Source organism: Cellulosimicrobium sp. NPDC030954 (assembly GCF_055571305.1).
The window spans coordinates 202,366-314,953 of sequence record NZ_JBVIFN010000004.1; the positions used below are offsets into that span (position 1 = coordinate 202,366).

109 protein-coding genes, 1 tRNA gene and 1 pseudogene (2 of these 111 running past the window's edge) are annotated in these 112,588 nt (G+C 74.9%); 45 read left to right on the plus strand and 66 right to left on the minus strand.

The annotated features are described in order from the left end of the window. On the minus strand, positions 1-575 hold the 5' end (the start) of the coding sequence (locus tag ACZ402_RS10730; RefSeq protein ID WP_375823659.1) for a UTP--glucose-1-phosphate uridylyltransferase. 847 nt of this gene lie to the left of the window's left edge; only the first 575 of its 1,422 coding nucleotides appear in the window; the start codon lies at positions 573-575; its stop codon lies beyond the left edge, outside the window. 94 nt (positions 576-669) lie between these two features. Here ACZ402_RS10730 and ACZ402_RS10735 point away from each other — a divergent pair, with 94 nt between their 5' ends. Continuing rightward, entirely contained in the window at positions 670-2,211 is a 1,542-nt protein-coding gene (locus ACZ402_RS10735; protein WP_375823660.1) for a lipase maturation factor family protein, read from the plus strand. A 38-nt stretch (positions 2,212-2,249) separates the two neighbouring features. Here ACZ402_RS10735 and ACZ402_RS10740 read toward each other — a convergent pair whose 3' ends face one another. Further along, positions 2,250-2,870: an L-threonylcarbamoyladenylate synthase gene (locus ACZ402_RS10740; protein WP_204541662.1), complete on the minus strand. Its 621-nt coding sequence runs from the start codon at positions 2,868-2,870 to the stop codon at positions 2,250-2,252. A gap of 65 nt (positions 2,871-2,935) precedes the next feature. Beyond that, positions 2,936-3,916: a threonine ammonia-lyase gene (locus tag ACZ402_RS10745; RefSeq protein WP_375823661.1), complete on the minus strand. Its 981-nt coding sequence runs from the start codon at positions 3,914-3,916 to the stop codon at positions 2,936-2,938. A 94-nt stretch (positions 3,917-4,010) separates the two neighbouring features. Here ACZ402_RS10745 and ACZ402_RS10750 point away from each other — a divergent pair, with 94 nt between their 5' ends. The 3 genes from ACZ402_RS10750 to ACZ402_RS10760 are packed head-to-tail and all read left to right on the plus strand — an operon-like array spanning position 4,011 to position 6,937. Continuing rightward, complete coding sequence (locus ACZ402_RS10750; RefSeq protein WP_375823662.1) at positions 4,011-4,919, plus strand: LysR family transcriptional regulator; 909 nt, start codon at positions 4,011-4,013, stop codon at positions 4,917-4,919. 48 nt (positions 4,920-4,967) lie between these two features. Beyond that, positions 4,968-6,080 carry a Dyp-type peroxidase gene (locus tag ACZ402_RS10755; RefSeq protein WP_375823663.1) on the plus strand — a complete coding sequence of 371 codons (1,113 nt, stop codon included), beginning with the start codon at positions 4,968-4,970 and terminating at the stop codon, positions 6,078-6,080. Then, positions 6,077-6,937 (plus strand): family 1 encapsulin nanocompartment shell protein, encoded by an 861-nt coding sequence (locus tag ACZ402_RS10760; protein WP_253049496.1) that lies wholly within the window; start codon positions 6,077-6,079, stop codon positions 6,935-6,937. Before ACZ402_RS10755 ends, ACZ402_RS10760 begins: the two co-directional genes overlap by 4 nt. Positions 6,938-6,977: 40 nt before the next feature. Here the strand turns inward: ACZ402_RS10760 and ACZ402_RS10765 are convergent, their stop codons facing one another. Beyond that, positions 6,978-7,832: a UbiA family prenyltransferase gene (locus ACZ402_RS10765; RefSeq protein ID WP_375823664.1), complete on the minus strand. Its 855-nt coding sequence runs from the start codon at positions 7,830-7,832 to the stop codon at positions 6,978-6,980. A 103-nt stretch (positions 7,833-7,935) separates the two neighbouring features. On the opposite strand from ACZ402_RS10765, the gene ACZ402_RS10770 reads away from it, so the two are divergent. The 4 genes from ACZ402_RS10770 (at position 7,936) to ACZ402_RS10785 (ending at position 11,152) form a co-directional block, all read left to right on the plus strand. Next, a complete protein-coding gene (locus ACZ402_RS10770; RefSeq protein ID WP_375823665.1) occupies positions 7,936-9,072 on the plus strand; it encodes a type III polyketide synthase in 1,137 nt (378 codons plus the stop codon). Continuing rightward, complete coding sequence (locus tag ACZ402_RS10775) at positions 9,069-9,614, plus strand: isoprenylcysteine carboxyl methyltransferase family protein (RefSeq protein WP_375823666.1); 546 nt, start codon at positions 9,069-9,071, stop codon at positions 9,612-9,614. The genes ACZ402_RS10770 and ACZ402_RS10775 overlap by 4 nt, the downstream gene beginning before the upstream one ends. Continuing rightward, a complete protein-coding gene (locus ACZ402_RS10780; RefSeq protein ID WP_375823667.1) occupies positions 9,611-10,702 on the plus strand; it encodes an NAD(P)/FAD-dependent oxidoreductase in 1,092 nt (363 codons plus the stop codon). The genes ACZ402_RS10775 and ACZ402_RS10780 overlap by 4 nt, the downstream gene beginning before the upstream one ends. Positions 10,703-10,789: 87 nt before the next feature. Next, the gene (locus tag ACZ402_RS10785; RefSeq protein ID WP_375823668.1) at positions 10,790-11,152 is read left to right on the plus strand and encodes an ACT domain-containing protein; all 363 of its coding nucleotides are present in this window, start codon (positions 10,790-10,792) and stop codon (positions 11,150-11,152) included. A 58-nt stretch (positions 11,153-11,210) separates the two neighbouring features. On the opposite strand, the gene ACZ402_RS10790 is transcribed toward ACZ402_RS10785, so the two are convergent. The 5 genes from ACZ402_RS10790 to ACZ402_RS10810 are packed head-to-tail and all read right to left on the minus strand — an operon-like array spanning position 11,211 to position 19,743. Then, complete coding sequence (locus tag ACZ402_RS10790; RefSeq protein WP_375823669.1) at positions 11,211-11,921, minus strand: GNAT family N-acetyltransferase; 711 nt, start codon at positions 11,919-11,921, stop codon at positions 11,211-11,213. After that, complete coding sequence (locus ACZ402_RS10795) at positions 11,918-14,218, minus strand: penicillin acylase family protein (protein WP_375823670.1); 2,301 nt, start codon at positions 14,216-14,218, stop codon at positions 11,918-11,920. The genes ACZ402_RS10790 and ACZ402_RS10795 overlap by 4 nt, the downstream gene beginning before the upstream one ends. A 1-nt stretch (position 14,219) precedes the next feature. Beyond that, complete coding sequence (locus tag ACZ402_RS10800; RefSeq protein WP_375823671.1) at positions 14,220-16,697, minus strand: GNAT family N-acetyltransferase; 2,478 nt, start codon at positions 16,695-16,697, stop codon at positions 14,220-14,222. Beyond that, positions 16,694-18,181, minus strand: a complete 1,488-nt coding sequence (locus ACZ402_RS10805; protein ID WP_375823672.1) for a lysine N(6)-hydroxylase/L-ornithine N(5)-oxygenase family protein — start codon at positions 18,179-18,181, stop codon at positions 16,694-16,696. The genes ACZ402_RS10800 and ACZ402_RS10805 overlap by 4 nt, the downstream gene beginning before the upstream one ends. Beyond that, complete coding sequence (locus tag ACZ402_RS10810) at positions 18,178-19,743, minus strand: pyridoxal phosphate-dependent decarboxylase family protein (protein ID WP_375823673.1); 1,566 nt, start codon at positions 19,741-19,743, stop codon at positions 18,178-18,180. Before ACZ402_RS10810 ends, ACZ402_RS10805 begins: the two co-directional genes overlap by 4 nt. Before the next feature lie 185 nt (positions 19,744-19,928). Between ACZ402_RS10810 and ACZ402_RS10815 the strand changes: the two genes are divergently transcribed. From ACZ402_RS10815 to ACZ402_RS10835, 5 genes are all read left to right on the plus strand, one after another. Next, entirely contained in the window at positions 19,929-21,605 is a 1,677-nt protein-coding gene (locus ACZ402_RS10815) for an NAD(P)/FAD-dependent oxidoreductase (RefSeq protein ID WP_375823674.1), read from the plus strand. A 51-nt stretch (positions 21,606-21,656) separates the two neighbouring features. Continuing rightward, entirely contained in the window at positions 21,657-23,180 is a 1,524-nt protein-coding gene (locus tag ACZ402_RS10820) for an ATP-binding protein (protein WP_375823675.1), read from the plus strand. Continuing rightward, entirely contained in the window at positions 23,177-24,493 is a 1,317-nt protein-coding gene (locus ACZ402_RS10825; RefSeq protein WP_375823676.1) for a low temperature requirement protein A, read from the plus strand. Before ACZ402_RS10820 ends, ACZ402_RS10825 begins: the two co-directional genes overlap by 4 nt. Before the next feature lie 303 nt (positions 24,494-24,796). Next, on the plus strand, positions 24,797-25,270 hold the full coding sequence (locus tag ACZ402_RS10830; RefSeq protein WP_264030521.1) for an HNH endonuclease: 474 nt from the start codon (positions 24,797-24,799) through the stop codon (positions 25,268-25,270). Positions 25,271-25,467: 197 nt separating this feature from the next. Continuing rightward, positions 25,468-26,607, plus strand: coding sequence for an endonuclease/exonuclease/phosphatase family protein (locus tag ACZ402_RS10835; RefSeq protein ID WP_375823677.1), 1,140 nt, complete (start codon positions 25,468-25,470; stop codon positions 26,605-26,607). Here ACZ402_RS10835 and ACZ402_RS10840 read toward each other — a convergent pair. Continuing rightward, positions 26,583-27,302 (minus strand): nucleoside/nucleotide kinase family protein, encoded by a 720-nt coding sequence (locus ACZ402_RS10840; protein WP_375823678.1) that lies wholly within the window; start codon positions 27,300-27,302, stop codon positions 26,583-26,585. The two genes, ACZ402_RS10835 and ACZ402_RS10840, sit on opposite strands and share 25 nt — an antisense overlap. Before the next feature lie 139 nt (positions 27,303-27,441). Here ACZ402_RS10840 and ACZ402_RS10845 point away from each other — a divergent pair, with 139 nt between their 5' ends. Further along, positions 27,442-28,014, plus strand: a complete 573-nt coding sequence (locus ACZ402_RS10845) for a dihydrofolate reductase family protein (RefSeq protein ID WP_375823679.1) — start codon at positions 27,442-27,444, stop codon at positions 28,012-28,014. Positions 28,015-28,032: 18 nt separating this feature from the next. On the opposite strand, the gene ACZ402_RS10850 is transcribed toward ACZ402_RS10845, so the two are convergent. Next, complete coding sequence (locus ACZ402_RS10850; protein ID WP_375823680.1) at positions 28,033-28,818, minus strand: helix-turn-helix domain-containing protein; 786 nt, start codon at positions 28,816-28,818, stop codon at positions 28,033-28,035. A gap of 172 nt (positions 28,819-28,990) precedes the next feature. On the opposite strand from ACZ402_RS10850, the gene ACZ402_RS10855 reads away from it, so the two are divergent. The 3 genes from ACZ402_RS10855 (at position 28,991) to ACZ402_RS10865 (ending at position 32,273) form a co-directional block, all read left to right on the plus strand. Next, positions 28,991-30,034, plus strand: a complete 1,044-nt coding sequence (locus tag ACZ402_RS10855) for an ABC transporter substrate-binding protein (RefSeq protein ID WP_375823681.1) — start codon at positions 28,991-28,993, stop codon at positions 30,032-30,034. Further along, positions 30,034-31,809, plus strand: a complete 1,776-nt coding sequence (locus ACZ402_RS10860; protein WP_375823682.1) for a siderophore-interacting protein — start codon at positions 30,034-30,036, stop codon at positions 31,807-31,809. Before ACZ402_RS10855 ends, ACZ402_RS10860 begins: the two co-directional genes overlap by 1 nt. 98 nt (positions 31,810-31,907) lie before the next feature. After that, complete coding sequence (locus ACZ402_RS10865) at positions 31,908-32,273, plus strand: nuclear transport factor 2 family protein (RefSeq protein ID WP_375823683.1); 366 nt, start codon at positions 31,908-31,910, stop codon at positions 32,271-32,273. A 13-nt stretch (positions 32,274-32,286) separates the two neighbouring features. Here the strand turns inward: ACZ402_RS10865 and ACZ402_RS10870 are convergent, their stop codons facing one another. Together ACZ402_RS10870 and ACZ402_RS10875 are read right to left on the minus strand one after the other, a co-directional pair. Continuing rightward, positions 32,287-32,787: a hypothetical protein gene (locus ACZ402_RS10870; RefSeq protein ID WP_375823684.1), complete on the minus strand. Its 501-nt coding sequence runs from the start codon at positions 32,785-32,787 to the stop codon at positions 32,287-32,289. A 179-nt stretch (positions 32,788-32,966) separates the two neighbouring features. Beyond that, positions 32,967-34,622: a pectate lyase family protein gene (locus ACZ402_RS10875; RefSeq protein WP_375823685.1), complete on the minus strand. Its 1,656-nt coding sequence runs from the start codon at positions 34,620-34,622 to the stop codon at positions 32,967-32,969. Between the two features lie 441 nt (positions 34,623-35,063). On the opposite strand from ACZ402_RS10875, the gene ACZ402_RS10880 reads away from it, so the two are divergent. Further along, positions 35,064-36,677 carry an ABC-F family ATP-binding cassette domain-containing protein gene (locus ACZ402_RS10880; RefSeq protein WP_375823686.1) on the plus strand — a complete coding sequence of 538 codons (1,614 nt, stop codon included), beginning with the start codon at positions 35,064-35,066 and terminating at the stop codon, positions 36,675-36,677. Positions 36,678-36,767: 90 nt separating this feature from the next. Beyond that, positions 36,768-37,559: a hypothetical protein gene (locus tag ACZ402_RS10885; protein WP_375823687.1), complete on the plus strand. Its 792-nt coding sequence runs from the start codon at positions 36,768-36,770 to the stop codon at positions 37,557-37,559. A gap of 7 nt (positions 37,560-37,566) precedes the next feature. Here ACZ402_RS10885 and ACZ402_RS10890 read toward each other — a convergent pair whose 3' ends face one another. From ACZ402_RS10890 to ACZ402_RS10900, 3 genes are read right to left on the minus strand one after another with little or no spacing between them, the layout of a single operon-like run. Continuing rightward, entirely contained in the window at positions 37,567-38,106 is a 540-nt protein-coding gene (locus ACZ402_RS10890; RefSeq protein WP_375823688.1) for a hypothetical protein, read from the minus strand. Positions 38,107-38,131: 25 nt separating this feature from the next. Further along, a complete protein-coding gene (locus ACZ402_RS10895; protein WP_375823689.1) occupies positions 38,132-38,542 on the minus strand; it encodes a sigma-70 family RNA polymerase sigma factor family protein in 411 nt (136 codons plus the stop codon). 7 nt (positions 38,543-38,549) lie between these two features. Further along, positions 38,550-39,428, minus strand: coding sequence for an RNA polymerase sigma-70 factor (locus ACZ402_RS10900; RefSeq protein WP_375823690.1), 879 nt, complete (start codon positions 39,426-39,428; stop codon positions 38,550-38,552). A gap of 204 nt (positions 39,429-39,632) precedes the next feature. Between ACZ402_RS10900 and ACZ402_RS10905 the strand changes: the two genes are divergently transcribed. After that, positions 39,633-40,583: an alpha/beta hydrolase gene (locus ACZ402_RS10905; protein WP_375823692.1), complete on the plus strand. Its 951-nt coding sequence runs from the start codon at positions 39,633-39,635 to the stop codon at positions 40,581-40,583. A 110-nt stretch (positions 40,584-40,693) separates the two neighbouring features. Then, positions 40,694-41,413 carry an alpha/beta fold hydrolase gene (locus ACZ402_RS10910; protein WP_375823693.1) on the plus strand — a complete coding sequence of 240 codons (720 nt, stop codon included), beginning with the start codon at positions 40,694-40,696 and terminating at the stop codon, positions 41,411-41,413. Here ACZ402_RS10910 and ACZ402_RS10915 read toward each other — a convergent pair. After that, positions 41,385-43,700 carry an ATP-binding protein gene (locus tag ACZ402_RS10915; protein ID WP_375823694.1) on the minus strand — a complete coding sequence of 772 codons (2,316 nt, stop codon included), beginning with the start codon at positions 43,698-43,700 and terminating at the stop codon, positions 41,385-41,387. The genes ACZ402_RS10910 and ACZ402_RS10915 overlap by 29 nt on opposite strands. A gap of 128 nt (positions 43,701-43,828) precedes the next feature. Continuing rightward, a complete protein-coding gene (locus tag ACZ402_RS10920; RefSeq protein WP_375823695.1) occupies positions 43,829-44,587 on the minus strand; it encodes an SDR family oxidoreductase in 759 nt (252 codons plus the stop codon). Positions 44,588-44,730: 143 nt separating this feature from the next. Between ACZ402_RS10920 and ACZ402_RS10925 the strand changes: the two genes are divergently transcribed. The 5 genes from ACZ402_RS10925 (at position 44,731) to ACZ402_RS10945 (ending at position 48,064) form a co-directional block, all read left to right on the plus strand. Further along, entirely contained in the window at positions 44,731-45,327 is a 597-nt protein-coding gene (locus ACZ402_RS10925; protein ID WP_375823696.1) for a GNAT family N-acetyltransferase, read from the plus strand. A gap of 33 nt (positions 45,328-45,360) precedes the next feature. After that, the gene (locus tag ACZ402_RS10930; RefSeq protein ID WP_375823697.1) at positions 45,361-45,867 is read left to right on the plus strand and encodes a VOC family protein; all 507 of its coding nucleotides are present in this window, start codon (positions 45,361-45,363) and stop codon (positions 45,865-45,867) included. Positions 45,868-45,899: 32 nt separating this feature from the next. Next, positions 45,900-46,715 carry a MerR family transcriptional regulator gene (locus ACZ402_RS10935; protein ID WP_375823698.1) on the plus strand — a complete coding sequence of 272 codons (816 nt, stop codon included), beginning with the start codon at positions 45,900-45,902 and terminating at the stop codon, positions 46,713-46,715. Between the two features lie 64 nt (positions 46,716-46,779). Beyond that, a complete protein-coding gene (locus ACZ402_RS10940) occupies positions 46,780-47,589 on the plus strand; it encodes an alpha/beta fold hydrolase (protein ID WP_375823699.1) in 810 nt (269 codons plus the stop codon). Then, a complete protein-coding gene (locus ACZ402_RS10945; RefSeq protein WP_375823700.1) occupies positions 47,582-48,064 on the plus strand; it encodes a GbsR/MarR family transcriptional regulator in 483 nt (160 codons plus the stop codon). The genes ACZ402_RS10940 and ACZ402_RS10945 overlap by 8 nt, the downstream gene beginning before the upstream one ends. 33 nt (positions 48,065-48,097) lie before the next feature. Here ACZ402_RS10945 and ACZ402_RS10950 read toward each other — a convergent pair whose 3' ends face one another. The 3 genes from ACZ402_RS10950 to ACZ402_RS10960 form a co-directional block, all read right to left on the minus strand. Continuing rightward, positions 48,098-49,093 (minus strand): MvdC/MvdD family ATP grasp protein, encoded by a 996-nt coding sequence (locus ACZ402_RS10950; RefSeq protein ID WP_375823701.1) that lies wholly within the window; start codon positions 49,091-49,093, stop codon positions 48,098-48,100. A gap of 4 nt (positions 49,094-49,097) precedes the next feature. Then, positions 49,098-50,579, minus strand: coding sequence for a trypsin-like serine peptidase (locus tag ACZ402_RS10955; protein WP_375823702.1), 1,482 nt, complete (start codon positions 50,577-50,579; stop codon positions 49,098-49,100). Between the two features lie 154 nt (positions 50,580-50,733). Further along, positions 50,734-51,150, minus strand: a complete 417-nt coding sequence (locus ACZ402_RS10960; protein WP_375823704.1) for a VOC family protein — start codon at positions 51,148-51,150, stop codon at positions 50,734-50,736. Between the two features lie 136 nt (positions 51,151-51,286). Here ACZ402_RS10960 and ACZ402_RS10965 point away from each other — a divergent pair, with 136 nt between their 5' ends. After that, positions 51,287-52,291, plus strand: a complete 1,005-nt coding sequence (locus ACZ402_RS10965; RefSeq protein WP_375823705.1) for a helix-turn-helix transcriptional regulator — start codon at positions 51,287-51,289, stop codon at positions 52,289-52,291. On the opposite strand, the gene ACZ402_RS10970 is transcribed toward ACZ402_RS10965, so the two are convergent. Beyond that, positions 52,239-53,351, minus strand: coding sequence for a tellurite resistance/C4-dicarboxylate transporter family protein (locus tag ACZ402_RS10970; RefSeq protein WP_375823706.1), 1,113 nt, complete (start codon positions 53,349-53,351; stop codon positions 52,239-52,241). The two genes, ACZ402_RS10965 and ACZ402_RS10970, sit on opposite strands and share 53 nt — an antisense overlap. 83 nt (positions 53,352-53,434) lie before the next feature. Next, a complete protein-coding gene (locus tag ACZ402_RS10975) occupies positions 53,435-54,289 on the minus strand; it encodes a helix-turn-helix transcriptional regulator (RefSeq protein ID WP_375823707.1) in 855 nt (284 codons plus the stop codon). A gap of 101 nt (positions 54,290-54,390) precedes the next feature. Here ACZ402_RS10975 and ACZ402_RS10980 point away from each other — a divergent pair, with 101 nt between their 5' ends. Next, the gene (locus ACZ402_RS10980; RefSeq protein WP_375823708.1) at positions 54,391-55,155 is read left to right on the plus strand and encodes an SDR family oxidoreductase; all 765 of its coding nucleotides are present in this window, start codon (positions 54,391-54,393) and stop codon (positions 55,153-55,155) included. 34 nt (positions 55,156-55,189) lie between these two features. Here ACZ402_RS10980 and ACZ402_RS10985 read toward each other — a convergent pair whose 3' ends face one another. The 6 genes and pseudogenes from ACZ402_RS10985 to ACZ402_RS11010 all read right to left on the minus strand — a co-directional run bounded on the left by ACZ402_RS10985 (position 55,190) and on the right by ACZ402_RS11010 (position 59,589). After that, positions 55,190-55,969: an SCO1664 family protein gene (locus tag ACZ402_RS10985; protein WP_375823812.1), complete on the minus strand. Its 780-nt coding sequence runs from the start codon at positions 55,967-55,969 to the stop codon at positions 55,190-55,192. Positions 55,970-56,028: 59 nt separating this feature from the next. Next, entirely contained in the window at positions 56,029-56,577 is a 549-nt protein-coding gene (locus tag ACZ402_RS10990; protein WP_375823709.1) for a DUF3090 domain-containing protein, read from the minus strand. 55 nt (positions 56,578-56,632) lie between these two features. After that, positions 56,633-57,352 (minus strand): MSMEG_4193 family putative phosphomutase, encoded by a 720-nt coding sequence (locus tag ACZ402_RS10995; protein WP_375823710.1) that lies wholly within the window; start codon positions 57,350-57,352, stop codon positions 56,633-56,635. Positions 57,353-57,627: 275 nt separating this feature from the next. Beyond that, the gene (locus ACZ402_RS11000) at positions 57,628-57,834 is read right to left on the minus strand and encodes a DUF4177 domain-containing protein (protein ID WP_375823813.1); all 207 of its coding nucleotides are present in this window, start codon (positions 57,832-57,834) and stop codon (positions 57,628-57,630) included. A gap of 87 nt (positions 57,835-57,921) precedes the next feature. Then, positions 57,922-58,011, minus strand: a pseudogene (locus tag ACZ402_RS11005) (DUF2510 domain-containing protein); the annotation flags it as partial. 108 nt (positions 58,012-58,119) lie between these two features. Next, positions 58,120-59,589 carry a GmrSD restriction endonuclease domain-containing protein gene (locus tag ACZ402_RS11010; protein ID WP_375823711.1) on the minus strand — a complete coding sequence of 490 codons (1,470 nt, stop codon included), beginning with the start codon at positions 59,587-59,589 and terminating at the stop codon, positions 58,120-58,122. Between ACZ402_RS11010 and ACZ402_RS11015 the strand changes: the two genes are divergently transcribed. Next, positions 59,582-59,779 carry a hypothetical protein gene (locus tag ACZ402_RS11015; protein ID WP_375823712.1) on the plus strand — a complete coding sequence of 66 codons (198 nt, stop codon included), beginning with the start codon at positions 59,582-59,584 and terminating at the stop codon, positions 59,777-59,779. The two genes, ACZ402_RS11010 and ACZ402_RS11015, sit on opposite strands and share 8 nt — an antisense overlap. A gap of 492 nt (positions 59,780-60,271) precedes the next feature. On the opposite strand, the gene ACZ402_RS11020 is transcribed toward ACZ402_RS11015, so the two are convergent. From ACZ402_RS11020 to ACZ402_RS11050, 7 genes are all read right to left on the minus strand, one after another. Further along, positions 60,272-60,348, minus strand: a tRNA-Pro gene (locus ACZ402_RS11020). Between the two features lie 69 nt (positions 60,349-60,417). Further along, positions 60,418-61,761 (minus strand): MFS transporter, encoded by a 1,344-nt coding sequence (locus ACZ402_RS11025; protein ID WP_465272276.1) that lies wholly within the window; start codon positions 61,759-61,761, stop codon positions 60,418-60,420. Between the two features lie 26 nt (positions 61,762-61,787). After that, on the minus strand, positions 61,788-62,432 hold the full coding sequence (locus ACZ402_RS11030; protein WP_375823714.1) for a GntR family transcriptional regulator: 645 nt from the start codon (positions 62,430-62,432) through the stop codon (positions 61,788-61,790). Positions 62,433-62,716: 284 nt separating this feature from the next. Continuing rightward, a complete protein-coding gene (locus ACZ402_RS11035; protein WP_375823715.1) occupies positions 62,717-63,466 on the minus strand; it encodes a DUF899 family protein in 750 nt (249 codons plus the stop codon). A gap of 81 nt (positions 63,467-63,547) precedes the next feature. Next, positions 63,548-64,105, minus strand: coding sequence for a putative immunity protein (locus tag ACZ402_RS11040; RefSeq protein ID WP_375823716.1), 558 nt, complete (start codon positions 64,103-64,105; stop codon positions 63,548-63,550). Positions 64,106-64,130: 25 nt separating this feature from the next. Then, a complete protein-coding gene (locus ACZ402_RS11045; RefSeq protein WP_375823717.1) occupies positions 64,131-65,231 on the minus strand; it encodes a DNA glycosylase AlkZ-like family protein in 1,101 nt (366 codons plus the stop codon). A gap of 40 nt (positions 65,232-65,271) precedes the next feature. Next, positions 65,272-66,108, minus strand: coding sequence for an alpha/beta fold hydrolase (locus ACZ402_RS11050; protein WP_375823718.1), 837 nt, complete (start codon positions 66,106-66,108; stop codon positions 65,272-65,274). A gap of 190 nt (positions 66,109-66,298) precedes the next feature. Here ACZ402_RS11050 and ACZ402_RS11055 point away from each other — a divergent pair, with 190 nt between their 5' ends. The 3 genes from ACZ402_RS11055 to ACZ402_RS11065 all read left to right on the plus strand — a co-directional run bounded on the left by ACZ402_RS11055 (position 66,299) and on the right by ACZ402_RS11065 (position 70,694). After that, the gene (locus ACZ402_RS11055; RefSeq protein ID WP_375823814.1) at positions 66,299-67,816 is read left to right on the plus strand and encodes an MFS transporter; all 1,518 of its coding nucleotides are present in this window, start codon (positions 66,299-66,301) and stop codon (positions 67,814-67,816) included. A 209-nt stretch (positions 67,817-68,025) separates the two neighbouring features. After that, positions 68,026-68,772, plus strand: coding sequence for a cohesin domain-containing protein (locus ACZ402_RS11060; protein ID WP_375823719.1), 747 nt, complete (start codon positions 68,026-68,028; stop codon positions 68,770-68,772). 71 nt (positions 68,773-68,843) lie between these two features. Continuing rightward, positions 68,844-70,694 (plus strand): amidase family protein, encoded by a 1,851-nt coding sequence (locus ACZ402_RS11065; RefSeq protein WP_375823720.1) that lies wholly within the window; start codon positions 68,844-68,846, stop codon positions 70,692-70,694. A gap of 163 nt (positions 70,695-70,857) precedes the next feature. Here the strand turns inward: ACZ402_RS11065 and ACZ402_RS11070 are convergent, their stop codons facing one another. Beyond that, on the minus strand, positions 70,858-71,406 hold the full coding sequence (locus ACZ402_RS11070; protein WP_375823721.1) for a suppressor of fused domain protein: 549 nt from the start codon (positions 71,404-71,406) through the stop codon (positions 70,858-70,860). Positions 71,407-71,468: 62 nt separating this feature from the next. Further along, positions 71,469-71,897, minus strand: coding sequence for a hypothetical protein (locus ACZ402_RS11075; protein ID WP_375823722.1), 429 nt, complete (start codon positions 71,895-71,897; stop codon positions 71,469-71,471). Between the two features lie 63 nt (positions 71,898-71,960). Here ACZ402_RS11075 and ACZ402_RS11080 point away from each other — a divergent pair, with 63 nt between their 5' ends. Beyond that, positions 71,961-72,092, plus strand: a complete 132-nt coding sequence (locus ACZ402_RS11080; RefSeq protein WP_375823723.1) for a hypothetical protein — start codon at positions 71,961-71,963, stop codon at positions 72,090-72,092. Next, positions 72,089-72,475, plus strand: coding sequence for a hypothetical protein (locus tag ACZ402_RS11085; RefSeq protein ID WP_375823724.1), 387 nt, complete (start codon positions 72,089-72,091; stop codon positions 72,473-72,475). Before ACZ402_RS11080 ends, ACZ402_RS11085 begins: the two co-directional genes overlap by 4 nt. A 14-nt stretch (positions 72,476-72,489) precedes the next feature. On the opposite strand, the gene ACZ402_RS11090 is transcribed toward ACZ402_RS11085, so the two are convergent. Next, entirely contained in the window at positions 72,490-72,960 is a 471-nt protein-coding gene (locus ACZ402_RS11090) for a MarR family winged helix-turn-helix transcriptional regulator (protein WP_375823725.1), read from the minus strand. A 58-nt stretch (positions 72,961-73,018) separates the two neighbouring features. Between ACZ402_RS11090 and yczE the strand changes: the two genes are divergently transcribed. Both yczE and ACZ402_RS11100 read left to right on the plus strand, forming a co-directional pair. Next, the gene (yczE, locus tag ACZ402_RS11095) at positions 73,019-73,651 is read left to right on the plus strand and encodes a membrane protein YczE (RefSeq protein ID WP_375823726.1); all 633 of its coding nucleotides are present in this window, start codon (positions 73,019-73,021) and stop codon (positions 73,649-73,651) included. Next, the gene (locus ACZ402_RS11100) at positions 73,648-74,211 is read left to right on the plus strand and encodes an NADPH-dependent FMN reductase (protein ID WP_375823727.1); all 564 of its coding nucleotides are present in this window, start codon (positions 73,648-73,650) and stop codon (positions 74,209-74,211) included. The genes yczE and ACZ402_RS11100 overlap by 4 nt, the downstream gene beginning before the upstream one ends. Here ACZ402_RS11100 and ACZ402_RS11105 read toward each other — a convergent pair. From ACZ402_RS11105 to ACZ402_RS11165, 13 genes are all read right to left on the minus strand, one after another. Continuing rightward, entirely contained in the window at positions 74,195-75,298 is a 1,104-nt protein-coding gene (locus ACZ402_RS11105) for a hypothetical protein (RefSeq protein WP_375823728.1), read from the minus strand. The genes ACZ402_RS11100 and ACZ402_RS11105 overlap by 17 nt on opposite strands. Next, positions 75,295-76,848, minus strand: a complete 1,554-nt coding sequence (gene der, locus ACZ402_RS11110) for a ribosome biogenesis GTPase Der (RefSeq protein WP_375823729.1) — start codon at positions 76,846-76,848, stop codon at positions 75,295-75,297. The genes ACZ402_RS11105 and der overlap by 4 nt, the downstream gene beginning before the upstream one ends. Positions 76,849-76,930: 82 nt before the next feature. Beyond that, the gene (locus ACZ402_RS11115) at positions 76,931-77,311 is read right to left on the minus strand and encodes an iron chaperone (protein ID WP_375823730.1); all 381 of its coding nucleotides are present in this window, start codon (positions 77,309-77,311) and stop codon (positions 76,931-76,933) included. Positions 77,312-77,389: 78 nt separating this feature from the next. Next, the gene (locus ACZ402_RS11120; protein ID WP_375823731.1) at positions 77,390-78,328 is read right to left on the minus strand and encodes an EamA family transporter; all 939 of its coding nucleotides are present in this window, start codon (positions 78,326-78,328) and stop codon (positions 77,390-77,392) included. Then, positions 78,325-79,002 carry a lysophospholipid acyltransferase family protein gene (locus ACZ402_RS11125; protein WP_375823732.1) on the minus strand — a complete coding sequence of 226 codons (678 nt, stop codon included), beginning with the start codon at positions 79,000-79,002 and terminating at the stop codon, positions 78,325-78,327. Before ACZ402_RS11125 ends, ACZ402_RS11120 begins: the two co-directional genes overlap by 4 nt. Positions 79,003-79,025: 23 nt before the next feature. Next, positions 79,026-79,790 carry a (d)CMP kinase gene (gene cmk / locus ACZ402_RS11130; RefSeq protein ID WP_375823733.1) on the minus strand — a complete coding sequence of 255 codons (765 nt, stop codon included), beginning with the start codon at positions 79,788-79,790 and terminating at the stop codon, positions 79,026-79,028. Then, a complete protein-coding gene (aroH, locus tag ACZ402_RS11135) occupies positions 79,787-80,149 on the minus strand; it encodes a chorismate mutase (protein WP_375823734.1) in 363 nt (120 codons plus the stop codon). Before aroH ends, cmk begins: the two co-directional genes overlap by 4 nt. Positions 80,150-80,222: 73 nt before the next feature. Then, positions 80,223-81,344: a pseudouridine synthase gene (locus ACZ402_RS11140; protein ID WP_375823735.1), complete on the minus strand. Its 1,122-nt coding sequence runs from the start codon at positions 81,342-81,344 to the stop codon at positions 80,223-80,225. Further along, a complete protein-coding gene (gene scpB / locus ACZ402_RS11145) occupies positions 81,341-82,117 on the minus strand; it encodes an SMC-Scp complex subunit ScpB (RefSeq protein ID WP_375823736.1) in 777 nt (258 codons plus the stop codon). Before scpB ends, ACZ402_RS11140 begins: the two co-directional genes overlap by 4 nt. Next, positions 82,114-83,028: a segregation and condensation protein A gene (locus ACZ402_RS11150; protein WP_375823737.1), complete on the minus strand. Its 915-nt coding sequence runs from the start codon at positions 83,026-83,028 to the stop codon at positions 82,114-82,116. The genes scpB and ACZ402_RS11150 overlap by 4 nt, the downstream gene beginning before the upstream one ends. After that, entirely contained in the window at positions 83,012-83,842 is an 831-nt protein-coding gene (locus ACZ402_RS11155; RefSeq protein WP_375823815.1) for a ParA family protein, read from the minus strand. The genes ACZ402_RS11150 and ACZ402_RS11155 overlap by 17 nt, the downstream gene beginning before the upstream one ends. A gap of 279 nt (positions 83,843-84,121) precedes the next feature. Next, positions 84,122-85,075 carry a site-specific tyrosine recombinase XerD gene (xerD, locus tag ACZ402_RS11160; RefSeq protein WP_375823738.1) on the minus strand — a complete coding sequence of 318 codons (954 nt, stop codon included), beginning with the start codon at positions 85,073-85,075 and terminating at the stop codon, positions 84,122-84,124. Between the two features lie 30 nt (positions 85,076-85,105). Then, complete coding sequence (locus tag ACZ402_RS11165; protein WP_375823739.1) at positions 85,106-86,134, minus strand: heme o synthase; 1,029 nt, start codon at positions 86,132-86,134, stop codon at positions 85,106-85,108. A 354-nt stretch (positions 86,135-86,488) separates the two neighbouring features. Here ACZ402_RS11165 and tkt point away from each other — a divergent pair, with 354 nt between their 5' ends. From tkt to ACZ402_RS11195, 6 genes are all read left to right on the plus strand, one after another. Next, positions 86,489-88,651 (plus strand): transketolase, encoded by a 2,163-nt coding sequence (tkt, locus tag ACZ402_RS11170; RefSeq protein WP_375823740.1) that lies wholly within the window; start codon positions 86,489-86,491, stop codon positions 88,649-88,651. A gap of 115 nt (positions 88,652-88,766) precedes the next feature. Beyond that, entirely contained in the window at positions 88,767-89,906 is a 1,140-nt protein-coding gene (gene tal, locus ACZ402_RS11175; RefSeq protein ID WP_375823741.1) for a transaldolase, read from the plus strand. 147 nt (positions 89,907-90,053) lie between these two features. Further along, positions 90,054-91,595, plus strand: coding sequence for a glucose-6-phosphate dehydrogenase (gene zwf, locus ACZ402_RS11180; RefSeq protein WP_375823743.1), 1,542 nt, complete (start codon positions 90,054-90,056; stop codon positions 91,593-91,595). A 112-nt stretch (positions 91,596-91,707) separates the two neighbouring features. Beyond that, positions 91,708-92,625 carry a glucose-6-phosphate dehydrogenase assembly protein OpcA gene (opcA, locus tag ACZ402_RS11185; protein WP_375823744.1) on the plus strand — a complete coding sequence of 306 codons (918 nt, stop codon included), beginning with the start codon at positions 91,708-91,710 and terminating at the stop codon, positions 92,623-92,625. After that, positions 92,622-93,410: a 6-phosphogluconolactonase gene (gene pgl / locus ACZ402_RS11190; protein WP_375823745.1), complete on the plus strand. Its 789-nt coding sequence runs from the start codon at positions 92,622-92,624 to the stop codon at positions 93,408-93,410. Before opcA ends, pgl begins: the two co-directional genes overlap by 4 nt. Further along, positions 93,407-94,093, plus strand: a complete 687-nt coding sequence (locus ACZ402_RS11195) for an O-methyltransferase (protein WP_375823746.1) — start codon at positions 93,407-93,409, stop codon at positions 94,091-94,093. The genes pgl and ACZ402_RS11195 overlap by 4 nt, the downstream gene beginning before the upstream one ends. 46 nt (positions 94,094-94,139) lie before the next feature. Here the strand turns inward: ACZ402_RS11195 and ACZ402_RS11200 are convergent, their stop codons facing one another. The 9 genes from ACZ402_RS11200 to uvrC form a co-directional block, all read right to left on the minus strand. After that, a complete protein-coding gene (locus ACZ402_RS11200) occupies positions 94,140-94,487 on the minus strand; it encodes an RNA polymerase-binding protein RbpA (protein WP_047232819.1) in 348 nt (115 codons plus the stop codon). A 134-nt stretch (positions 94,488-94,621) separates the two neighbouring features. Beyond that, positions 94,622-94,864: a preprotein translocase subunit SecG gene (gene secG, locus ACZ402_RS11205; RefSeq protein ID WP_375823747.1), complete on the minus strand. Its 243-nt coding sequence runs from the start codon at positions 94,862-94,864 to the stop codon at positions 94,622-94,624. Positions 94,865-95,071: 207 nt separating this feature from the next. Next, positions 95,072-95,845 (minus strand): triose-phosphate isomerase, encoded by a 774-nt coding sequence (gene tpiA / locus ACZ402_RS11210; RefSeq protein ID WP_375823816.1) that lies wholly within the window; start codon positions 95,843-95,845, stop codon positions 95,072-95,074. A gap of 107 nt (positions 95,846-95,952) precedes the next feature. Beyond that, entirely contained in the window at positions 95,953-97,152 is a 1,200-nt protein-coding gene (locus tag ACZ402_RS11215) for a phosphoglycerate kinase (protein ID WP_375823748.1), read from the minus strand. A gap of 158 nt (positions 97,153-97,310) precedes the next feature. After that, a complete protein-coding gene (gene gap / locus ACZ402_RS11220; RefSeq protein ID WP_087472154.1) occupies positions 97,311-98,315 on the minus strand; it encodes a type I glyceraldehyde-3-phosphate dehydrogenase in 1,005 nt (334 codons plus the stop codon). A 353-nt stretch (positions 98,316-98,668) separates the two neighbouring features. Beyond that, positions 98,669-99,649: a DNA-binding protein WhiA gene (whiA, locus tag ACZ402_RS11225; protein WP_047232822.1), complete on the minus strand. Its 981-nt coding sequence runs from the start codon at positions 99,647-99,649 to the stop codon at positions 98,669-98,671. Positions 99,650-99,734: 85 nt separating this feature from the next. Further along, a complete protein-coding gene (locus ACZ402_RS11230; protein WP_375823749.1) occupies positions 99,735-100,700 on the minus strand; it encodes a gluconeogenesis factor YvcK family protein in 966 nt (321 codons plus the stop codon). 3 nt (positions 100,701-100,703) lie between these two features. Beyond that, positions 100,704-101,690, minus strand: a complete 987-nt coding sequence (gene rapZ / locus ACZ402_RS11235; RefSeq protein WP_375823750.1) for an RNase adapter RapZ — start codon at positions 101,688-101,690, stop codon at positions 100,704-100,706. 20 nt (positions 101,691-101,710) lie between these two features. Next, complete coding sequence (gene uvrC, locus ACZ402_RS11240; protein ID WP_375823751.1) at positions 101,711-103,924, minus strand: excinuclease ABC subunit UvrC; 2,214 nt, start codon at positions 103,922-103,924, stop codon at positions 101,711-101,713. 116 nt (positions 103,925-104,040) lie between these two features. Between uvrC and ACZ402_RS11245 the strand changes: the two genes are divergently transcribed. Next, on the plus strand, positions 104,041-104,526 hold the full coding sequence (locus ACZ402_RS11245; protein ID WP_375823752.1) for an OsmC family protein: 486 nt from the start codon (positions 104,041-104,043) through the stop codon (positions 104,524-104,526). Between the two features lie 103 nt (positions 104,527-104,629). Here the strand turns inward: ACZ402_RS11245 and uvrA are convergent, their stop codons facing one another. Then, positions 104,630-107,614 carry an excinuclease ABC subunit UvrA gene (gene uvrA / locus ACZ402_RS11250; protein ID WP_375823753.1) on the minus strand — a complete coding sequence of 995 codons (2,985 nt, stop codon included), beginning with the start codon at positions 107,612-107,614 and terminating at the stop codon, positions 104,630-104,632. Between the two features lie 121 nt (positions 107,615-107,735). Between uvrA and ACZ402_RS11255 the strand changes: the two genes are divergently transcribed. Further along, complete coding sequence (locus ACZ402_RS11255; RefSeq protein ID WP_375823754.1) at positions 107,736-108,443, plus strand: MBL fold metallo-hydrolase; 708 nt, start codon at positions 107,736-107,738, stop codon at positions 108,441-108,443. Positions 108,444-108,534: 91 nt separating this feature from the next. Continuing rightward, entirely contained in the window at positions 108,535-108,834 is a 300-nt protein-coding gene (locus ACZ402_RS11260; protein WP_375823755.1) for a YciI family protein, read from the plus strand. Between the two features lie 58 nt (positions 108,835-108,892). Here ACZ402_RS11260 and ACZ402_RS11265 read toward each other — a convergent pair whose 3' ends face one another. The 4 genes from ACZ402_RS11265 to uvrB all read right to left on the minus strand — a co-directional run. Then, positions 108,893-110,014: a protein kinase domain-containing protein gene (locus ACZ402_RS11265; RefSeq protein ID WP_375823756.1), complete on the minus strand. Its 1,122-nt coding sequence runs from the start codon at positions 110,012-110,014 to the stop codon at positions 108,893-108,895. Position 110,015: 1 nt separating this feature from the next. Then, on the minus strand, positions 110,016-111,146 hold the full coding sequence (locus tag ACZ402_RS11270) for a TerC family protein (protein WP_375823757.1): 1,131 nt from the start codon (positions 111,144-111,146) through the stop codon (positions 110,016-110,018). Beyond that, a complete protein-coding gene (locus ACZ402_RS11275) occupies positions 111,146-112,150 on the minus strand; it encodes a TerC family protein (protein ID WP_375823758.1) in 1,005 nt (334 codons plus the stop codon). The genes ACZ402_RS11270 and ACZ402_RS11275 overlap by 1 nt, the downstream gene beginning before the upstream one ends. A gap of 283 nt (positions 112,151-112,433) precedes the next feature. Continuing rightward, positions 112,434-112,588 carry the 3' portion of an excinuclease ABC subunit UvrB gene (gene uvrB / locus ACZ402_RS11280; RefSeq protein ID WP_375823759.1) on the minus strand. Its footprint extends 1,954 nt past the window's final position, so the window shows 155 of its 2,109 coding nt (coding positions 1,955-2,109); its start codon lies off the right edge, out of view; the stop codon is at positions 112,434-112,436.

Consider the following 112,588-nt stretch of genomic DNA (forward strand, 5'->3'; position numbering starts at 1 on the left):
GGCGGGCACCACTCGAGCTCGGGGTCGGCGGGCCAGTCGACGGGGGTGAGGTCGTCGGCGCGGAGCTTGGGCTCGCGGTTCTGGAGGAAGTCGAGCGGGAGGCCTGCGACGGGGAGGTCATCGTGGGGGGCGAGCGCGGCGAGGGTGTCGTCCTGGGTGCGGAACGAGTTCATGAGGAGCAGCGGCAGGGGCGCTCCGGTGGCGTGCCGGGCGGCGCGGACCTGGGCGACGATGACGTCGAGGAAGGTGAGGGGGCCGCTGTCGGGGCGCTGCGGGTCGGCGTCGCGCACGGTGAGGAGGGACTTGGCGCGGTCCATGCCCATGGAGGTGCCGAGGCCGCCGTTGAGCTTGATGATCGCGGTGCGCTGGAGGGCGTCGCGGGCGGCGTCGTCGGGGACGTCGAGCGCGTCGCGGCGGGTGACGTCGGTGAGGGGCTCGACGTCGGACTCGGGGATCATGCCGGTCGCGCCGGACTCGAGGAGCCGGTAGAAGCGGGTGAAGACGTCGATGGCGGCGGGGGCGACTCCGGCGTCGCGCATGCGGTCGGTGGACTGGGTGAGGCCCTGGCTGCTCATGCCCCGATCGTAGGGGCCGGTACCGTCCCGAGGCAGGGCGGCGAGAGCCCGCCGCGCCCGGGTGAGACACGGGTCACACGCCTACCGTGGGGGGATGGCGGACGGGTGGCCCGGCCGCGTGGCGACGTGGCTGGGGTCGTGGTTCTGGGCACCGGACTACGACGTGGCACGCGAGGTGCTGCAGCGCGGCACGGCGGCCGTGCTCGTGGTGGCGTTCGTGGTCGTGGTGCGGCAGTGGCGGCCGCTGCTGGGCGAGCGCGGGCTCCTGCCCGTGGCGGCGTTCGTGGACCGCACGTCGTGGCGGGACGGGCCGAGCATGCTGCGGCGGTGGTGCTCGGACCGGTTCGTGGTGGGCTTGGCGTGGTGCGCCGTCGTGCTCGCGGCGCTGCTCGTGGTGGGGGTGCCGCAGCGTGGCCCGTGGTGGGTGACGACGCTCGCGTTCCTGCTGCTGTGGGCGGCGTACCTGTCGGTGGTGAACGTCGGGCAGCGGTTCTACGGGTTCGGTTGGGAGTCGCTGCTGTGCGAGGTGACGTTCCTCGTGGGCTGGCTGGGGTCGTCGGGCGGGGGCGTCGCTCCCCCGGTGCTGGTGCTGCTGGCGGCCCGGTGGTGCCTGTTCCGGGTCGAGCTGGGCGCGGGGCTCATCAAGGTCCGTGGCGACCGGGCGTGGCGCGACCTGACGGCGCTGTACTACCACCACGAGACGCAGCCCCTGCCGGGACCGTTCTCGTGGCACGCGCACCACCTGCCGCGGTGGTGGCACCGGGTGGAGGTGGCGGGCAACCACGTGACGCAGCTCGTGGTGCCCTTCGCGCTGTTCGCGCCGCAGCCAGTCGCGAGCGTGGCGGGCGGCGTGGTGGTGCTCACGCAGGCGTGGCTGCTGGTGACGGGCAACTTCGCGTGGCTGAACTGGCTCACGGTCGTGCTGGGGCTGGGGGTGGTGAGCGACGGCGCGTGGGCGACGGTGGGGTCGTGGCTCGTGCCCGCGCTCGGGCGGGGCGAGGTGCCGGTGCCCGACGGCGGGACCGGCCTGGGCGGCCCGGTCGCCCTGGTCGGGGTGGTGCTCGGGGTGTCGGCGCTGCTGCTCGTGCTGAGCGTGCGCCCGGCGCGCAACCTCGTCGCGCGCCGCCAGCTCATGAACGCGAGCTTCGAGCCGTTCCGGCTCGTCAACGCGTACGGGGCGTTCGGGTCGGTGTCGCGGCGGCGGGACGAGGTCGTGGTGGAAGGCACGACGGCGCGCTCTCCCGGCCCGGACGACTGGGTCGAGTACGCGTTCCGCGGCAAGCCCGGCGACGTGAGCCGGCGTCCGCCGCAGGTCGCGCCGTACCACCTGCGCCTCGACTGGCAGATGTGGTTCCTCGCGCTCGGGTCGCCGGGCACCCGGTGGTTCGAGGTGCTGCTGCTCCGGCTCCTGGAAGCGGACCGCCCTACCCTGCGCCTGCTCGCGGCGGACCCGTTCGCGCACGACCCGGAGGGACCCGCGCCCCGGTGGGTCCGGGCCCGCGTGTTCCGCTACCGGTACACGACGCGCGACGAGCGGCGGCGGTCGGGCGACTGGTGGGTGCGCGAGGAGCGCGGCACGCTCGTCGACCCGATCGACCTCGCGCGCCTGCGCCGCCTCGTCGGCCCGGTCGCCTGACCCGGCGCGTGGCCTCCCGCGCAGGCCCGCCCGCGGTCCTACTCGAAGCGCGACGGGTCGCCCGCGCCCGCGCGGACGACCTCGGGGGCGCCGTCGGAGAAGTCCACGACCGTCGTCGGCTCGCTCCCCCGCTCGCCGCCGTCCACGACGGCGTCGACGACGTGGTCGAGCTCTTCCTTGATCGCCCACCCGTCGGTGAGCGCCTCGGCGGAGCCGGGGAGGATGAGCGAGCTCGACAGGATGGGCTCGCCGAGCGCGGCGACGATGGCCTGCGCGACGGCGTCGTCGGGGATGCGCACGCCGACGGTCTTCTTCTTGGGGTGCGCGAGGCGCCGCGGGACCTCGGACGTCGCGCGCAGGATGAAGGTGTACGGGCCGGGCGTGGCGGCCTTGATGGAGCGGAACGCGGAGTTGTCGACCATGACGAAGTGGCCGAGCTGCGCGAAGTCCGCGCACACGAGCGTGAAGTGGTGCCGGTCGTCGAGGTGGCGGATCCGGCGGATGCGGTCCGCGCCCTCCCGGTCGTCCATGCGGCACCCGAGCGCGTAGCCGGAGTCGGTCGGGTAGGCGACGAGCCCGCCGTCCTCGAGGAGGGCGACGACCTGCGCGATCGCGCGCGGCTGCGGGTTGTCGGGGTGCACGTCGAGGTAGCGGGCCATGTCCCGAGCCTAGGCCCGGCCTTGCGGGTGACCGGCGCTCGCGCCCGGCGTGCCGCCGACCCCGGCTACGCGGGCAGGTGCGCCGCCACGCGCCGCAGCTCCACCGGGCTCGCGTTGCCGCCCGAGCACACGACGCCGACCCGACGGCCGGCGAACCGCTCCGGGTCCGCGAGCACGGCCGCGAGCGCCGTGGCGCCCGCGCCCTCGGCGACCGTGTGCGCGGCGGTGAGGTAGAGCGCCGCGGCGCGCTCGATCGCGTCGTCGTCGACGAGGACGAAGTCGGCGAGGTGGTCGCGCAGCATCGCCTGGGTGAGGGCGAACCCCGTGCCGGTCGCCAGTCCCTCGGCCCGGGAGGTGTTGGGCCGCGCGAGGAGGTCCCCGGCGCGCCAGGAGTCGTGCGCGGCGGGCGAGGCGGACGACTGGACGGCGACCACGTCGAGGTCGGGTGCGAGCGCGTGGGCGACGAGGCATGCGGCCGCGGCGCCGCTGCCCCCGCCGACGGGTACGACGAGCACGTCGAGGTCGGGGGCGCGTTCGAGCAGCTCGAGGTAGGCGGTCGCGACGCCGGCGACGAGCAGCGGCTCGTTGGCGGCGCTGACGAGCCGGGACCCGTCGTCGGCCGCGAGCGCCGTGGCGTGCTCGCGGGCGTCGTCGAACGTGGTGCCGGCGAGGACGAGGCGGGCGCCGAGGTCGCGGACGGCGTCGGCCTTGGTGGGGTTGGGGCTCGTGGGCATGACGATGGTGCAGGGGGTGGCGGTGGTGCGGGCGGCGTAGGCGACGGCCTGGGCGTGGTTGCCGGTGGAGAAGGCGGTGACGCCGCGGGCGCGCTCGTCGGGCGCGAGGCGCAGGAGGAGGTTGAGGGCGCCGCGGACCTTGAACGCGCCGGTGGGCTGGAGGTTCTCGTGCTTGACGACGAGGTTCGCGCCGGTGGCATGGTCGAGCGCGGCGTAGGTGCGCGCGGGCGTGGGGTCGAGGTGCGCGGCGAGGAGGCGGCGGGCGTCGAGGACGTCGCGCATGGTGGGCGGGGCGAGGTCTGCGGGGGCCATGCGTCCACGGTGCCGCGTGCCGTCCCATAGGTCTAATGCCTGTTCTGAGTGTTTCGATCGACGCGATCTATGCTTCGTGGATGGTGGAGTCGGCATGGACCTGACGCGGCTGCGCGTGCTGGCGGCGGTGGCGCGCGAGGGGTCGGTGACGGCGGCGGCGCGGTCGCTGCACTATGCGCAGCCGTCGGTGAGCCACCATCTGGCGCGCCTGGAGGCGGAGGTGGGCGTGCCGCTGCTGGAGCGGCACGGGCGCGGGGTGCGTCTGACGGCGGCGGGGCGGCTCCTGGCGACGCGCGCGGAGGAGATCCTGGGGCGCGTGGGTGCGGCGCGGGAGGAGCTGGACGCGCTGGTGTCGCTCTCGGCGGGCCGGGTGCGCCTGGCGGCGTTCCCGTCGGCGCTGGCGACGTTGGTGCCCGACGTCGTGGCGCGGCTCGCGCGGGACCGTCCGGGTCTGGGTGTGGGGCTGGTGGAGGCGGAGCCGCCGGAGGCGCTGGACGCGTTGCGGCGTGGCTCGGTGGACGTGGCGCTGGTGTTCGAGCACGACCGTTCCCCGGTCGACGTGGAGGGTCTGCGCGCGGTGCCGGTGCTCGCCGAGGAGCTGTTCCTCGTGCGGGCGGCGGACGACGCGAGGCCCGCCGGCGGGGGCAGCAGCACGCCGGAGGCGGACGCTGTGCTCGCCGACCTCGCGTCGCTCGCGGACGCGGCGTGGATCGCGGGCTGCGAGCGGTGCCGCGCCGACCTGGTGGGCCGGTGCGAGCGCGCGGGCTTCACGCCGCGGGTGGCGTTCGAGACGGACGACTACGTCGCGGTGCAGTCCCTCGTGGCGGCCGGGGTCGGGGTCTCGCTCCTGCCCGCCCTGGCGCTGCGCGCCCACCGTGACCCGCGGGTGCGGACGCACGCCCTGCCCGGGGCGGCGCGCCGAGTGCTCGCGGTCACGTACGGGGACCGGCCCTCCCCCGGTGCGGCGGCCGTCGTCGACGGTCTGGTGCGCGCCGCGGGGTGAGGTCGCGGTGCGGGTGCGCTCCCCGGGTGCGCGTGGCACGCTCGCCTCGTGCCGCAGAACACGACCCAGGGAACCGGCGCGAGCATCGACGTGCCGGCCGACGTGCCCGAGCCGCAGCCCGTCCTGGGCGGCCTCACCGAGTCCGCGGTGTTCCTCGTCGTCAGCGCCACGGGGTCGCCCGGGTCGCGTGCGCGCCTGCTGGACGTCGCGTCGTCGGTGAACGACCTGGTGCGCGCGGTCGGGTTCCGCCAGTCGGCCGCGGGGCTCACGTGCGTCGTGGGGCTGGGCGCGGCGTTCTGGGACGCCGTGCGCCCGCCCGGGGCGCCGCGGCCCGACGGCCTGCACCCGTTCCGCGCGGTGCAGGGCGCCGTGCACGACGCGCCGTCCACCCCGGGCGACGTGCTGTTCCACGTCCGGGCCGACCGCGCCGACCTCACGTTCGAGCTGACCCGGCAGGTCATGGCCGCGCTCGGCGACACGGTGCGCGTCGACGACCACGTGACGGGCTTCCGCTACTTCGACTCGCGCGACCTGCTCGGCTTCGTCGACGGCACCGAGAACCCGACGGGACGGTCGGCCGCCGGAGCCGCGATCATCCCGGACGGCCCGTTCGCGGGCGGCAGCCACGTCGTCGTGCAGAAGTACGTGCACGATCTCGCGGCCTGGGGTGCGCTGCCCGTCGAGGCGCAGGAGCGCATCATCGGGCGGACCAAGCTCGACGACGTCGAGCTCGCGGACGACGTGCAGCCTCCGGACTCGCACGTCTCGCTCAACACGATCGTCGACGACGACGGCACCGAGCGCGACGTCCTGCGCGACAACATGGCGTTCGGCGACCCGTCGACGGGCGAGTTCGGCACGTACTACATCGCGTACGCCGCGGACGTGGGCGTCGTGGAGCGCATGCTGGACAACATGTTCGTGGGGAACCCGCCGGGCCGGTACGACCACATCCTCGACGTGTCCACCGCGCTGACCGGGACGTCGTTCTTCGTCCCCTCGCTCGACCTGCTCGAGTCGCTGGCCGACGACGCCCCGGACGCCCTCGGCCAGGACACGCCCGCCGACCCGGGTCCCGCGACCGCGGAACCCGCCGCACCCGCCACCACCGCGCCCGTCGGTTCGCTCGCGATCGGGTCGCTGAAGGGAGAACCGTCGTGAGCACCTCGGAACCGGACCTGGGCTCGGTCGTCCCCACGAGCGGCGCCGGCGCGCCCGGGGACTCGAACCTGCACCGCTGGCTCGCGCCCGTCACGGACGCGGCGTGGGAGGAGATCGCCGACGAGGCGCGCCGCACGTTCGTGCGCAACGTCGCCGGGCGGCGCGTGGTCGACGTGACGGGCCCCCTCGGCTTCGGCACCGCCTCCGCGCGCACGGGCCACGTCACCGACGTCGAGGCCCCGCACGACGGCATCCGGGCGCGCCTGCGCGACGTCGTGCCGCTCGTCGAGCTCCAGGTGCCGTTCACGGTGTCCCGGCAGGCGGTCGACGACGTCGCGCGGGGATCCAAGGACTCCGACTGGCAGCCCGTCAAGGACGCGGCCACCGCGCTCGCGCGCGCCGAGGACCGCGCCGTGTTCGAGGGGTACGCGGCCGCCGGGATCCGCGGCATCGGCCCCGGGTCGGACAACCCGCCGATCGCGGTCCCCGCCGACCCGCGCGACCTGCCCGACGCCGTCGCCGCCGCACAGACCGAGCTGCGGCTCGCGGGCGTGGAGGGCCCGTACGCCCTCGTGCTCGACGCCGACCTGTACACGGCGGTGTCCGAGACGCGCGACCACGGGTACCCGATCCGCGAGCAGCTCGAGCGCATGGTGCAGCGCGACATCGTGTGGGCGCCCGCGCTGCGCGGCGGCTACCTGCTCACCACGCGCGGCGGGGACCACGAGCTGACGATCGGGCAGGACGTGTCGATCGGCTACCTCGACCACACGGCCGACGAGGTGCGCCTCTACCTGTTCGCCTCGCTCACGTTCCAGACCTACACCGCCGAGGCGTCCGTCCACCTCACGCGCTGACCCGCATCCCGCTCGCGCCGGCCGACTCTCCGTCGCCCGCTCAGCCCGGGAGGACGACGGCGGGCGCCGCGAGCACGAGCAGCACGACGCACACGCCCGCGACCGCCATCGACAGCGCGAACGGGGCCCGGCTGCGAGGCCGCAGCACGCCCACGACCCCGGCAGCGACCGCGAGCCCGACGGCGGCCCCGCCCAGCCCCGCACGAGCGGCGTCGGGCGCGCCGGGCGGTGCGAGCACGACGAGCACCGAGGCGCCGCCCAGCAGCACGGGCGCGAGCACGCCGCTCGCGCGCCGCCCGAGCCGGTGCGGCAGGCCGCGGACCCCGGTCGCGGCGTCGTCCTCGAGGTCGGGCAGCGTGTTCGCGACGTGCGCGCCCACGCCCAGCAGCGCCGCAGCCGCCACCGCCCAGGGCGCCGGCCGAGCGTCCCCGGGCGCGGCGAGCACGACGAACACCGCGAGCAGGCCGAAGGAGAGCGCGTACGGCGCCCATGACCACCACGTCGCCTTGAGCAGCGCGTTGTACGACCACGCGCTCGCGACCGCGACGACGTGCACCAGCCCCGGCACCACGCCCGTCGCGAACGACAGCACCACGCACGCGCCGAGTGCCGCGAGCGCCGCCGTGCGCAGGGCCGCGGGCGTGACGAGACCGGTCACGACGGGCTTGTCGGCACGCCCGACCGCGAGGTCGCGCCGCGCGTCGAGCCAGTCGTTGCTCCACCCGACCGAGAGCTGCCCGGCGAGGACCGCGAGCGCGACGAGCGTCGTCGTGCGGGCGCCCGCACCGATCCCGGCCGAGAGCGCGAGCGCGAACGCGGTGACCATCACGGTCGGCGGGAAGTGGCTCGCCACGACCAGCCCCCGCACGAGCCCCCGCGACCGCCTCGACGCCATGGCCGCAACGTAGCGCCCCGGACGCTCGCGCGCCTGGGCCCGCGACGGGCCTGCTCGTGCTCGCCCCCGCGCGGGCGGGGCGGGCCGGTGGGACGATGCGGGCATGTCGCGCGTCGTCGCCGTCGGGACCTCGCTGCCCGACCATGCGTACCGCCAGGACGAGATCTCCCGGGTCACGAGCGAGCTGCTCACGGACGACCCGGTACGGCGTGCGGTCACGCGCCGCCTGCACGCCCACGCGGGCGTGGAGACCCGTCATCTCGCGCTGCCGGTCGAGGACTACGGCGGGCTGTCGTTCGGGTCGGCCAACGACACGTTCCTCGCGCTCGGCACGGACCTCGCGGAGCGCGCCTGCCGGGCCGCCCTCGACGACGCGGGGCTGCGCGCGGACGAGGTGGACCACGTCGTCCTGACGACCGTCACGGGCGTCGGCGCGCCCACTCTCGACGTGCTGGTCGCCGCCCGGCTGGGCCTGCGCACCGACGTGCGGCGCACGCCGTCGTTCGGGTGGGGGTGCGCCGGGGGCGCGGCGGGCCTGGCGCGCGCGGACGACCTGCTGCGGGGACGCCCGCGCGACGTCGCGCTCCTCGTGGCGGTCGAGCTGTGCTCGCTGACGCTGCAGCGCGGCGACCCGTCGACGGCGAACCTCGTCGCGTCCGGCCTCTTCGGCGACGGCGCGGCGGCGGCGGCCCTCGTGGGCGACGAGCACCCGCTCGCGCGACGCCCCGGCCCGTACGGACGGGCCGCGCACGACGGCGGCCGGGCGCGCGGGGCGCGCGTCGTCGACTCCCGCTCCCACCTGCACCCGGGCACGACGGGCGACCTCGGGTGGCGCGTGGGCGACACGGGGTTCGAGATCGTGCTGTCCGCGCGGCTGCCGGAGCTCATCGGCGCGCACCTGCTCGGCGACGTGAAGGCGCTCCTCGCCGAGCACGACCTCGAGCCGGCCGACGTCGGCGCGTGGGTCGTGCACGCGGGCGGCCCGCGCGTCCTGGACGCGGTGCGCGACGCGCTCGGCCTCGCCGAGGAGGACCTCGCGCTCAGCCGCGCGTCCCTGCGCGACGTCGGGAACCTGTCGTCCGCGTCCGTGCTGCACGTCCTCGCCGCGACCCTCGCGCGCCCCGCCGTCGAGCCCGGCACGCCCGCCGTGCTCATGGCGTTCGGGCCCGGCGTGAGCACCGAGCTCGTGCTCCTGCGCCTCGACGGTCGCGGGGCGCCCCGCGCGGGGGCGGGCGGATGAGCCTCACCTGGTACGTCGCGCTCGTCGGCGCCACGGCGGTCGAACGCCTCGCGGAGCTGGTCGTGTCGGCGCACAACGCGCGCTGGTCCTTCGCCCGCGGCGGCGTCGAGTCGGGCCGGGGGCACTTCCCCGCCATGGTCGCCCTGCACACCGGGCTGCTGCTCGCGTGCGTCGCCGAGGCGTGGCTCGCGGACCGCCCCTTCCTGCCCTGGCTGGGCTGGCCCATGCTCGCCCTCGTGCTCGCGAGCCAGGGGCTGCGCTGGTGGTGCATCGCGACGCTCGGGCCGCGGTGGAACACGCGCGTCATCGTCGTGCCCGGCCTTCCCCTCGTGGCACGCGGTCCGTACCGGTGGCTGCGCCACCCCAACTACGTCGCGGTCGTCGTCGAGGGCGTCGCCCTGCCGCTCGTGCACTCGTGCTGGGTCACGGCGCTCGCGTTCACCGTCCTCAACGCCGTGCTGCTGGCCCGGTTCCGCATCCCGGCCGAGGAGCGCGCGCTCGTCCTCGCCACCGCGGGCGGGCCCCGCCCGGCGTCGCCGTGACGCCCGCGCGCACCGACGTGCTCGTCGTCGGCGGCGGGCCCGTCGGGCTCGCCGCCGCGCTGCACGCCCGCCGCGCCGGGCACGACGTCGTCGTGGTCGACCGTCGCGCGGGCGTCATCGACAAGGCGTGCGGCGAGGGCCTGCTGCCCGGCGCGCTCGCCGCGGTGCTGGCGCTCGGCGTCGACCCGCCCGGGCACCCGCTCGCCGGCATCAGCTACCGCGACGCGACCCGCCACGCCGACCACCCGTTCGCGGCCGGGCCGGGCCGTGGGGTGCGCCGCACGGCCCTGCACGCGGCCCTGCGCGAGCGCGCGCTCGCGGAGGGCGTCGCGATCGAGCACGCGACCCTGCGCGCGCTGCGCCAGGACGAGCGCGGGGTGGAGGTCACGCTCGACGCCGCACGCGACGACGGCGGGGCGCGCTCGGTCGTGCGCGCCGGCTGGGTGCTCGGCTGCGACGGGCTCCACTCCACCGTCCGGCGCCTCACCGGGCTCGACGCCCCCCCGCGCGGGCGCGCCCGGTTCGGACTGCGCACCCACTACTCCGTCGCCCCCTGGAGCGACCTCGTCGAGGTGCACTGGGCCCCGCACGCCGAGGCGTACGTGACCCCGGTGGGGCCCGACGTCGTCGGCGTCGCCGTGCTCACCCACCGCGCCCGCGCGAGCCGGGAGACGGGCTCCGGCCCGGACAGCGGCGCCGCCGCCGGGCTGGACGCCTTTCCCGGGCTCGCGCAGCACCTGCGCGGCGCACCGGTGCTGGGGCGCGTGCGCGGTGCCGGGCCGCTGCGCCAGCAGGCCCGACGGCGCACGGCCGGGCGGGTGCGCCTCGTCGGCGACGCGTCCGGGTACGTCGACGCGCTCACGGGCGAGGGCGTGCGCGTCGGGCTCGCCCAGGCCGACGCCGTCGTGCGCCACCTGGAGGACGCCGCGGCCTACGAGCGGGCGTGGGTCCGCGCGACGCGCGACTACCGCGTCCTGACCGCAGGGCTGCTCGCCTGGGCTGGCAGCCCCGCCCGCGGCGCGATCGTGCCCGCCGCGAGCGCCGCCCCGTGGCTGTACGGGGCGGTCGTCGAGCGCCTCGCCCGCTGACCGCTGCTCTCGCCCCCGGACCGTGTCGCGCCCGGGCACCCGCGGTGAGCCGACGTCGTGTGGGTGCGGGCGGCTACCGTGCCGCCCATGACCTCGCTCGACATGCACGTCGTCCCCGACCGCTTCCTCCTCGCCCACGTCCCCGGCGCCACGTTCCCCGAGGACGACGAGTGGGTCGCGCTCGTGCGCGCCCCCGAGGGCCTGACGGTCGTGCGGCACGCGTCGCCCTTCGACGACGCCGAGCGGTGGGCGGGGTTCTACGGCTCGGCGCACGACCTGGCGACGACCGGGGTGCTCGCCTCCGTCGTCGGGCCGCTCGCCGACGCGGGCATCGCCGTCTTCGTCGCCTCGACGTTCCACGCGGACCTCGTGCTCGTGCCCGAGGACCAGCTCGACCGGGCCACGCGCGCCCTGCGCGACGCCGGGCACGCCGTCGCCGGCCCCCGCTGAGGCGCGCACGGGCCGATGCCCTGCCCGGCCTGACGGAGGGTGCGTCCCGCGCGGGACGTCAGTCGCGCGCGACCGCCGCGGCGGCGTCGAGGAGATCGCGGGCCCGTTCGCGCGTGAGGAACGCCAGGACCGCGTCCTTCTCGCCCACGCGCACCCGGTCGGCGACCTCGAAGCCGAGCGCGCGCACCCGGGCGTGGGCGCGCTCGTTCGCGGCGTCGGGCTCGACGACGAGGCGGTCCACGCGCGGGTCGGCGAAGCAGAACCCGACGAGCAGCGGGCCGACCGCGCCCCACAGGTCCGCGCCCCGGGGGCCCCGCGCCCCGAGCAGGAAGTGCGCCCCCGCGTCGCCGGGCCGCGCCGCGTACGCGTCCCCGACCGGGTCGTGCTCCGGCTCGTACGTCTGCAGCAGCGCCACGGGGTTCTCGTCCCACCGCACGAGGAACGCGTGGTGCGTGGGCAGCGAACCGACGTACGCGTACAGGTCGCGCAGCTCGGCCCGGGAGAGCTCGGCCAGACCCCAGAAGCGTGCCCGCGGCTGGGTCACCCAGTCGTGCAGCACGTCCAGGTCGGCGTCGGGGTCGAGCACGCGCAGCGTCAGGCGACCGCCGCCCGGGGCGTCGTGCGTCAGCAGGAGCTCGCCGGGCGCCCCCGTCCGCAACCGTCCGCTCCCCGCGGGAGCGACGGCACCAGCGGGCGCGGGGAGGTCGGCCTCGCCGGGCGGTCCGGTCGGCACCTCGGGGCGGCTCGCGGTCGTCGCGGGGGTGGTCATCGGCTCTCCTCGTGGCGCAGCAGGGTCCAGTCGGTCACGACGGGCACGGTCTGGGCGGCCGCCCACGCCGCGAGCTGGTCGGTGAAGTGCGGCGAGCGGGGATCCCCGCTCGCGCCGAACGGCACGCCCCAGCGGCTCGCGTCGCGGTCGGCCAGGTCCCACGCCCAGCGCGCGACCGACCCGCGCACGCACACGTCGCTGATCCCGGGCACGCTCGCGGTGCAGCGCACGGTGTCCGTGTCGCCGCCGAGCGGCAGCGGCGGCACGCGCGGCACCGCGGCACCCGGGACGTCGAGCAGCACGTGCCGGCCGAGCACGCGGTGGCCGTCGCCCCACACCGGCACGGTCCTCGTGCGGTCAGGGTCCGGCAGACCCCGGACCGGCCCCAGGGGGCCGTCGTCGTGCGCGCCCACGGGATCGTGCGCGACCTCCCGCAGCGCGGCCCACGCCTCGCCCGTCCCGTCGATCCCCAGCCACGCGGCACCGAGCAGCGCCGGCAGCGCGTCCGCGACGCGCGCCGTGACCGACAGCCACGGCGCGAAGACGGTGTCGAGCCGGGTGTCGAGCCCGTGCGGCGAGCGCAGGGGCGCCAGGGCGGGGTGCTCGGCCACCCGGCGCACGAGCGCCGCACGCCACGCGGCGAACAGGGCCGCGTCCGCGCTGTCCGCGTCCATGCGGCGGTCCCACGCGCGCAGGCGGCGGGCCGCGCGCGCCGACGCGAGGTCGCCACCGTCCGCCGAGCCGGACGCGTCCTCGACGCCCGGAGACCTGACGCCCGGCGGCGCGCCGAGCCAGCGCAGCAGGTCGTCCGCGCCGCCGAGCAGCGTGTCCGCGTGCACCCGGGCCTGGTCCGCGGCCGTCGCGTCGTCTCCCGCGGCGTCGAGCAGCGCACGGATCCGCCGCGCGCGGTGGGGCGGCGCGTAGGTGTGGCCCAGGTCGATCTCCGGACGTCCGGGGCGCTCGTTCGCGTCGACCGCGACGTCCTCGACGACCACGGGAGCGGGCGGCACGACCCACGGCCGGGCGCGCGCGGCGTCGGACCACGCGGGCAGCGGCAGGGCACGCTCGCCGCGGTCCCGGCGGGGCACGCGGCCGGCGGTGACCGACAGCACCGTGTCGCGGTCCGCCGCGAGGACGCGGTCCACCGGGTCCACCCACGTCGCGAACGCGTCCGTGACGTCGCGCGCCGAGCGGGCGCGCAGCAGCCGCCGCCACGCGGCGACCCCGAGGTCGGCGTCGACGCGCGCGGGCAGCCGGACCGCGAACGTGCGGTCGGGATCGTCCGGCCCGCCCGTCACGACGACCCCGCGCGCCGTCTCGACCGTCTCCACCCGGTGCTCCACGGGCCCTCCCGCGGCACGCACGCGCACCGTGGCGACGACGACGTCCGCGGGCTCGTGCCCGTCCGGTCCCAGCGCCTCCACCCCGCCGTCGGCGCTCCGGCGCAGGCGTTCGGCGACGACGTCGACGTGGTGCGCCATGGCGTTCGTCACGCCCCAGGCCGCGGCGCCGGCGTGGCCGAAGTGCGGCAGGCCGGGCACGCCCGGGAACGCCAGGCCGACGACGTCGTAGTCGTCACACGCGAGGCGCACCTGCTGGTAGACGCCCGGCAGCTCGAGGAGACGGTGCGGGTCGCCCGCGAGCAGCGGCGCCCCGCTCCGCGTGCGCGCGCCCGCGAGCGCCCACGCGTTCGACCCCGAGCCGGGACCGCCGTCGACGGCGAGCAGGTCGAGGACCTCGGCGAGCGGCACGTCGGGCGCGGACCGGGCGACGGCGGCGCCGAGCGTGCGGGCGACGTGGTCGCGCCACAGCACGTGCGGGAAGCCGGAGAAGAGCACGTGCGCGACGAGGAACACGCCGAGCGGCGCCCACGCGGGCCACGGCTCGTGCGGCGGCAGGTCGCCCCCACCGGGCCATCCCGGGTCGGCGAGGGCGTGCAGCTCGGGCACGTCGCGCCCGCGCTCCAGGCCCTCGTTCACGCCGACGGTGTACGCGTCGACCCAGGCGCGGTCGTCGTCCGCGAGCGCCGCGTAGGCGCGGCGCGCGGTGTCGGCGAGGCGCACGCGGTGGGCGAACCGGTCCCACACCAGTCCGGGCTCGCCGATGCGCTCGGCGAGGCGGCCCTCGGCGCGCCACCGGTCGACCTCGATCTGCCAGCCGCGGTCGAGCGCGGTGACGTACCCCTGGCCGCGCGCGAGCGCGAGCTCGTCGGCGGCGCGCACGTGCGGGACGCCCCACGCGTCGCGGTGCACGGCGAACCCGCCGGGCGGGACCTCCGGCACTCCCGTGGCGACCACGTCAGGCGTCCCGCGCGGCGGGGTTGGCGAGCGTCCCCGCGTACAGGAGCGACGCGGACTGGTCGGCGAGGTCGACCATCTGGAGCGTGTTGCGCAGCTGGAGCCGGTTGAGGCACGAGTGCGCGAACCGTGGGGCTCGCAGGTCGACGCCGCTGCGCAGGTCGGGGTGGTCGGCGCGGTGAGCGTCGAGGCACTCGGCGGCGAGGCGCCAGAACCGGTCCTCGGGCAGCACGCCGTCCCCGGCGAGGATCGCGGCGAGGTGGCGCAGGACGCCGTCGTACACGTCGGTGAAGATCGCGAGCGCCTTCTCCTCGTCGTCGACGACGGCGCGCACGCGCTCGACCCCGGGCGGGAGCGGCGCGTCGCCGAGGACCGCGATCTCCTCGCCGACGTCCTTCATGACGGCCCGGACGACGACGTGGTCGCGCAGGACGAGGATGAGGTTCTCCCCGTGCGGCATGAACGCGAGGTCGTGCGCGAGCAGCGCGTGGGCCAGGGGCCGCAGGTAGGCGTCGAGGTAGGCGCGCACCCAGTCGGCGGGGTCGAGCCCGGAGGCCCGGACGAGCGCGGTCGCGTGGGCGGCGCCGTCGGGGTCGCGGTGCAGGAGCGAGGCCATGGTGGCCAGGCGCTCCCCGGGCGCGGTGCGCGGCACGGGGCTCTCACGCCACAGGGCCGCGAGCATCTTGCGGTGCGGGGACGGGGTCGTGGTGCGGTGGTAGACGTCGCCGGTGTACCCGATCGAGGCGAGCTCGCGCAGCACGGTGAAGCCGCGGCCGCCGAGCTCGGGGTCGGCGGCGACGAGGTCGGCCACCCAGTCGTTGATCGCGGGGGTGTCGCGCATGTAGGCGGGCGAGAGCCCGCGCAGGAACCCCATGTTCTGGATCGCGAGCGCGACCTTGACGTAGTGGCGGCCGGGCCGGGTGAGGTTGAACAGCGTGCGGATCGACTGCTGCGGCTGGTACTCGTCGGCGCCCTGCCCGACCGGCACGAGGTCGCCGCGCGCGACGTCCGCGGCGAACGTGATGGGCACGCGGTGCTCCCACTGCCACGGGTGCACGGGCAGGTAGAGGTAGTCGGCCCCGTCGAGGCCGCGCGCGGCGAGCCGGTCCGCGAACGCGGCGCGCTCGTCGTCGGACAGCTCGCCCGCGTAGTGCGACGCCTCGTCGAGCCCGGCGCCGAGCGCGAGGTGCGTGTGCTCGCGCCGCGCGGCGAGCCACACGAGGCGCACGCGCCCGCCGTTCTCGGGCGCGTACGCCCGGTACTCCGCGAGGCCGAACCCGATGCGCCCGTTGTTCGCGACGAACCCCGGGTGCCCCTCGGTCATGGCCGCCTCGACCTCCTGGAAGGAGGCGCCCAGCAGGTCGACGGCGCTCGGACCGCCGGTGCGCTCGTAGCGCTCGGTCTTGGCGGTCGCGCTCGCGAGCGTCGAGGACACCTCCTCGAGGTACGTGGCGAGCAGGTCGTCGGGGATGTCGAGGTCGGGCTGGAGCTCGACGACGAGGTCGAGCGCGTCCACCGGCAGGTCGCGCCGCGCGCCCGACTCCCCCGGCGCGTCCCCGGACACGGCGGTCCGCCGGATCGACGCCTCGTCGAGCACCCAGTGCTCGAGCGCGTAGCGGCGCGCGACGAACCGGTACTCGACGGCGCCGCCCGCGACGGGCAGCACGTACTCGCCCGGGCCGTTCGCCTCGACCGGCCCGAGCACAGCGCGCGGCGCGAGCAGGCGCTCGTGCGTGAGCTCGGCGATCGCCTTGGCGACGAGGTGGCGGTGCGCGCGGTCGGCCAGGTCGGGCCGCAGGTGCGGGGCGAGGTCCACGCCGTCGCCCAGCGGGCTCGCGTCCAGGTCGGCGCGGGTCGCGACCGCGAGGTGCGCCGTCTTGCCCGGCAGCTCGAGCTCGCGCAGCACGCGGAACCCGGCCGCGGCGTTCTTCGCCGCGATCGCGGCGTTGCGCACGTCGGGCTCGACGACGACACGCCGCGCCCCGCGCCCGGCGGGGTCGAGGCAGAAGCGCACGGCGGCGCCCATCACCGCGGACGTGAGACCGCTGCGCGCGGGTCCGGCCGGCGGCGCGACGAGGAGGTGCATCCCCACGTCGCCCGGCTCCAGCAGCGCGACGGCGGCGGGGACGCCGGCGAGCGTGACGCGCGCCGGGTCGTAGGTCTCGACGAGGAACGCGGGCTCGCCGTCGACGCGGCCGAGCCACGCGTCCTGGTGCGGGTCGGCGGTCACCTCGCCGAGGTAGGCGCGCACGCCGTCCACGTCGAGGTGGCCCAGCTGCCAGAACGCGGAGCGCGGGTGGGCGAGCCAGCCCTGCACGAGCGCGGCGTCGCGCGCCGGGTCGACGACGTCGAGCGAGACGTCCGCACGGCCCGCGCCGAGGCGGACCCGCACGGCGAACGCAGGGTCCGTGGTCGCGGCCGGAGCGCGGTCGCCCGTCGGGGCCGCGGACGACGGCGGGGTGGTGGTCACCGTGCTCATCGGGCCTCCCCTCCTGCGCGCTCGCCGGCGGGCACGGGCGCGCCCGCAGGGGGCGTGGTGGGAGACGTGACCGCGTCGGCGGGCAGGCCGAACGTCTGGAAGGCGATCCGCTCCTCCACCGGGTACACCTCGCGCCCCGTGACGGTGCGCAGCACCACCGCGTTCCGCCACGCGGCGAACCCGAGGTCCGGCGCGGTGATGCCGTGCGTGTGCTCCTCGCCGTTGAGCACGTGCACGCGGCGCGCGTCGTCGACCGTGTAGTCGCGCGCGACGTCGAACCGGCCGAGCTCGTCGAACCGGAGCAGGTGGCGCACGGGGTCGAGGAACGCGGGCACCGCCGCGGCGTAGCCCGTCGCGGCGACGAGGGCGCGCGTGCGGCGCTCGACCTCGACGCCAAGCTGGGCGTGGCGCAGGCGCAGCACGTACTCCCCCGCCGCACCGGCCCCCGGCTCGTAGCGCGCGGCCACGACCTCGGTGTCCGTGAGCAGCGTCGTCGGCACCGGGCGGTCCAGGCTCAGCCGGTACAGGGCGTCGTAGATCTCGTCCACGAGGTCGCCGCTGATCCCCTTGTACAGACCGCGCTGCTCGCGACCGAGGAGCTGGCGCAGCTCGAGCGGCAGCGCGTGGAAGTGGTCGGTGTACTCCGGCGACGTCATCTCGAGCGTGAGCTTCGTGTACTCCATGGGGAAGAAGCGCGGCGAGCGCGTCACCCAGTCGAGGCGGTACCCGGGGCGCCGCGCGTCGCCGTGCACGCCGTCGAGCAGGTCGCGGTACACCTCGGCGGCCGACTGGCCGCTGCCGACGACCGTGACCGACCCGGAGGCGGCGAGCGCGTCGCGGTGCGGCAGGTACTGCGCGCTGTGCACGAGCGGCCCGGCGCCCGGGTGCTCGCCGCGCGTGACCTCGTCCGCGAGCGCCCGCAGCGCGGGCGGCAGCACCGGGGCGGTGCCGACGCCGAGCACGAGGTGGCGACCCCGGTGCTCCTCGGTGCCCGTCACGGCGCCGTCCGCGCCGAGGACCTCGGCCCGCACGACGAACGCGTCGGCCCCCGGGTCGTGCTCGACGGCGACGACCCGCCGCGACCAGCGCAGCGAGCCCAGGCGGGCCGCGGCCCAGCGGCAGTACGCGTCGTACTCGGCGCGCAGCGGGTAGAACGACTCGCGGATGTAGAACGGGTAGAGCCGGCCCGTCGCCTTGAGGAACGCGAGGAACGAGTACGGCGACGTGGGGTCGGCCATCGTGACGAGGTCGGCGAGGAACGGGACCTGGATCGTCGCGCCCTCGATCATCATCCCCGGGTGCCAGCGGAACTCCGGCGCGGCGTCGAGGAACACGGCGTCCACGTCGTCGAGGGGCGCGGACAGCGCGGCGAGGCCGAGGTTGAACGGCCCGATCCCCACGCCGACGACGTCGCGCACGCGGGCAGGGTCGTGGGTCGGGACGTCGTGGGTCGGGTGCGAGGCCAGAGCCGTGGCGCCGGTCATCGGGCGACCGCCCCGGCCGTCGCGAGCGAGGCCACGAGGTCCGCGGCGTGCTCGTCGTCCTCGTCCCCCAGCAGCGCGTCGCGCTCGACGAGCGCCTGCGCGGTCGTGCGCACGAGGTCGAGCACGCGGCGCACGTCCGCGAGCGTCACGGTCGGGTTGAGGAGGGTGAGCTTGAGGCACGGGACGCCGTCGAGCACGGTCTTGGCGACGACCGCGCGCCCGGACTCGAACAGCACGCGCCGCACGAGCGGCACGAGCCGGTCGGCGTGCTCCGCGGGCAGGCCGGGCGGCTCGTAGCGGAACAGGACCGTGGACAGGTCGGTGCGGCCGAGCACGCGCAGGTCGGGGTCGTCCGCGAGGTCGGCGTGCACCGCAGTGGCGAGGTCGCAGACCGCGTCGACCATCGCGCCGACGCCGTCGGGCCCGAGCGCGCGCAGCGTCGCCCAGAGCTTGAGCGCGTCGAAGCGCCGGGTCGTCTGCAGCGACACGTCGACCTGGTTCGGCTCGGCGTTCTCGCGCGGGTTGAGGTAGTCCGCGTGGTGGGCGACGCGCTCCAGGTCGGCGCGGTCGGACACGATGAGCGCGCTCGCGGACACGGGCTGGAAGAACGCCTTGTGGTAGTCGACCGTCACCGACCGCGAGCGCTCGATCCCGTCGAGCAGGTGCCGGCGCGTCCGTGACACGAGCAGCCCGCACCCGTACGCGGCGTCGACGTGCAGCCACACGTCGGTCGCGTCGCACACGTCCGCGACGGCCGCGAGCGGGTCGACGCAGCCGCGGTCGGTCGTGCCGGCGGTCGCGACGACCGCCATGACGAGGTCGCCTGCGGCGCGCACCGCGCCGACCGCGGCCGCGAGCGCCGTGGGGTCGAGGCGGCCGTCGGCGTCGGCCGCGACGTGGACGACGGCGTCGTCGGCCAGGCCGAGCAGGAGCGCGGACCGGGCGATGCTGAAGTGGCTCGACGCCGCGGCGAGGACCCGCAGGCGCGGCAGCACGGCCGCGCGGCCGGGCCCGCCCGCGCGGGCCGCGCGCTCGACGGCGCGTTCCCGGGCGAGGAAGAGCGCGTGCAGGTTGGACTGCGTGCCCCCGGAGGTGAGCACCCCGTCGCCCGCGGCGAACCCGACCCGGCGCGCGGTCCACGCCAGGACTCGGCGCTCCATGAGGGTCGCCACGGTCGACTGGTCGTAGGTGTCGACGGAGGTGTTGATCGCCGCGAGCATCGCCTCGGCGCCGACGGCGGGCAGCGCGACCGGGCAGTTGAGGTGGGCGGCGTACGCGGGGTCGTGGAACCACACCGCGTGCGTGGCGTACAGGTCGGCGGCCTCGCGCAGCGCCGCGTCGGTGCCGACGCCGGGTGCGTCGAGGTCGACGCCGTCCACGAGCGCCGCGAGCTGCGCACGGCTCGCGCCCGACCAGGGCTGCGTCACCGCGGCGACGCGCGCGGCCACGTCGTCGACGACGCCGTGCAGGGTGCTCGCGTAGTCGCCCGCGGTCGCGCCCGTGAGCAGGGCCGGGGCGGTCAAGGTACCGTGCGCGGGCGCGACGGATCGTGCTGAGAGCATGGCGAGGCTCCAGGTACGGGGAGAGGACCGCCGCGGATCGCGACGAGGCAACCTGAGGTTTGCCTTGCCTAACCTAGCGCAGCGGGACGGGCCGTCAAGAGTGACCTGCGCCACGCCGCCGTGGACGCGGGACCGTGACGGCGGGAGGATGGCACTCGCCCGTCCGTGGCTCCCGAGGAGGCCGTGTGGAACCCACCGCCGCGACGACCCGCCCCGCCATCGTCACCGTGGACGACGACCCCGGGGTCTCGCGCGCGGTCGCGCGCGACCTGCGCCGCCGCTACGGCGACCGGTACCGGATCGTGCGCGCCGAGTCGGGGGCGGAGACGCTCGCGGCGCTGCGCGAGCTCGCGCTGCGGGGCGAGGACGTGGCGGTCGTGCTCGCCGACCACCGCATGCCCGGCATGACGGGCGTCGAGCTGCTCGAGCAGGCGATGGACCTGTTCCCCGCCGCCCGGCGCGTCCTGCTCACCGCCTACGCGGACACCGAGGCCGCGATCGAGGCGATCAACGTCGTCGACCTCGACTACTACCTGCTCAAGCCGTGGGACCCGCCCGAGGAGAAGCTCTACCCGGTCGTGGACGCCCAGCTCGAGGCGTGGTCCGTCACCGACCGACGCCGACCCGCCGAGACCGTCGTCGTCGGGCACCGGTGGTCGGCGCGCTCGTCGCAGGTGCGCGAGTTCCTCGCGCGCAACCGCGTGCCCTACCGCTGGTACCCGTCGGAGTCCGCCGAGGGCGCGCGGCTGCTCACCGCGGCGCAGACCGACGGCGATCTCCTCCCTCTCGTGGTCACGCCCGAGGGCGAGGCGCTCGTCGCGCCCGACGATGCCACGCTCGCCGAGCGGGTCGGCCTCGCCACGCGGCCCACGGCCGACTTCTACGACCTCGTCGTCGTGGGCGGCGGGCCCGCGGGGCTCAGCGCGGCGCTGTACGGGGCGTCGGAGGGGCTGCGCACGGTGCTCGTCGAGCGCACCGCGACCGGCGGCCAGGCCGGGCAGAGCTCGCGCATCGACAACTACCTCGGGTTCCCCGACGGGATCTCGGGCGCGCAGCTCGCCGAGCGCGCGCGGCGGCAGGCGGTGCGGTTCGGGGCGGAGATCGTCACGACTCGCGACGCGATCGAGCTCGACGTCGACGGGCCCGCGCGCAGCGTCCGCTTCCCCGACGGGTCGTCGATCGACGCCCACACGGTCATCCTCGCCTCCGGCGTGTCCTACCGGCTGCTCGACGGGCCGGGGCTCGAGGACCTCGTCGGGCGCGGCGTGTTCTACGGGTCGGCGCTCACCGAGGCCACGGCGTGCCACGGCCAGGAGGTGTACGTCGTCGGCGGCGCCAACTCCGCGGGGCAGGCGGCGCTCTACCTGGCCCGCGAGGCCAAACGGGTCACCCTCGTGGTCCGGGGCGACGCGCTCGCGCGGTCCATGTCCTCCTACCTCGTCGAGCAGGTCGAGGCGCACCCGCGCGTGCGCGTCCTGACCCGCACGGAGGTCGTCTCGGCGTCGGGCGACGGCCACCTGGAGCGCCTCGAGCTGCGCGACGTCGGCACCGGCGCGACCACGCGCGTCGAGTGCGGGTGGGCGTTCGTGTTCATCGGCGCCGCGCCCCGCACCGACTGGCTCGACGGCGTCGTCGTGCGCGACCCGCGCGGGTACGTCCTCGCCGGCCCCGACCTGCTGCGCGACGGCGTCCCGCCCGCCGGGTGGACGCTCGACCGCCCGCCCTACCACCTCGAGACGTCGGTGCCCGGCGTGTTCGCCGCCGGCGACGTGCGCGCGGAGTCCGCCAAGCGCGTCGCGTCCGCCGTGGGCGAGGGTGCCATGGCCGTCATGCTCGTGCACCGCTACCTCGAACAGCTCTGACCGTCCTGTCCCGCGCGACACAGCCCCGACCCGAACTCCGGAGGCGACACCGTGACCAGCACCGAGGACCCCACCACCACCCCGCCCGCCGAGGGCGCCCCCGGCGGCCCCACCTCGACCGGCGCCGTCCACGGGTGGCTGCCGTGCGACGTCGACGAGCTCCGCGCCACGTTCCTGTTCGAGCACCTCACCGACGACCAGCTCGCGTGGCTGTGCGCCACCGGCCACGTCGAGCGGCACGACGCGGGCTGGCTGTTTCACGAGGGCACGCCCGCCGAGGCGTTCTACGTCCTGCTCGACGGCGGCGTCGCGCTCTACCGGCGCGTCGGCGAGGACGAGGTCGAGGTGTCGCGCACCCACCAGGTCGGCGTGTACATGGGGGCGTGGAACGCCTACCTCGGCGACCGGCTCCCGCAGACCTACCTGCACTCGGCGCGCGCCCTGGAGCCCTCGCGCCTCTTCGTGCTGGAGGCGCACGACTTCGCCAAGCTCATGACCGAGTGGTTCCCCATGGCGGTGCACCTGCTGGAGGGCGTCTTCTGGGGCACGCGCGACGCGCAGCAGCTCGTCGGGCAGCGCGAGCGCCTCCTCGCCCTCGGCTCGCTCTCGGCCGGCCTCACGCACGAGCTCAACAACCCGGCCGCCGCAGCGGTGCGCGCGACCGGGACCCTGCGCGAGCGCGTCGCCGCAATGCGGCACAAGCTCGCGCTCATCGCCGACGGCCCCTACGACCGCGCCACCCTCGCCGAGCTCATCCGGCTCCAGGAGGAGGCGCTCGAGCGCTACGCCGACACCCGGACCGCGGACGCCGTCGGCGCGCTGGAGACGTCCGACCTCGAGGACCGCCTCACGGACTGGCTCGACGACCACGGCCTCCCGGAGGGCTGGCGCGTGTCGCCAGCGCTCGTCCAGGCCGGGATCGACGAGCCCTGGCTCGACCGCGTCGCCGAGCGCGTGGACGCCGGAGCGCTCACCGGGGCCGTGAGCTGGCTCGCGTACACGATCGAGACCGAGCAGCTCATGGCCGAGATCGAGGACGCCACCGTACGCATCTCCACCCTCGTCGGCGCCGCGCGCCAGTACTCCCAGCTCGACCGGGCGCCGTTCCGGCCCGTCGACCTGCACGAGCTGCTCGACTCCACGCTGACGATGCTCGACCACGCGCTCGCGGGCGTCGAGGTCGTGCGCCGCTACGCCGTCGACCTCCCGCCCGTGCCCGTCTACGCGGCCGAGCTCAACCAGGTGTGGACCAACCTCGTCGAGAACGCCGCGCAGGCGATGGGCGGGGCCGGCACCCTGACGGTCACGACGCGCCGCGTCGACGACCGCGCCGAGGTCGAGATCGCCGACACCGGGCCCGGCATCCCCGACGACGTGCGCCCCCGCATCTTCGAACCCTTCTTCACGACCAAGCCCGTCGGGCAGGGCACCGGGCTCGGGCTCGACATCTCGTGGCGGATCGTCGTCAACAAGCACCACGGCGACCTCACGGTGACGTCCGTGCCCGGCGACACGCGGTTCGTCGTGCACCTGCCCCTGGAACCCGCGCAGACCCCGCAGGCCCCGCAGCCGTGACGACGCCCGCCCCCGCCGCGGGGACGTCGCCCGTCGGCGAGGAGCGCCACGCGTCGTGGCTCGAGCTCTTCTTCGACCTCGTCGTCGTCGCGGGCATCGGGATGCTCGCCCACCTGCTGCAGGAGGACCACGACCGCGGCGGGCTCGCGCTCTACGTCATCGCCTACACCGCGTTCTGGCTCGTGTGGGCGTGCTTCACCACGTACGGCAACGTCGCGGGCGAGGGCGCCCGGGCGCTGCCGATCCTCGCCGGGATGGCGGCGCTCGCCGTGATGATCGCCGCCGTCCCCGGCATCCACGACGAGCACGCGCAGGCCTTCGCGGTCGCGTACGTCGTGGGCCGGCTCGTCGCCGCGCGACCGTGGCGCCGCACGACCGTCGTCGTCGACCTGCCGGTGGTGCAGGCGCTGACGGGGGTCGTGCCCTGGATCGTGTCGTGGTGGTTCGACGGGCAGACGCGGTACACGCTCTGGGCGGTCGGCCTCGCGATCGACCTCATCCTGCTCCTCACCCTCTCGGGCGAGCGCCTCGTGCGGCGCGCGCAGGAGCGCCTCGACGAGGTCCGCGAGCGCCGGGGTCGCGGACCGGGTGCCCGGCGCGACCGTCCGGGGCGCGGCGACCGGGAACGCCCGCTGGAGGGGTCCGCGCGGCGCACGGCCGGGCGGACCGGACGGGGCGGACGGCGGGGCGCGGACGCCGTCGAGGTGCCGACGAGGGTCGACGCGGCCGTGACCGACGTCCCGCACCTCGGGGAGCGGCTGGGACTCTTCGTCATCATCGTGCTCGGCGAGGGCCTCATCCAGGCGATCGACGCCGCGAGCGGGGCCGAGTGGGACCGGACGCTGCTCGTGGCGGGCGCGGGGGCGTTCACGCTGCTCGTCGCCCTGTGGGCGCTCACGGTGCGGTCGGGCTACGCGGGCGTCACGTTGCTGCGCCCTGCGGGGGTGCCGCCACGGTCGGCGTGGTTCCTGCACCTGGTGACGACCGGCGCCCTGGCCACTCTCGCGGGCGCGCTCGGAGGCGTCCTGGACGAGCCCGCGCGGGCGCTCGACCCGGGCGAGCTCGCGCTGCTCGTCGGCGCGTTCGCCGTGCACGGGCTGGTGTCCGCCGGGGTGCACGCCGTGCTGCGCGACGCGCGCACCGCCGTCGCGCTCGCCGTGCCCGTCGTCGTCGCCGGTGCGGTCGCGTGGCTCGCCGGCGGCATGATCTCGGCCGCGGGGCTGGTCTGGGTGCTGTCGGGCGCGCTGCTCGTCCAGCTCGCCCTCGCCGGGCGGCCCCGCGCGGCGAGCGCCCCGGCCGGGGCCGACGCCTGACGCCGGCGACGACCTGCCGGGTCAAAACCGTGGACGTCGGGCGGTCGCGGGCATAGCCTCGTGGCGTCCGGTCGAACCCGCCCGGACGCACGATCATGACGACCGGTGAAGGGGAGGTGGACCCGCGTGCTGCACCAGTGGTCCACCGACCCGTCCCGAAGGGCGCTCCTCAGGTAGACGACGTACGTCGTCCACCTGCAGAGCCGTCCTGGGGCACCGTCCTGGGGCGGCTCTCGTCGTCCACCCCAGGTCACGCCCCACCGCGCGGCCGCCACGGCCACCGACACGACAGGAGGCGCGACGATGAGCGAGGTGGTCATCTACAACCTCGGCGGCAGCCAGGAGATCGGCCGCGTGTCGTTGCGCCACGCCATCCGCATGCTGCACCGGCGCGTCGCCGAGGTCCTCGAGGCCGTCGAGGGCGAGACGTTCGGCCCGTACCAGCGGCCGCGGTCGGTCGCGCTCGTGCGGTACGTGCACACCCGGTGGGTGTACGAGCGCCAGGGCCGCGTGCCGTACTCGCGGGCGGCGCTGCTGCGCCGCGACCGGTACCGCTGCGCGTACTGCGGCGGGACCGCGACGACCATGGACCACGTGGTGCCGCGGTGCCAGGGCGGGACGACGACATGGCTCAACGCGGTCGCGGCGTGCGAGCCGTGCAACGCCGCCAAGGGCGGCCGCACGCCCGAGCAGGCGGGCCTGCGGATGCTCAGACGCCCGTTCGAGCCCGCGTTCCGCGACATCTACCCGTCGGCGCCCGCCCCGCGCAGACGCTGACGGGTCCGTCGACCGGTCCTCCGGTCGGCTCCCCAGGCCGCCCGGCCGGTGGCGGTGACACCGGCCGGGCTTCCCCTCCCGTCCACCGACCGCCGCGCCCCGAGGTCCCGGACCGGGCGTCGTCTCCCTCCCTCCTCGTAGAGCCGGTCCGCGTCTCGCACCCACCCCGGGTCCCGGACCGCGCGAGGGAGACCACGATGGCGAGGTTCCGGATCGGGACGTTCAACGTCGAGAACCTGTTCGAGCGTCCGCGCGCGATGGCGGGCCCGCTCACGGGCGGCAACGCCGTCCTGGCCGCCCACGCCCGGGTCAATGCGCTCCTCGCCGAGGAGCAGTACGGGCCGGGCGTGCGGGCGGAGATCCTGCAGCACCTGGAGACCCTCGGCCTGCTGCGCTCGGACGCCGCCGCGCTCGCGGTGCTGCGCCAGGTCCGGGGGCGGCTCGTGCGCCGCACCGGCTCGCAGGCGGCGGGCACGGCGCGCACCGAGGTCGTGGCGACGGGTCGCGGCGACTGGGTCGGCTGGGTGGACCTGGTCAAGGACCGGGTCGACGAGCTCGCCATGACGCACACCGCCCGGGTCGTGGCGGACGTCGACGCCGACGTGCTGGCCGTGGTCGAGGCCGAGAGCCGGGTCGCGCTCAAGCACTTCACGGACGCGGGCGTCGTCACGCCGTCCGGGCGCCCCGTCTACCCGCACGTCATGGTCATCGACGGCAACGACGACCGCGGCATCGACGTCGGGCTGCTCACGACGCGGCCGTACCGGATCGGGACCGTCCGCTCGCACGTCGACGACCGCGACTCGCGCGGGCGCCTGGTGTTCGGCCGCGACTGCCCGGAGTACGTCGTCGAGCTGCCCGGCGGCGGCACGCTCACCGTGCTCGTCAACCACTTCAAGTCCAAGGGCTACGGCACGCAGGCCGAGTCCGACGCGACCCGCCGCCGGCAGGCGACCCGCACGGCCGCGATCTACGCGGGCCTGCGCGCCCGCGGGGAGGAGAACGTCGTGGTCGTGGGCGACCTCAACGACACGCCGTCGTCCACCCCGCTGCGCCCGCTGCTGGAGCGGACCGACCTGCGCGACGTCAGCGAGCACCCGGCGTTCCGCGGCGACGGCCGGCCGGGCACCTACGGCAACGGGACCGCGAGCCAGAAGATCGACTACGTCTTGCTGTCCCCCGCGCTGTTCGAGCGCACCGTCGGCGGGTCCGTGTTCCGCCGGGGCGTGTGGGGTGGCAAGAACGGCACCCTGTTCCCCCACTACGACACCATGACGTCGGCGACGCACGCGGCGTCCGACCACGCCGCCCTCTACGCGGACGTGGACCTCGCCTGAGGGGCGAGGGCGATCGCCCCGGACACGACGAGGTCGGCGCGCGACCGCGTCGACTCGACGAGGAGCGCGTTGCGCCCGTCGACCTCGGCGGCCCAGGCGGTCGCGGCCTCGACCGTGCGGCCGTGGCGGGTGTGCCGGTCGACGAGCCGGCGCGCGCGCTCGGCGTCGCCGGTGCTGCAGAACCACGCCTCGTCGAGCAGGTCGCGCACCCGGCCCCACGGCTCCTGCGGCACCAGGAGGTAGTTCCCCTCGACCACGACGACCGCGTGCGACGGCTCGACGGCGATCTCACCGGCCACGGGCTCGTCGACCTCGCGGTGGAACGACGGCGCGTACACGGTGCGGTCGCGCTCCGCGCGCACCCGGCGCAGCAGGGCGACGAAGCCGGCGCCGTCGAACGTGTCGAGCGCGCCCTTGCGGTCATGGCGGCCGAGCCGGTCGAGCGTCGCGTTCGCGAGGTGGAACCCGTCCATCGGGAGGTGCACGGCCTCCGGTCCGATCGCCTCCACGAGCCGGGTCGCGAGCGTCGTCTTGCCGGCGCCGGGGCTGCCCGCGATCCCGACGACGACGCGCCCGCCGCCCGACCGCTCGCGGAGAGCGCGCACGCGCGCCGGGAGCACGGCCGGGTCCGCGACCTCGGCGGACGGCTGCGCGTCTCCGGGCACGAGGTCCACGGCATCCTTCTCGACGGTCATGCCCCCAGTGTCCCGTGCCCACGGCTCGAGTCGTGGTTCGTGGGTCGTGGTGGTGGGTCGGCCATGCCGGGACCGATGAGTCGGCGGCGCGGGCAGGGTCTCACCCCACGACCCAGGATCTCGAACCCAGGAGGACGGCATGGCCACGGTGGTCGCGGGAGCAGCGGTGTCGCTGGACGGCTACGTCCAGGACGCCGACGGAAGCATCGAGGCGCTGTACGCGGACTTCGAGGAGCTGCAGCGCAGCGCGTACCTGCGGGCGCTCCAGGAGCAGACGGGCGCCGTCCTCATGGGCCGGCGCACGTACGACATGGCCCCGGACCCGGACGGCTACGCGGACGGCTACGAGTTCCAGGTGCCGATCTTCGTCGTCACGCACACGCCCCCGGCCGTCGCCCCGAAGCGCAACGAGCGGCTGTGGGTCACGTTCGTCACGGACGGCGTCGAGTCGGCGGTCCGGCAGGCCCGCGACGCCGCGGGCGAGCGCGACGTGACGTTCATCGGAGGCGCCGACCTCTTCCACCAGCTCCTCGCCGCGGGGCTCGTCGACGAGCTCGCCGTCGAGGTCATGCCGGTCCTGCTCGGGGGCGGCGTGCGCCTGTTCGACGGCGACGCGCCGGCGGTGCTGGAGAAGGTGCGCGTCGAGGAGGTCGGGGCGCGGACCGCGCTGCGCTACCGGGTCGTCAGGACGGCCCCGACCGGGCAGGAGTAGGCCCGGCGCGGGGCACCGTCAGGCGCTCGCCGCCACGACCCGCGCGCTCGCGGCCTCGCCGTGCGGGGCCGCGAGCGCCGCGACCGGGTCGCGCGCGAGGTCGGCGACGGGCAGCCCGGTCTCCCGGCTCAGGGCACGCAGCAGTCCGGCCCGGGTGGCGTACCCGGCGGCACGCGCGGCGGCGTCGAGGTGCGAGCCGCCGCGCAGCCGCGCGATCGCGACGTTGAGGTGCGCCCGCGTGCGCCAGCGACCGAACGCGAGCCCGGTCTCCTCGACGAAGAGCCGCTGGACGTGCCGCGCGCTGGCGCGGCGCCGGTCGGCGAGCTCGTCGAGCGTCGCCACGCCCCGGCGGGCCTCCTCCGCCACGGCCCGCGCGACGGGGTGCACGGGCAGCCGCAGGACGAAGTAGTCGCCCGCGAGGCCGCGCAGGACGTCCTCGAGGGCGGCGCGGAAGGGCGCGACCTGCGCGGGCGTCGCCGGGGCCGCGCACAGCACCGCCGTGAGGACGGTGGTCAGCGCGGGCACGACGCCGAGGCGGTGGACGCGCGCGGGCGGCTCGATCCCCGGGGACAGCACGGGACCGAGCGCCATGGAGTCGCCGGGCAGGCGCATCGCGTGCGGGACGCGCGGGGCGAGCCAGAGGTTCTCGTGCGTGCGCAGGGTCAGGGGCGTGCCGTCCACGACGAGCTCCGCGGTGCCGGCGACGACGTGCACGAGGTGCGGCTCGTCGTGGGCGTGGGTGTCGTGCCCGAGGAAGCGGACGGAGTGCTCGGGGACGACGGCGCCCAGCGCGGTCGGCGTCATGCGCGCTCCTCTCCCCCGGGCCCGGCTGGCCCGGGCCGGTGTGTCGTGTCCGGGACGGGCCGTGTCACGTTCGGACGCGGTTCGTCGCTCAGGTGTGGTTAGCCTAACCTCGCGAGGAGCGCCCCGGTACGCCGTGCGGCCCCCGCGTCCCTGCTGCCGAGTGTGAGGTTCCATGCTGTCGTCACGCCGTCCCGCCCGCCGTCCGCTCGCCGCACTGGCCGCCATCGCCGCCGCCGCGTCGCTCGCCCTGGCGGGCTGCTCCGCCGGGACGACGCCGTCCGGCTCCGGTGCCGAGCCGTCCGCCGACCCCGGGTCGACCGCGTCCGAGACCGCCGCCGAGCGGGTCGTGACGACCGACCAGGGTGACGTCACCGTCCCGACCGACCCGCAGCGCGTCGTCGTGCTCAACCACGCCCTGGCGGGCTACCTGTACGAGCTCGACGTCCCCGTGCTCGCGACGGTGCCCGAGGTGACGGACGACCCGGACCCGAAGTTCTCGCCGTTCTGGGAGGACCAGGCCGAGGCGGACGGCACCGAGCTCATCGAGTGGAGCGCCGACGGCTTCAACCTCGAGGCGATCCTCGCCCTGGAGCCCGACCTCATCGTGGGCGGCGGGTGGGGCTTCCCGCTCAAGCAGGCCACCGACGTCTACGACGGCCTGAGCCAGATCGCCCCGACGGTGCTCGTGAGCGGCACGTACACGACGTGGCAGGAGCAGTTCGAGTTCCTCGCCGTCGACGTGTTCGACGACACCGAGCGGTTCGACGAGCTGACCGCGGGGTACGACGAGCGCCTCGCCCAGGTCGGCGAGTCCATCACCGTCCCCGCGGGCGAGACGGCGTTCCTCGCGCTCACGTCCGAGGGCAAGACGTTCGCGCTCAACGAGGGCGAGGGCCTGCCCGCGATCTTCGAGCGGCTCGGGTTCGCGGTCCAGCCGATCCAGGCGCAGACGGGCGCCGAGCCGTACACGCCGGGCGGCGACATGTTCGAGGTGTCGGCCGAGCAGGTGACGTCCGTGGTCACGGCGCCGAACGTGTTCGTCATCGGCTTCAACGGCGCAGAGATCGACGTCGACGCGCTCGCCGCCGACCCGGTGTACGCGGTCCTGCCGTCGTTCTCCGCGGGCCACGCGTACGAGCTGCCGACGTGGACCATCCGCGGCGACTACCACGAGGCCATGGGGCTCCTCGACGTCGTCGAGGAGCAGTTCTCCTGATGGCCCAGCACCGCCTGCGCACGCACCCGCTGGTGCTGCGGCGCGTCGAGGTGGCGCGCGTCGTCGACGTGACGCCCCGGATGCGCCGCGTGACCCTCGTCGGGCCCGAGCTCGGGGCGTTCGAGCGCGACGGCCTGCCGATGCCCGCGTTCGACGCGCCGTGGTTCGACGACCACGTGAAGATCGTCCTCGCGTCCGACGGCGACGTCGCGTCCGCGCTGCCCGTGCAGCGCGCGCACGGGATCGACTGGCCGGCCGCGCCGAACCGGCAGGGCCGCGACTACACGCCGCGCCGCTGGGACGCGGCGGCAGGCGAGCTCGACCTCGACCTCGTGCTGCACGGCAACGGCCCGGCCGCGGCGTGGGCGCAGACGGCGCGCCCGGGCAGCGAGCTGTGGTTCGTCGGGCCCAAGGCGTCGACCGTCTGGCCCGACGACGTCGACTGGGCGCTGCTCGCCGGCGACGAGACGGCGCTGCCCGCGATCGGGCGCTTCCTCGACGAGCGGCCGGTCGACGTCCCCGTCCAGGTCGTCGTGACGATCGGAGACGAGTCCGCACGCCAGGACCTGGCGCTGCGCGCGGGCGACACCGTGCGGTGGGTCGTCGCGCCGGAGGGCGACCGCACCGCGCTCGACGAGGCTGTGCGCGCCCTGGAGTGGTGGCCCGGCCAGGTCTACGCGTGGGCGGCGAGCGAGAGCCGCGCGCTCCTGCCGGTGCGGCGCTACCTGACGCGCGAGCGCGCCGTGCCGCGCACCCACGTCGACGTCACGGGCTACTGGCACGCCGAGCCGGCGCCCTCCCCGGCACCCGCTCAGGGGCCGACGGCCGAGGCGGAGCCTCAGCCCACGGGGGTCCCGTCTCCCGTGCCGTGGTTCGCGACCCGCGCCGCGCTGCAGCTCGGCCTGCTCGACGAGCTCGCCGCGGGGCCGCGCGACCTCGCGGCCCTCGCCGGGGCGGCGCAGCTCGCGCCGGGCGCGGTGCGCGCCCTCGCGGACGTGCTCGCGGCGTCGGGCGTGGTGACGCTCGACGGAGACACGGTCGCCCTGGGCGACGCGGGCGAGGACCTCCTCGACGACGAGCACGAGCGTGAGGAGTACGAGGGGCTGGAGGCGGACGCGATCCTGGCGCTCGCGGTGCTCGCCCCCGCGCTCCGCGACGGCGTCCCGGCGTGGTCGCGCTCGCGCGGCCGGACGCTGCGCGCCGAGGTCGAGACCGACGCCGCGCGCGCCGCGGAGGTCGTCGAGGGCGCCGACGTGCTCCCGTACGTGCTCACGGGGCTCGCCACCTGGCCGGTGTGGGCGGCCGCGCGGTCCGTCGCGCTCGGCGGACCCGGCGCGCTCGTCGTCGCCGACCTGCTCGTCGAGGTCCCCGGCGAGCGCACGACGACGCTCGTCGAGGACGCCGTCCCGCTCGCGGTCCTGCGCGAGCAGGCGGGGTCCGGCACGGCGCACGCCGCGGCCGCGGCCTGGCCGGTCGCCGACGTCGCCGTGTGCGCGCTCGGGGCCGGCCACCGCACCGACGACGAGGTCGTCGACCTCCTCGCCGCGATGCGCGCCGCGGCCCCGCGCGCCGTCCTCGTCGAGGACTTCACGCCCGACGGGCTCAGCCCCCACGCGCGCGAGCACGCGCTGCTCTCCCTGGCCACGACCGGGGCCGCGCCGCGCACGCCCGACGACGTCGCACGCCTCGCCGAGCGCGCGGGCTGGCGCGTGGAACGGCACGAGGCGCTCGGCTGGGGCGTCGAACGGGTCGAGCTCGCGGCCCGCGACGCCTGAGGTCGGTCGTCCTCGTCGGGCGCGGACCAGCACGAACGGCGCCGAGGCACAGAAGCGGGCCCGCCTCCGGACGAGCGCCGACCTCGTAGACTCGGCCGATGAGACTTCTCGATGCCGAGCACGCGCTCCAGGCCGCACAGCGCGCGGGCGACGTCGGCGCGCTGGAGGCGCTGCTGCATCCCCGGTGCGTCGGCGTCGGCCCGGACGGGTCGGTCTTCTCCCGGGAGGACGACCTCGAGGGCTACCGCTCCGGTCGGCTGCGGATCACCGGTCTGGTGGAGGAGTCGCTCGACGTCCAGGAGGACGCCGCGAGCGGGGTGACCCGGCTGGTCGCCGCCGTGGAGGCGGTCCAGGACGGCACCGCAGCGGCCGCGCGGTTGACCTACACGCGCCTCTGGGTGCGCACGGGCGAGGGCTGGCGCGTCCTGGCCGCGACGCTCGCTCCCGCGACCGACCCTGCCTGAACGGGCCCTCGCGTCACCCGCCGGTGAACATGGCGATGGTGAGCGGTGCGCCGACCGCGTCGCACGCGTCGCCGAGGTCGCCCGCGGCGGCGTCCCACTCCGCGGAGCGCACCCCGGTCGGCTCCGCCGAGGCCCCGGAGGCGACCGGAGCGGCCGCCTGCAGCTCGCCGATCGCCGTCTGCACGGGGCTGTCCCCGCCGGAGGGCAGACGGCCGAGCACGCGGGTCGCCAGCCGGTACCAGCCGTCGTGCTCCTGCGCCTCGCTGCGGCCGTCGGCGAGGGCGACGTCGGCGTTCTCCACGATCGTCAGCACGTCGCCGAACGCGGTGCAGAGGTCCGCGTCGTCCGGAGCGTCGCCCTCCGGCGCGACCGCCGGGGAGACCGGCTGAGCCTCGGCTCCGGACGGGGCCGGCTCGACCTCCCCGGCGGGAGCCCCACCGCCTGCGCTGCACCCACCCATCACCGCAGCGCTCAGCAATGCCGCCGAGACCGCTGCCCACCGTCGTGCTCGCATCCGTGCCTGCTCCCCGATCTCGACATCTGCTGGATCCGACGTACGGCCGAGAGTCTGCCGCCGTTCTCCTCCCGACGCGACGGCGACACGCACGCAGGAGGCGGTCGGCACGACGCCCCCAGCGCGTCGTGCCGGCCGACCTCTCCCCGGGCCCTCCCGCGGACGGGGCGCCGCCGCGCTCAGCCGACGGGGCGGAACGGACCCCAGGGGCCCGCGCCCGGCTCCTGGCCGCGCGACCACCACCGCGCGACCCACACCGCGCCGTCGTGCACCACCGCATCACCCGCGCGGACCACCCGCGTCGGGGTCCAGACCGGCACCCCCTGCTCGTTCGTGGCCAGCTCCTCCCACGGGCCCCACGCCGCGCCCGGCGTCGTCCCCCGCGCGTACCACTGCGCGCGGAACACCGCGCCGTCGTGGACGACGACGTCGCCCGCCCCGTACGTCGCGTGCGGGTCGTAGGCCGGGGCCTCGACCGGGCCGAGGCGCCCCGCGCCCGCGGAGGACCGCACGATCGCGGGCACGGCCCACGTCGGGTCGACCGTGCCGTGCAGGGTCGGGGTCCAGCGCGCCTCGTCGGCCAGCCGGTCCGCCTCCCCCACCGAGGCGTTGTACGCCCCCACGAGGTCGACCGGTTCCCCGTTCACCGTCGAGCCGGTCTCGAAGAGCCGCTCCCCCTTCCACCGCGCGACGATCCGCGCCGGGTCCACGCCGGGCGCGAGCTCGAACGCGTTGTTCTCCGCGTAGATGCTGGAGTCGACGCCCGCGCCCCAGTAGTACTGGAAGATGCCCTCGCGCGTCTGCTCGTAGAGCTCGTTGTAGACGTGCACGTCGCCGAAGCGCACCCGCGGGGCGCGCTGCCCGACGTCGGTCCACCGGTTGTGGTGGTACGTCACCTTGTGCTTGCCCGCGTCCTGGGTCCGGCTGTCCGAGGACCCGAGGATCGCGGTCTTGTCGTGGTCGGAGAAGTGGTTGTACGAGACTGTCACGTGGTCCGAGCCGTGCGTGATGTCGAGCAGCCCGTCGTGGATCTCGAACGGGCGGCCGAACACGGTCGGCAGGGACGAGTGCGGGTGCTCGCCGTCGTCGAACGTGCTGTGGTCGACCCACACGTTCTCCGACGTCCACACCGACACGTTGTCGTACGCCGAGTTCCAGCTGCCCGCGTCGCCGTCGCCCGGGTCCCACGCCGGGAAGCAGTCGCGCGCGTCGGAGAACGTGACGTTGCGGACGATGACGTTGCGCGCGTCGCGGATCCGCAGGCTCGCGCCCACGACCTGCGCGTCCGCGCCCAGGCCGACGATCGTCACGTTCGACCCGACGTGCTGGAGCGTGCGCGTCGCCTGCTCCGCGGCGGCGGCCGCGCGTGCGTCCTCCAGCGGGCCGGCCGGGTCCACCCACCCGTACGTCGCGGGGTCGTAGGCCGCGACGTAGTCGTCCATCGAGAACGGGACGTCGCTCCCCGCGACCGAGACGGTCGCCGCGATCGCCTCGCAGCTGGTCCCGGCGAACGCGTCGATGCGTCCGTCGACGTACACGATGCGGGGCGTCGTGTCGGTCCGCGCCCCGGCGCCGCCGAGCGCGGCGCGCAGCTCGTCCCAGGTGTCGACGACGTACACGTGCTCGGCGCCCGCCGCGCTCCCACCGGTGGTGCCGCCGTTCGCGGCACCCCAGCCGTCGTCCGCGCCGAGCACCTGCCGGCCGAGGTCCGCCGCGCCCGGCCAGCCCGGGGACGTGCCGTCCTCCCCCGCGGCACCCGTCGCCGCGCTGCTCGTCAGCGCGGTCCCGGTCACCGCCATCACGACCGCGGTCGCCGCGGCCAACGGGACCCTCACCCACCGTCCTGCCATCACCCAACTCCTTCGTCGGTGCAAGAAACCGGTTTCTCACCGGTTCGGCCGAGTCTGGCACACGTCGAGCGGAAAGCGCTACCCCGCAGGGCCGACCCCGGGGTTCCTCCCCACGGGACACCTCGTGCGAGGAACAAGCCCGGGTTCGACCGCCTGGCTCAGGACCGCCCCGCGCCTCGCCGACCGGGGGCGCTGATAGCATCGGCGCGTGCTCATCGAGGTCGACAGAACCTAGCCGCCGAGCCGTCGGCGGCCGTCCCAGCGCACCCTCTCGCCCCCCGGTTCCGTGACGGAGTTCCCGCGGGCGAACCCTCCCGGCTCCTGCCGTGGCCTCGTCGTGCCTGGACCCGCCGCACCGCGCCCGCGCCGCCCTGTCCTTCCCCGGCACGACCCTGCCCGCGGCACCGCGGGCACGAGGAGCACCTCATGTCCACCCCGCACCGTTCCGCGGTGACCCTGACCGACCTCACGTTCGAATGGCCCGACGGCACCGTCGCGCTCTCGCACCTCACCGGCACGTTCGGCGCCGGCCGCACGGGCCTCGTCGGCGACAACGGCGCCGGCAAGTCCACCCTCCTGCGCCTCGTCGCGGGCCTGCTCACGCCGACGAGGGGGCGCGTCACGACGACCGGCGACGTCGCCTACCTCCCCCAGACCCTGACCCTCGGCCAGGACGCGAGCGTCGCGCGGCTCCTCGGGATCGACGGCACGCTCGCGGCGCTGCGCGCCATCGAGTCCGGCGACGTCGACGAGCGGCAGTTCGACGCCGTCGGCGACGACTGGGACGTCGAGGCGCGCGCCGCGCAGGCGCTCGCCGAGATCGGGCTCGACGGCGTGGGCCTCGACCGGCGCGTGGGCGAGCTGTCCGGCGGCGAGGCGATGCTCGTCGCGATCAGCGGGCTGCGCGTGCGGCGCAGCGCGATCACCCTGCTCGACGAGCCGACCAACAACCTCGACCGCGGCACGCGCGCCCGGCTCGCGGCGCTCGTCGACTCCTGGCCGGGGACGCTCGTCGTGGTCAGCCACGACCTCGACCTGCTCGAGCACATGGACGAGACGGCGGAGCTGCACGCCGGCCGCCTCACCACCTTCGGCGGCCCGTACAGCGCGTGGCGCGACCGGCTCGAGGCCGACCAGGCCGCCGCGGCGCAGGCCGCGCGGACCGCCGAGCAGACGCTGCGCGCCGAGAAGCGCCAGCGCGTCGAGGCCGAGACCAAGCTCGCACGCCGCGAGCGGACCGCGCGCACCGCGCAGGCGAACCGCACGGGGTCGCGCATCTCCATGGGGCTGCGCGCGTCCGCCGCGCAGGTGTCCGCCGGCTCGATGCGTCAGGGCCTGGACGCGAAGGTCCAGGCCGCGCAGGACGCGCTCGACGCCGCGGCGGCCCGCGTGCGCGACGACGAGCACGTGCACCTCGTCCTCCCCGACCCGGACGTGCCGCGCGGGCGCCGCCTCGCCGAGCTGCGCGGGACGACCGGGACGGTGATCGTGCAGGGTCCCGAGCGGGTCGCGCTCGTCGGCGCCAACGGGACGGGCAAGACGACGCTGCTGGAGAACCTGCTCGCCGGGCGCGCACCGGAGCCAGGGCGCGCGGGCGGCACGCTGCTCACCGACCGCGTCGGCTACCTGCCCCAGCGCCTGGACGGGCTCGACGACGCCCGCAGCGCGCTCGAGAACGTGCGCGCGGGGGCACCGGGCGCGGCACCGGGCACGATCCGCAACCAGCTCGCGCGGCTGCTGCTGCGGGGGTCGAGCGTGGACCGCCCGGTGGCGACGCTGTCGGGCGGCGAGCGGTTCCGCGTCTCGCTCGCCCGGCTCCTGCTCGCCGACCCGCCCGCCCAGCTCCTCGTGCTCGACGAGCCGACGAACAACCTCGACGTGCGCAGCGTCGACCGGCTCGTCGAGGCGCTGTCGGGCTACGCCGGTGCGCTGCTCGTGGTGAGCCACGACGACGGCTTCCTGGCCCGGCTCGGCGTCGACGTCGTGCTCGAGCTGGGCCCGGACGGGGCGCTCCACCGCGTCCCCGCACCCGGCCGGTGAACCCGGCCCGGGGCGTCCCGCTCGCCGGGGCGCCCCGGGACCGGCGACGATGGGCCGAGAGGGCGTCGGCCGCGCCGGGGAGGTGCACCCGTGGACTGGTACACCGAGCACGTCGTCGACACCGGGCGCGCGCCGGCGTTGTTCGCGCTCGTGGGGTTCGTCGTGACGTTCGTCGTCGTGCGCTCGATCACGCGCCGCATCCGTGCACGCCGCGAGGCGGGACCGCCTCCCGCTCCCGGCCCCGGACCGGCCGCGCGGCGCCGGCGCCCCCTGCTGGGCGACGTGTCCGTCGGCGGCGTCCACGTGCACCACCAGGTGTGGGGCATCCTCCTCGTGCTGCTCACGGGGATGCTCGAGTTCCGGTACTCCCCCGGTCACCCGTGGTCGGAGGTGCTCGCGCTCCTGTTCGGGGCGGGTGCCGCGCTCGCGCTCGACGAGTTCGCGCTCTGGTTGCTCGTCGACGACGTCTACTGGTCCGAGGAGGGCCAGCGCTCGATCGACGCGATCCTCGTGGGCGGCGCGCTCGGGGGTGCGCTGCTCCTGTCCGCCTCGCCGATCGGAGTCACGTCCGACGGCTCGCAGGGCGGCTGGCTCGCGTACACGGTGACGGTCGTGGTCCACCTCGCGCTCGCGTTCGTGTGCGTCCTCAAGGGCAAGCTCGCGACGGGCCTCGTCGGGATCGTCGTCCCGGTCGTGGCGTTCGTCGGGGCGGTCCGCCTCGCCAAGCCGACCTCGCCCTGGGCCCGACGGCGGTACGCGCACCGGCCCCACCGGCTCGCCCGCGCGCAGGCGCGGTTCGGCGCGCGGTACCAGGCGCGGTGGGAGCGGGTGCGCACCCTGGTGGGCGGGCGCGCCGACGACGACCCGCCGTCGACGACGTAGCGCGGACTCAGGCGAGGTCGGGCGCGTCCCGCACGACGACGGCCATCGCGGCCGTGGCTGCGGCGTCGTCGTCCGCGTACGGCCAGTCCGGGCTCGCGGCGCGCGCGTGGTCGTTGAGCGCGCCCAGCACGTCGAGCGCGCGGGTGCCCACCGCGCGGGCCTGGGGCGTGAGGCCGCCCCGGATCTTGAGCTGGCCGAGCACGATCGCGACCTGCGCCCGCGCCTCCGCCGCGAGCGCCGCCTCGTCGAGCGCTCCCGAACGGAGCCCGTCGGACGCCGCCTCGCGCCCGGCGGCCCAGACGTCCTCCGGCACCCCGAGGTCCCAGGCCGCGAGGAGACCGTCCACGAACGCGGGCAGCGCGTCGTCGCGGCCGTCGGCCGCGTACCACTCCTCGAGGTCGCGCAGCGCGTCGTGCCCGGAGTCGTTGCCGAACGGCGAGAAGTCCTCGCCCTCGTCGTAGAAGGGCTCGGGGGCGAGGGACACGAACGCGGGGTGGCTCGTCGTGGGTGACAGGCCCTCGTCGCGGTCGTCGAGGTAGAGCGTCATGGGGCGACAGTAGACCTCTGCCGGCTCAGGCGCGTCGGTCGCGGTTCCACCGTTCGAGCTTGGACGGGCTGAGCACGACCCACGCCTCCGAGACCCGGTCCGACCGCACCGCCACGCTCACGACCCCCGTCACGACGCCGTCGTGGCGCACCACGAGGCCGTCCGCGCCGTTCACCGAGCGCACCGCGACCTCGACGCCCGGGCCAGGGCGCAGGACCCGGCACAGCGCCCGCGTCGTCTCGTCGCCGCCCTCGGTGACCCCGGGCGTCGCGTCGTCGCTCCCGGCGGCGTCGACCCACAGGATCGCGGCGGGCTCGACGAGCGCGCGCACGGCGTCGCGGTCGCCCTCGCCCGTCGCGCGGCGGAGCGCGGCGACGACGCGACCGTGCTGCGCCCCGGCCCGGCCGGGTCCTCTCGACCCTTCTCGCTGCGACATGCGGTGCCTACGCGGAGAGGGCCGCGAGCTTCTGCGGATTCATCATCCACAGCACGCGGTCGATGCCGTCGACCGTGGCACGGACCGTGAGCACGGCGAAGAGCTCGCCGTCGTGCGAGAGCTTGACGGCCGGGTGGCCGTTGACGTCGGCCGGTTCGACGTCGACGCCCGCCCAGAAACGCTCGGCGAACGCGTGGTGGTACTTCGCGACGCGCGGCCGGCCCACGACCGGGAACTTCGACGCGCGGACCGCTCCCCCGCCGTCGGAGTAGGAGACGACGTCCTCGGCGAGGAGCCGCTCCAGGAGCGCGACGTCACCCGCCTTCGCGGCGGCGACGAACGCGGTGAGCAGGCGGCGCTGGGCCTCCGGGGCGACCGGCGCATGGCGCTCCTCCCCCAGGTGCCGACGCGCGCGGCTCACGAGCTGGCGCACGCTCGCCTGCGAGTGCCCGATGATCTCCGCGATCTGCTCGTAGGGGTAGTCGAACGCCTCGCGCAGCACGTACGCCGCGCGCTCGGTCGGCGTGAGCTTCTCCAGGAGCATGAGGAGCGCGACCTCGAGCGCCTCGCCCCGCTCGGCACCCAGCGTCGGGTCGGCGCTGGTGTCCACCGGCTCGGGCAGCCACGGGCCGATGTACGTCTCGCGGCGCACGCGCGCCGACTGGGCGACGTTGATCGCGAGCCGCGTCACCGTCGTCGTGAGGAACGCGTCCGGGTTGCGCACGAGGGAGCGGTCGTACGTCTGCCAGCGCACCCACGCGTCCTGGAGCACGTCGTCGGCCTCGGCCGCGCTGCCGAGGATCCGGTAGGCGATCCCGAACAGCCGGCGCCGTGCCGCGCTGAACTGCTGCTCCGCCACCGTCAGGTCCGCCGTCGGTCCGTCCACGATCGCCATCCTGGCCCACCCTCGCTCCGCCGTCACGCCCTGCCGGACGGCAGCGCGGTTCCAGCCACCCGACCGGGCGGGGGCCCGACCTGTGACACGACGTGCGCGGGACCCGAGTCCTGCGTGCGTTCTTCGTGGTGCCCGGGGCCGCGGGTTCGCACGCTGGAGGGGCAGGGGACCGATCGCACCAGAGGAGAGAAGACCATGAACGAACCCGTCCTGGAACCGGAGGCGCAGGCGTTCGCCGACGCCGTCGCGGCTCCCCCGTTCGTCGACGAGCTCGGCCCGGAGCGCGCCCGCAAGGTCCTCGACGACCTGCAGGCGCAGCTCATCGAGATGGCGCAGGTCGAGGAGACCTGGGTGACCGTCCCTGCGGGGGACGGCTCCGTCCGCGTCCGCGTGGTCACCCCCCGCGGCACGAGCGGGACGCTGCCCGTCGTGCTCTACATGCACGGCGGCGGCTGGGTGCTCGGGGACGCCGGCACGCACGACCGCCTCGTGCGCGAGCTCGCGGTCGGCGCCCGCGCGGCGGTCGCGTTCGTCGAGTACGACCGCTCCCCCGAGGCGCGCTACCCCGTCGCGCTCGAGCAGGGCTACGCGGTGGCGCGCTGGATCACCACGCAGGGTGCCGCGCTCGGCCTCGACGCGTCACGCCTCGCCGTCGCCGGGGACTCGGTGGGCGGTAACCTCACGGCCGCGCTCACGCTGCTCGCCAAGCAGCGGGGCGACGTGACGTTCGTCCACCAGTCGCTGTACTACCCCGTGACGGACGCGGCGCAGGACACGGCGAGCTACCGCGAGTTCAAGGACGGCCCGCACCTCACGGCGCGAGCCATGGCGTGGTTCTGGGACAGCTACCTGCCGGATGTCGACCGCCGGTCCGAGATCACCGCGTCACCGCTGCGCGCCTCGCTCGACGACCTCGCGGGGCTGCCGCCCGCGTTCGTCGTCGTCGACGAGAACGACGTGCTGCGCGACGAGGGGGAGGCGTACGCACGGCGGCTGCTGCAGGCCGGCGTCCCCACGACGAGCCTGCGCTACAACGGCACGATCCACGACTTCATGATGCTCAACCCGCTGCGCCCGACCCGTGCCGCGACGGCCGCCGTCGAGCAGGCGATCCACGTGCTGCGCACCGCGCTCGGCACCTTCTGACCGGCCACGAGCCACGCCCGCGGCGGAGACCCCGCGCCGGGCAGCGCCGCGTACCGAGAACACCGAGAACACCCAGAACACCCCGAACATCTCGAGAGAAGGAAGAACCCATGTCCACCACGAAGCCCATCGTCCTGCTCGTCCACGGCGCGTTCGCCGGCTCCGACAGCTGGGACGGCGTCGTCGAGCGCCTCCTCGCGCGGTCTGTCGACGTGGTCGCCCTCGCCAACCCGCTCCGCTCCGTCACGGGCGACGCCGCGTACGTCCGCGACGTGATCACGGCGATCGGACGCCCCGTCGTCCTCGTCGGACACTCGTACGGCGGCATCGTCGTCACCGGTGCCGCCACGGACAACGAGGCCGTCCGGGCCCTCGTCTACGTCGGGGCGTTCGCGCCCGACGCGGGCGAGTCCGCCCTGCAGCTGTCGGGCAAGTTCCCGGGCAGCACCCTCGGTGAGACCCTGATCGGGTACCCGCTGACGAGCGGCGGGAACGAGCTGCGGATCCGGGGCGACGCCTTCCCGTCGCAGTTCGCGCACGACGTCCCGGTCGAGCGCGCCGTCGTGATGGCGGCCGCGCAGCGCCCTGTCACCGAGCTCGCGCTCACCGAGGGACTGCCCGGCGCGGACGCGGCCTGGCGACGCGTCCCGTCCTGGTTCGTCTACGGCGAGGAGGACAAGAACATCCCCGCCGAGCTCCAGCGCTTCATGGCCGAGCGGGCGGGTGCGCGTGCGACCACCGCGGTCGCGGGCGCGTCCCACGCCCTGTCGGTCTCGCACCCCGCAGAGGTCGCCGCGACGATCATCGACGCGGTCGGCGCCGTCTCCTGACGGTCCGGCCCGCGCGGCCCCCGTCGCCACGGCGACGGGGGTCGCCGTCGTCCCCCGCGCGCACCAGCGCGCCCGCGGCCCGCGCTGCGGCCAGGCCCTCCGCGTCGCCCGACCCCTCGAAGAGCTCGACCGCACGGGCCAGGTCGGCGCGCGCGCCCGCATGGTCGTCCTGCGCGCGCCGGGCGCGGGCCCGGAACACGTGCATGTGCGCGGCCGACGGGCGAGCGCCCTGCGCCAGGAACCCCGCGATCGCCTCGTCCGCGACGCTGTGCGTCGTCGCCCAGTCCTGCCGGTCGAGGCTGATGCGCGCGATCGCGCCGAGCGCGTGCAGGGCGGTGAACTCGGCGACCTGCCCGCGCGGCGCGGTGCGCGGGTCGCGGACGAGCGCGACGACGTCGCGCAGGTGGACGATCGCCTCGTCCCCGCGGCCGAGCGCGGCGAGGCCCTGTGCTCGCTGGAACAGCGCCTGCGGCAGACCCTCGCGGTCGTCGGCGCGGCGGAAGAGCGCGATCGCCTCCTCCGACGCGGCGACGGCCCGCGCGTCGTCGCCGGCAGAGCTCGCGCACCAGCCGACGTAGTACGCGGCCCAGGCCTGCAGGTCCGGGTCGCCGACGCGCTCCGCCGCCTCGTGCGCGCGCTCGGCCACCGCCGTGCCCGTGGTCGCGTCGCCCTGGCAGTGGACCAGCGCCCACGCGAGGTACCCGAGGTGGGTCGCGAGAAGCGTGTCGTCGCCGAGCGCCTCGGCCGCCGCGGCCGACGCCGCGTACACCTCGTGCCAGTGCCCCCAGTAGGGCCACAGGTCGGAGAACCAGTGCAGCGCCTCGGCGACCTCGACCACCACCCGGTGGTCGCCGCTCCGCGCGGCGCGCCCCAGCGCGGCGAACCACGCCGCCGCCTCGTCCGTGAGCCAGGCGCGCGCCTCGTCGCCCGACCTCAGCACGACGACGTCCGCGGCGTCCGCGGACCCGTCGCCCAGGACGTCGGGCTCGAACCAGCGCCCGGCACGCACGGTGGTGCGCAGGAGCCAGGCGTCCGCCGCGGCGCGGACGGCCGTGCGGACCTCTGCCGGCTCGACGTCCACGAGCGCCCGCTGCGCGTAGAGCCGCAGCAGGTCGTGCAGAGCGTACCGGTCGTGCTCGGCCGGACGGACCAGGCTGAGGGACACGAGCTCGTCGAGCAGCTCCTCGGTCGTCCAGACCGGCTCCTGCGCGAGCGTCGCGGCGAGCCCGGGACCGACGTCGCGCGCGTCGGCGAGCGCGAGGCGGCGGAACAGCCGCTGCGCCGCCGGCCCGAGCTGTTCGAACGACAGGTCGATCGCGGCACGCACCGAGAGGTCGCCGGCGGCCAGGGCGTCGAGGCGGCGGTCGGCGACCGCGAGACGGGAGGCCAACGCGTCCACGGTCCAGGTCGCCCGGCTCGCGAGCCGGTTGGCGACGATGCGCAGCGCGAGCGGGACGTCGTCGCACAGTGCGGCGAGGCGTGCGAGGTCGGCCTCGGACGCCTGCTGCTCAGGGACGATGCGGGCGAGCAGGGCGCGGGAGTCACCGGAGGTCAGCCGCTCGAGGTCGACCCGCACGACGTCCTCCAGGCCCTCGAGACGGCGCCGGCTCGTGACGAGGACCGCCGCGGGGCCCACCGACGGGAGCGCGGCACGCACCTGTGCCTCGTCGTGCGCGTCGTCGAGCAGGACGAGGACGCGCCGACCTGCGAGGAGCGCCCGCAGCCGAGCCGGGTCGTCGCTGCCCCGGGTCCCCGTCCCGACGACCGCCTGGACGAGCCGCGCGACCACGCCGCCCGGGCTCACGGCGTCGGGCGTGGTGCCCGCGAGCTCGAGGAAGAGCTGGTCGTCGAACTCGCCCTGGAGCCGCTGCGCTGCCCGTACGGCGAGACTCGTCTTGCCGTAGCCCGGCGGACCCGTGACGACCACGACGGGCGGCGGCGCGCCCGGGTCCGCGCGCAGCGCCCGCGTCACCCGGTCGAGCTCCGACTCGCGCCCCGTGAAGTCGGCCGTCGCGCGTGGCAGCGGCAGCCGCCACCCGGGCTCCGGGCGCGCCCGCCGACGTCCCTCGCGCGCGGCCCGCAGGACGAGCGCACGGTCGTGCTCGCCGAGCCCGAGCGCGTCGACGACGGCCAGCATCGTCCGGTGCTGGGGTCCCCGTGCCGCACCCCGCTCGATGTCGCTGAGAGCCCGGTCGCTCACGCCCGAGAGCTCGGAGAGCCGTTCCAGCGTCAGGTCGGCGGCGAGCCGGAACCGGCGCACCGTCGGGCCGAGTGCTTCCGCGTCCATGCGCACCTCGCCGTCGTGTCGCAGGGTCGTGCTGTGGTGAGGTCCGGCGGGCGTACCGGCCGGTCTTCCCGCGAGGACGCCCGGGACGGCCCGCCCGTCGAGCCGGGTGCTCTCGGCCGGTGCGTCCCCTAGCGGGCCGCCACGGACTGCTGCCGACGCCAGTCGGCGAGCCGGGTGCCGCCGACCACCGCTCCGTCCGACGGGACGAGCGAGTCCTCGGCGAGCGGTGCGCCGAAGTAGCGCGCGTCCGGGTCGCCGACGACCTCGCGCGGGTCGTCGAGCGACGCGAGCGTGGTCCGCACGAGCTCGTCGAGCCGGAACTCCTGGGGACCCGCGACCTCCACGATGCCGCGCACCGGCGTCCCCGTGGCCACGTCCGCCACCGCGACGGCGACGTCGGCGGCGGCGATCGGCCGGAACCGCACCGGCGCGAGGTGCACGACGCCGTCCTGCGTGGCGCCGTCCGTGATGGCCTGGAGGAACTCGAAGAACTGCGTCGCGTGGACGATCGAGTACGGCACCGGCGAGCCCGTGATGAGCTCTTCCTGCGCGATCTTCGCGCGGAAGTACCCGCTCTCGGTCAGGCCCTGCGTGCCGACGACGGAGAGCGCGACGTGGTGCCCGACGCCCGCGTTCTCCTCGGCCGCCAGGAGGTTGGCCGTCGAGGTGCGGAAGAAGTCGAGGACCGCCTGGTCCTCGAAGGAGGGCGAGTTCGACACGTCGACGACGACGTCGGCGCCCTCCAGCACCTCGGCGACGCCCTCCCCGGTGAGGGTGTCGACGCCCGAGTTGGGCGAGGCGGGGACGGCCTCGTGGCCGCGGTCCCGCAGCACGGTGACGAGCTTCGAGCCGATGAGCCCCGTACCGCCGATCACGACGATCTTCATGGTGTCCTCCTGTCGGGTGCGTGCGGCGCGTGCCGCCCTGTCACCCTGTCGACCGCGCACCGGCGCGAGCTGTGACACGTCGCCGGCGCCCCTGCGGGCAATCTCCTCGATCCCGCCCGGGACCGCGTGCCAGGGTGGTGCCCATGGCCGACACCACCGACGTCCGTCCCGACACCCTCGACCGGGTCGCGTGGCCCGTGGCGACCCCGCGCCTCGCGCTGCGCCGCGCCCGGCCCGAGGACGCCGACGCCCTGTTCGCCTACCGCAGCCTGCCCGCGGTGGACCGCTGGCTCTCCCGGCGCTTCACGAGTGCCGAGGAGTGGCGCGTCCACCACGGCGAGCCCGACCGGCTCGCGACGACCCTCGTCGTGGAGCACGACGGGGAGGTCGTGGGCGACCTCTACCTCGCGGTGCGCGACGGCTGGGCGCAGCAGGACGTCGTCGATCGCGCCCGTCCGGACGAGGCAGAGATCGGGTGGGCGTTCTCGCCGTCGCACCAGGGACGCGGGTACGCGACCGAGGCCGTCCGCGCCCTGCTGCGGGTGTGCTTCGAGGACCTCGGCCTGCGGCGGGTCGTCGCGAGCGCGTTCGCGGACAACGAGCCGTCGTGGCGGCTCATGGAGCGCGTCGGCATGCGGCGCGAGGGCGTCGGCGTGCGTGACTCGCTGCACCGCGACCTCGGCTGGGTCGACGGCGTGACGTACGCGCTGCTGGCGGACGAGCCGCGCGGCGGCGCTTGACCCTCACGCGGCGTGAGGGCCCACGCTGGCCGCATGACCGACACGTACCCCGCCTTCGACCTGTCTCCCGTCCCCGCCCCCGGGCCCGACGCCGTCGCCCCCGAGCCGTTCCGCGGCATCTACGGCATGCCGCAGTTCGTCACGGTCCCGACGGCGGACCTCGCCGCGTCCGTCGACCTGTGGACCCGGGGCCTCGGGTTCTTCGACCTCTTCTCCGTCCCGGGCGGCGTCGTGCACCTGCGGCGGTGGGCGTTCCAGGACGTCCTGCTCGTCCCGGGGACGACGGCGCCCGGGCCGAGCGCGCTCACCGTCAGCTTCGCGTGCGTGCTGTCGCAGCTCGACGGGATCGTCGCCGCGTGCGAGGACGTCTCGCCCGGGTGCACGACCGGCCCCCGGGAGATGCCGTGGGGCTCCGTCGAGGTCGAGGTCCGCACGCCCGAGAGCACCCGCGTCGTCATGACCGCGGCGCGGCCGTACGACCCCGACAGCGACGCCGCGCGCTTCCTCGACGGCATCGGGATCGAGGCGCCCACCGCATGACGGCGGCTGCCGTCCGGGTGACACTGGGGCGCGTGACCACGGATCGCGCGCCCCACCGCGTCGCCGACGCGCTCACGGTCGGGGACGCGGCCGCCGCGGTCGGGGTCACCGTGCGGACGCTGCACCACTGGGACGCCGTCGGGCTCGTCCGCCCGTCGACGCGGACCACCGCGGGCTACCGGCTGTACGCACCGGCCGACGTCGCGCGCCTGCGCCGCGTCGTGGCGTACCGGGAGCTCGACGTCTCGCTCGAGGACATCCCCGAGCTGCTCGACGCGCCCGGGGACGACGCGGTCGACGCGCTGCGCCGCCACCGTGCGCTCCTCGGCGAGCGCATCGCGCGCATGGAACGGACCGCGCACGCGCTCGACCGGCTCCTCGACGCCCGGGAGCGCGGCCTGCTGCTCACCCCCGCGGAGCAGGTCGCGCTGTTCGGCGAGACGTGGGACCCGGCGTGGCCCGCCGAGGCACGCGAGCGCTGGGGCGACACCCCGCAGTGGGCGCAGTATGCGGAGCGGTCCGCCGAGCGGACGATCGAGGACTGGCAGGACCTCGCCGACACCGTCGCCACGCTCGAGGCCGACCTCGCCGCGGCGTGCCGGGTCGGCGTCGAGCCGACGTCCGCGCGGGGTCTCGCGCTGGCCGAGCGCCATCGCGCCTCGATCGGTGCGCACTTCGACTGCCCGCCGGCCCGGCACGTGTGCCTGGCCCGGCGGCTGGTGGAGGACGACGGGTTCCGCGCCCACTACGACGGCCTGGCGCCGGGCCTCGCGACGTGGCTGCGCGCCGCGGTCGAGGCGAACGCGCGTTCGCGCGGCGTGGACCCGGCCACCGCCACCTGGGACTGAGGGACGTCGGACGACGCCCTCGTCGCCCAGGCGCGCGACCGGTCAAAGACGCTATATTCAGTAGATGCCAAATCTAGATGCGGAACTGCGGGTCGACGGGTGCACGCTCCGGTTCGAGGACGGCGGGGGCGACGGCGTCCCCGTCGTCCTGCTGCACGGCGCCGGGACCGACCGCACCACCTTCGCCGCCCAGCGCGCGGCGCTCGCGTCCGCGGGGTACCGGCCGGTGCTCCTGGACCTGCGCGGCCACGGCGCCTCGCGGCCGAGCGGCGTGCCGCTCACGGCGGACCGGCTCGTCGCGGACGTCGAGGTGCTCGTCGACCATCTCGACCTCGACCGGGCCGTGCTCGTCGGTCACTCGCTCGGCGGCAACCTCGCCCAGGCCCTCGTGCGCCGCTCACCGGACCGGTACGCGGCGCTCGCCGTCCTGGACGCCACGTGGAGCACCGGACCGCTCACGCGTGGCGAGCGCCTCGCGCTGCGCTCGGCGGCGCCGCTCCTGCGGCTGGTGCCGGGCCGCTCGCTCCCCCGCCTCATGGCGGACGCCTCGGCCGTCACACCCGCCGCCCGCGCGGAGCTGCGCGCGATCTTCGCCGTCCAGTCCCGGGCCGAGTTCCTCGGGGCGTGGCGGGCGACGACACAGCTCGTCGCGCCCGATCCGGCCTACCGCACTCCCGTCCCGCTCCTGCTGCTGCGCGGGGCGGCGGACCGCACCGGGAACATCGCGACGGCGATGCCCCGCTGGGCCGCCGCGGAAGGTGTCCGGGAGGTCGTGGTGCCGGGCGCCGGCCACGTCGTCATGCTCGACGCGCCGGACGCGGTCGACACCGCGCTGCTCGCCTTCCTCGCGACGGTGGCGGGTCGCCGTGGATGACCGGCGCGAGCGCTTCGCGGACGGGCTCGCGGACCTCCTGGCCTCGTGGAACCTGCCGCGCGCGACCGGCCGGGTGTACGCGGCCCTCCTGCTGAGCGACGCGCCCGTCACGCTCGACGCGCTGCAGGACGAGACGGGGCTCAGCAAGGGGCAGACGAGCACGTCCGTCCGCGAGCTCGCGAGCTGGGGCCTGGCCCGGACCACGACGCGCCGCGGCGGGCGGCGGCTCTACGTCGAGGCCGAGGCCGGGCTCGACACCCTGCTGGACGCGTCCCACCGCCGGGCGCGCCTCTTCATCACGGCCCTGCGCGACGGCGAGGAGCTCGTCCCGTCCGGCTCCGCCGCACGGGACCGGCTCCAGGACGTCGTCGCGCTCTTCGACGGCTACGTCTCGGCGGGCGAGCAGATCCTCGCGCGCCGTCGGGACGTCGGCACCGTGCGCGACCCCCGCCCGACCGGTCCCCCGGAGGCGTGAGCCGCCGCTGGCCCACGGGCTCGCGCGGCCCGGTCACGGGGCCCCGACGCCGGTGGCCGAGCGGTCACGGGGCGCGCCCTCCCGGTCGAGGCGGGCGAGCAGCCCCGCGAGCGCCGCGGCGATCGGCTGCCCCGTCGCGTACTCGACGAACAGCCACTGCCCGGCCGGGTTGATCTCGAGGAACACGTACTCGCCCTCGGGCGTGCGCCGCAGGTCGACCGCGCCGTACCAGAGCCCGAGCACGTCCATGAGGCGCAGCAGCGCGGCGGCGACGTGCTCCGGGAGGTCGTGGGGCGTCGTCGGGCAGTGGTGCGTGTCCACCCGGAAGTCGTACGCGTAGCCCGACTCCTCGGTCCGCAGCTCGGCGGCGAACAGCTCGGCGCCCACGACGGTCACGCGCACGTCCGACCCCGCGACGGCCTCCTGGAAGATGACCGGCGCGTACCGCACGCTCTCGAGGAGGTCGAGGTCCGCCTCGCGCACCGGCCGGGTCTCGCGCCACGTCGCGGGCGTGCCGCTGAACGGCTTGAAGATGACGCGGCCCGGCTCGCGGCGCAGGAACTCCCGCGCGCGGGCCGGGTCGTTGGTCATGCACGTGCGCGGGACGCGCAGACCGAGACGCGAAGCGACCTGGAGCTGCCACATCTTGCGCGAGCCCGCCTCGTCGCGGTCCGGGTCGTTGACCCACGTGGCGGCGAGGCACGACCACAGCCCGGACACCGCCGCGGCGACCTCCCCGTGGGCGAACCCACGGTCCTGGGGCGAGCGGACGTCGTCGTGCAGGGCGAAGGGCTGCGGGCGGCGCCACCACATGGCCCGCAGCGCGGTGGCGTCGACGGCGCTGACCCCGTCGCCGTCCGCGTCGACCCAGTCGGCGCGCCAGCCGGAGGCGTCCTGGGCGGACGTGAGCGACACCGCGCGCGGGGCGTGCCCGGTGTCGAGGAGGACGTGGGGCGCGTCGAGCTCGCCGAGGTGGCGGACGACCTCCGTGGTGTGGAGGTCGTCCGCGTGCGACACGATGCCGATCATCGGGTCACTGCCCGGCCTGGAGCTGGGTCAGGGCCGCCTCGACGGCTTCGAGGGTCGCCCGCGCCTCGGCGACGGCCTCGACCAGCGCGCCGACGACGTCGACGGGGGCGCCCTCGTCCTCCTCGTCGACGAGCGACTCCGCGCCCTGGACGAACGGCCGCGCCCCGGCGAGCGCGCCGGCCTGCACGAGCCGGCCGATCGCGGGGTTCACCACGGGATCGAACAGGTCGCCGGGGTCGAGGATCCCCTCCTGGAGCGTGTCGCCGGGCCCGGTGCCGACGTCGCCCGCGAACCCGGTCGCGACCGGGTTGTCCGTCGCGAAGCGCGTGTCGGCCTGGAAGATCGAGTCCAGGGCGCGCGGGGTGCCGCCATGGTCCCGGAGGAACGACGTCCCGATCTGGTCGGCGACCGTGTGGGAGTCGGCCTGCTTGATCGTGAGCACGTCGACCGCCCGCGCGGTGTCGGCCGCGCGCAGGGTGCCGACCTGGTCGGCGGCCCTCACGGTCGCGATGACGTCCTGCGCCAGCGACGTGAGGACGTCGTCGGCGACCGCGGTCCGCGACCCGTGCGGCAGCGCCTGGAGCGTGGGCGACACGGCCCGGATGCCCGCGATCGCGGTCCCGAAGTTGGAGCCGGTGCCCGCCGCGTTGCAGCCGCCGTTGGTGTGCACGCCCACGAGCTCGCCCGTCGGCCCGAGGATCCCGGACCCCGAGTTGCCGCCGAGCGTGTCGATGTCGTCGTAGCGGATCTGGTTCGTCGTGACGGTGGTCGCGGGCCCGGCCTCGACCCGCTTCGGCATCCCTGCCGGGTGGCCGATGATCGCGAGCATGTCGCCGACGGCCGGGTTGCCGGTCGCGACGGCGGTGAACCCGTAGGTGTTCCCCGGGTTGCCGCCCACGCGCACGACCGCCATGTCGAGCCCGCCGAGGCGGTACTCGACGAGCGCGAGGATCGGGAAGCTCACCTCGGCGCGCAGCGCACCGCTCGGGTCCACCTGGTGGAGCACGTTGACGTGCATGCTCGTCGCGATCTGCTGCGGCGTGACGACCTGCATCGAGCCGTTCTGGCGCGGCAGGACCCACCCGTCGGCGCTCTGGTCGAACAGGTGCCCGCACGTGAGCACGAGGTCCGGGGCGATGAGCGTGCCGCTGCCCCAGCGGACGCCGTCGACGTTGCCGGGGTTGGTGAAGACGCCGCCGAGCCCGGTGTTCCACTGCACCTGGACGGCCTGCTTCTGGTGGGCGTTCACGTACGCCTGCGTGACGCCCAGGGTGCCGTCGTACTGCTCGACGGGCTGGGAGTCGTCGGTGGCGCCGCAGATGGACTCGAGCATCTCGGCGTAGGTCGGCTCGTCGCCCGCGATGGACTCGAGCGTGAGCGGTATCCGCTCGGGCAGCGGCGGGTAGAGCGCGTCGGCGGTGTCGGGCGTCTCCGCCACCTCGCGGCGGCTCGGCTTCTTCGGCGCCGACTTCCTGGTTCCAGCCATGGGGTCCCCCTCGGTTCGGTCCCCTGCACCAGGAGGGAGGCGGGCGCGTGCCTCCTCGTGCGGGGACCGAGCGGGTGAACCGCGCGCGGCGCGCGGCACGCCACGGCTGCGGCCGGAGCGCCCCCGCGAGGGCGAGGGGCGCCCCGGCCCCGGGTCAGCGGCTCGCCGCGACGTCGAGCACCCAGGTCACGCCGAACCGGTCCGTGAGCATCCCGTACAGCGGCGCCCAGTCGGACGACGCCAGAGGTGCGACGACGGTCGCACCGTCGACGAGCGTGTCCCAGTAGCCGCGGACCTCCTCGACGTCGTCGCCGCGCACGGAGACGAAGAACGGCGCCTCGCCCGGGCTCCAGGGACGTCCCGCCGGGACGTCGTACGCCATGACGCGGAAGCCGCTCGGCGCGCTGACCTGGCCCCAGACGACGAGGTCGGCCTCGGCCGGGTCCGGCGCCTGGCCCAGGTCGCCGTAGGTGGTGAGGACGAGGTCGCCGCCGAACACCGCGCGGTAGTGCTCGAGCGCGGCGCGGGCGTCGCCGCGGAAGTTGAGGTGCGGGGTCGTCTGGACGGACATGGCGTCTCCTTCGGGTCGATCGTCGGGGCCGCGGTCGCGGTACCCGAGCTCCCGGGCTCGCCGCCCGGGCTCATGACGACGACTCTCCCGTCCAATGCGGACGGATAGCGTCCGCATGGTGCGCGAGCATGGGGGCATGACCGAGACGTCGCGCCGGACCCTCCTCCTGCTCTCGCTCCTCCAGGCGCACCCGGACCGGACCGGCCCCGAGCTCGCGCACCGGCTCGGCGTCGACCCCCGGACCGTGCGCCGCGACGTCGAGCGCCTGCGCGACCTCGGCTACCGCGTCGTCGCGACGCGCGGGCGCGACGGCGGGTACCGGCTCGACGCGGGCGCGGAGCTCCCGCCCCTGCTGTTCGACGACGCCCAGGTCGTCGCGCTGGCGGTGGCGCTACGGACCGTCGCGACGAGCGGGCCCGGGGACGCGATCGGGGAGGCGGCGGTGCGGGCGCTCGCGACCGTGCGCCAGGTGCTGCCCCCGCGGCTGCGCCACCGGGTCGACGCCGTCGACGTCGCGCCGGTGCCCGCCGGACCCGGTCGCTCCGCGCCCGCCGTCGACCTCGACGTGCTGCTCGCGGTGAGCACCGCGGTGCGCCGACGCGAGGTGCTGCGGCTCGACTACGCGGCGCCGGGACCGGCGGGCGAGCGCGACGGCCGGGCCGCGCCCGCAGCGCCGCGCCGCGTGGAGCCGCACCACGTCGTCGTGCGCGACGGGCGCTGGTACCTCCTCGCGTGGGACCTCGACCGCGACGACTGGCGCACGTTCCGCCTCGACCGGACGGCGCCACGCGTCCCCACCGGGCCGCGCTTCACGCCCCGCGAGGTGCCGGGCGGGGACGCCGGCGCGTTCGTCGCGACCCGGTTCGCGGGCGCCAGCCCGGCACCCGCCCCGGGATGGCCGTGCACAGGGTGGGTCGAGCTCGCGGCGCCCGCGTCCGCCGTCGCGCCGTTCGTCGAGGACGGCACGGTCGAGGAGCTCGCCCCGGACCGGTGCCGGGTCGGCCTGGGCTCGTGGTCGTGGGTCGGGCTCGCCGCGCGCGTCGCCGCGTTCGACGCGGACGTCCTCGCCGCCGGGCCGCCCGAGCTCGTCACGGCCTGCGCGACCGTGGCGGCACGGCTCGACGGTCTCCGCCAGCGGTAGCGACCCGCGGGCCGCGCAGCACGGTCCGCCAGAGGTGGACGAGCATCCAGGCGAACGTCGCCGTCCAGACCGCGAGCGCCACCCAGCTCGCGCCGTACCCGATCGCGTGGACGATGGGCAGCTCGTCGACCTCGCCGAGGAACTGCGAGCCCACGCCGTACATGCCGAGCGGGAACACGATGCTCCAGAGCGTCGCCTCGTAGCGGAACGGGACGCGGTGCCGCACGTGCCGCCACCACCCGGCGATGACGAGCGGCGGGATGAGCCAGGTGCCGAACGCCCAGAAGAACACCGCCGTCCCGGCGATGAGGCCGCGGGTCGCGTCGACCATGGGCGCGTCCGCCATGAGCACGATCCGGGCGCCCGCGACGACCGTGATCGCGGTCGCGCCCATCGCGACCCAGTACGGCGGCGTGAGGTCCTGCGGGCGGACCGGGACCGTGAGCATGCGCACGCCCACGAACACCCCGACCGCCCCGTAGAGGAACGCCCCGACCGACCACGAGAACACGGCCAGGAGCGCGAGGGCCGGGCGCCACGCGTCGATCATCGGCTCGAGCGTCGCCGCGAGCACGGCGACCGACTGGCTCGCGACCGCCCAGATGAACCACGTGCCGTTCGCCGTCGTGATGGGCTGCGTGCGGCCCCGCTCCCCCAGCACCGCGGTCCACGGCACGGTGTACCCGAGGACGACCCAGGCGACGGCGGCGACCAGCAGGAGCACGACGGCGACGACGAGGAACCCGTCCTCCAGGCTCAGCCGGCTGCCCAGCACGCACGTCGCGGCCACGAACGTGAAGAACCCGAACGCCCGGCCCGGGTCCGCGAAGTCGGCGGCCATCGCCGCGCGGTGCCGCACCGCCCGGACCGCCGTGAGCGCGACGAGGACGACGTACGCGGCCGTCGCGACCCCCAGCAACACCGTCGACACCGTGATCAGGCCGTTCGTCCGCACCCCGATCGAGACGATCCCCGTCGCCATCACCAGGGCGAAGTAGCCCGGCGTCAGGCCCTCGACGGCGGCGTCCACCCGGTTCGGGAGCGTGGAGGGCGGGGGCACCACGCCAGGCTAGCGGCGGCGCGGCACCGGCGTCGGGCATGTTCGTCGTGGTCGTGCATCGAGCCGTCCGGGGGGCGCGTCCGTCAGGCGGGCGCGTCCACCGCGAGGTCCTGCGTGCCCAGCACGCCGAGCAGGCGGATCCGCTCCGCGGCCTTGGTCCCCGGCGCCGCGGTGAGCACGAGCAGGACCTGCTGCTGGTCCTCGGTGAGCAGCGCCTGGCAGTCCACCTCGATCTCCCCCACCACCGGGTGCACCAGCACCTTGTGGTCGACGAACCGGCGCGCGACCTCCTGCCGGTCCCACAGCGCGTCGAACTCCGGGCTCGTGCGCCGCAGCTCGCGGGCCAGCCGCCCGGCGCGCGAGTCATGGCCGAGCACGGCGACGGCGGAGCGCAGCCCCGCGACGAGCGCACGGCCCTGCCGGTCGCGGTCGTCCGCGGGGTAGATCGCGCGCGCCGCCTCGGGGTGGGCGAACCATCGGTAGATCTCGCTGCGGTCCCAGCCCGAGTACGCCGTCGCGTCGCCGTAGAGCGCGCGGGCGAGGTCGTTCTGCGCGAGCGTCTCGCCCAGCGGGTTCAGGATCAGCGCCGGGGTGTCGCCCAGGCGGTCGAGCACGCGCTGCAGCGCGGGCGCCACGTGGCCGGGGTCGGTCGCCCGGTCGGGGACGCCGTGCCCGGCGACCCGGAAGAGGTAGTCGCGCTCGTCGTCGGACAGGCGCAGCGCCCGGGCGATCGACGCGAGCATCTGCGTGCTCGGCTGAGGGCCGCGCTGCTGCTCCAGGCGCGTGTAGTAGTCCGTCGACATGAGCGCGAGCTGCGCCACCTCCTCGCGGCGCAGCCCCGGTGCCCGACGGCGCAGCCCGGGCGGGAGGCCGACGTCGCCCGGCTGCAGCGCCTCCCGGTGGCGGCGGAGGAAGTCGGCGAGCGCGGCGCGGTCCATGCGTCCCATCGTCCGGGGCGCGCGGCGTGCGTGCCAGGGATCGCCGGTCCCCCGTTCACGGGACTCTGCCGCGCGCGTCGCGGCGCGCCCAGGATCGAGGCATGGACCTCACGAACAGCACCGTCTTCATCCCCGGCGCGACGAGCGGCATCGGCCTGGCGCTCGCCGTCGCGCTCCACGAGCAGGGCAGCACCGTCGTCGTCGGCGGGCGCCGCACCGCGCTGCTGGAGCAGATCGCGGCCGAGCACCCCGGCATCGACACCGTGCGCGTCGACACGACCGACCCGGAGAGCATCGCCTCCGCCGCGAAGGAGGTGCTCGAGCGCCACCCCGACCTCGACACGCTCGTCGCCATGGCGGGCATCATGCGCGCCGAGGACTGGCACCACCCCGAGGGGTTCCTCGACACCGCCGAGGAGATCGTCACGACGAACGTGCTCGGGCCGATCCGCCTCGTCGGCGCGTTCGTCGAGCACCTGCAGACCCGGCCGAGCGCGACGATCGTCACCGTGTCGTCCGGGCTGGCGTTCGCCCCGCTCGCGGTCACCCCGACGTACGACGCGTCCAAGGCCGCGATCCACATGCTCAGCGAGGCGCTGCGGCTCCAGCTCGCGGACACGAGCGTCGACGTCGTCGAGCTCGTCCCGCCGTCGGTGGCGACCGACCTCATGCCCGGCCAGCGCGAGAGCGCGTTCGCCATGCCGCTCGACGATTTCGTCACCGAGGTCGTCGACCTGCTGCGCACGCAGCCCGACGCGCACGAGATCCTCGTGGAGCGCGTGAAGTTCCTCCGGTACGGCGAGGCCCGCGGCGACTACGACGAGGTCGTGCGCGTGCTCAACGCGTCGGACCCGCACGGCCGCTGAGCCGCGGGGGCGTCGGGCGCGTGCGGCCGGGAGGTCAGAAGAGCGGCCACGGGACGGCGGGCATGCCGCCCGACGGCGCCGGGAACCGTGCCGCCCCGAGCAGCCGGTCGCAGCGCTCGGCGAGCGCGGTCACCTCCTCGGGCGCGAGGAGCTCGGCGAGCCGGCGGCCGAGAGCACCGTCGGGCGCGGCGCCGCCGCCCGCGCCGAGGCTCGCGCGCACGCGCTCGACGCCCGCGAGCTCGTCGTCGTCGAGGCTCTCCCCGAGCCAGCCCCAGAGCACCGTCCGCAGCTTGGGCTCGACGTGGAAGGTGACGCCGTGGTCGACGCCGAGGCGCCGCCCGTCGGGCAGCGGCAGCACGTGCCCGCCCTTGCGGTCGGCGTTGTTCACGACCGCGTCGAACACGGCCATCCGCCGCAGCGACGGCGTGTCCTCGTGGACGACGCTCACCGGGCGGTCCTCCTCGTCGACGCCCTCCAGCACCGTCCGCACGCCGTCCTGCGGGACGTCGCCCGTCGGGACGACGTCGACCGGCGACTGCGTCGCGTCGACCTCCTGCCAGAGCTGGACCATGCCCGGGCCCAGCGGCCCGTCGCGCAGCCACGTGCGCGGCACGACCCCCCAGCCGAGCGACTCCGAGACGAGGTAGGCGGCCACCTCCCGGGCCGCGAGGGTGCCGTTCGGGAAGTCCCACAGCGGCTTCTCCCCCGCCACCGGCTTGTACACGACCGAGACCTCGCCGATCCGGGCGAGGAACGTCGCGTTCGACGCCGCGCGGATGCGTCCGACGACCTCGAGCGGCGCGGTGTCGAGCAGCGTCGTGTCGGGCGGCGTCGCGTCGAACGGCGTCGTGTCGACGCCGTCCTGCGGGGACGTCACGCCTCGTCGGGCAGCGCGCACTCGTGCCCGTCCGGGTCGACCGGCCGGCCGCAGCGCGGGCACGCCGGTCGCCCGGCCTGCACGACGGCACGCGTGCGCTGGGCGAAGGCGCGCGCCGTCCCGACGGGCATGCGGACGAGGAGCGACTCGGCGGGCTCGGGCTCTTCCGCGTCGGGGTCGAGCTCGTCGTCGTCCACGAGCGGGAACGCCTCGACGACGACCTGCGCCGTCCGGGGGTCCCAGCTCAGCCGCATCGACCCCGTGCGGAACTCCTCCTCCACGGGCAGGTCCAGCGGGTCGTCGTCGACGAGCTCGGCCGCCACGTCGACGGGGACGCTGTACCGGTTGTCGGGCGCCTCCATCAGCTCGTCGAGCAGGCGCTGGACGGTGTCGGCGAGGACGGCGGACTGCTCCTTCTCCAGGGCGACGCTCGTCGTGCGGGTGCCCGTCCGGGCCTGGAGGTAGAAGGTGCGGGAGCCGGGCATGCCGACGGTTCCCACGACGACGCGGTCGGGCCAGTCGTGCTCGTGGACGAGAGTGGGCATGACCCCACTCTACGAGCGCCCGTGCGCGCCCCGCCGCGTGGCCGCGGGTCTGGCGTCAGGACGGCTGCGTCCCGCTCGCGTCGTCGGGCTGTGCCGGGCCGGCGCCGCCCCCGACCGGCGCGTCGCCGACCGGCGCAGCCGCGCGGAGCCACGACAGGTCGCCCGCGTCGGTGTTGACGGCCACCACCTCCGGCCGGTGCGGGCCGTACCGGACGATCGAGATCGACGCCGGTCCGACGACGAGGCGCTGGAACAGGTCCAGGTGCGTGCCGAGCGCGTCGGCGAGCACGGACTTGATGACGTCCCCGTGCGACACCGCCGCCCACACCGCGTCGGCCCCGTGGCGCGCGGCGACCTCGGCGTCGTGCCGTCGGACGGCCTCGACGCCCCGCGCTTGCATGGCTGCGAGCGACTCCCCGCCCGGGAACACGGCCGCTGACGGCTGCGTCTGCACGACGGACCACAGCGGCTCCGTGGCCAGGTCCTTCAGGGCGCGGCCCTGCCACCGCCCGTAGTCGCACTCGGTGATGCCCTGCTCGGTGACGGACTCCGGCGTGGCCGTCTGGCGGTCGAGCAGCGCCCGCGCCGTCTGCCGGCACCGCTCGAGCGGGCTGGTCACGACGCGCGATAGCGGTACGGCCGCGAGGCGCTCGGCAGCCCGGGCCGCCTGGTCATTCCCGACGGCGTCCAGCGCGACCCCGTCCGCTCGTCCGGCGAGGATGCCACCGGCATTCGCGGTGGTGCGGCCATGACGGACGAGAAGGACGGTGGGCATGCCCTGAGCGTAGATGCGTCCGTCGGTACGCGCGGACGCGGAGCCGAGCTGCGTCGTCCGCGCTGTGGCCCGGAGCCGAGACGTCGCGTGCCGACCACGCAGCGTCGGGCTGCTCGTCGGCTCGGTGCACGTCGCGTCCGCAGGCTCCTCCTCGTGACTCGACGCGGCACGGATCCCTTGACGTATCGGTGCCGACCCCGGAGCGCGCCGAACGCGCAGCGACGAGATGCTCACTCCGCACGACGCGAGCCCCTCGCCGCGCAGGACGAACCCACCTAGGTAAGTCGCTCGAAGACCATCGTGGCTTGGATCCTGTCGCCCCCACCCATGCCCTTGCTTCCCGAAGCGGCTGTGGTGATCGTGTGGAGCCGGTAGCCGAGCGCGGCCTGGGCGTTGATCGCCCTCTCGAGCTCCGTCAGGTTTCCCGAGCCGGTCCCCCACAGCTTCTCCTTGAGGATGACCTGAAGGACGACGTAGCTCATCCCGGGCGGCGCAGGGCGCGGCCGACCACCGGACGTCGCCTCTGCCCGAGCCCGGTCGATCGTCCCGGTCAGACCTTGGTGCGGTGGCGGCTGCAGTTGCTCCGTCCAAGTCTGACCGTCCCACCACCTCATACGGCCCGTTCCGTCGTCGTACCATCCTGCGGTCGTACCCGTCATCAGGTTCCCCGTCTCCGTCGTCGAACGCTGCTCGTGGATCGTCGGGCCGACGTCGGGCGTACAGCACCCGACGCCGCTGTTCCGACGACCCTGGGGTCGGTCACCGCCTCACTCGCATCCGACCCCGTCGTTGTCGCGGTCGAACTTCGACTGGAACCCCGGATCACCAGGGCGGATCGGGGCGGCTCCGGCGGCGCGCACGTCGTCACAGTTCTGGTAGAAGGCGGGTGCCGGTTCTGGTTCGGGTTGCGGCGCTGGCGCGGGCGGCGGCGCCGGCGCCGGGTCGGGCACGACGACAGGGGCGGGCACCGGGTCGGGGACCACCACGGGTTCGGGCACCGGCTCCGACGCCGGGGGTTCAGCCACCACCTCCACCTGCACGTACGAACCGACGGCACCGTCTGCGGCGGGCAACAGCCGGTCGGGACACGAGGTGAGGAGGCGGGCGATGGCGTCGTGCTCCGCCTGGGTGACCCACAGCTTGTAGGCGGCCTTCACCGCAACCTGACGGGCGACGTACTCGCACCGGAACGCTTTGTTCGGCGGCAGCCAGGTCGCCGCATCTCCGTCGCCCTTGGCCTGGTTCGTCGGCCCGTCCACCGCAAGCAGGTTCAGCGGGTCGTTCGCGAACGCCCGGCGGGTGTCGGGGTCGAGCTGTTGAGCGCCCTTCTGCCAGGCGTCCGACAGGGCGACGACATGGTCGATCTGGACCGCGCTGGACGTCGCGTTGCCGCGCTGGAAGGCGATCGTGGTCGCGGTGTACGGGTCGTCGAGGGCACCGGTCAGGACCACGCAGTCGTGAGTGCCCGGCTTGAACGTCTCGCCGGCCAGGTCGCGGGCCAGGATGTCGTTGCGGGTGTCGCACCCGTTGCGGTCCACGTCCGCCCACGCCGGCCCGAAAACGTCCCTGTCGTACCCCGTCTTGGGGGCGCGGCCCTTGACCTCGAGCGTGCCGAGCGCCGCCAGGGCGGTGCTCGGCCCCGCAGCGATGATCGCAGTGTCGAGCTCGGCCGCTTCAACGGGCTCCGCGGTCGCAGCATCCCAGGCCGGGACCGATGCCTCGTCGGTGTCCACCAGGCCCGCGTCCGCGCCGTCGCTCGTGTCCTCGGGCAGGTCACGCTCGTCGTTCTCGGCGACGAGGCCGGCGGGTGCGGGCGGTGCCGCACCGATCCCGACCGCGACCGCACCGGTCGAGACCAGTGCCGTGGCCGCGACCGCCGCCACCGCCGTGCCGAGCACCCGCCGCGGCAGCGGCTTCGGCCCCGTGGGTTGTGCCTGTTCGCGGGCTTGGGCCACACCCGCAGTGGTGCGCAGGTTCTGCGCGATCTGGCCCAGCTCGTCCGGGCCGGCCCCCTGCGCCTTGCGCGTGGACCATACCAACGCCGCATGACCGGCCGCGGCCGTCCCCGCGGGGAAGGACACGCCGCAGTCCTTCATGCGTGTCGACACCGGAAGGGTCACGACTCCGCCGCCGGAATCGATGCGGCTCACCGCGGACCACTTCCACACGCAGGTGCGTCCGTCCGACCCGGCGAACCGCGCGGCCTTGTCCGTGAGGAGGAGCGTCCCCGTGCTCACGACCATGGGGCTCTTCGCGCCGACGCGCCCCCGTGGCTCGACGAGCCGCACACCGGCAAGCTCGCCGCGGACCTTCTCCGACCCCGGTACCCGCGAGTCGGCGAACTCCGGCCGACGCCCGTCCATCATCGAGAGCACCCGCGCGGTCGCGTCGTGGTCGAAGGGTGGCAACGCGTCCGGGGTGCGGTGACGCACCCACGCCCACCGTGCGACGACCGCCGCGAGGGCGCCGAGATAGAGGATCTCGAAGATCCACGCCAGGACGGAACGCTGCGACGACGGCAGCCCGGCACCCATCTCCACCGCGATCCACGCTCCGAGCTGGTAAGGCCACGCGATCGCGTAGTACGCCACCGCAACCGCGATGAGGATGGCGACGATCGCGCCGAACCCACCGCCACCTGTTGACTTCTTCGCCACGTCGCGTCCTTCTCGTGCCTACGGCGACCGGCACGTTCCGGTACGCGCCTCCTCGATGTGCGCGCTCACAGTAGTGGAGGGCGAAGGGGACGGATGAGGGTCGAACGTCCCGATGAGAACCGTGACGGCGGAATACCGCGGTTGAGGACCACGGAGGCGATTGAGAACTTCACCCACCGCGCCGACGGCGCGCGCCGGCCGGGCATCGTCGCCCAGGAACACGAAACAGGCCAGAGAAACACTCGTCCTCTGGCCTGTCCGATGGTCGGGCTGACAGGATTTGAACCTGCGACCCCCTGACCCCCAGTCAGGTGCGCTACCAAGCTGCGCCACAGCCCGTGGCTGGATCACCAGGCGTAACACTCGACGTAACATCGCGCGTCTCGGCCCCGTGAAGCCTCGGATACTCTACCCCATCCGCGACGCCGCCAGCGCACCGTTTGCCCCGGTCGGGGCTGTGCGGTCGGTCTCGTCGGCAGCACCCGAGGTGTCGTCCCGCTCCCCCGTCGGCAGGTGGGCGCGCCACGCGCTGGCGACGATGGCGAGGCACACGGCGGCGATGACCAGTCCGCCGAGGAACATCTGCGTGTACGTCCACCGCACGGACAGCGCCGCGAGCGCCACGGGCACGCAGAACCCGACGTAGGTGATCGAGTAGTAGACCGCCGTGAGGCCGGCGAGGTCGTCGGGCGTCGCGATGCGCTGGACCTCGCTGAGCCCGGCGACGAGCGCGAGCCCGTACCCGGCGCCGAGGACGGCAGCGGCGACGAGCGCGGTCGGGAGGTCGAGCCGGGCCGCGGCGTAGGCGCCGAATCCCATGCCGACGACGACGATGGACATCGCGACGACGGACGCCCGCGCGCTGTGGCGGGTGTCGATGAGTCGGCCGAGCACCTGGATCCCGACGCCGCAGCCGAGGCCGAGCACGGTCATGAGGCCGGAGAACGCGATGGGCGCGCTCCCCGCGCTCGCCGACACGAGCCCGGGCAGCACGGCGTAGGCGCTGCCCGCGCACCCGAACACCCAGGGCGCCACGGGCACGACGACGCGCAGGAACCGCCGGTGCGCGACGGCCGGTACGCGCAGGTCGTCCCGCAGCCGGCCGCGCGCCGCGCCGTCGGGCGCCATGCGCGTCTCCGGCACGCCGAGCACCCACGCCCCGGCGGCGACGGCGAGCACGGCGTGCAGCAGGTAGGCGGTGTGCGTGGGCCAGGGCGCCCACTGCGCGAGCACCGCCGCGACTCCCGCCCCGACGAGGAACCCCAGCGTGAGGGCGAGGCCGGCGCGCCGGGCGCCGGAGCCGCCGTCGGGCACCCCGGACGTGCGGGAGGCCGCGTCGCTGAGCTCCTTGACCCACGTGGTCCCGACGGCCATGACGAGCCCGAGCGCGACGCCGCACAGCACGCGGCCCGTCGCGAGCAGCGCCGCGGACGAGTCGCCCGCGGCGAGCACGAGCGACCCGACGAGCGCGACCGGTGCCGCGGGCAGCAGCAGGGGCCGGCGCCCGTACCGGTCGGACAGCGGGCCGCCGAGCAGGAGCGCGGGGATGATGCCCAGCACGTACGCGGCGAGCAGCGCGTCGACCGTCACCGCCGAGAAGTGCCCGACCTCGCGATAGAGGACGAGCAGCGGCGTGAACTCGTTGCCGCCCCACGCGACGGCGAACATCACCGCCGCGACGGCGAGCCACGCCCGCGGCCCGACGGCGCCCCTCGCCCCGCGAGCAGACGCGGCGGCCTCACTCTCGGTCACCGAGGTCGACGCAGGGGTCACCGCGCTCACAGGCCCGCCCTCGCGTCCTCGAGGTGGCGCTGGATGCGGCGCTTGTAGGTGCGGGTGTCGCGTACCTCGAGCGCGTCGACGAGGGCGCGGTGGCCCGCGACGAACGTCGCGGCCCGCCGCGGGTCCCACCGGACGCTGTGCGCGACCATGCGCTGCTGGCGCTCGCGCAGGCTCACGGAGAACGTCGTGAGGAGCGCGTTGCCGCCGGCCGCGACGATCTCCTGGTGGAATCGCGCGTCCAGCGTCGCGTACTCAGCGACGTCGCCGTCCGCCACCGCCGCCTCCTGCGCGGTGACGAGGTCGCGCAAGAGAGCGACGAGCGTGGCGAGCTCGGTGTCGGGCAGGCGCACGACGCTCTGCGCCGCGTGCGTCTCGACGAGCAGGCGCGCGTCGAGGACGTCGTCCGCCTCCCCCGGCGCGGCGGGCACGACGAGCGCGCCTCGTTTCGGGTAGAGGCGCAGCAGACCCTCGGCCTCCAGGCGCAGGAACGCCTCGCGCACGGGCGTGCGGCTCACGCCGAGCTGCTCCGCGATCTCCCCCTCGCTCGTCATGGACCCGCCGGGCAGGCTCCCGCCGAGGACGAGGGACTTCACGTGCCGATACGCCTGCTCGGTGGCAGAACCGCTGGTCGTTCGAGGCATAGATACATGATGCATCTATCTGGTGCGCGACATCGACATCAGCGGTGCCCGAAAAGCGTGGGCCTCGCCACACCCGGTGCGCGACCCTCAAGTGACCGTCCAGACCACTTCATACTTACAGTTTCGACGAAACTGTAAGTAAGGCGTCGTGGTGCACCCAGTCGTACGCGGCGTTCGGCAGCATGACGGGATCCTCGGCCTACTCGGCGTCGACGCGCGGTGATCCGGCACCGCTGTGCGCCCTGCGCACCTCAGTGGTGGTGACCGCCCCGGCCCAGCGTCTCCTACGGCGTCGCACCGGGACGGGTCCGCTGCGGCACGGGGCGGGTCGTAGGCCCCCAGCCGTCGACGCCGTCGGCGTCCGCACGCCAGTACCAGCACACGCCCTTGCCCTCGGGCCAGTCGTCGGGAGTGTCCTCCCACGCCTCCCGGCGGCCGTAGGGGGTCATGTCGAGCAGGGCGAAGTGCGGGCTGGTCGGCTCGTTGCCGCGGCCCGTCGTGCGGTACGTGAGGAACACGCGGTCGCCGTCGCGCAGGAAGCAGCTCACGTAGCCCATCTCGCCGCCGACCGGCTCGTCGAGCCCACGCACCGAATACCACGGCTGGGTGTAGCCCATGAAGTCGACGTAGGGCGCAACCTCCTCCCACCGCCCGACGGTGAGGATCGCGAACGAGACACCGCGCGCGTTGAGGTAGACGGCGTCCCGCAGGCCCCACGCCGTCCAGGTACACCCCTCGCACTGCCCCTGGTGCGGGGCGCCGTCGTGCCACATGTGCTGGTAGACCACGAGCTCGTCGCGCCCCTCGAACAGGTCGACGAACGGGACCGGCCCGTCGGGCCCGACGACCTCCACAGTGCCGTCGATCTCCACCATGGGCAGTCGGCGTCGCGCCGCCGCGATGGCGTCGCCCTCGTGGGTATGCGCCTTCTCGCGCACGAGGAGCTCGTCCCGGGCGGCCTGCCAGGTGGCGAGGTCGACGACGGGGGGTCGTCCCGGCAGGGTGGCGGCCGGGCTGCTGGGCGTGGTCGTCATGGTGTCCTCCGCGGTGTCGGACGCCGGACGGCGCACACCGCCCGACGGGTCACCTGCGCCGACCGACCGTGCCTCGCAAACTCATCGCTGCCACCCTTCCTGGGACGCCGCCTCCCGCAGCTCGGTGTCGAGGCGGCGGACAAGCTCGCCCACGCGCCCGCCCCCGCCGGGCGCGGGCGGGTACCGGCGCAGCACGTCGACGACCTCAGGCGACGAGAGCGCACGCGCGGCGTCGAGGAGTCCTGTGGCGGCAGACTCGTCCCCGCCCGCGGCGAGCTGGGCGGCGTGCGCCGCGTGGGCCGCCGAACCGAGGATGTGCTTCACCTGGTGGGCGTCGGCGATCGGGTGCAGGTACGCGGCGCCCGCCGCCGCCATCGCGGCCCGCGCGGCCTCGGCGGCGGCCGGCTGCTCCGCCTCCTTCGCCGCCCGGAGCGCCGCCCACGCGGTGTCCCGCAAGGCCTTGCCCCGCGCGCCGCCCCGGGCGAAGGCCCACGCCGCCTCGATCGCCTCGCGGGGCCGGGCGTCGTCCGGCCGCACCGCCTCGACGATCTCCAGCGCCTGCTCCGCACACCGGGCCGCGTACCCGGCGACCTCCCGCAGGTCGTCCGTGCTCAGCTCGACCCCGCCGGTCGTCGCCACGTGCCGCTCCCTCCGCCGCGCCCGTTCACCCGTCCGTCACGGGCCGCAGGTCCCGCCCGAGCACACTACCCAGCCGTGCGACCGCCCCGGCGAGCGCGTCGTCGGGCGCGCGAACGCTGTCGAACCACGTGACGCGCACCTCCTCGCCCGCGAGCGCCCACGTCCCCGCGACGACCCCGCCCACGGTGACGACGGCCGCCCCGCGGCTCACCACGCCGCGGTGCGCCGGTGGCACGACGTTCGGGTCCGCGGTGCCGGGGCCGAGCACCCACTGGTCGAGCGCGGGAAGGAACCGCACCGCCTCCGACGCGCGCGTACCCGCGAGCTCGTCGACGTGCTCGCGAAGCATGAGGGCGCGGTCGCCCTCGACGTCGACCTCGACGAGCACGTCGTCGCGCAGCTCCGCCAGCCACCGGTTCAGCCGGGCACGGCCGGCGCCCAGTCCCTGCCCGAGCCAGTAGTGCACGTGCTCGGGCGTCGCGGGGCCGTACGTGCCGACGTACGCGAGGATCGCGTGCCGGCCCGCGGCGTCGAGGTCGGGCCAGTCGACCCACCGCGGGTTGGTGTCGAGGCGCTGGAACGTCGTGCGCCCGTCGCGTGCGGGGGCGAAGCTCATGTCGCCGAACCACGTGAGCGGCTTGAGCAGCGTGTCCGTCCCGTCGCCGAACGACGGCCGCAGGTGCGCGAACCGCGCGTGCGCCGCGACGGTGTCACCCAGCGCGGACCGTGTGAGCGGGCCGTCGGCGAGCGCGTCGCGCACGACGGCGCGCAGGTCGGGCCAGTCCTCGGGCTCGAGCCGGTAGTACTCCCGCCAGCTCGCGCGCTCCCACATGCGTCCCGCCCGGCGCAGCGCCAGGTACGCACCGCCGTCCTCGGGCGTGACGAGGTGCGTCGCCCCGCGGAACGCGTACGTGCGCACGAGGCGCCCATCCTTGAGCGCCCGCCCGACGTCGCCCACCTCGGACGCGCGCTGCCGCACGCGGACCGCGAGCTCGGCCACGTCGTCGGAGGCCGCGGGGACGGCGCCCAGCCGCCCGACGACCCCCTCGGCCGGTTCGTCCCCGACCGGGTCGAGCAGGTGCCGCCTCGCGCGCCAGGCGAGCGCCTGCGCCCAGGTGATGGCCACGTCCGCAGGCTAGCCCCGGGCGCCGACACCCGCGCTGGTCTCAGACCACGGGGCCGGAGCCCTGCGCGATCTGGAGGACGCGGGAGACGCCCGGCTGGTCGGGGTCGTCGGTGATCTCGCGCCCGTCGAGCCAGCACTCGATGACGTGGGCGAGCTCGCCGGGGTGGCTGAAGTTCATGGCGTGGGCGGCGCCGTCGATCGCGACGATCGTCACGTGCGGGGGCGCGAGCGTGCCGACCTCACGCACGCGCCGGGGCGGCGGCATGAGGGGGTCCCGTGTGCCGACGACCGCGAGGGTCGGCACGGGGACGCGGATCACGCGCTCGAGCGACGGGAACCGGACGAGCTCGGCGAACAGGTGGAGCGCGTTGACGGCGCCGAAGCGCGCGTAGTCGGGCACGGCGATCCGGGCCATGCGCGGGCTCTCCCGGCCGGCGTCGCGCGCGAGCTGGGTGAGGGCGCGGGCGAACGGCTGGTTGTGCACGCCGCCGGCGGGCGAGGCGAGGACGATGCCTGCGACGCGCTCCGGTGCGGCGTGCGCGACCTCGAGGCTGATGGGGCCGCCCATGGAGTTGCCCACGAGGATCACCCGTTCGAGCTCGAGCGCGTCGAGCAGCGAGAGCAGCGCCCACGCGAGCGACGGGATCCCGAGGGTGTGCCCCCACCGCTCGCTGCGCCCGTAGCCGGGCAGGTCGGGCACGACGGCGGTCGCCCGGTGGGCCAGGCGCTCCGCGGTCGGGAGCAGGTACGTGCCGGAGACCGCGAACCCGTGCACGTGCACGATCGGGACGGCGCCCGGCACATCCGGCCCGACGCGCACGAACACGTCGTGCCCCTCCACGTCGACGTGGCGCGAGCGCCACCCGTCAGCAGCCATAGGCCGATGGTGGCACCGCGCGCGTCGCGGCGCCCGGGCAGCGGGAGCACCCTCGGCGGGTGAGGCGCGGGTGCCGCGTGGCCGTGAGCATGGACGGCGGACGGGGGTCGACGTGGAGCAGAGCACCGAGAACACCGCCGGCCGGCCGACCGCGGCCGCCCGGCGCCTCGCGCTGCTCCTCGCGGCGGCGATGTTCGTCCTCGTCGTCGACACGTCGTTCATGAACGTGTCGATCTCGGCGGTCGTGCGGGACCTCGACACGACCGTCAGCGGAGTCCAGACGGCGATCGCGCTCGAGGCGCTCGTGTCCGCGTCGTTCATCCTCGTGGGCAGCAAGGTGGGCGACCTCGTCGGCCGGCGCCGGGCGTACGTCGTCGGCCTGCTCGCGTACGGCGCGGGCGCGATCGCGATGACGCTCGCGCAGAGCCTCGTCGCGGTGGTGATCTTCTGGTCGGTCATCGGCGGCCTGGGCGCCGCGCTGCTGCTCCCCGCCATGCAGTCGCTCGTGCACGGCAACTTCGACGGCGCCGCGCGCAAGTCCGCCTACGCGCTCGTGGGGGCCGCGGCGTCGATCGCGGCGGCGGTGGGGCCGCTGCTCGGCGGCGTCATCACCACGACGCTGTCGTGGCGCGTGGCCTTCGGGCTCGAGGCCGTGGTGATCGTGGTGGTGCTCCTGGGCGTGCGGCTCGTGCGCGACGTCCCGTACACCGGCGACCGCACGGTGGACGTCGTGGGGACGATCCTGTCGGTCGTCGGGATGGGCGGCATCGTCCTCGGCGTCCTCGTGTGGCAGGAGGGCGGGGAGGCCGTCGGGGCGTTCGTCGTCGTCGGCGCTGCGGGCCTCGTGGGTCTTGCGGTCTGGCTGGTGCGGCGTGCGCGGGCGGGCCTGACGACGCTCGTCGACCCGGGCCTGTTCCGCTCCCCCGCGTTCCGCATCGGCGTCTCGCAGCAGCTCCTGCAACAGGTCGCGCTCGGTGGCGCGATGATCGCGCTGCCGATCTTCCTCCAGATGGCGCTCGGCTACGACGCGCTCCTGGCCGGGCTCTCGCTCGCCCCGCTGTCGCTGACGATGTTCGCCGCCGCGCTCGTCGCGGGCAAGCGCCCCGGCCGACGTCGACCGGCCACGCGCGTGCTCGCGGGATTCACGCTGCTCGTCCTCGGGATCGCGGCAGCGGTCCTGGTGGTGCCGCGCGCGACGTCGGGCTGGTGGCTGGCTCTGCCGCTCGTCGTCTCGGGCGCCGGGCTCGGCCTGCTCGTGTCGCAGCTCAACGCCTACACGCTCTCCCCCGTCCCCGAGGAGCGCGCGAGCGAGGCCGCGGGCGTCAGCTCGGCCGCCGGGTCGTTCGGGCTCTCGCTCGGCCTCGCGGTCGCCGGCGCGGTGATGCTCGCCTCGCTCGCCACAGGCTTCACCGCGCAGGCCGAGTCGAGCACCGTCCTGCCCCCGGACGACAAGCAGCAGGTCGCGGCGGTGCTCGAGGACGACGCCGAGATCATGAGCGACGCCCAGCTCGTCGAGCTGCTCGCCGACGAGCCGCCCGAGGTGCAGGACGAGATCCTGCGCATCAACGACGACGTCCGGGCCCGCGCGCTCCAGGTCGCGCTCCTCGTCCCGCTCGTCGCGGGGCTGCTCGGCGTGGTCGCCGCGCCGCGCATGCGACGGATCCCCGATCCCGAGGTGCGCGAGGACGCGCCCCCGACCCTCGGCTGAACCCGCCCGGACGCCCGACGACGGCGCACCACGGGGCGAACCGCCCGGAGCGCCCGTGACCGGACCGAGACACCCTTCGTTGCTCGCGCTAACCGTCGTGAAACGCCCGGGAAACAGGCTCTTGTGAGCATCGGTCCCGGCAGGGGGCTCCACCACCACCACGGTCGTGCGCGCAGTCGGCGCGCGCCCGAGGAAGGACCAGCTCCTCCATGACGCCCTCTCCCTCGCGCCGACGGCTCGGCCGGCGCGCCGCGCTCGTCGGCGGCCTGGCGGTCGCCGCGACCGCCCTCACCGCCCCGGCGCACGCCGCGCCGTCCGTCTCCGCCGTGGCCCTCGACGCGCCGTCGAGCGTCGAGGCCGGCGCCCCGATCACGGTGACGGTCGCCGCGACCGGAGCGGTCGACCTCTACGCCTACGACCTGGCGGTCTCCTACGACCCCGACCTCGTCGAGCTCGTCGAGGACTCCGCCGTCACGCCCGACGGCGGGTTCTCCGACGTGGCCGACGACGGGTCCGGGACAGTCGCCGTCACGCACACGCGGCTCGGCACGTCCCCCGGCCTCGAGGGCGACGTCACGCTCGCGACCCTCACGTTCACCGCCGTGGCCGGGGGCGACGCTCCGTTCGCCGTCCCCACGGCCACCCTCGTCGGTGCCGACGGCACGACGGCGTCGCTCACCGACGCCGCGTCCGCCACGACGACCGTCACCGCCGTCGTGACGGCACCGCCCACGGGCGACCCGACGGACGGCGCGACCTCCGCGCCGCCGACCGGTGACGGCACGACCGCCCCCGGGGCCGACGACGCGTCCGACTCGCCGTCGACCTCGACCGGCTCGGGCTCGCTCGCCTCGACAGGCGGGAGCGTCGCCTGGCTCGCCGGTGCCGCGCTGCTCGCCGTCGTGGTGGGTGCCGGGATCCTCTGGGCGCGGCGCCGGGCGGTGGTCTCCCGATGAGCCACGACCCGACGCCCGTCGCACCCGCCGACCGCGCACCACGACGGCCCACCACCATGAAGGAGCAGCCCGTGCCCACCATCCACCGGCGAGCCGCGGCGGGCGGGCTCGCCGCGCTCAGCGTCACCGGCCTCGTGCTCGCCGTCGCCGCGGCTCCCGCCGCGACGGCGGCCCCCGTCACCGCGCCGTTCCTCGCGCCGTACTGGACCGAGCTCGACCTCACGGGCGACGACCAGGTGACCGTCGCCGACCTCGACGTCGTCACCGCGGCGCTCGGCGCGACGGCCGACGACGCCGCGTGGGACGACGTCGCGGCGGCCGACACGGACGGCGACGGCACGATCACCGTCGCTGACCTCGCGGCCGTCTCCCAGCGGATGATCTACGACGACGGACCGTTCGAGCTCGTCGAGGCCTCGGTGCTCGACATGCAGGCGGCGATGAACGCCGGGGTCACGTCGTCGGTCGCGATCACCCAGGAGTACCTGGACCGCATCGCGGCCTACGACACGACGCTCGTCGACACGGGCGCGGGCGGGCGACCCCTGCACTCGATCATCACGACGAGCGACGTCGCGCTCGAGGCCGCGGCGCGCGCGGACGCAGCACGGGACGCGAACGGCATGACGAGCCTGCTCCTCGGCGTGCCCGTCGCGGTCAAGGACAACTACGACACGAAGGACATGCCCACCACGGGCGGCTGCGGGTGCTGGGACGCCAACCAGACCGCCACGGACGCGACGATGGTCGACGGGCTGCGCGCCGACGGCGCCGTGATCCTCGCCAAGGCGAGCCTCGACGAGTTCGCGTTCGGGTTCGTGTCCGAGTTCTCGGCGTTCCAGGACGCGGGGACGAGCACGCTCGTCGCGAGCCCGTACGTCACGAGCCGTAGCGCAGGCGGGTCGAGCGGCGGCACGGGCGCGGCGATCGCCGCCAACCTCGCAGGGATCGGGTTCGGCACGGACACGGGCGGCTCGATCCGAGTGCCGTCGTCGTACAACCAGCTCGTGGGTGTGCGGCCGACGGTCGGGCTCGCGAGCCGCGACGGCATCATCCCGCTCGCGCTGAGCCAGGACACGGGCGGCCCCATGGCGCGCAGCGTCCTGGACGCGGCCGCCGCGCTCGACGCGGTCGTGGGCGTCGACCCTGCGGACCCCGTGACGTCGCGCCAGGAGGGAGCGGTCCCCGCCTCGTACACGCAGTACCTGGACGCGGACGCGCTCGACGGCGCCCGCATCGGGTACGTGCCGTCCATGCTGGGGAGCAACGCCACGACCCTGCGCCTCTGGGCGCAGACGCGGGCCACGCTGGAGTCGCTCGGCGCCACCGTCGTCGAGGTGACGCCGCCCACGAGCTGGTCGCCGGTCCTCCCGAACGGGTTCGCGAGCGTGCTCAACGAGGGGTCGGGCTCGACGAACGAGTTCAAGCACGACCTGGACGAGTACGTCGCGAACCACCTCTCGCCCGACGTCGAGGCCCGGTCCCTGGCCGGCATCGTCGAGTCCGGGCGGTACGTCCCGTCGCGGCGCGGCACCTACGTGTCGCGCGACGCCGTCACCCCGGAGACGTACCAGGCGTGGGCCGGCCCCGCGGGCACGCACACGAAGGTGCTCGCCGAGGGCAAGCAGCTCGTCACCGCGATGCTCGACGACGCCGACCTCGACGCGCTCGTCTACCCCAGCGCGAACCCGTACGGGACCATCGGCACCAACCTGCGGCTCAGCCCCAACACGGGCCTTCCCGCCGTGACGGTGCCGATCGGACAGGCGACCGAGGCCGACGCGACCGTCACGGGCGGCGGCGTCAACCTCGAGCTCCTGGGCCGTGACTTCGAGGAGGGCCCGATCCTCGGTCTCGCGTTCGCGCTCGAGCAGGCGACGCAGGCACGGACCTCCCCGGCGCTCTACGGCCCGCTCGGCTGAGCTGGGACCGTCCACGTCTCTTCGGACGCCTCCACGGCTTGACGACGGTCGGATCTCTCGCAGGTCCGACCGTCGTCGGGCGTTGCTCGATCATGGGTCACCGTGCCCACCGACCACGTCCGTCGCGCGACCCGGACGACCTCCACGCCGTCGCCCGACGCGGTCAGGGACGCGTGACGTCGAGAAGGGCGTCGATCGACCCGACCTCCTCGACGAGTCCCGACCACCCGAACTGCGCGGCGGTCTGCGCCTCCGAGTCGGTGAGCAGCCGCAGGGTGCGGACGTGGCCGACCACGCTCCCTGCCGGATCGAGCACGTCGTCCAGCGCGGCACCCCACCGCGAGCCCGTCGCCATGATCGCGGAGATCCGCGTCCCGGACAGGAACGGGTCACCGTTGCGCCACGGCGTCTCGAACGGTGGGGTGCGGCGGTTGACGGCGATGTCGTCGCACACGATCCGCAGGGCGACGAGCGCGGCGCCCTCCTGACCCTCCGGCACCTCGACCGCCAGCTCGACGGGAGGCCCAGTCTCCACCGGCAACCGGGACACGCCCGCGGTGAGGAGTGTGAACGGCCCGTCCGTCGGCTGCTTGGCCACGACCATGACGGAGCCGCCGATACGCTCGTCGAGCAGCGCCGGCGGGACGCCGAACGCGTCGAAGACGTGGTTCGGAAAGGCATCGTGGCTGGCCGCGAGGGGAAGGTCGGTCATGGCCCTCGACCCTAGGGCACCGGAGACGGGCTGACCGCGCTGTCCCGTCCTGCCGAGGGTCGTCAGTCCCAGACCAGCGACAGCACCCGGTAGCCGTCGGGCACGACCGGGACGTCCGAGAAGTCGCCCTCCTCGTGCACGAGCCCGTCGAACGCGCCGTCGTACTGCAGCTCGTCCACGACGAGGCGCTCGTCGACCACCCGCTCCTCCAGCGTGGTGCAGACCGCGATGCCCTCGGCGAGCACGTCCCCGACGGAATCCTCGAACGTCTCCTCGTGGAGCTGCACCCGCACCCACGCGACGGCGTCGTCCCGCTCCAGCTCGCGCAGCCTGCGGCCGATCTCAGCCAACGGCGGACGGCCGAACCCCCACTGGTTCGGCGCGAGGGACTCCTCCTGCTCGTTGCCGTCGAAGAACTCGTCGAGCGTGAGCATCGGGTACGCGCCGTCGGCCGCGGCCGAGCGCACCATGACCTCGTCGTGGGTGATCACGCGCCGACCCTACGCGAGCGGTGCGCGGTGCGGGCACGCGTCCCGCACCGGTACGTTCGTCCGGTGCGCGACTGGGACTACCTCCTCGACATGATGCTGGCGCGGCCGGGCGTGTACGTGGGGCTGCCCTCGTTCGTGCACCTGAGAGCGCTCCTCTCCGAGTTTCGCGCGAGCGAGAAGGACGCCACCCGATGAGCTTCGACGTGTTCCTCCAGCGATTCGTCGACGGCGAGGCCACAGACTGCAACGCCCGCGCCCTGCTCGCCGTCCTCGATCCGTACGTCGAGCGCGATGTCCGCACCGGCGAGTTGACGAGAGCTGTGTTCGAGGACGGCGATGCCGAGGTCTACGGCACCGACGTCTCGCGTGGACTGATGCTCAGCCACATCGTCGGGCTGGCGGCGTGGGAGACGGTCACGGACCTCGCGAGAGCGGGCTCGCTGGCGATCCTCGCCGTCGGCTGCCCGGCAGCGGTGCCGCGCGGGAACCTCTTGCCGCACCTTCCGGCCGAGCTGCGCGAGGGCGCGGTCGTCGTGACACGCGGGAGCGAGTTGCGCGCGGCCCTCGGGATCCGCTGACGCGCGGGGCGCTCCTACTCGAGGTCGCCCACCTCCGCGACGACGCGCTCGGCGAGTGCCGCGAGCGCCGCGAGCTCGGCTGGCGTCGCGAGGTCGACGAGGTGGCGGCGCACGGACTCGACGTGCGCGGGCGCGGCGGCCTCAAGCGTCGCGAACCCGTGGTCGGTGAGCACGACGACGGCGTTCCGGCCGTCATCGGGGTCCGGCTCGCGGGCGACGAGCCCGCGCGCCTCCATGCGTGCGAGGTGGTGCGAGAGCCGGCTCCTGGACCAGAGCATGCGGGCCGCCAGCTCGCGGAGCTGCCACCGGTGGCCGGCCTGCTCGGACAGGGTCGAGAGCACGTCGTAGTCCGGGTCGGACAGCCCGGAGTCCCGCGCCAGGTCGCGCGCGAGCGCGACGGGCAGCACGGTCTGCATGCGGCGGTAGCCGCGCCACGCGCGCTCTTCGTCGGGCGAGAGCCATCGAGGCTCGGCAACGTCGGTCATGGGGCCAGCATCGCACACTCGTTGACATGTCATCGAGCCTCGTGCTTGTATCGATGACATGTCAACGACACGTCGCCTCGTCCAGCTGCTCCTCGGGCTCGCCCTCTTCGGCGCGAGCATCGCGCTGCTCGTGCGTGCCGAGCTCGGGCTGTTCCCGTGGGACGTCCTGCACCAGGGCGTCGCCCGCGCCACCGGCCTGCCGCTGGGCGTCGTCGTGATCCTGGCGAGCGTCGTCGTGCTCGCGCTCTGGATCCCGCTGCGTCAGCGCCCGGGCCTCGGGACCGTCGCGAACGTCGTGCTCGTCGGCGTGTTCGTCGACCTCACCCTCGCCGTCCTCCCGACGGTCGAGCCGCTCCCCTGGCGCATCGTGATGCTCGTCGCGGGCGTCGTCATCAACGCCGCAGCCACCGGCCTCTACATCGGCGCCGGGTACGGACCCGGCCCCCGTGACGGCCTCATGACTGGCCTCGCCGCCCGCGGCTGGTCGTTGCGCTGGTCCCGCCTCGGGATCGAGCTCGGTGTCCTGGCCGTCGGCTTCGCGCTCGGCGGCACGGTCGGTGTCGGCACCGTCGTCTACGCGCTCACCGTCGGGCCGCTGGTCCAGCCCTTCCTCACCGTGTTCACCGTCCGAGCGCCGCGACCCGCGGACCGCGCCGGCTCCCTCCCCACCCCCTCAGGAGACCCCTCGTGAAGCTGCTCGTCGTCGTCGCCAGCACCCGCCCCACCCGCGTCGCCCCCGCCGTCGCCGACTGGTTCCTCGCCCAGGTGCCCGTCGACCCGGACCTCGAGATCGACGTCGCCGACCTCGCCGAGATCGCCCTGCCGTTCCTCGACGAGCCCGTCGACGCGCACTCCGGCGGCTACGTGCACGCGCACACGCTCGCGTGGAGCGCGCGCGTGGACGCGGCGGACGCCGTCGTCCTCGTCATGCCGGAGTACAACCGCGGGTACACCGCCCCGCTGAAGAACGCGTTGGACTACCTCGCGGACGAGTGGCGCGACAAGCCCGTCGGGTTCGTGTCGTACGGGATGTCGTCGGGCGGCATGCGCGCGGTCGAGGCGATCACGCCTGTCGTCGTCGCGCTCGGCATGGTCCCCGTCGCGAACGCCGTCACGATCCACCTGCGCCGCTGGCTCGACGACGACGGTCGCCTCCAGGACGACGGCACGCTCGCACGGGCCGCCGCGCGGACGCTCGACGAGGTCCGCCGGCTCGCCGCCCTCCTGCGACCGGTCACCGTGGCCGGCTGACGCGCGCTCCCTGGTCCGACCCGTGCCGCGGTGTCCGGCGGCGCTCGTCGTCCCCGCCGAGGGCGGCGCCGAGCGCGGCGAGCACGAGCAGGTCCACCGCCAGCCCGGCGACGCCGACCCACTGGAGCGCCCGGAACACGAGGAGCTGGGTGAGGAGCAGGGAGACGAGCACGCCACGCCGGACCCAGACGGCGCCCGCGCGCCGGGCGTCGGACCGGCCGCTCCGCGCCGCCACCACGCCCGTGACGACGCACGCGATCGTCCCCGCCACCCCGACGACGATCCCGCCGCCGACCCACGCAGGCACGTCGATGTCTCCGGTGAGCACGCGGAGGCCCGCGAGCAGCGACCCGACCGCGGTCCCCACCACGAGGACCACGACCACGACCGCCGCCCAGCGCCGCTCCAGCGCCGCGGCGAACCAGGACGACGCGCGGCGCACGAGCGCGCGGACCGGGTCGGGGAGGTCGACGTCGTCGCGCGGCACGGCCTCGACCAGCGCCGCGACCTCGTCCGCCCCGGGCTCGCCCCGGCCGAGCGCGACGAGCGCCCGGGCCTCGCCGCGGGCGTCGTCGGTGAACCCGCCCGCGACGCCGGCGACCGCGCGGTCCGTCGCGACCGCGAGGTACTCCGCCGGGTGGTGGCGGCGCCGACCGTGCAGCGCCTCGACCACGAGCACGAGGACCACGACGGTCGCGTAGATGAGCGCCGCGGTCGGCTGGTAGAAGTAGTCGTTGTCGGCCGTGACGAACTTGCCGATCTCGTCGACGAACAGCCCGAACCCCACGCCGCCGAGCACCGCCCCGAGCGACCGCAGCGCGGGGCCGACGAACGACAGCAGCACGACGACCGCGAGCGCCATGCCGAGCCCGCCCCACAGCACGTGCGCGACGTGCAGGTCTCCCCCGCCGACCTGCGGGTACCCGGAGACGGCGAGCAGGAAGCGCGTGACGAGCACCGTGGCGACCGTCACGACGAGGAACGTCACGAGGTGGCGGGTCGCGGCGGTGTCGCGCGCGACGCCCAGGCGCAGCGCACGTCCCCGCCGGGTGACCCCCGCGGGGACGTGTGCCGCGCCGTCGCTCACCGCTTACGCTTCTCCCGCACGCGCACGCTGATCTCGATGGGCGTGCCCTCGAACCCGAACGTCTCGCGCAGGCGGCGCTCGACGAACCGCCGGTACCCGGCCTCGAGGAACCCCGTCGCGAAGATGACGAACCGCGGCGGGCGCGTGGACGCCTGGGTCGCGAAGAGGATGCGAGGCTGCTTGCCGCCGCGCAGCGGGTGCGGGTGGGCGGCGACGAGCTCGCCGAGGAACGCGTTGAGGCGCCCGGTCGGGATGCGCGTGTCCCACGAGTCGAGCGAGCGCTGGATCGCGGGGACGAGCCGGTCGGTGTGCCAGCCGGTCCGCGCGGAGACGTTGACGCGCGGCGCCCACGTGACCTGCACCAGGTCCTTCTCGATCTCGCGCTCGAGGAACGGGCGACGGTCCTCGTCCATGAGGTCCCACTTGTTGTAGGCGATGACCAGGGCACGCCCGGCGTCGACGACCTGCGAGATGACGCGCGTGTCCTGCTCGGTGAGCGGGACGGACGCGTCCACGAGCACGACCGCGAGCTCCGCCTTCTCGATCGCGGCCTGCGTGCGCAGCGACGCGTAGAAGTCCGCGCCCTTCGTCTGGTGCACGCGGCGGCGGATGCCCGCGGTGTCGACGAGGACGTACGGGACGTCCTTGATCGTCACGAGCTCGTCGACCGGGTCGCGGGTCGTGCCCGCGGTCTCGTCGACGACGACGCGGTCGGCGCCCGCGATCTTGTTGAGCAGCGACGACTTGCCGACGTTCGGCCGTCCGACGAGCGCGACGCGCCGCGGGCCGGTCGGGCGCACCTCGCCGTGGGCGGACTCGGTCGGCAGGGCCGCCATGGCGGCGTCGAGCAGGTCCCCGGTCCCGCGCCCGTGGAGCGCGGACACGGGGTAGGGCTCGCCGAGGCCGAGGCTCCAGAGGTAGGCCGCGTCCGCCTCGCCCGACTGCCCGTCGACCTTGTTGGCGCACAGCACGACCGGCTTGCCGGACTCACGCAGCAGCCGGACCACGCGCTCGTCCGTCGCGGTGGCGCCGACGGTCGCGTCGACGACGAACAGCACGGCGTCGGCGAGCGAGATCGCGACCTCGGCCTGCTCGGCGACCTTCGACTCGATGCCCGCGACGTCGACCTCCCAGCCGCCGGTGTCCACGAGGGTGAAGCGCCGACCCGCCCACTCGGCGGGGTAGCTGACGCGGTCGCGCGTGACGCCGGGCTTGTCCTCGACGACGGCCTCGCGGCGCCCGATGATGCGGTTCACGAGCGTCGACTTGCCGACGTTGGGGCGGCCGACCACGGCGAGCACGGGCAGGGGCGCCTCGGGCTCGTAGCCCTCGATCACCTCGCCGTCGGCGTCGAGGAGGACGAGGTCGGTGTCCTCGAGCTCGTAGTCCTCGAGGCCGGCGCGCAGCGCTCGCTCGCGCGCCGCGTCGTCCGCCGAGTCCGCGAGGTCCGCGAGGTCCGCGAGGTCCGCGGGCGCCAGAGGCTCCTCGGCCTGCCCGGCGGCGTCGATCTGTCCGGGCGTGCCGGGCTGGGCGGGGTCGGGTGTGGTCATGGGGTCCATTCTCCCAGGCCGCGGGCCAGGCTCCGAACCCGGCCCGTCGGCGCGCCCTCGCGGGTCTCTGCGGCCGGCTGGATCAGCCTGCTCCGCCGTCGCGCGCCGTCGCCCGGGCCGCGAGCCGGAGGACGACGGCGCGCACGACGTCGTCGGGCACGGGCTCGGCGAGCGAGAACCGCAGGGTCCCCTTGCCGTCCTGGTAGCGCGCGATGCGGCGCGCCAGCTCGTCGTCGGTCTCGGGCACGGGGTACAGCGAGACGTGGTGCGCCCAGCCCGCGAGGTAGACGACGTAGCGGTCGTCCAGCGTGAACGTCGGGATGCCGTAGCTGATGCGCTCGCCGAGGCCGGGCACGGTCTCGTGGACGACGGCGCGCAGGTGGGCGACGACGTCCCGCGCCGGGGGTGCCAGCGTCGCGAGGTACTCGTCGACCGTCGTGGGCTTGCCCGGAGCGTCGGTCATCGGCTCTCCCCCTCCGCACGGCTGGCTGGCGTCCAGGACCCCACGACGGCACGGCCCCACGGCCGGCTACGCGCGAACCTACCGCGCGGCGGGCGACCCCGCGAGGCGCACGAGCACCACGCCGGCGACGACGAGGACGCCCCCGGCCGCCTGCACGAGGCTCGGCACCTCGCCGAGGAGCAGCCACGCGATGACGACGGCGAACAGCACCTCGGACAGCCCGACGAACGACGCGAGGCGCTCGCCCATGCGCACGGTCGCGGCCACGCCGGAGACGTAGGCGAACGCCGTCGCCACGAGGACCACGACGGCGAGCGGCACGTACCAGGGCGCGGACGCCCCGAGGAGCGCGACGTCGACGAACGGCGCGGCGAAGGGCAGCACGCCGACGAGGCCGGCAGCGCCGAGCGCGAGCGCCCCGACGCCCAGCCCCGACGCGGCGAGCGCGACGGCCGGCAGCCGGGTGGGGCGCGCGGACAGGACGAAGTAGGCGCCGAGGCCCACGGCCGCGCCGAGGGCGAAGAGGACCCCGACGAGGTCGGGGCGCGCGCCCGCGGGGTCGACGACGAGCACCAGCCCGGCGACGGCGACGACGCAGCCCGCGAGCGTGAGACGCGGCGGGACGTGCCGCGTGCGCAGCCACGCGAGGCCCACGAGCAGCACGGGCGCGAGGTACTCGACGAGCAGCGCGATGCCGACCGGCATGCGCGCGACGGCCGCGAAGTAGCAGAGCTGCGTCCCGGCGACCGCGACGAGGCCGAACCCGAGGACGAGGCGCCACTCCTCGCGCAGGAGGCGGTGGCTGCCGCGCAGGGCGAACGCCGCGACCGGGGCGAGGACGAGCGCCGAGCACAGCGCCCGCGCGAAGACGGCGGCGCCCGGCGACCACCCCGCCTCGAGCAGCGGCTTGACGAACGGTCCGCTCGCGCCGAACGCGAGCGCGGACGCGAGGCCGACGAGGACGCCCGTGCCCGGACGGTCGCCCACCACGTGCGCCACCGGGCGGGCGATGCTCACGGCGCCGCCCGCCGCTCCCGGTTCGGGTCGTCCGTGGGCAGGGCCAGGCCCGTCGTGGCGACGGTGTCCGCGACGAGCTCCGCGAGGGCGGTGCGGATCCGCTCGTTCGCCTCCTCGAGCGCCTGCTTGCCGCTCACCCCGGGCGCCCGCTCCACGGCGAACGGCGCGCCGAACCGGACGACCAGCCGGCGACGCAGGCCAGGGAGCCGGTTGACGCCCTCGCCCGTGCGACGCGTGCCGAGCACGGCGACGGGGACGACGCGCGCACCCCCGTTGAGCGCGAGCCACGCGACCCCGGCACGGGCGGAGGTCGCGTCGCCGCGACCGCGGTTGCCCTCCGGGAAGACGCCGACGGCCCCGCCCCGGCGCAGCACGCCCAGCCCGGTCGCCAGCGCGCGCCGGCCGCCGCTGCGGTCGACGGGGATCTGGCCGGCGGCCCGCAGGACCCACCCGACGGGACCGACGAACATCTCCTCCTTGACGAGGACGTGCAGCGGGCGCGGGGCGACCCCCAGCACGATCGGCCCGTCCACCACGCCCGTGTGGTTCGCGGCGAGCACGACGGGGCCGTCGACCGGCACGTTCTCGGCGCCGAGGACCCGGGTCGACCAGACTACGCGCGCGAGGAACCGACCGACCCAGCGCGACCAGGCCGGTCCCGCGGGCGAGGGCACCCGCACCTCCGGCGAGCCCGCGCTCACGAGCCCTGGCGCGGGCCGACCACCCGCCCGGTGACCTGCTCGACGACGGCGAGCACGGCGTCGATCGTCTGCTCCAGGTCGAGCTCGGACGAGTCGACCGTCACGACCCCGTCGGCCGCGACCTGGAACTGCGAGACGGTCGCGTCGTCCCGGTCCCGGCGCAGCACCTGGTCCTTGGTCGCCTCGACCGCGGCGGCGTCCGCCGTCCCGTGCACGTCGAGGGAGCGGCGCGCCAGGCGCGCCTCCTCGCTCGCGGTGAGCAGGACGCGCGCGTCCGCGTCGGGCGCGACGACCGTCGTGATGTCCCGGCCCTCGGCCACGACCCCGCGCCCCCCGGCGAACCCGGACGGCGTGCGCTCGGCCTCGATCACCGCGCGCTGCAGGCGCCGCAGCTCCGCGCGGACGTCGAGGTTGGTCGCCACCGCGCTCACGGCCGTCGAGATCTCCGTGGAACGGATCGCCTCGCCGACGTCGGTCCCGTCCACGTGCACCGTCGGCCCGGACGGGTCCAGCCCCATGACCAGCGGCATGACGCGCACCGCGTGCGCGACCGCCGCCTGGTCGGCGAGGTCCTCGCCCCGGTGCAGGCACCACCAGGTCGCGGCGCGGTACATCGCGCCCGTGTCGAGGTACGCGAGCCCGAGCCGGCGCGCGACGCCCTTGGACACGCTCGACTTGCCGGACCCCGAGGGACCGTCGACCGCGATCGTCAGCGCGGCACCCCCGGTGCTCCCGGTGCCCGAGGCGCCCCCCGCGCTCACTGGGCCAGGTCCTTGCGCAGCGACGTGGCGCCGTGCAGGTACACGTGCTGGACGGCCGACCGCTCGACGTCCAGGTCGGCGTGCGCCATGAGACGCACGACGCGCGGCAGCGCGCCGGGCACCGCGATCTCCGTCGCGCACATGAGCGGCACGTCGCCGAGCCCCATCTCGCGCGCCGCGGCGGCCGGGAAGTCGGCCACCAGGTCGGGCGTGCACGTGAAGAGGACGGAGATGAGCGCGTCGGTGTCGACGGCGTTCGCGTCGAGCACCTCCTGGACGAGCTCGCGCGTGCGCTCGAAGAGGTGCTCGCGCTCGTCGACGTCGAGCTGGGTCGCGCCCCGGATCGCCCGGACCGGCATGGGTGGTGCTCCTTCTCGCGGGACGGCCCGCCTCACGGCGGTCCGTCGGGTGGTGGTACGGATGCGTCAGGCTCTAGAGCCCGACCCCCGCCATGAGGCTGCCGAGCTCCGTGCGGCCGAGGACGCGCGTCGTCCCGGGGCGCAGGTTGCCGAGCGCGACGGGTCCGATGCGCGTGCGCACGAGGCGCGTCACGGGGAAGCCGACCTCCTCGAACATGCGCCGCACGACGCGGTTGCGCCCCGAGTGCAGCACGACCTCGATCATCGTCTGGTCCGCGACCTGGTCGACGACGCGGTACGCGTCCGCGCGCACGACGCCGTCCTCGAGCTCGATGCCGTGCAGGAACTTGTTGGCGACGTTGCCCGGCACCTTGCCGCGCACCGTGACGAGGTACGTCTTGGCGACCTCGTGCGAGGGGTGGGCGAGGTGGTTCGCGAGCTCGCCGTCGTTCGTCAGCAGGAGCAGGCCCTCGCTGTCGGCGTCGAGGCGCCCGACGTGGAAGAGGCGCTCGGGGCGGTCCGCGACGAGATCGGCGATCGAGGGCCGACCCTCCGGGTCGTGCATCGTCGACACGACGCCGCGCGGCTTGTTGAGGGCGAGCGTCACGCGCGACGAGTCGAGCTGCAGCCGCATCCCGTCCACGTGCACGACGGCGCGCTCCGGGTCGATCCGCACCCCCAGCTCGGTCACGCGGACGCCGTCGACCTCGACGCGCCCCTGGGAGATGAGCTCCTCGCACGCGCGGCGCGAGCCGAGCCCGGCCGAGGCGAGCACCTTCTGCAGGCGCACGCCGTCCTCGACGTGCACGTCCCGCTGGGGCTCGCTGGGCTGCCCGCGCACGGGACGGCGCGGTCGGCCCGCCGCCTGACCGGCGCGGGGAGCCGCCGTGCCGCGACCCGAGCCAGGGCGACCCCGACCAGCAGCCGCGCCGCGGCCCGCGCCGGTCGTCCGACCGGCGCCCTGGCCACGACCGGTGCCCTGCTCCCGGCCGTCGCCCGCGCTGCGGCCCGCGGACGAGCCCTGCGCGGACGAGCCGCCGCGCCGGGGCGCGCCGCCCGTGCGTGCGCCGTCGCCGCCCCGCGGGCCGCCGCGACGCGCGTCGCCGTTCCCGCCGCGGCGTGCGTCGCCCGCCCCGTCGCGGGGCGTGCGCCCGCGCCCTCCGTCGCCGGAGCGGCGTCCGTCCTTCGAGCTCATGCGTGTCCTTCGTCCGTCGGTCCGTGCGTGACGTCGCGCGTCACGCCCGGTGTCGTGGCGGTCGGCGCCGGTGCGCCGTCCGCGTCGTCAGCCGCGACGCCGGGAGCGTCCGTCGGCGCCGCGACGCCCGTCGGCCGCGCGGGAGCGCGCAGGTCGGCGAGCCCGTCGAGGCCCTCGAGGTCGTCCATGTCCGGCAGGTGCGGCGCGAGCGGGGGCAGCTCGTCGAGCGACGTGAAGCCCATGCGCTCGAGGAAGTAGCCCGTGGTGCCGAACAGGCCGGCGCCGGTGTGCGGGTCCTGACCGACCTCGGCCACGAGCCCGCGCGCCACGAGAGTGCGCACCACGCCGTCCACGTTGACCCCTCGCACCGCCGACACCTGGCCGCGGCTGACCGGTTGACGGTACGCGATCACGGCCAGAGTCTCCAACGCCGCCTGCGTGAGCCGCGCCGTCTGCCCGCCCTGCACGAACCGGCCCACGACGTCGGCGTGCGCGGGCGCGGAGTACACGCGCCAGCCGCCGCCCGCCTCGCGCAGCTCGAACCCGCGCGGCCGGGCGCCGTCGTCGCCGCGGTACTCGGCGGCGAGCTCGTGCAGCGCGCTCAGCACCTCGTCGACGGGGACGGCGAGCGCCGCGGCGAGCTCGACGACCGGGATCGGCTCGTCCGCGACCATGAGCACCGCCTCCAGGGCGGCGGGCAGGCCGCCCGGGAGGTCGTGCACGGCGGGCGCGAGGACCTCCTCGAGGGCGGGGGCGCCGTCGGGCTGCGTCACGCGGGGACCTCCTGGTCGGTGGGGGCGGGGGCGTCGACCGGCTCGGGGTCGTCGCCCTCGTCGAACTCGCTGCCCACGTCGGCGAGGGCGGGCTCCGGAGCGTCGTCGTCGCCCGACCACCGCACGGTGAGCTCGCCGAGCGGCGTCACCTGGTCGAACGCGACGAGCGCCTGGCGGAACAGCTCGAGCAGCGCGAGGAACCGGGCGACGACCACGGCGGTCTCCCCCGCGTCCGCGACGAGGGCGCGGAACGTCGTCGTGCCGTGGCTGCGCACGCGCTCCACGACGATCCCCGCCTGCTCGCGCACGCTCACCGCGGGCGCGTGCAGGTGGTCGAGCGAGACGCCGGGCGGGGGCGCCTTGGGCGCGAGGGCACGGGCCGCGAGCGCGGCGAGCTGGTCGGGCCCCATGGTCCACACGAGCTCGGGCAGGAGCGCGGCGAGGTGCGGCTCGAGCTGCACGACGCGCGGGAAACGCCGACCCGCGCTCTCGAACCGCTCCGCGAGGACGCCCGAGACGTCCTTGTACGCGCGGTACTGCAGCAGCCGGGCGAACAGGAGGTCGCGCGCCTCGAGGAGGGCGAGGTCCTCGTCGTCCTCGACGCTGCCCGTGGGCAGCAGGCGCGCGGCCTTGAGGTCGAGCAGCGTCGCCGCCACGACGAGGAACTCGCTCGCGGTCCCGAGGTCCCACCCGGGGTGGTCCTCGCCCGCGGCGCGCGCGGCGGCGGCCGCACGCTCGGCGTCGCGGATGTAGGCGATGAAGTCGTCCGTCACGCGCGCGAGCGCGACCTCGGTGATGTCGAGCTTGTGCTTGGTGATGAGCGACAGCAGCAGGTCGAACGGGCCGCTGAAGTTGTCGAGGCGGACCTCGAACCCTCGACGCGCCGGCTCGGTCTCAGGCGGCGTCGCCACGGGCGACCAGCTCCCGGGCGAGCTGCCGGTACGCGACGGCGCCGGGGTGGGTCGGCGCGTAGACGGTGATGGGCTCGGCCGCGACGGACGCGTCGGGGAACTTCACCGTGCGCCCGATGACGGTCTGGAGCAGCTTGTCGCCGAACGCCTCGTGCACGCGCGCCACGACCTCGCGCGAGTGCAGCGTGCGCGAGTCGAACATCGTCGCGAGGATCCCGTCGATCTCGAGACGCGGGTTCAGGCGGTCGCGCACCTTCTCGATCGTCTCGACGAGCAGCGCCACGCCGCGCAGCGCGAAGAACTCGCACTCGAGCGGGATGAGGACGCCGTGCGCGGCGGTGAGCGCGTTGACCGTGAGCAGGCCGAGCGAGGGCTGGCAGTCCACGAGGATGACGTCGTAGTCGTCGACGACGGGCCGCAGCACGCGCGACAGGACGGACTCGCGCGCCACCTCGCCGACGAGCTGGACCTCGGCGGCCGACAGGTCGATGTTGGCGGGCAGGAGGTCGAGGTTCTCGACGTCCGTCGGGACGAGCACGTCGTGGATGTCCGCGCCCCGCTCCATGAGCAGGTTGTAGACCGTGCGGTCGAGCTCGTGCGGGTTGACGCCGAGCCCGACGGAGGCCGCCCCCTGCGGGTCGAAGTCGACGAGCAGGACCTTGCGGCCGTACTCGGCGAGCGTCGCACCGAGGTTGATGGTGGTCGTCGTCTTGCCGACGCCGCCCTTCTGGTTGCACATCGCGATGATGCGTCCGGGGCCGTGCGCCGCGAGCGGCGCGGGGACCGGGAACTCGGGCAGGGGGCGGCCGACCACGTCGGTGGGCGCCTCGGCGGCGTCGTGGCTCGCGCCGTTCGTGGCGTGGTCGACGGCGGGGGCGACGCCGCGCTCGGCGGAAGTCACGGGTGCGGCCGGACGGACGGCGTCGCCGTGCGAGCTCTGCGCGCCGCGCGTCTCGGGCTGGGTCTCGGCCTGGCTGCTCACGTCCGCCACGGTATCGCAGGACCTCGCCGCCGCTCGTGCGCACGCGCCCGCGCGCCGCGTTCCCGGCGTCCGGCCGTCGGACGGCCGCCGGACGACCGGCGAGCGGCCCGGTCAGCCCAGCGCGCGAGGGTGCGCGGCGGCGTACACCTCGCGCAGCGTGTCCGGCGTGACGAGCGTGTAGATCTGGGTCGTGGTCACCGACGCGTGCCCCAGGAGCTCCTGGACCACGCGCACGTCGGCGCCGCCCGCGAGCAGGTGCGTCGCGAACGAGTGCCGCAGCGTGTGCGGCGAGATCCGCTCCGGGTGGTCGATCCCCGCGCGCTCGGCGGCGGTGCGCAGCACGGCCCACGCGCTCTGCCGCGACAGGCGCGCGCCGCGCGTGTTGAGGAAGACGGCGGGCGTGCCGCGACCGTGCGCGGCCAGCCCCGCGCGCCCGCGCACCAGGTAGGCGTCCAGCGCGCGCCGCGCGAACGAGCCGACGGGCACCACGCGCTCCTTGCCGCCCTTGCCGAGCAGGCGGACGGCACCGGTCCCGAGGTCGAGGTCGTCGACGTCGAGGCTCACGGCCTCCGAGATGCGCGCGCCGGTCGAGTAGACGAGCTCGAGCAGCGCGCGGTCGCGCAGGGGCCCGGGGCCGTCGCCGACGCCGGAGGCCTCGAGGATGCGCGCGACCTCGTCGGTCGAGATCGCCTTGGGCAGCCGCCTGCCCTGGGCGGGCGGGCGCACGTCGGCGGACGCGTCGGCGTCGGCCAGGCCCTCCGCCGCGCAGAAGCGGTGCCAGCCCCGCACGGCGGCCACGGACCGCGCCGTGGAGGCGGGCGAGAGGCTCGCCCCGCCGTCGGCCCCGGTCCGCAGCGCGGTGACGTACGCCGCGACGTCGTCCGCCTCGACCTCGCGGACGGCGTGGTTGCCCCGGGAGGCGAGGAACGCGACGTAGCGCGCGAGGTCACGCCGGTAGGCGGCGACGGTGTTCGCGGACAGGCCGCGCTCGACGGCGAGGTGCGCGAGGTACTCGCGCGCGGCGCGGTCCAGCGCCTCGGGCACGTGCGCCTCGCCGGAGCCCATCGTCCTACCGTCCTCCCGGCACGGCCGGGCTCACAGCGGGAGGAAGACGTCGACCGCCACCGCGACGAAGAGCAGGGTGAGGTACGTGATCGAGGCGTGGAAGACCTTCATCTCCCCGACCTTGCCGCCCTTGCCGGCGGCCTTGTCCCGGGCGCGGCGCAGCATGGTCACGCACGAGGACAGGAACCAGACCCCGAGCACGGTGGCGACGACGCCGTAGACCCAGGTCATGCCGGCGAGCGGCCACAGCGCGAGCGACGAGGCGACCATCGCGACGCCGTAGACGATCATCTCGCGCGCGACCCTGCGGTCGTCCGCGACGACCGGGAGCATCGGCACGCCGGCGTTGGCGTAGTCGCGCTTGAACTTCATGGACAGCGGCCAGTAGTGCGGCGGCGTCCAGAAGAAGATGACGAGGAACAGCGCGAGCGCGGCCCAGCTGAGCGACCCGGTGACGGCCGACCAGCCGATGAGCACCGGCATGCAGCCCGCGATGCCGCCCCAGACGATGTTCTGCGGCGTGCGGCGCTTGAGGATCATCGTGTAGCCGACGACGTAGATCGCGATCGCCGCGAACGTCAGCCACGCCGAGACCACGTTGACCAGGAGCGCGAACCAGACGAGCGACACGACGCCGAGGACGGTCGCGAACACGAGCGCGGCCCGCGGCGTCACCTCGCCCGTGACGAGCGGGCGCCGCTTGGTGCGGTTCATGACCTCGTCGATGTCGCGGTCGAGGTAGCAGTTGTAGACGTTCGCCGAGGCGGCCGCGAGCGTGCCGCCCACGAGCGTCGCGAGGATGAGCCCGATGCCTGGCAGCCCGCCCTGGGCCAGGATCATCGTCGGGACCGTGGTCACGAGGAGGAGCTCGATGATGCGCGGCTTGGTCAGCGCGACGTAGGCGCCGAGGCGCTCGCGCAGGGCGAGGGTCGCGCGCGCGGCCTCGGCCGTCGGGGCGACGGAGGTCGCGGGGCTCGTCGGCGAGGACGGCTGCTGGGTCGACGCGGCACCAGACGGGCTTCCGGTCCCGTCGATCGGTGCCTGGCTCGTGGTGTGCACGCGCTTCGGTGTTCCGTTCTGAGGTGGGGGGCGAGCTGGGGACGGACCGCCGGTCGTCCTCGCTCATCGTACGTCCCCGCCTGTGCCGGGGCCGACCGGACGGGCCGGGCGATTGTGTGACATCCGACCGAAATCCAGCACGTGGGCACCGCCCGGGCACGAACGGCGTCCGCGTATAGGCTGGACCTGCAACCGTCCCGCGTCGGACCGCCCGTCAAGACCTGTGGCCCGCGGACGACGTGACCGGCACCGGGCCGCCCCGCCCCCTGAGGCGTGAGGTCGGGAAATGTTCAACGGTTGTTTCGAGTTGTCGCGAGGATCCGGGGCGCGCGCTCCGGACGGGAATGAGGTTCGGTGAACGCGTTGTCCCCTGCTCACACGCCCCTGGACTGGACGGACCTGGACGACCGGGCCGTCAAGACGATCAAGGCGCTCGCCGCCGACGCGGTGGAGAAGGTGGGCAACGGCCACCCCGGCACCGCGATCTCGCTGGCGCCGGCCGCCTACCTCCTGTTCCAGAAGGTCATGCGCCACGACCCGTCGGACGACCACTGGGTCGGCCGCGACCGGTTCGTGCTCTCGGCGGGCCACTCGTCGCTCACGATCTACCTCCAGCTCTTCCTCGCCGGGTACGGCCTGGAGATGGCGGACATCGAGGCCCTGCGCACGTGGGGCTCCAAGACCCCCGGCCACCCCGAGTACAAGCACACCCGGGGCGTCGAGATCACGACCGGCCCGCTCGGCCAGGGCCTCGCGTCCTCCGTCGGCATGGCCTTCGCGGCCCGCCGCGAGCGCGGTCTGCTGGACCCGTCGACCGCCCCGGGCGAGTCGCCGTTCGACCACCACGTCTACGTCATCGCGTCCGACGGCGACCTGCAGGAGGGCGTGACGAGCGAGGCGTCCTCGCTCGCCGGCCACCAGCAGCTCGGCAACCTCGTCGTCATCTGGGACGACAACAAGATCTCCATCGAGGACGACACGGACATCGCGTTCACCGAGGACGTCCTCGCGCGCTACGCGGCGTACGGCTGGCACACCCAGCGGGTCGACTGGACCAACGGCGGCACCGGCTACGCGGAGGACGTCGACGCGCTGCACGCCGCGATCGAGGCCGCCAAGGCGGAGACCGGCAAGCCGTCGATCATCGCGCTGCGCACGATCATCGGCTACCCGTCGCCGACCAAGCAGAACACCGGCGGCATCCACGGCTCGGCCATGGGCGCCGACGAGATCAAGGGCCTCAAGATCGAGCTCGGCCTCGACCCCGAGGCGAGCTTCGCGATCGACGACGAGGTGCTCGCGTACACGCGCGCCGTCGGCGAGCGCCAGGGCGACGCGCGCGCGGCCTGGGACACGGCCTTCGCGGCGTGGAAGACGGCGAACCCGTCGGGCGCCGAGCTGCTCGGCCGCCTCGAGAACCGCGAGCTCCCGGCCGGCTGGGAGGACGCGCTGCCGACGTTCGAGGCGGGCAAGGCCGTCGCGACGCGCTCCGCGTCGGGCAAGGTCCTCACCGCGCTCAAGGACGTGCTGCCCGAGCTGTGGGGCGGCTCGGCCGACCTCGCCGGCTCGAACAACACGACCATGGACGGCGAGCCGTCGTTCGTGCCCGTCGAGCACGCGACCAAGAAGTTCCCCGGCCACGAGTACGGGCGCACGCTGCACTTCGGCATCCGCGAGCACGCCATGGGCGCGATCCTCAACGGCATCGTCCTGCACGGCGGCACGCGCGCCTACGGCGGCACGTTCCTCCAGTTCAGCGACTACATGCGCCCCGCGGTGCGCCTCGCCGCGCTCATGGAGATCCCGACGACGTTCGTGTGGACGCACGACTCGATCGGCCTGGGCGAGGACGGCCCGACGCACCAGCCCGTCGAGCACCTCGCCGCGCTGCGCGCCATCCCGGGCCTCGACGTCGTCCGCCCGGCCGACGCGAACGAGACGTCGTGGGCCTGGCGCACGATCCTCGAGAACACCGAGCGCCCGGCGGGCATCATCCTCACGCGCCAGAACGTCCCGACGTTCCCGCGCGGCACCGAGGGCTACGCCGACGCCTCGGGCACCGCCCGCGGCGGCTACGTGCTGCTCGACACCGACGGCACGCCCGACGTCATCCTCATCGGCACCGGCTCCGAGGTGCAGCTCGCCGTCGAGGCGCGCGAGATCCTCGCGGGCGAGGGCGTGCAGGCGCGCGTCGTTTCCCTCCCGAGCCGCGAGTGGTTCGACGGTCAGGACGCCGCCTACCGCGAGTCGGTCCTGCCGGCCGCCGTCCGCGCGCGCGTGTCCGTCGAGGCGGGCGTGGCGCAGGGCTGGCGCGAGCTCGTCGGCGACGCCGGCCGCTCCGTGAGCCTCGAGCACTACGGCGCCTCGGCCGACTACCAGGTGCTGTACCGCGAGTTCGGCATCACGTCCGAGGCCGTCGCGACGGCGGCGCGCGAGTCGATCGCCGCGGCGCGCGGCGACGACGCCCCGGGCGCCGCGCCGACGCCGTCGGAGGGTGGCACTGGCGACCAGCGCTGACCCTTCGTAGATTCCGAGGTGGGGCCGTGCGCGGCCCCACCTCGGGCTGCCCCGGGGAGCCACGCACGCCCCGGGGCGCACGCCCGCAGCGAGAGCACCACCGAGAGGAAGTCCGATGACGCAGTCCCCCACCGTCCCCGGCCCCATCGAGCAGCTCACGGGAGCGGGAGTGTCGATCTGGCTCGACGACCTCTCCCGAGAACGGCTGCGCACCGGCAACCTCGCCGACCTCGTGGCGACGCGCGGCGTCGTCGGCGTGACCACGAACCCCACGATCTTCGCGTCGGCGCTCGCGAAGGGCGACGCCTACGACGCCCAGCTCGCCGAGCTCGCGCCCGCCGGCGTGGACGACGCGGCGGTCGAGGCCGCCGTCGAGCGGATCACGACGGACGACGTGCGCGCCGCCGCGGACCTGCTGCGCCCGGTCTACGACGCGACCGACGGCGTCGACGGGCGCGTGTCGATCGAGGTCGACCCCCGCCTCGCGCACGACGCCGACAAGACGGTCGTCACGGCCGAGCGGCTGTGGGCCACCATCGACCGGCCCAACGTCTACATCAAGATCCCCGCGACGGTCGCCGGGCTCGACGCGATCTCCCGCACCCTCGCGCAGGGCATCAGCGTGAACGTGACGCTCATCTTCTCGCTCGCGCGCTACCGCGCCGTCATGGACGCCTTCGCGATCGGGCTCGAGCAGGCGCGGGCGGACGGCATCGACCTCGCGCCCGTCGGCTCCGTCGCGTCGTTCTTCGTCTCGCGCGTGGACACCGCGGTGGACGCCGCGCTCGAGAAGGTCGGCACCCCGGAGGCGCTCGACCTGCGCGGGCAGTCCGCGATCGCGAACGCGCGCCTCGCGTTCGAGGCGTACGAGGAGTTCCGCCAGACCGACCGGTGGCGCTCGCTCGCCGCGTCCGGCGCGCGCCCGCAGCGCCCGCTGTGGGCCTCGACCGGCGTGAAGAACCCCGAGTACCGCGACACGATGTACGTCGACGAGCTCGTCACCGACGGGATCGTCAACACCATGCCCGAGGCGACGCTGCAGGCGTTCGCCGACCACGGCGTCGTCACGGGCGACACGGTCACCGGCACCGCCGCCGCCTCCCGCCGCACCCTGGAGACCGTCGAGTCCTTCGGCGTCTCGCTCGTCGAGGTCACCGACCGCCTCGAGGAGGAGGGCGTGCGCAAGTTCGAGGACAGCTGGACCGACCTCCTCGCCACGACGCGCGACGGCCTGCGCGACGCCGCCGGCTCCTGACCCACCGACGCGTGCCCGCCCCGGCGGGCACGCGTCCGACCTGCGGGAACGACGGCGCGCCAGCGCGAGCCGCCCGTATCATCCGCACACGCCTCAGTCCTTCTGCAGTCCTCCCGACCCCTCCTCGAAACGGAACGGTGCCACCAGGTGAGACCGGCCAAGATCACGCCAGAGCACAACCCGCTGCGCGACCCCCTCGACCTGCGCCTGCCCCGGATCGCGGGCCCCTGCGGGCTCGTCATCTTCGGCGTCACGGGCGACCTCGCCCGCAAGAAGCTCATGCCCGCGGTGTACGACCTGGCCAACCGCGGCCTGCTCCCCCCGGGCTTCGCGCTCACAGGCTTCGCGCGCCGCGACTGGGAGGACCAGGACTTCGCGCAGGTCGTGCACGACGCCGTCAAGGAGCACGCGCGCACGCCCTTCCGTGAGGCGACGTGGCGGCAGCTCGCCGAGGGGATCCGGTTCGTGCAGGGCACGTTCGACGACGAGGACGCCTTCGAGCGCCTGCGCGAGACCGTCGAGACGCTGGACGCCGAGCGCGGCACGGGCGGCAACCACGCCTTCTACCTCTCGGTGCCGCCGAGCGCGTTCCCGGTCGTGTGCCGGCAGCTCTCCCGCTCCGGGCTCTCCCGCTCCGAAGGAGACGCCTGGCGCCGTGTCGTCATCGAGAAGCCCTTCGGCCACGACCTCGAGAGCGCCCGCGAGCTGGACGCCGTCGTGTCGGAGGTCTTCCCGCCCGACTCGGTGTTCCGCATCGACCACTACCTCGGCAAGGAGACGGTCCAGAACCTCCTCGCCCTGCGCTTCGCCAACCAGATGTTCGAGCCCATCTGGAACGCCAACTACGTGGACCACGTGCAGATCACGATGGCCGAGGACATCGGCATCGGCGGCCGCGCGGGCTACTACGACGGCATCGGCGCCGCGCGCGACGTCATCCAGAACCACCTGCTCCAGCTCCTCGCGCTCGTCGCGATGGAGGAGCCCGTGTCGTTCGACGCGCCGTCGCTGCGCGCCGAGAAGATCAAGGCGCTGTCGGCCGTGCGCCTGCCGCGCGAGCTGTCCAAGCACACCGCGCGCGGCCAGTACGCCGCCGGGTGGCAGGGCGGCGAGGAGGTCATCGGCTTCCTCGACGAGGACGGCATCCCCGCGGACTCGACGACCGAGACCTACGCCGCGATCCGCGTGGACATCGACAACCGCCGCTGGGCGGGCGTCCCGTTCTACCTCCGCACGGGCAAGCGCCTCGGGCGTCGCGTGACCGAGGTCGCCGTCGTCTTCAAGAAGGCCCCGCACCTGCCGTTCGAGACCTCGCAGGCCTCCGACCTGGGCAACAACGCGCTCGTCATCCGCGTCCAGCCCGACGAGGGCGTGACGATGCGGTTCGGCGCGAAGGTCCCCGGCACCGCGATGGAGGTCCGCGACGTCACGATGGACTTCGGGTACGGGCACGCGTTCACCGAGTCCTCCCCCGAGGCCTACGAGCGGCTCATCCTCGACGTGCTGCTCGGCGACCCGCCGCTCTTCCCGACGCGCGAGGAGGTCGAGCTCTCGTGGAAGATCCTCGACCCGATCACCGCCCACTGGGCCTCCCGCGGCACGCCCGACCAGTACCGGTCCGGCACGTGGGGGCCCGAGTCGGCCGACGCGATGCTCGCGCGCGACGGCCGCTCGTGGCGGCGCCCGTGACGGCCGCCGCCCCGGCGCCGGCCCCGCGGAGCGCGGCGCCCCTGAGAGAGACCCCCCGACCCCGTCGTGCGCCGCAGGGCCGCACGACCTCCCGACCGGCGAGGACCCCGCGATGATCATCGACCTGCCCGACACGACGACGAACGCGGTGAACAAGCGCCTCGTGCGGCTGCGCGACGAGGGCGGCGCGATCGCGCTCGGCCGCGTCCTCACGCTCGTCGTCATCGCGCGCGAGTCCGACGTCGAGACGTCGATCGAGGCCGCGAACGACGCGAGCCGTGAGCACCCGTGCCGCGTCATCGTCGTGGCGCCGTCCGGCCGGAGCACCGTCCCGCACCTCGACGCCCAGATCCGCGTGGGCGGCGACGCCGGCGCGTCCGAGGTCGTCGTGCTGCGGACCGCGGGGCCCCTGCTCGAGCACGCCGACACGCTCGTCATGCCGCTCCTGCTCCCGGACGCGCCGATCGTGGTGTGGTGGCCGGGCCAGCCCCCCGCGTCGGTCGACGACGACCCGGTCGGCGCGATGGCCCAGCGCCGCATCACCGACTCGATCACGTCCAAGGACCCCGAGGCGACGCTCGCGCAGCTCGCGACGACGTACGGCCCCGGGGACTCCGACCTCGCGTGGGCGCGCGTGACGCTGTGGCGCGGCCTCATCGCCGCAGCGCTCGACCAGCCGCCGTACGAGCCGGTGACGAACGTCCTGGTCGAGGGGCAGGCGAAGCACACCTCGCTCGACCTGCTCGCGGCGTGGCTCGGCTCTCGGCTGCGCTGCCCCTCGCAGGTCGTGCGCCGTCGCGGGGCCGAGGCGATCACGCGCGTCACGCTCGAGCGCAAGAGCGGGCCGATCATCCTCGACCGCCCCGACGGGCGCATCGTGACGATCAGCCAGCCGGGCAAGCCCGACCGCCGCGTCGCACTGCCCATCCGGACGCTGAGCGAGGCCCTCATCGAGGAGCTGCGCCGCCTCGACCCGGACGAGATCTACGGCGAGGTGCTCACCAAGGGCCTGCAGAAGGTGGGCGCGTGACCGCCGCCCGGCCCGGCGACGCGCACGCGTCGCACGGGCGTCTCGTGGTCGTCCACCCGGACGCGGACGTCCTCGCCGAGGCCGTCGCGTCGCGGCTCGTGACGCGCCTGCTCGACGTGCAGTCGGTGCGCAGCCCGGTGCACGTCGTGCTCACCGGCGGCACCGTCGGCATCGCGAGCCTCGCGGCGCTCGAGCGCCACCCGGCCCGCGACGCCGTCGACTGGTCGGGCGTGCACCTCTGGTGGGGCGACGAGCGCTTCCTGCCCACCGGGGACCCGGACCGCAACGAGACGCAGGCGCGCGACGCGCTGCTCGCCCACCTGCCTCAGCTCCCGGCCGAGAACGTGCACCCGATGCCCGCGGCCGACGTGGCGGCGACCCCCGAGGAGTCGGCCGCGGCGTACGCGGCGACGCTCGCCGGGCACGCGCCGGACGGTGCCGAGGTGCCCGCGTTCGACGTGCTCCTGCTCGGGATGGGACCCGACGGCCACGTCGCGTCGCTCTTCCCCGGGCACCCGGGGCTCGACGTGACGGGCGTCCCGACCGCCGGCGTCCACGGCTCGCCCAAGCCGCCGCCGGAGCGCGTGACGCTGACCTTCGAGGCCGTCGCGCGAGCCCGTCAGGTGTGGGTCGTCGCCGCGGGCGCGGAGAAGGCACCGGCCGTCGCGTCGGCGCTCGGCGGAGCCCCGGCGTCCGAGACCCCGGCGGCCGCGGTCAGCGGCACCGAGCGCACGCTGTGGCTCGTCGACGCCGCGGCGGCGGGCACGCGGGACGCCGACCGATGACGGCCGGCGGCGAGCACGTGGACCCCACGGCGACGTGGGACGCGGTCGACGCGTACTTCGGCCCGCTCGTGGGCGAGGACGACGTGCTCGCCGCCGCCGGTGCGAGGGCGCGCGCCGCCGGCCTGCCGGAGATCCAGGTCTCCCCCGCGCAGGGCCGGTTCCTCCAGCTCCTCGCGCTCGCCTCCGGCGCGCGCCGGGTGCTGGAGGTCGGGACGCTCGGCGGCTACTCGACGATCTGGCTCGCCCGCGCGCTGCCGCCCGACGGCGCGCTCGTCACGTGCGAGATCGACGCCGCGCACGTCGCGGTCGCGCGGGAGTCCCTGGCCGAGGCCGGTCTCGCGGGGATCGTCGACGTCGTGCTCGGCCCGGCCGCGGACACGCTGCGGGGCCTCGTCGACGAGGGCGTCGAGCCGTTCGACCTCGCGTTCGTCGACGCCGACAAGCCGTCGAACCCCGTCTACCTCGACCTCGCGCTCCGGCTGTCCCGCCCCGGCACGCTGATCGTCGTGGACAACACCGTCCGCGGCGGCGCCGTCGCCGACGCGGGGAGCACCGACCCGAACGTGCGCGGGGTGCGGGAGATGGTCGACCGCGTCGTCGCGGACCCGCGGCTCGACGCCACGGCCCTGCAGACCGTGGGGTCCAAGGGCTACGACGGGTTCGTGCTCGCGCGCGTGCGCTGAGCCGACGGCGAGGCGAGCGGCTCGGCCTCGGGCTCAGCGCGCCCGGTCAGCGACCGCGGCGGGCACGCAGCGCGGCGAGCGCCTCGTCGAGGATCGCGACGCCGTCCTCGTCGCTGCGACGCTCCTTCACGTAGGCGAGGTGCGTCTTGTAGGGCTCGTTGCGCGACGGCGTCGGCGGGTTCTCCCGGTCCTGCCCGGCCGGGAACCCGCAGCGCGGGCAGTCCCAGGTCTCGGGCGCCTCGATCTCCGCCTCCGAGGAGAAGCTGGGTCGCGTCTCGTGGCCGTTCGCGCACCAGTAGGAGACCCAGAAGCGCGGCGCGATCTCGCCGCGCTCGGACTCCCCGAGCGGTCCCGCCCCGACGCGCGACCCGCGGATCGCGTTACCACCTGCCACGTGCTCTCCCCCGTCCATGCCGTCGTCGGCACTCGATCCTGCCCGTACCGCGCCGTCCGGCGCGGCTGCCCCCTGCCGACTCCGCGAGCCCTGCTCGACCCCGGGACGCCCTCACAGGGCGCCCGAGGTCGACGTCAGCTCACCTTCTGGAGCAGCCCCAGGAGCACGATGACGACCGCCCAGACGAGGGCGAACGCCACGGTGATCCGGTTGAGGTTGCGCTCGGCGACGCCGGAGCTGCCCACCGAGCTCGAGATCCCGCCGCCGAACATGTCGGAGAGGCCGCCGCCCTTGCCCTTGTGCATGAGCACGAGCAGGGTGAGGAAGCCGCTGGAGAGGACCAGCAGGATCTGGAGGATGATGCGCAGCACGTCCACGAGTACGTCCTTGAGGCTCAGGGCCGTCCCGACCGATGTCGAGCGCGACCGCACGGTTGTCGTGCGCAGGCGTGACCTGCTGCACAGGGGACAAGAGTAGGCGACGGGGGGCCGCTGCGGCCAACCCCGGCCGGGGGCGTCTCACGCCACGGGCCGACGGCCCCGGGATCCGCTCCCGGGGCCGTCGGTGCGAGGGTCTCGCGGAGGTCAGGCGCCGGTCGCGTGCGACTGGTAGCGCGCGATCTTGGCGAACTCCTCGGGGTCGAGGCTCGCGCCGCCGACGAGCGCGCCGTCGACGTCGGGCTGCGCCATGATCGCGGCCACGTTGGACGACTTCACGGAGCCGCCGTACAGGATGCGCGTCGCGTTCGCGAGGTCGGCGTCGTACAGGTCGCCCAGGGCGCCGCGGATGGCACCGCAGACCTCCTGCGCGTCCTCCGGCGTCGCGACCTCGCCCGTGCCGATGGCCCAGACGGGCTCGTACGCGATGACGAGCGTCGCGAGCTGGGCGGCGGGGATGCCCGCGAGGGCGCCCTCGACCTGGGCCAGCGTGTAGGAGATCTGCTCGCCGGCCTTGCGCACGTCCAGGCCCTCGCCCACGCACAGGATCGGGGCGATGCCCTGACCCACGGCGGCGACGATCTTCTCGTTGACCTGCGCGTCGGTCTCGGCGTGGTACTGCCGGCGCTCCGAGTGGCCGATCGCGACGTAGCTCGCGCCGAGCTTGGCGAGCATCGTCGCCGAGATCTCGCCCGTGTACGCGCCCTCGAGGTGCGCGGACACGTCCTGGGCGCCGTACTTCAGCTCGAGCTTGTCCGCGTCGACGAGCGTCTGCACCGACCGGAGGTCGGTGAAGGGCGGCAGCACGGCGACCTCGACGGCCGCGTAGTCGTGCTTCGCGTCCTTGAGGGTCCACGCGAGCTTCTGCACGGTGTGGGTCGCCTGGTGGTGGTCCAGGTTCATCTTCCAGTTGCCCGCCATGAGCGGGGTACGGCTGTTCGCCACGGTCCTTCTTCTCTCTGTGGGGGTCGCACCGCCCGCGCACGACGTGCCGCGGGCGGTGCGTGAGGATGGTTCGGGAGGGGCGCTCAGCCCTCGAGGACGGAGATCCCCGGCAGGTCCTTGCCCTCGAGGAACTCGAGGCTCGCGCCGCCGCCGGTCGAGATGTGGCTGAAGCCGGACTCGTCGAAGCCGAGGATCCGGACCGCGGCGGCCGAGTCGCCGCCGCCGACGATCGTGAACGCGCCGTTCGCGGTCGCGTCGACGAGCGCCTGGGCCACGGCACGCGTGCCGCCCGAGAACGCCTCGAACTCGAACACGCCCGCGGGCCCGTTCCACACGACCGTCTTCGCGTCGACGATCTTGCTGGCGAAGAGCTGGGCCGACTCGGGGCCGATGTCGAGGCCGATCTTGTCCGCCGGGATCGCGTCCGCGGCGACGACCTCGTGCGGGGAGTCCGCGGCGAACGCGTCCGCCACGACGATGTCGGTCGGCAGGACGATCTCGACGCCGTTCTTCTCCGCGTCCGCGAGGTAGCCCTTGACCGTGTCGATCTGGTCCTCCTCGAGGAGGGACTTGCCGACGCCGTAGCCCTTCGCCGCGAGGAACGTGAAGACCATGCCGCCGCCGATGAGCAGGCGGTCGGCCTTGGTGAGCAGGTTCGCGATGACGCCGAGCTTGTCCGAGACCTTCGAGCCGCCGAGCACGACCGCGTACGGGCGGGCCGGGTCCTCCGTCGCCTTGCGCAGCGAGTCGACCTCCTTGAGGACGAGCTCGCCCACGGCGGACGGGAGCACCTGGGCGACGTCGTAGACCGACGCCTGCTTGCGGTGCACGACGCCGAAGCCGTCGGAGACGAACACGTCCGCGAGCTGGGCGAGGTCCTGGGCGAGCGACTGGCGCTCCGCGTCGTCCTTGGACGTCTCGCGCGGGTCGAACCGGATGTTCTCGAGCAGCGCGACCTCACCCTCGCCGAGCGCGGCCACGGTCTCGCGCGCCGAGTCGCCGACGACGTCCTGCGCGAGGTGGACCGGCACGCCGAGCAGCTCGCCCAGGCGGGCCGCGACGGGCGCGAGCGAGTACTTCGCGTCCGGCTCGCCCTTGGGGCGGCCCAGGTGCGCGGTGACGATCACCTTCGCGCCGGCGTCGGTGAGCTTCTTCAGCGTCGGCAGCGCCGCACGGATGCGGCCGTCGTCCGTGATGGTCGTCCCGTCGAGCGGGACGTTGAAGTCGGAGCGGACGAGGACGCGCTTGCCGCGCAGGTCGCCCAGGGAGTCGATCGTGTTCATGCGGTCTCCTACGGTTCGGTCGCCGTCGTACGGGGCGCCTGCCGAGGACCGGCCGGGCCCGCACATGAGGACGTCCGCGTGCGCGTCACCGGGCGGTGCCGGGACGCGCACGCGGACGCATGGTTGCTACGCAGGGTCGTGCTGCGTCAGCAGGTCGCTCAGAGCTTGTCGCCGACGAGCTGCGTCAGCGCGACGAGGCTGTTCGAGTAGCCCCACTCGTTGTCGTACCAGGAGACGACCTTGACCTGGTCGCCGATCACCTTGGTGAGCTTCGAGTCGAAGATGCTCTGGTGCGGGTCCGTCACGATGTCGCTCGAGACGATCTCGTCCTCGACGTAGGACAGGATGCCCTTGAGCGGGCCCTCCGAGGCAGCCTTCACCGCGGCGTTGACCTCGTCCACCGTGACCTCCTTGGAGGCCGTGAACGTGAGGTCCGTCGCCGAGCCCGTGATGACCGGCACGCGCAGCGCGAAGCCGTCGAGCTTGCCCTTGAGCTCCGGGAGGACGAGCGACACGGCCTTGGCCGCACCCGTCGAGGTCGGGACGATGTTCTGCGCGGCGGCGCGCGCGCGACGCAGGTCGCGGTGCGGGCCGTCCTGCAGGTTCTGGTCGCCCGTGTAGGCGTGGATCGTGGTCATGAGACCACGCTCGATGCCGATCGAGTCGTTGAGCGCCTTCGCGAGCGGGGCGAGGCAGTTCGTGGTGCACGACGCGTTCGAGATGATGTGGTGCGCGGCCGGGTCGTACTGGTCCGAGTTCACGCCGACGACGAACGTCGCGTCCTCGTTCTTCGCCGGGGCGGAGATGATGACCTTCTTGGCGCCGCCGTCGATGTGCGCCTTCGCCTTGGTCGCGTCCGTGAAGAAGCCGGTCGACTCGATGACGATGTCGGCGCCCAGCTCGCCCCAGGGGAGGTTCGCGGGGTCACGCTCGGCGAGGGCACGGATCTTCTTGCCGTCGACGATGATGTTGTCGTCGTCGAAGTCCACGCTCAGCGGGAAACGGCCGAGGACCGTGTCGTACTTGAGCAGGTGCGCGAGCGTCTTGTTGTCCGTGAGGTCGTTGACGCCCACGATCTCGATGTCGGCGCCCGACGCCACGATGGCGCGGTAGAAGTTCCGTCCGATACGACCGAAGCCGTTGATACCGACGCGGATGGTCACAATGCCCTCCTCAGGGCGCGCCGGTTGTCCCGACGCACACGGTTGATGCCGAACGATCACGTACGCCGTCGTACGCAGGTGGTGATCGCGCCCGTGCCCCGCTGCCCGGGATCCCGGCACAGCACCCTCCGTGCCCGTGGACCGTCACGGCGACAGCCGGGACCACCCACGCCCACGAGGGGTGTCAGCGAAGGAGCACGTCGTTGTCACCTGACGCATCCGAGCCTATACCAACACCACGACAGCGTGTGACCTGGATCCCACGGTTCGGGACCATCGTCCCGTCGGTGCATGACGTCCAGGTGCCGGGCCGGTCGCCCCGCGGGGCGCCGGGCACGTCGCGGGACGGCGGCTCAGAGGTCGAGCAGCTCGGGGCTCAGCCCCGCCTCGGTGTCCGGGATGCCGAGCTCGGCGGCACGCTTGTCGGCCGTCGACAGCAGGCGGCGGATGCGTCCCGCCACGGCGTCCTTGGTCAGCGGCGGGTCGGCGAGCTGCCCGAGCTCCTCGAGGGACGCCTGCTTGTGGGCGAGCCGGAGCTCGCCGGCCTCGCGCAGGTGGTCGGGCAGGTCCGGGCCGAGGATCTCGAAGGCACGCTCGACGCGCGCGCCCGCCGCGACCGCGGCCCGGGCCGAGCGGCGCAGGTTCGCGTCGTCGAAGTTCGCGAGCCGGTTCGCGGTCCCGCGCACCTCGCGCCGGGCGCGCCGCTCCTCCCAGACGAGGACCGCCTCGTGCGCACCGAGGCGGGTGAGGAGCGCGCTGATCGCGTCCCCGTCCCGGATCACGACGCGGTCGACGCCGCGGACCTCGCGCGACTTCGCGGAGACGCCGAGGCGGCGGGCCGCGCCGACCAGGGCGAGCGCGGCCTCCGGTCCCGGGCAGGTGATCTCGAGCGCCGACGACCGGCCCGGCTCGGTGAGGGACCCGTGCGCCAGGAACGCGCCGCGCCACGCCGCCTCGGCCTCCTCCACCCCGCCGGAGACGACCTGCGGCGGGAGGCCCCGCACGGGCCGCCCGCGCTGGTCCAGGAGGCCCGTCTGGCGGGCCAGCGACTCGCCGTCGCGCACGACCCGCACGACGTAGCGGCTGCTCTTGCGCAGCCCGCCCGCCGACACGACGATGAGCTCGCTCGTGTGCCCGTAGACGTCCGCGATGGTCTCGCGCAGGCGGCGCGCCGCGATCGCCGTGTCGAGCTCGGCCTCGATGACGACGCGGCCCGAGATGAGGTGCAGCCCGCCCGAGAACCGGAGCATCGCCGAGACCTCCGCCTTGCGGCACGAGGTCTTGTCCACCCGCAGTCGAGCCAGCTCGTCCTTCACCTGTGCCGTGAGCGCCATGCGGGACATCCTGCCACCGATGCCGACGCGTCGCGGCGGCGGGCCGGGCGCCCCGAGGGCCGTCCGGCGCGCCCCGGCGCGCGGATCAGCGGGCGGGCGAGCCGACGTCGCCGAGGAAGTCGTCGAACACGTCCCGGTAGGCCGCCGCCAGGCGCAGCGCGTCGTGCCGCGGCGTGCCGTCTCCGCGCCGCACCTGCCGCAGGAGGAGCCGCGCCCCCATGCGCGCGGCCGCTTCCGCGAGCTGCTCGGTGTCCTCGACGGCGGACGGGTCGGCGACGACGGCGTCGATCCGGAGCCCGGGCGCGTGCTTGTGCAGGGCCTCGAGGTGGTCGGTGGCGGAGAGCCCGTACGTCTCCCCCGTCTCGCTCGACAGGTTGAGGGTCACGCAGCGTCGCGCGCTGGTCTCGTGCAGGGCCCGCGCGAGCTCGGGCACGAGCAGGTGCGGCATCACCGACGAGAACCACGACCCCGGCCCGAGCACGACCCAGTCCGCCTCCTCGACGGCCTGGACCGCCTCCGCGCACGCGGGCGGGTCCGCGGGCACGAGCCGGAGCTGCTCGATGCGCCCGTGGGTCACGGCGACGTGGCTCTGCCCGACGACCGTCTCCAGGCGGTCGCCGGTCCGCACGTCGGCCTCGATCCCGAGCGGCACCGCCGCCATGGGCAGCACGCGCCCGCGCGCGCCGAGGAGCTTGCCCACCCAGTCGAGCCCGGCGACCGGGTCGTCGAGGAGCTCCCACAGCGCGACGATGAGCAGGTTGCCCACCGCATGGTTGTCGAGGTCCCCTTCGGACGTGAACCGGTGCTGCAGGAGCGCGCTCCACGTGCGGCCCCACTCCGAGTCGTCGCACAGCGCCGCGAGCGCCATGCGCAGGTCCCCCGGGGGCAGCACGCCGAGCTCGGAGCGCAGGCGCCCCGACGACCCGCCGTCGTCCGCCACCGTCACGACGGCCGTCAGCCGGTCGGACATGAGGCGCAGCGCGGAGAGGCTCGCGGACAGGCCGTGGCCGCCGCCCAGGGCGACGACGGCGGGGTTGCGCTTGGCGACCACCGATCACTCCTTGCCGAGGTCGCGGGCGGTCACGATGACGCGCTGCCCCTGCGCGCGCAGGCGTGCGGCGATCGCCTCGCTGATCGCGACGGAGCGGTGCTTGCCCCCGGTGCAGCCGACGGCGATCGTCACGTAGCGCTTCTCCTCGCCCAGGTATCCGGCGAGGACCGGCTCCAGGGCGCTCACGTACCGGTCGATGAACTCGAGCGCGCCGGGGCGCCCGAGCACGTAGTCGCGCACCGGGGCGTCGCGGCCGGTGAGGTGGCGCAGCTCGGTGATCCAGTACGGGTTCGCGAGGAACCGCACGTCGACCACGTGGTCGGCGTCGAGGGGCAGCCCGTACTTGAACCCGAACGAGACGACGTTGATGCGCAGCGTCTCCGGCGTGCCGTCGGCGACGGCGGCACGGACCTCGCGCGCGAGGTCGTGCACGGTGAGCTCGGACGTGTCGATCACGACGTCGGAGCGCTCCTCGAGGCTCGCGAGCAGGCGTCGCTCCTCGGCCAGGCCGTCGAGGATGCGCCCCTCGCCCTGCAGCGGGTGCGGCCTCCGGACCTGCTCGTACCGGCGCACGAGCACCTCGTCGGACGCGTCGAGGAACAGGATGCGGTAGAACACCCCGTTCTGCCGGAGGTGGTCGAGCACCTCGACGAGGTCGGTGAAGAACTCGCGGCCGCGCACGTCGACGACCGCCGCGATGCGCTCGAGCGCCGAGCCCGACCGGGTCATGAGGTCCACGAGCGGGACGATCATGCGCGGCGGCAGGTTGTCGACGACGTACCAGTCGAGGTCCTCGAGCACGGCGGCGGCCCGCGTGCGGCCCGCGCCCGACATGCCCGTGATGATGAGCACCTCGGCCTCGCGCGCCTCCGGGGGGTGGGTCGCCGCCTCGATCGCGGGGATCCCGCTCGGGACGGTGGTGGGCGAGGGCTCCGGCACGCGGGCGGGCGGCCCCTGCGGGCTGAGGTCCGGGGTCGGCTCCGAGGTCATGGCACCAGCATGCCAGCCGCTCACGCCCGGGCCGCGGCCCCGTCGCCCACCGGAGTGTCCCGCGCGCCGTCCTGCACGTCGTCCTCCACGCCGTCGCGCACGGCGTCCTGCACGGGGTCCGGGCGCACGTCGCCCTCGGCGGGCGACCGCTCCGCGGGGGCCGCGCCCGGGGACGGCTCCGCGGCTCCGCCCAGGGCGGCGACGACGGCGCGCGCCGTGCGCTCGCCCATGCCCCGCACGGTCGCGATCTCCTCGGCGCTCGCCGCCCGCAGGCGCTTGAGCGAGCCGAAGTGCTTGAGGAGCGCGGTGCGCCGTGCCGGCCCCAGGCCGGGGACGTCGTCGAGCGCGGAGGCCGTCATGCCCTTGCTGCGCTGCCTGCGGTGCTGGGCGATGGCGAACCGGTGCGCCTCGTCGCGCACGCGCTGCAGCAGGTAGAGCCCTTCCGACGAGCGCTGGAGGATCACGGGGTAGTCCTCCCCCGGGACCCACACCTCCTCGAGGCGCTTGGCGAGGCCGCACAGCGCGACGTCGTCGATCCCCAGGTCGGCCAGCGCCCGGGCGGCGGCCGCGACCTGCGGGGGGCCGCCGTCGACCACGACCAGGTTCGGCGGGTAGGCGAACCGCGCCCGCTTGTCCACGGGGGCGTCGGCGTCGACCTCGCCGCTGCGCGGCACGTACCCCGCGGCCTCCGCGGCCCGCTCCGCGCGACGGCCCGCGGCGTCGGACCCGGTCGCGACGTCGTCGGCCTCGAGGTCCAGCTCCACCTCGCCCGAGCGCGAGCGGTCGGACAGGTAGCGCTTGAACCGGCGCGTGATGACCTCGTACATCGCCGCGGTGTCGTCCGCGGCCCCGTCGCCGTCGGGCCCGCGCACGGTGAAGTGGCGGTACTCGCTCTTGCGCGCGAGGCCGTCCTCGAACACGACCATCGACGCGACCTGGTACGTGCCCTGGTTGTGCGAGACGTCGTAGCACTCGATCCGCAGCGGGGCGGTGTCGAGGTCGAGCGCCTCCTGGATCTCGCGCAGCGCCTGACTGCGCGTCGTGAGGTCGCCCGCGCGGCGCGTGCGGTGCAGGGCGAGGGCGTGCTCCGCGTTCGCGCGCACGGTGGCGGCGAGCTCCTTCTTGTCGCCGCGCTGCGGCACGCGGACGTCGACGCGCGCGCCCCGCAGGCCGGAGAGCCACGTCGTGACCTGCGCGGTGTCGGGCGGCAGGACGGGGACGAGCACCTCGCGCGGGACGACGTCGCGCGCGCCGGCCCGGCCCTGGCCGGTCCCCGGGTCGGCCGCCGCGGCCTCCTCGGCCGCGCCGTAGACCTGCTGGAGCAGGTGCTCGACCAGCTCCGCGTCGGTCACGTCCTCGACCTTCTCGACGATCCAGCCGCGCTGGCCGCGGATCCGCCCGCCGCGCACGTGGAACACCTGGACGGCCGCCTCGAGCTCGTCGCCGACGAGCGCGAACACGTCGGCGTCGGTGCCGTCGCCGAGCACCACCGCGTTCTTCTCGGTCGCGCGCTGGAGCGCGACGATGTCGTCGCGCAGGCGCGCCGCGGCCTCGTACTCCATCGCGGCGGCGGCCTCGTTCATCTTGCGCTCGAGGCGGCGCACGAAGCGCTGCGTGTCGCCCGCCATGAAGTCGCAGAAGTCCTCGGCGAGCGCCCGGTGGTCCTCGGGCGTGATGCGCCCGACGCACGGCGCCGAGCACTTGTCGATGTACCCCAGGAGGCACGGGCGGCCCGTCTGGTGGGCCCGCTTGAACACGCCCGCCGAGCACGTGCGCACCGGGAAGACGCGGAGCAGGAGGTCGAGCGTCTCGCGGATCGCCCACGCGTGCCCGTAGGGGCCGAAGTACCGGGTGCCGGGCCGCTTGGCGCCGCGCATGACCTGGGCGCGGGGGAACTCCTCCCCCATCGTCACGGCGAGGTAGGGGTAGGACTTGTCGTCGCGGTACTTGACGTTGAACCGCGGGTCGAACTCCTTGATCCAGGAGTACTCGAGCGCGAGGGCCTCGACCTCGGTGCCGACGACGGTCCACTCGACGGACGCCGCGGTCGTCACCATCGTCTGCGTGCGGTGGTGCAGGTTCGCGACGTCCTGGAAGTAGTTCGACAGGCGTGCACGCAGGTTCTTGGCCTTGCCGACGTAGATCACGCGCCCGTGGTCGTCGCGGAACCGGTAGACGCCCGGCGAGGTGGGGATCTCCCCCGGCGCCGGGCGGTACGTCGCGGGATCAGCCATGTTCTCCAGCCTAGGCGAGGCCACCGACGGTGCGGTGGCGGGGGACGTGCGGCGGCCGCCGCAACGCCGGCAAAGACGTGGTGTGACCTGCACCACCGCCCGCTAGGGTGGCGGCCATGAGTGCACAGCACGGGTACGCCGCCACGGTCCGCTGGACGGGCGCGGGCGACAGGGGCACCGCCTCCTACACGGCCTACGGCAGGGACCACGACGTGCTCCTCGAGGGGAGGCCGCCGCTGCCCGGGTCCGCGGACCCGGCGTTCCGGGGCGACCCGACGCGCTACAGCCCTGAGGAGCTGTTCGTCGTGAGCCTCTCGCAGTGCCACATGCTGTGGTTCCTCCACCTCGCCGCGGCGGCGGGTGTCGTCGTGCGGGAGTACGTGGACGACGTCACCGGCACCATGCGCGTCGAGTCCGGCGGCGAGGGGCAGTTCACGGACGTCACGCTGCACCCCCGCGTCGTGGTCGACGACGGCCCGGGGACCGACGAGGAGGCGCTGGCCGCGCTCCACCAGCGCGCGCACGACCACTGCTTCATCGCGCGCTCGGTGAACTTCCGCGTGCTCGTCGAGCCGGCGCCCGCGCGACGGGCCGCCGCCTGAGCACCCCGCCCGCCGTCGTCGACGCCCGCGGCGGCGCGCCGAGGACGCGTCGCCGCGGGGTCACGACCGGACGGCGTACCGGCGCACCCGCGTCGGGCACCGGCTAGGCCGCGGAGGCCTTGCGGCGGGGGCGGGTCGTGCCCTCGTCGGTCGCCCGGCGAGCCTTGGCCGAGCGGCCCTTGGCTCCCTTCGCCGCGGGCGCCTGCGCCGCGCCGGGCTTCGTCGGCGCACCGACCGGCACGGGGTCGTGCTGGTCGAGGATCTCCGCGAGGAAGCGGCCGGTGTGGCTCGCCTCGACGCGTGCGACCTGCTCGGGCGTGCCCTGCGCCACGACCTTGCCGCCCCCCGAACCGCCCTCGGGTCCCATGTCGACGACCCAGTCGGCGCTCTTGATGACGTCGAGGTTGTGCTCGATCACGAGGACGCTGTTGCCCTTGTCGACGAGCGACTGCAGCACGCCGAGCAGCTTGCGGATGTCCTCGAAGTGCAGGCCCGTCGTCGGCTCGTCGAGCACGTAGATCGTGCGCCCGGTCGAGCGCTTCTGCAGCTCGCTCGCGAGCTTCACGCGCTGCGCCTCGCCACCCGACAGCGTCGGGGCAGGCTGCCCGAGGCGGACGTACCCGAGGCCGACCTCGACGAGCGTCTTGAGGTGCCGCGAGATCGCCGGGACGGCCGCGAAGAACTCCGACGCCTCCTCGATCGGCATGTCGAGGACGTCGGCCACGGTCTTGCCCTTGAAGTGCACCTCGAGCGTCTCGCGGTTGTATCGCGCGCCGTGGCACACCTCGCACGGCACGTAGACGTCCGGGAGGAAGTTCATCTCGATCTTCAGGGTGCCGTCGCCCGAGCACGCCTCGCAGCGGCCGCCCTTGACGTTGAACGAGAAGCGGCCCGGCGTGTACCCGCGCACCTTGGCCTCGGTGGTCTCCGCGAAGAGCTTGCGCACGTGGTCCCACACGCCGGTGTACGTCGCCGGGTTCGACCGCGGCGTGCGCCCAATCGGCCCCTGGTCGACGTGCACGACCTTGTCGAGGTGGTCCAGGCCCGTGACGCGCGTGTGCCGCCCCGCGACCTGGCGAGCGCCGTTGAGCTCGTTGGCGAGGACCGTGTAGAGGATGGAGTTCACCAGGGTCGACTTGCCGGACCCCGACACCCCGGTCACGGCGGTGAGCGTGCCGAGCGGGAAGCTCACGTCGATGCCCGTGAGGTTGTGCTCGCGCGCGCCGACGACCTTGACCTGACGGCCCGGGTCGGTCGGGCGGCGCTCGGCCGGGAGCGGGATGCTGCGACGGCCCGCGAGGTAGGCGCCCGTGACCGACTCGGGCGCCTCCAGCAGACCGGCGTAGTCGCCGGAGTGGACGACGCGCCCGCCGTGCTCGCCCGCACCCGGGCCGATGTCGACGACCCAGTCCGCGGTCCGGATGGTGTCCTCGTCGTGCTCGACGACGATGAGCGTGTTCCCGAGGTCGCGCAGGCGCGTGAGCGTCTCGATGAGGCGACGGTTGTCGCGCTGGTGCAGGCCGATGCTCGGCTCGTCGAGGACGTAGAGGACGCCCACGAGGCCGGAGCCGATCTGCGTCGCGAGCCGGATGCGCTGCGCCTCGCCGCCGGACAGCGTCGCCGCCGGGCGCTCGAGCGAGAGGTAGTCGAGACCGACGTCGAGCAGGAACCCGAGGCGCGCGTCGATCTCCTTGAGGACCTCCGTCGCGATCGCGCGCTCGCGCGCGCCCAGCTCGAGCGTCCCGAGGAACGCCGCGGCCTCGCGCAGCGGGAGACGGCACACGTCCCAGATCGACCTGCCCCCGACCTTGACCGCGAGGACCTCGGGCTTGAGGCGCGCGCCCTGGCACACGGGGCACGGGACCTCGCGCATGAAGGCCTCGTACTTCTCCTTGGACCAGTCCGACTCGGTCTCCGTGTGCCGGCGCTCGAGGAACGTGATGACGCCCTCGAACCCGGTCGAGTACTGCCGCTCGCGGCCCCAGCGGTTCTTGTACCGCACGTGCACCTGGTGGTTCTGCCCGTGCAGGACCGCCTTCTTCGCACGCTCGGGCAGCGCCCGCCACGGCGTGTCCATGGAGAACCCGAGGTCGTCCGCGAGCGCCGTGAGCACCCGCTCGAAGTACTCCGAGGAGATCTGCGCCCACGGCGCGACCGCGCCCTCGCCCAGCGACTTCTCGACGTCCGGCACCACGAGGTCGGGGTCGACCTCGAGGCGGAAGCCGATGCCGGTGCACTCGGGGCACGCGCCGTAGGGCGCGTTGAAGGAGAACGTGCGCGGCTCGATCTCGTCCAGCGCGAGCTCGTGGTCGTTGGGGCACGCGCGCTTCTCGGAGAAGCGGCGCTCGCGCGCCGGGTCGTCCACGTCGGCGTCCACGAGCTCGATGACGACGAGTCCGCCCGCCAGCCCGAGCGCGGTCTCGACCGAGTCGGTGAGCCGGCGCTGCACGCCCTCGCGTGCCACGAGGCGGTCGACGACGACCTCGATGTCGTGCTTGAGCTTCTTCTCGAGCGCCGGGACGTCGGTGAGCGTGCGCACCTCGCCGTCGACGCGGGCGCGGGCGAAGCCCTTGGTCTGCAGCTCCTTGAAGAGCTCGGAGTACTCGCCCTTGCGCCCGCGCACGACCGGCGCGAGCACCTGGTACCGCGTGCCCTCCGGCAGCTCCAGGAGGCGGTCGACGATCTGCTGCGGGGTCTGCGCGGTCACGCGCTCGCCGCACACGGGGCAGTGCTGCGTCCCGGCGCGCGAGAAGAGCAGGCGGAGGTAGTCGTAGACCTCGGTGATGGTGCCGACGGTCGAGCGCGGGTTGCGGTTCGTGGACTTCTGGTCGATCGACACCGCGGGCGACAGGCCCTCGATGAAGTCGACGTCGGGCTTGTCCATCTGCCCGAGGAACTGGCGCGCGTACGCGGACAGCGACTCGACGTAGCGGCGCTGCCCCTCCGCGAAGATGGTGTCGAACGCGAGCGACGACTTGCCCGAGCCGGAGAGTCCCGTGAAGACGATGAGCTTGTCCCGCGGGAGGTCGAGGTCGACGTTGCGGAGGTTGTGCTCGCGGGCACCGGAGATGACGAGGCGATTGCTCACCGCAGCATCGTACGACCGACCACCCACATTCGCACAGGTGTTCGACGTCACCTTCGCGCGTCCTGCGGCGAACGCTCACCGCGGCCCCACCCGCGGTCGCCGGGCGAGGCAGACTGACCGCATGACGTACACCGGACAGGTCGTCGTGGGCGGGCGCGGCGACGTGCGCCGCCTCGACGAGGTCGAGGTCCGCAAGCTCGCCGTCGGGCCGCTCGCCAACGACGTCTACCTCCTCACGTGCCGACGCACGGGCGCCCAGGTCCTCATCGACGCGGCGGACGCGCCCGACGACGTCCTCGCGCTCGTCCGCGAGGGGTCGCCGACCGCGCGCCTCGACGTCGTCGTCACGACGCACCGCCATCTGGACCACCTGCGCGCCCTCGCGTCGATCGTCGCGGTCACGGGGGCCGCGACGGCCGTCGGGGCTCCCGACGCCGACGCCGTCGCGGCGGCCGCCGGCGTGCACGTCGTGCGGCGCCTCCGCCACGGGGACGTCGTCCGTGCCGGGGACGTCGTGCTCGACGTCGTCGCGCTGCGGGGCCATACCCCGGGGTCGGTCGCGCTCGCGTACCGCGAGCCCACCGAGGTGCACGAGCCGGAGGCCGTGGCGGGCCGGGTTCACCTGTTCACGGGCGACTCGCTGTTCCCGGGCGGCGTCGGGAGCACCGGGCGCGACCCGGAGCGCTTCGAGCGGCTCCTCGCGGACGTCACGGAGCGCGTCTTCGACCGGTACGACGACGCGACATGGGTCTACCCCGGCCACGGCGCGGACACGACCCTCGGCGCCGAGCGACCGCACCTCGACGCGTGGCGCGAGCGCGGCTGGTAGCGGAACCCGGCCGCGCGGCCCGGACGCCGCGACGACGACCGAGGCGCGGACCCGACCGCGCGTCGTGGGGTCGGCCTGGTTCACTGGCGCCATGCCGATCCACGCCGTCACCTACGTCTACGCCGACCGCGCCCCCGAGCTCGACGCCCTGCGCCCGGAGCACCGCGCGTTCCTGGGCACGCTCCATGCCCGGGGCACGCTCCTGGCGTCCGGCCCGCTGCCCGCGCACGAGGGCGCGCCGGCCGGGGCCCTGCTGGTCCTGGACGGGGAGACGCCCGACGCCGTCGCCGCGGTCCTCGACGAGGACCCGTTCGGGCGTGCGGGGCTCGTCGCCGAGCGCACGGTGCGCCCGTGGGCCCCCATCATCGGCGACTGGGCCGACCGCGTCTGACGGGCACCGCCCCGGGCCCGGCGCGCGCGCCCGAGGACGCTCCGCCCTCCCCGGCGTCTCACCCGGCGGGGCCGGGTACGGGCGGGCGGGTGCGGAGCCGGCGGATCGCCTCCCACGGGTAGGGCGTCGACCGGCTCTCCCGCTGGAACGCGCGGTAGAAGTCCCCGACGACCGCCGCGACCGGAGCGTACCGGGCCAGCGCTGCCGCGACCGCCGGCGGCGCCCCTGTCACCGGGGCACCGTCGGCCCAGGAGCGCACGAGTGCCGCGCGCTCCTCGGGCCCGCACCCGAACAGCGCGACGGCCAACCAGCTCACCAGGTGCGTGACGCTGTAGCAGTCGTCGTAGTCCTGGTGCGCGGCGACGAAGTCGACCTCGTCGGGCGAGAGGTCGAAGCGGGACGAGATCGCGAGACCGAAGTCGGCGAGGTAGAGCCGCTCGCCGTCGGTCAGGACGTTCTCGAAGTGCGTGTCGAGGTGCAGCAGGCCCCGCGACCTCATGAAGGAGATCCCCGTGCTCAGCTCCTCCTCCACGAACGCGCAGGCCCGCTCGGCGGCCTCGCCACCCGCCTCGACCTGGACGCCGAGCCAGTCGTGCAGCGTCTGCGGGACGTACTCCAGGAACAGCACGATGCTCGCCGAGGACTCCTGGAGGGCCTCGATCCGGCGACGCACCGCCGTGCCGCCGCCCCAGTAGGCGACGGCGCGCTCGACGTCGGCCAGCTCGTCGGGCAGCGGCCGGCGCGCGTCGGGGAGCACCCGCCAGTGGTGCATCAGGGGAAAGCCCTCGTGGTCCCCCGCGATCACCCAGCCCGTCGTCATGACGTGCGCGGCCAGCTCGCGCCAGGCGCCGAAGCCCGCGGAGCCGATCACGCCGACGCCGTAGTGGCAGAAGGTCGGGAGGTCGAACAGGTTCGCCGTGGAACGGACGTCGTCCGGCTGCCGCTCGAGGTCGGTCAGACGCACGCGCTTGACGAACACGGGCGTGCCGTCGACGTCGAGCAGCGCCGTCTCCCCGCCGATGCCGGCACCGACCCGCGGGGCGGCGTCCACGAGCTCGCGCAGCTCGCTGTCGCTGCGCAGCGACAGCGCGGTGGCGACCGCTGCGTGCGCGGCCAGGCGGGAGGCGCGGGACGCGCCGGACCGTCCGGGCACCGTCGCGTCCCGCGGCTCGCCGGGCACGCTACCGCCCGACGCCGTCCTGCGGACCGGTGCCCCACGGCGGCGTCTCGGCGGCCGGCGCGACCTCCTCCGTCGACGCGTCGGCCGGCGACTCGGCCGCGTCCTCGACGGGACCGGCGACGCCGCGCTCGGGGGCCGCGGCGGACGAGCCGTCCTGGGTATGCAACGCCCGCGTGCGCAGCAGGCTCGCGACGGTAGTGACGGCGAGCGCACCGATGATCACCACGAGCGACAGCCAGATCGGGACCGTCGGGACGGCGTCGAGGTGCTCGCCGCCGTTGATGAACGGCAGCGTGTTCTCGTGCAGCGCCTCGAGGATCAGCTTCACGCCGATGAACCCGAGGATCACCGCGAGACCGATCGGCAGGTAGACCAGCCGCTCGAGCAGGCCGCCCAGGAGGAAGTAGAGCTGGCGCAGCCCCATGAGCGCGAAGACGTTCGTCGTGAAGACGATGAACGGGTCCTGGGTGAGCCCGAAGATCGCAGGGATCGAGTCGAACGCGAAGAGCAGGTCGGTGCTGCCGATCGCGAGGAACACGATGACGAGCGGCGTGAAGACCCGCTTGCCGTCCTCGACCGTGCGCAGCCGGCCGCCGTCGTACTGCGTGCCCAGCGGCAGGACCCGCCGGAGCGCCCGCACCGCGCGGTTCTCGTGGTACTCCTCGGGCTCGTCCCCGCCGGCCACGAGCTTGACGGCCGTGTAGATGAGGAAGGCGCCGAACAGGTAGAACACCCACACGAACTGGGCGATGATCGCCGCGCCCGCGAGGATGAACGCCCCGCGCAGGACGAGCGCGACGATGATGCCGACCATCAGCACGCGCTGCTGCTGGTCCCGCGGGACCGCGAACCTCGCCATGATGATGACGAACACGAAGAGGTTGTCCACGGAAAGGCTGTACTCCGTGAGCCACCCCGCGTAGAACTCCCCGGCCGGTGCCGCCCCGCCCACCGCGCCGACGATCGCCCCGAACACGAGGGCGAGCGCGACGTAGAAGCCGACCCACAGCGCGCTCTCGCGCATCGAGGGGACGTGCGGGCGGCGCCCCACGACGAACAGGTCGACGAGGAGCAGCACCGCGAGCGCCGACAGCGACGCCCACTCGAACCAGACGGGAAGCTCGTGAACCATCAGCGTGAGCCCTCCGAGCTCTCGACGGAGCGCCGACGGTCGGCGCGGTCCTTGGCGAGGCTCGCGACCGTGGTGATCGTGAGCACGACGACGATGAACCCGAGCGACAGCGCCGTCGAGATCTCCGGGACGGCGGTGACATGCTCACCGCCGTTGATGAACGGCACCTCGTTCTTGTGCAGCGCGTGGATGAGCAGCTTGACGCCGATGAAGCCGAGGATCGCCGCGAGGCCGTACGCGAGGTAGACGAGGCGGTCGAGGAGGCCGTCGATGAGGAAGTAGAGCTGGCGCAGGCCGAGCAGGGAGAACGCGTTGGCGGCGAACACGAGGAAGGTCTCCTGCGTGAGGCCGAAGATCGCGGGGATCGAGTCGACCGCGAAGAGCAGGTCCGCGCTGCCGATCGCGATCATCACGATGAGCATCGGGGTGATGTAGCGCTTCCCGTCGATCTTCGTCGTCATCTTGTCCTCGACGTACGTCTCCGTCGTCGGGAACAGGCGGCGGGTCAGCTTCAGCGCGCCGTTCTCGTGGAACTCCTCGTCGTGGCCCGAGCCCGCCTTGACCTGCGTCCACGCGGTGTAGAGCAGGAACGCGCCGAAGACGTAGAAGACCCAGCTGAAGTTCTCGATGAGGGCCGCGCCGAGGAAGATGAAGATCGTCCGCAGGACCAGCGCGATCGTGATGCCGATGAGCAGCACCTTCTGCTGGTAGAGCCGCGGGACGCGGAAGCTCGTCATGATGAGGACGAACACGAAGAGGTTGTCGACCGACAGGCTCTTCTCGGTGATGTAGCCGGCGAAGTACTCCCCGCCGTACGTCGAGCCCCAGACGGCCCAGACGATGCCGCCGAAGGCCACCGCGACGGCGACGTAGCCCGCGGACCACCAGGTGGCCTCGCGCAGGCTCGGGGCGTGGGGCGTGCGCACGTGCCCGACGTAGTCGACGGCGAGCATCGCGAGGATCACGCCGACGGTGACGAGCCAGACCCAGACGGGCACATCCATGAAGATTCCTCCGGTACGTGGGGAGCACTGTGTACCGAAGGTCTCTTCCGCCACGCACCGCCACCCGCACCCGCACGAGACGCGGGCTGGTGGTTGCGGGACCGGTGACACCGGGCCGACGACTGCGCCGGCCGTGATGACGACATCACCGCGGAGGAATACTCCCCTTCAACGAGGAGCCAGCATAGGCCATCGCTCCTCCTGACGTGACAACACCACGCCACCGCGGACTGTTCCTCGGGCGCGCGTGAGCGGTGCGTCGGGGGGCCGGGACGGACGCCGCTCAGGCGGTCGCGGCCTGCATCTGCCGCAGCTCCTTCTTGAGCCCCGAGATCTCGTCGCGCAGCCGGGCGGCGAGCTCGAACTGCAGCTCGCCCGCGGCCGCGTGCATCTGGTCGCTCAGCTCCTGGATGAGCTCGGCGAGGTCGCTCGCCGCCG

Coding starts and splice junctions, on each gene's coding strand:
- ACZ402_RS11085 (WP_375823724.1), top strand. CDS start 72,089: ATGAGCTTCGACGTGTTCCTCCAGCGATTCGTCGACGGCGAGGCCACA.
- ACZ402_RS11275 (WP_375823758.1), bottom strand. CDS start 112,150: ATGGATGTGCCCGTCTGGGTCTGGCTCGTCACCGTCGGCGTGATCCTC.
- ACZ402_RS10980 (WP_375823708.1), top strand. CDS start 54,391: ATGGACCTCACGAACAGCACCGTCTTCATCCCCGGCGCGACGAGCGGC.
- opcA (WP_375823744.1), top strand. CDS start 91,708: ATGATCATCGACCTGCCCGACACGACGACGAACGCGGTGAACAAGCGC.
- ACZ402_RS10905 (WP_375823692.1), top strand. CDS start 39,633: ATGAACGAACCCGTCCTGGAACCGGAGGCGCAGGCGTTCGCCGACGCC.
- ACZ402_RS11035 (WP_375823715.1), bottom strand. CDS start 63,466: ATGACGACCACGCCCAGCAGCCCGGCCGCCACCCTGCCGGGACGACCC.
- ACZ402_RS11215 (WP_375823748.1), bottom strand. CDS start 97,152: ATGAACACGATCGACTCCCTGGGCGACCTGCGCGGCAAGCGCGTCCTC.
- ACZ402_RS10925 (WP_375823696.1), top strand. CDS start 44,731: ATGGCCGACACCACCGACGTCCGTCCCGACACCCTCGACCGGGTCGCG.
- rapZ (WP_375823750.1), bottom strand. CDS start 101,690: ATGACCTCGGAGCCGACCCCGGACCTCAGCCCGCAGGGGCCGCCCGCC.
- ACZ402_RS10830 (WP_264030521.1), top strand. CDS start 24,797: ATGAGCGAGGTGGTCATCTACAACCTCGGCGGCAGCCAGGAGATCGGC.
- ACZ402_RS10990 (WP_375823709.1), bottom strand. CDS start 56,577: ATGCCCACTCTCGTCCACGAGCACGACTGGCCCGACCGCGTCGTCGTG.
- ACZ402_RS10940 (WP_375823699.1), top strand. CDS start 46,780: ATGCCAAATCTAGATGCGGAACTGCGGGTCGACGGGTGCACGCTCCGG.
- ACZ402_RS10975 (WP_375823707.1), bottom strand. CDS start 54,289: ATGGACCGCGCCGCGCTCGCCGACTTCCTCCGCCGCCACCGGGAGGCG.
- ACZ402_RS10840 (WP_375823678.1), bottom strand. CDS start 27,302: ATGACCGTCGAGAAGGATGCCGTGGACCTCGTGCCCGGAGACGCGCAG.
- ACZ402_RS10920 (WP_375823695.1), bottom strand. CDS start 44,587: ATGAAGATCGTCGTGATCGGCGGTACGGGGCTCATCGGCTCGAAGCTC.
- ACZ402_RS10735 (WP_375823660.1), top strand. CDS start 670: ATGGCGGACGGGTGGCCCGGCCGCGTGGCGACGTGGCTGGGGTCGTGG.
- ACZ402_RS10870 (WP_375823684.1), bottom strand. CDS start 32,787: ATGCGAGCACGACGGTGGGCAGCGGTCTCGGCGGCATTGCTGAGCGCT.
- ACZ402_RS10890 (WP_375823688.1), bottom strand. CDS start 38,106: ATGACGCTCTACCTCGACGACCGCGACGAGGGCCTGTCACCCACGACG.
- tal (WP_375823741.1), top strand. CDS start 88,767: ATGACGCAGTCCCCCACCGTCCCCGGCCCCATCGAGCAGCTCACGGGA.
- ACZ402_RS10845 (WP_375823679.1), top strand. CDS start 27,442: ATGGCCACGGTGGTCGCGGGAGCAGCGGTGTCGCTGGACGGCTACGTC.
- ACZ402_RS11030 (WP_375823714.1), bottom strand. CDS start 62,432: ATGCCTCGAACGACCAGCGGTTCTGCCACCGAGCAGGCGTATCGGCAC.
- ACZ402_RS10930 (WP_375823697.1), top strand. CDS start 45,361: ATGACCGACACGTACCCCGCCTTCGACCTGTCTCCCGTCCCCGCCCCC.
- ACZ402_RS10915 (WP_375823694.1), bottom strand. CDS start 43,700: ATGGACGCGGAAGCACTCGGCCCGACGGTGCGCCGGTTCCGGCTCGCC.
- ACZ402_RS10740 (WP_204541662.1), bottom strand. CDS start 2,870: ATGGCCCGCTACCTCGACGTGCACCCCGACAACCCGCAGCCGCGCGCG.
- yczE (WP_375823726.1), top strand. CDS start 73,019: ATGTCAACGACACGTCGCCTCGTCCAGCTGCTCCTCGGGCTCGCCCTC.
- ACZ402_RS10880 (WP_375823686.1), top strand. CDS start 35,064: ATGTCCACCCCGCACCGTTCCGCGGTGACCCTGACCGACCTCACGTTC.
- ACZ402_RS10955 (WP_375823702.1), bottom strand. CDS start 50,579: ATGGCTGGAACCAGGAAGTCGGCGCCGAAGAAGCCGAGCCGCCGCGAG.
- ACZ402_RS11245 (WP_375823752.1), top strand. CDS start 104,041: ATGAGTGCACAGCACGGGTACGCCGCCACGGTCCGCTGGACGGGCGCG.
- ACZ402_RS11195 (WP_375823746.1), top strand. CDS start 93,407: ATGACGGCCGGCGGCGAGCACGTGGACCCCACGGCGACGTGGGACGCG.
- ACZ402_RS11140 (WP_375823735.1), bottom strand. CDS start 81,344: ATGAGCTCGAAGGACGGACGCCGCTCCGGCGACGGAGGGCGCGGGCGC.
- ACZ402_RS10745 (WP_375823661.1), bottom strand. CDS start 3,916: ATGGCCCCCGCAGACCTCGCCCCGCCCACCATGCGCGACGTCCTCGAC.
- ACZ402_RS11070 (WP_375823721.1), bottom strand. CDS start 71,406: ATGACCGACCTTCCCCTCGCGGCCAGCCACGATGCCTTTCCGAACCAC.
- ACZ402_RS11260 (WP_375823755.1), top strand. CDS start 108,535: ATGCCGATCCACGCCGTCACCTACGTCTACGCCGACCGCGCCCCCGAG.
- ACZ402_RS10910 (WP_375823693.1), top strand. CDS start 40,694: ATGTCCACCACGAAGCCCATCGTCCTGCTCGTCCACGGCGCGTTCGCC.
- ACZ402_RS11090 (WP_375823725.1), bottom strand. CDS start 72,960: ATGACCGACGTTGCCGAGCCTCGATGGCTCTCGCCCGACGAAGAGCGC.
- uvrC (WP_375823751.1), bottom strand. CDS start 103,924: ATGGCTGATCCCGCGACGTACCGCCCGGCGCCGGGGGAGATCCCCACC.
- der (WP_375823729.1), bottom strand. CDS start 76,848: ATGACCACACCCGACCCCGCCCAGCCCGGCACGCCCGGACAGATCGAC.
- ACZ402_RS11055 (WP_375823814.1), top strand. CDS start 66,299: ATGTTCGTCCTCGTCGTCGACACGTCGTTCATGAACGTGTCGATCTCG.
- ACZ402_RS10775 (WP_375823666.1), top strand. CDS start 9,069: ATGAGCCTCACCTGGTACGTCGCGCTCGTCGGCGCCACGGCGGTCGAA.
- tpiA (WP_375823816.1), bottom strand. CDS start 95,845: ATGGCGGGCAACTGGAAGATGAACCTGGACCACCACCAGGCGACCCAC.
- ACZ402_RS10850 (WP_375823680.1), bottom strand. CDS start 28,818: ATGACGCCGACCGCGCTGGGCGCCGTCGTCCCCGAGCACTCCGTCCGC.
- ACZ402_RS10765 (WP_375823664.1), bottom strand. CDS start 7,832: ATGGCGTCGAGGCGGTCGCGGGGGCTCGTGCGGGGGCTGGTCGTGGCG.
- ACZ402_RS10950 (WP_375823701.1), bottom strand. CDS start 49,093: ATGATCGGCATCGTGTCGCACGCGGACGACCTCCACACCACGGAGGTC.
- xerD (WP_375823738.1), bottom strand. CDS start 85,075: ATGGGCTCCGGCGAGGCGCACGTGCCCGAGGCGCTGGACCGCGCCGCG.
- ACZ402_RS11270 (WP_375823757.1), bottom strand. CDS start 111,146: ATGGTTCACGAGCTTCCCGTCTGGTTCGAGTGGGCGTCGCTGTCGGCG.
- ACZ402_RS11060 (WP_375823719.1), top strand. CDS start 68,026: ATGACGCCCTCTCCCTCGCGCCGACGGCTCGGCCGGCGCGCCGCGCTC.
- ACZ402_RS10855 (WP_375823681.1), top strand. CDS start 28,991: ATGCTGTCGTCACGCCGTCCCGCCCGCCGTCCGCTCGCCGCACTGGCC.
- ACZ402_RS10800 (WP_375823671.1), bottom strand. CDS start 16,697: ATGAGCACGGTGACCACCACCCCGCCGTCGTCCGCGGCCCCGACGGGC.
- ACZ402_RS11050 (WP_375823718.1), bottom strand. CDS start 66,108: ATGGCTGCTGACGGGTGGCGCTCGCGCCACGTCGACGTGGAGGGGCAC.
- ACZ402_RS11115 (WP_375823730.1), bottom strand. CDS start 77,311: ATGACCGACGCTCCGGGCAAGCCCACGACGGTCGACGAGTACCTCGCG.
- ACZ402_RS10785 (WP_375823668.1), top strand. CDS start 10,790: ATGACCTCGCTCGACATGCACGTCGTCCCCGACCGCTTCCTCCTCGCC.
- ACZ402_RS10805 (WP_375823672.1), bottom strand. CDS start 18,181: ATGACCGGCGCCACGGCTCTGGCCTCGCACCCGACCCACGACGTCCCG.
- ACZ402_RS11255 (WP_375823754.1), top strand. CDS start 107,736: ATGACGTACACCGGACAGGTCGTCGTGGGCGGGCGCGGCGACGTGCGC.
- aroH (WP_375823734.1), bottom strand. CDS start 80,149: ATGCCGGTCCGGGCGATCCGGGGCGCGACCCAGCTCGACGTCGACGAG.
- ACZ402_RS10860 (WP_375823682.1), top strand. CDS start 30,034: ATGGCCCAGCACCGCCTGCGCACGCACCCGCTGGTGCTGCGGCGCGTC.
- ACZ402_RS10965 (WP_375823705.1), top strand. CDS start 51,287: ATGACCGAGACGTCGCGCCGGACCCTCCTCCTGCTCTCGCTCCTCCAG.
- whiA (WP_047232822.1), bottom strand. CDS start 99,649: ATGGCGCTCACGGCACAGGTGAAGGACGAGCTGGCTCGACTGCGGGTG.
- ACZ402_RS10770 (WP_375823665.1), top strand. CDS start 7,936: ATGTCGCGCGTCGTCGCCGTCGGGACCTCGCTGCCCGACCATGCGTAC.
- ACZ402_RS10865 (WP_375823683.1), top strand. CDS start 31,908: ATGAGACTTCTCGATGCCGAGCACGCGCTCCAGGCCGCACAGCGCGCG.
- ACZ402_RS10750 (WP_375823662.1), top strand. CDS start 4,011: ATGGACCTGACGCGGCTGCGCGTGCTGGCGGCGGTGGCGCGCGAGGGG.
- ACZ402_RS10995 (WP_375823710.1), bottom strand. CDS start 57,352: ATGCCCACCGTCCTTCTCGTCCGTCATGGCCGCACCACCGCGAATGCC.
- ACZ402_RS11000 (WP_375823813.1), bottom strand. CDS start 57,834: ATGAGCTACGTCGTCCTTCAGGTCATCCTCAAGGAGAAGCTGTGGGGG.
- ACZ402_RS10895 (WP_375823689.1), bottom strand. CDS start 38,542: ATGTCGCAGCGAGAAGGGTCGAGAGGACCCGGCCGGGCCGGGGCGCAG.
- ACZ402_RS10790 (WP_375823669.1), bottom strand. CDS start 11,921: ATGACCACCCCCGCGACGACCGCGAGCCGCCCCGAGGTGCCGACCGGA.
- ACZ402_RS10960 (WP_375823704.1), bottom strand. CDS start 51,150: ATGTCCGTCCAGACGACCCCGCACCTCAACTTCCGCGGCGACGCCCGC.
- ACZ402_RS10810 (WP_375823673.1), bottom strand. CDS start 19,743: ATGCTCTCAGCACGATCCGTCGCGCCCGCGCACGGTACCTTGACCGCC.
- ACZ402_RS10835 (WP_375823677.1), top strand. CDS start 25,468: ATGGCGAGGTTCCGGATCGGGACGTTCAACGTCGAGAACCTGTTCGAG.